At 71.7% G+C, this 115,343-nt stretch carries 93 protein-coding genes and 1 pseudogene (1 of these 94 running past the window's edge); 32 read left to right on the top strand and 62 right to left on the bottom strand.

From position 1 onward, the window contains the following. A protein-coding gene (locus OG276_RS39235) for an acyl-CoA dehydrogenase (RefSeq protein WP_323182428.1) crosses the window boundary here: on the top strand, positions 1–380 show its 3' end. 1,432 nt of this gene lie to the left of the window's left edge; 380 of the gene's 1,812 nt are visible here — the last part of the coding sequence; its start codon lies beyond the left edge, outside the window; it ends in the stop codon at positions 378–380. A gap of 56 nt (positions 381–436) precedes the next feature. On the opposite strand, the gene OG276_RS39230 is transcribed toward OG276_RS39235, so the two are convergent. After that, positions 437–1,189: a thioesterase II family protein gene (locus OG276_RS39230; RefSeq protein WP_266914357.1), complete on the bottom strand. Its 753-nt coding sequence runs from the start codon at positions 1,187–1,189 to the stop codon at positions 437–439. 5 nt (positions 1,190–1,194) lie between these two features. After that, positions 1,195–1,629 (bottom strand): type II 3-dehydroquinate dehydratase, encoded by a 435-nt coding sequence (locus OG276_RS39225; protein ID WP_266914355.1) that lies wholly within the window; start codon positions 1,627–1,629, stop codon positions 1,195–1,197. Between the two features lie 202 nt (positions 1,630–1,831). Between OG276_RS39225 and OG276_RS39220 the strand changes: the two genes are divergently transcribed. The 4 genes from OG276_RS39220 to OG276_RS39205 all read left to right on the top strand — a co-directional run bounded on the left by OG276_RS39220 (position 1,832) and on the right by OG276_RS39205 (position 7,854). Next, positions 1,832–2,998 carry an aminotransferase class I/II-fold pyridoxal phosphate-dependent enzyme gene (locus tag OG276_RS39220; protein WP_266914353.1) on the top strand — a complete coding sequence of 389 codons (1,167 nt, stop codon included), beginning with the start codon at positions 1,832–1,834 and terminating at the stop codon, positions 2,996–2,998. Continuing rightward, positions 2,995–4,101: a Gfo/Idh/MocA family protein gene (locus OG276_RS39215; protein ID WP_266914351.1), complete on the top strand. Its 1,107-nt coding sequence runs from the start codon at positions 2,995–2,997 to the stop codon at positions 4,099–4,101. Before OG276_RS39220 ends, OG276_RS39215 begins: the two co-directional genes overlap by 4 nt. A gap of 93 nt (positions 4,102–4,194) precedes the next feature. Further along, positions 4,195–4,893, top strand: coding sequence for an HAD-IA family hydrolase (locus OG276_RS39210; protein WP_266914631.1), 699 nt, complete (start codon positions 4,195–4,197; stop codon positions 4,891–4,893). 213 nt (positions 4,894–5,106) lie between these two features. Beyond that, positions 5,107–7,854, top strand: coding sequence for a LuxR family transcriptional regulator (locus OG276_RS39205; RefSeq protein WP_266914349.1), 2,748 nt, complete (start codon positions 5,107–5,109; stop codon positions 7,852–7,854). 278 nt (positions 7,855–8,132) lie between these two features. On the opposite strand, the gene OG276_RS39200 is transcribed toward OG276_RS39205, so the two are convergent. The 3 genes from OG276_RS39200 to OG276_RS39190 form a co-directional block, all read right to left on the bottom strand. After that, on the bottom strand, positions 8,133–8,678 hold the full coding sequence (locus tag OG276_RS39200) for a YceI family protein (RefSeq protein WP_266914347.1): 546 nt from the start codon (positions 8,676–8,678) through the stop codon (positions 8,133–8,135). A 47-nt stretch (positions 8,679–8,725) separates the two neighbouring features. Next, positions 8,726–9,163, bottom strand: coding sequence for a DUF6069 family protein (locus OG276_RS39195; RefSeq protein ID WP_266914345.1), 438 nt, complete (start codon positions 9,161–9,163; stop codon positions 8,726–8,728). Between the two features lie 115 nt (positions 9,164–9,278). Continuing rightward, positions 9,279–10,760 carry an MFS transporter gene (locus tag OG276_RS39190; RefSeq protein WP_266914343.1) on the bottom strand — a complete coding sequence of 494 codons (1,482 nt, stop codon included), beginning with the start codon at positions 10,758–10,760 and terminating at the stop codon, positions 9,279–9,281. Positions 10,761–10,917: 157 nt separating this feature from the next. On the opposite strand from OG276_RS39190, the gene OG276_RS39185 reads away from it, so the two are divergent. Further along, complete coding sequence (locus tag OG276_RS39185) at positions 10,918–11,394, top strand: MarR family winged helix-turn-helix transcriptional regulator (protein ID WP_266914341.1); 477 nt, start codon at positions 10,918–10,920, stop codon at positions 11,392–11,394. A 19-nt stretch (positions 11,395–11,413) separates the two neighbouring features. Here OG276_RS39185 and OG276_RS39180 read toward each other — a convergent pair whose 3' ends face one another. From OG276_RS39180 to OG276_RS39155, 6 genes are all read right to left on the bottom strand, one after another. After that, positions 11,414–12,637, bottom strand: a complete 1,224-nt coding sequence (locus OG276_RS39180) for a cytochrome P450 (protein WP_266914339.1) — start codon at positions 12,635–12,637, stop codon at positions 11,414–11,416. Positions 12,638–12,728: 91 nt separating this feature from the next. Beyond that, positions 12,729–14,363 carry a bifunctional 3-(3-hydroxy-phenyl)propionate/3-hydroxycinnamic acid hydroxylase gene (locus OG276_RS39175; RefSeq protein ID WP_266914337.1) on the bottom strand — a complete coding sequence of 545 codons (1,635 nt, stop codon included), beginning with the start codon at positions 14,361–14,363 and terminating at the stop codon, positions 12,729–12,731. Positions 14,364–14,365: 2 nt separating this feature from the next. Continuing rightward, entirely contained in the window at positions 14,366–15,148 is a 783-nt protein-coding gene (locus OG276_RS39170) for an arylamine N-acetyltransferase (protein ID WP_266914335.1), read from the bottom strand. 71 nt (positions 15,149–15,219) lie between these two features. Then, entirely contained in the window at positions 15,220–18,354 is a 3,135-nt protein-coding gene (locus OG276_RS39165) for a beta-ketoacyl synthase N-terminal-like domain-containing protein (protein ID WP_266914333.1), read from the bottom strand. 27 nt (positions 18,355–18,381) lie between these two features. After that, positions 18,382–23,811, bottom strand: a complete 5,430-nt coding sequence (locus OG276_RS39160) for a type I polyketide synthase (RefSeq protein WP_266914331.1) — start codon at positions 23,809–23,811, stop codon at positions 18,382–18,384. Positions 23,812–23,852: 41 nt separating this feature from the next. Then, positions 23,853–38,621, bottom strand: coding sequence for a type I polyketide synthase (locus OG276_RS39155; RefSeq protein WP_266914329.1), 14,769 nt, complete (start codon positions 38,619–38,621; stop codon positions 23,853–23,855). Positions 38,622–38,810: 189 nt separating this feature from the next. On the opposite strand from OG276_RS39155, the gene OG276_RS39150 reads away from it, so the two are divergent. Next, positions 38,811–39,662 (top strand): shikimate dehydrogenase, encoded by an 852-nt coding sequence (locus tag OG276_RS39150; RefSeq protein WP_266914327.1) that lies wholly within the window; start codon positions 38,811–38,813, stop codon positions 39,660–39,662. Between the two features lie 81 nt (positions 39,663–39,743). Then, entirely contained in the window at positions 39,744–41,138 is a 1,395-nt protein-coding gene (locus OG276_RS39145; protein ID WP_266914325.1) for a class II 3-deoxy-7-phosphoheptulonate synthase, read from the top strand. A gap of 88 nt (positions 41,139–41,226) precedes the next feature. Here the strand turns inward: OG276_RS39145 and OG276_RS39140 are convergent, their stop codons facing one another. The 12 genes from OG276_RS39140 to OG276_RS39085 all read right to left on the bottom strand — a co-directional run bounded on the left by OG276_RS39140 (position 41,227) and on the right by OG276_RS39085 (position 52,027). Then, positions 41,227–41,886 (bottom strand): 4'-phosphopantetheinyl transferase, encoded by a 660-nt coding sequence (locus OG276_RS39140; protein ID WP_266914323.1) that lies wholly within the window; start codon positions 41,884–41,886, stop codon positions 41,227–41,229. After that, positions 41,883–42,725: a metallophosphoesterase gene (locus tag OG276_RS39135; protein ID WP_266914321.1), complete on the bottom strand. Its 843-nt coding sequence runs from the start codon at positions 42,723–42,725 to the stop codon at positions 41,883–41,885. The genes OG276_RS39140 and OG276_RS39135 overlap by 4 nt, the downstream gene beginning before the upstream one ends. Next, on the bottom strand, positions 42,722–42,949 hold the full coding sequence (locus tag OG276_RS39130) for a hypothetical protein (protein WP_266914319.1): 228 nt from the start codon (positions 42,947–42,949) through the stop codon (positions 42,722–42,724). The genes OG276_RS39135 and OG276_RS39130 overlap by 4 nt, the downstream gene beginning before the upstream one ends. 129 nt (positions 42,950–43,078) lie before the next feature. Then, on the bottom strand, positions 43,079–43,864 hold the full coding sequence (locus OG276_RS39125) for an ABC transporter permease (RefSeq protein WP_266914318.1): 786 nt from the start codon (positions 43,862–43,864) through the stop codon (positions 43,079–43,081). Next, positions 43,861–44,880 (bottom strand): ATP-binding cassette domain-containing protein, encoded by a 1,020-nt coding sequence (locus tag OG276_RS39120; RefSeq protein WP_266914316.1) that lies wholly within the window; start codon positions 44,878–44,880, stop codon positions 43,861–43,863. Before OG276_RS39120 ends, OG276_RS39125 begins: the two co-directional genes overlap by 4 nt. Positions 44,881–44,960: 80 nt before the next feature. Further along, a complete protein-coding gene (locus OG276_RS39115; protein ID WP_266914314.1) occupies positions 44,961–45,812 on the bottom strand; it encodes a DUF4097 family beta strand repeat-containing protein in 852 nt (283 codons plus the stop codon). 97 nt (positions 45,813–45,909) lie between these two features. After that, positions 45,910–46,440, bottom strand: a complete 531-nt coding sequence (locus OG276_RS39110) for a toxin-antitoxin system HicB family antitoxin (RefSeq protein WP_266914312.1) — start codon at positions 46,438–46,440, stop codon at positions 45,910–45,912. 579 nt (positions 46,441–47,019) lie between these two features. Beyond that, complete coding sequence (locus tag OG276_RS39105) at positions 47,020–47,580, bottom strand: CGNR zinc finger domain-containing protein (RefSeq protein ID WP_266914310.1); 561 nt, start codon at positions 47,578–47,580, stop codon at positions 47,020–47,022. 53 nt (positions 47,581–47,633) lie between these two features. Further along, entirely contained in the window at positions 47,634–48,302 is a 669-nt protein-coding gene (locus OG276_RS39100) for a TetR/AcrR family transcriptional regulator (RefSeq protein ID WP_266914308.1), read from the bottom strand. An 82-nt stretch (positions 48,303–48,384) separates the two neighbouring features. Then, entirely contained in the window at positions 48,385–50,040 is a 1,656-nt protein-coding gene (locus OG276_RS39095) for an AMP-binding protein (protein ID WP_266914306.1), read from the bottom strand. After that, on the bottom strand, positions 50,037–50,849 hold the full coding sequence (locus OG276_RS39090; RefSeq protein WP_266914304.1) for a bifunctional 2-polyprenyl-6-hydroxyphenol methylase/3-demethylubiquinol 3-O-methyltransferase UbiG: 813 nt from the start codon (positions 50,847–50,849) through the stop codon (positions 50,037–50,039). Before OG276_RS39090 ends, OG276_RS39095 begins: the two co-directional genes overlap by 4 nt. Before the next feature lie 215 nt (positions 50,850–51,064). Then, entirely contained in the window at positions 51,065–52,027 is a 963-nt protein-coding gene (locus OG276_RS39085) for a helix-turn-helix domain-containing protein (RefSeq protein WP_266914302.1), read from the bottom strand. A 257-nt stretch (positions 52,028–52,284) separates the two neighbouring features. Here OG276_RS39085 and gap point away from each other — a divergent pair, with 257 nt between their 5' ends. The 3 genes from gap to hisC all read left to right on the top strand — a co-directional run bounded on the left by gap (position 52,285) and on the right by hisC (position 55,512). Next, positions 52,285–53,292, top strand: a complete 1,008-nt coding sequence (gene gap, locus OG276_RS39080) for a type I glyceraldehyde-3-phosphate dehydrogenase (RefSeq protein ID WP_266914300.1) — start codon at positions 52,285–52,287, stop codon at positions 53,290–53,292. 74 nt (positions 53,293–53,366) lie between these two features. Further along, the gene (locus OG276_RS39075; protein WP_266914298.1) at positions 53,367–54,281 is read left to right on the top strand and encodes a pyridoxamine 5'-phosphate oxidase family protein; all 915 of its coding nucleotides are present in this window, start codon (positions 53,367–53,369) and stop codon (positions 54,279–54,281) included. A 148-nt stretch (positions 54,282–54,429) separates the two neighbouring features. Further along, positions 54,430–55,512, top strand: a complete 1,083-nt coding sequence (gene hisC, locus OG276_RS39070) for a histidinol-phosphate transaminase (protein ID WP_266914296.1) — start codon at positions 54,430–54,432, stop codon at positions 55,510–55,512. A 29-nt stretch (positions 55,513–55,541) separates the two neighbouring features. On the opposite strand, the gene OG276_RS39065 is transcribed toward hisC, so the two are convergent. From OG276_RS39065 to OG276_RS39050, 4 genes are all read right to left on the bottom strand, one after another. After that, positions 55,542–55,976, bottom strand: a complete 435-nt coding sequence (locus OG276_RS39065; protein ID WP_266914294.1) for a YdeI/OmpD-associated family protein — start codon at positions 55,974–55,976, stop codon at positions 55,542–55,544. Positions 55,977–56,088: 112 nt separating this feature from the next. Then, positions 56,089–56,502: a VOC family protein gene (locus OG276_RS39060; RefSeq protein ID WP_266914292.1), complete on the bottom strand. Its 414-nt coding sequence runs from the start codon at positions 56,500–56,502 to the stop codon at positions 56,089–56,091. A gap of 52 nt (positions 56,503–56,554) precedes the next feature. Continuing rightward, positions 56,555–57,076 carry a helix-turn-helix transcriptional regulator gene (locus OG276_RS39055; RefSeq protein WP_266914290.1) on the bottom strand — a complete coding sequence of 174 codons (522 nt, stop codon included), beginning with the start codon at positions 57,074–57,076 and terminating at the stop codon, positions 56,555–56,557. A gap of 21 nt (positions 57,077–57,097) precedes the next feature. Further along, entirely contained in the window at positions 57,098–57,508 is a 411-nt protein-coding gene (locus OG276_RS39050) for a VOC family protein (RefSeq protein ID WP_266914288.1), read from the bottom strand. 271 nt (positions 57,509–57,779) lie between these two features. On the opposite strand from OG276_RS39050, the gene OG276_RS39045 reads away from it, so the two are divergent. Further along, positions 57,780–58,613 (top strand): NAD(P)H-binding protein, encoded by an 834-nt coding sequence (locus tag OG276_RS39045; protein ID WP_266914286.1) that lies wholly within the window; start codon positions 57,780–57,782, stop codon positions 58,611–58,613. A gap of 115 nt (positions 58,614–58,728) precedes the next feature. Further along, on the top strand, positions 58,729–59,301 hold the full coding sequence (locus tag OG276_RS39040) for a dihydrofolate reductase family protein (protein ID WP_266914284.1): 573 nt from the start codon (positions 58,729–58,731) through the stop codon (positions 59,299–59,301). A 75-nt stretch (positions 59,302–59,376) separates the two neighbouring features. Here the strand turns inward: OG276_RS39040 and aroA are convergent, their stop codons facing one another. The 19 genes from aroA to OG276_RS38945 all read right to left on the bottom strand — a co-directional run bounded on the left by aroA (position 59,377) and on the right by OG276_RS38945 (position 80,242). Next, on the bottom strand, positions 59,377–60,654 hold the full coding sequence (gene aroA, locus OG276_RS39035; protein ID WP_266914282.1) for a 3-phosphoshikimate 1-carboxyvinyltransferase: 1,278 nt from the start codon (positions 60,652–60,654) through the stop codon (positions 59,377–59,379). After that, a complete protein-coding gene (gene tkt, locus OG276_RS39030; RefSeq protein ID WP_266914280.1) occupies positions 60,651–62,852 on the bottom strand; it encodes a transketolase in 2,202 nt (733 codons plus the stop codon). Before tkt ends, aroA begins: the two co-directional genes overlap by 4 nt. Continuing rightward, the gene (locus OG276_RS39025; protein WP_266914278.1) at positions 62,849–63,133 is read right to left on the bottom strand and encodes a hypothetical protein; all 285 of its coding nucleotides are present in this window, start codon (positions 63,131–63,133) and stop codon (positions 62,849–62,851) included. Before OG276_RS39025 ends, tkt begins: the two co-directional genes overlap by 4 nt. After that, a complete protein-coding gene (gene aroB / locus OG276_RS39020) occupies positions 63,130–64,221 on the bottom strand; it encodes a 3-dehydroquinate synthase (RefSeq protein WP_266914276.1) in 1,092 nt (363 codons plus the stop codon). The genes OG276_RS39025 and aroB overlap by 4 nt, the downstream gene beginning before the upstream one ends. Continuing rightward, the gene (gene aroC, locus OG276_RS39015) at positions 64,218–65,405 is read right to left on the bottom strand and encodes a chorismate synthase (RefSeq protein WP_266914274.1); all 1,188 of its coding nucleotides are present in this window, start codon (positions 65,403–65,405) and stop codon (positions 64,218–64,220) included. The genes aroB and aroC overlap by 4 nt, the downstream gene beginning before the upstream one ends. A gap of 190 nt (positions 65,406–65,595) precedes the next feature. Further along, positions 65,596–66,720 carry a prephenate dehydrogenase gene (locus tag OG276_RS39010; RefSeq protein ID WP_266914629.1) on the bottom strand — a complete coding sequence of 375 codons (1,125 nt, stop codon included), beginning with the start codon at positions 66,718–66,720 and terminating at the stop codon, positions 65,596–65,598. Beyond that, on the bottom strand, positions 66,720–67,097 hold the full coding sequence (gene aroH / locus OG276_RS39005; RefSeq protein ID WP_266914272.1) for a chorismate mutase: 378 nt from the start codon (positions 67,095–67,097) through the stop codon (positions 66,720–66,722). The genes OG276_RS39010 and aroH overlap by 1 nt, the downstream gene beginning before the upstream one ends. 48 nt (positions 67,098–67,145) lie before the next feature. Next, positions 67,146–68,537: a class II 3-deoxy-7-phosphoheptulonate synthase gene (locus OG276_RS39000; protein WP_266914270.1), complete on the bottom strand. Its 1,392-nt coding sequence runs from the start codon at positions 68,535–68,537 to the stop codon at positions 67,146–67,148. Positions 68,538–68,693: 156 nt separating this feature from the next. Continuing rightward, positions 68,694–69,971, bottom strand: a complete 1,278-nt coding sequence (locus OG276_RS38995) for a multidrug effflux MFS transporter (protein WP_266914268.1) — start codon at positions 69,969–69,971, stop codon at positions 68,694–68,696. A gap of 29 nt (positions 69,972–70,000) precedes the next feature. Continuing rightward, on the bottom strand, positions 70,001–70,648 hold the full coding sequence (locus OG276_RS38990; protein WP_266914266.1) for an NAD(P)-dependent oxidoreductase: 648 nt from the start codon (positions 70,646–70,648) through the stop codon (positions 70,001–70,003). A 65-nt stretch (positions 70,649–70,713) separates the two neighbouring features. Next, positions 70,714–71,526 carry a class II aldolase/adducin family protein gene (locus OG276_RS38985; protein ID WP_266914264.1) on the bottom strand — a complete coding sequence of 271 codons (813 nt, stop codon included), beginning with the start codon at positions 71,524–71,526 and terminating at the stop codon, positions 70,714–70,716. A gap of 106 nt (positions 71,527–71,632) precedes the next feature. Further along, complete coding sequence (locus OG276_RS38980; RefSeq protein WP_266914262.1) at positions 71,633–73,177, bottom strand: FAD/NAD(P)-binding protein; 1,545 nt, start codon at positions 73,175–73,177, stop codon at positions 71,633–71,635. Positions 73,178–73,351: 174 nt separating this feature from the next. After that, positions 73,352–74,401, bottom strand: a complete 1,050-nt coding sequence (locus OG276_RS38975; protein ID WP_266914260.1) for a hypothetical protein — start codon at positions 74,399–74,401, stop codon at positions 73,352–73,354. After that, complete coding sequence (locus tag OG276_RS38970) at positions 74,398–74,895, bottom strand: flavin reductase family protein (protein ID WP_266914258.1); 498 nt, start codon at positions 74,893–74,895, stop codon at positions 74,398–74,400. The genes OG276_RS38975 and OG276_RS38970 overlap by 4 nt, the downstream gene beginning before the upstream one ends. Before the next feature lie 80 nt (positions 74,896–74,975). Beyond that, a complete protein-coding gene (locus OG276_RS38965) occupies positions 74,976–76,514 on the bottom strand; it encodes a 4-hydroxyphenylacetate 3-hydroxylase family protein (protein ID WP_266914256.1) in 1,539 nt (512 codons plus the stop codon). Positions 76,515–76,854: 340 nt separating this feature from the next. Next, the gene (locus OG276_RS38960) at positions 76,855–77,133 is read right to left on the bottom strand and encodes a LysR family transcriptional regulator (protein ID WP_266914254.1); all 279 of its coding nucleotides are present in this window, start codon (positions 77,131–77,133) and stop codon (positions 76,855–76,857) included. A gap of 196 nt (positions 77,134–77,329) precedes the next feature. Continuing rightward, positions 77,330–77,713, bottom strand: coding sequence for a hypothetical protein (locus tag OG276_RS38955; RefSeq protein WP_266914252.1), 384 nt, complete (start codon positions 77,711–77,713; stop codon positions 77,330–77,332). Continuing rightward, positions 77,710–79,323, bottom strand: a complete 1,614-nt coding sequence (locus OG276_RS38950) for a class I adenylate-forming enzyme family protein (protein WP_266914250.1) — start codon at positions 79,321–79,323, stop codon at positions 77,710–77,712. Before OG276_RS38950 ends, OG276_RS38955 begins: the two co-directional genes overlap by 4 nt. A 223-nt stretch (positions 79,324–79,546) precedes the next feature. Beyond that, complete coding sequence (locus tag OG276_RS38945; protein ID WP_266914248.1) at positions 79,547–80,242, bottom strand: ScbR family autoregulator-binding transcription factor; 696 nt, start codon at positions 80,240–80,242, stop codon at positions 79,547–79,549. A gap of 16 nt (positions 80,243–80,258) precedes the next feature. Here OG276_RS38945 and OG276_RS38940 point away from each other — a divergent pair, with 16 nt between their 5' ends. The 4 genes from OG276_RS38940 to OG276_RS38925 all read left to right on the top strand — a co-directional run bounded on the left by OG276_RS38940 (position 80,259) and on the right by OG276_RS38925 (position 84,655). Beyond that, positions 80,259–81,353 carry a ScbA/BarX family gamma-butyrolactone biosynthesis protein gene (locus OG276_RS38940; protein WP_323182427.1) on the top strand — a complete coding sequence of 365 codons (1,095 nt, stop codon included), beginning with the start codon at positions 80,259–80,261 and terminating at the stop codon, positions 81,351–81,353. 149 nt (positions 81,354–81,502) lie between these two features. Continuing rightward, positions 81,503–82,765 (top strand): cytochrome P450, encoded by a 1,263-nt coding sequence (locus OG276_RS38935; RefSeq protein ID WP_266914244.1) that lies wholly within the window; start codon positions 81,503–81,505, stop codon positions 82,763–82,765. Between the two features lie 92 nt (positions 82,766–82,857). After that, the gene (locus OG276_RS38930; protein WP_266914242.1) at positions 82,858–83,622 is read left to right on the top strand and encodes an SDR family NAD(P)-dependent oxidoreductase; all 765 of its coding nucleotides are present in this window, start codon (positions 82,858–82,860) and stop codon (positions 83,620–83,622) included. Between the two features lie 85 nt (positions 83,623–83,707). Then, a complete protein-coding gene (locus tag OG276_RS38925) occupies positions 83,708–84,655 on the top strand; it encodes an NAD(P)-dependent oxidoreductase (protein WP_266914240.1) in 948 nt (315 codons plus the stop codon). A 32-nt stretch (positions 84,656–84,687) separates the two neighbouring features. Here OG276_RS38925 and OG276_RS38920 read toward each other — a convergent pair whose 3' ends face one another. Further along, positions 84,688–85,803 (bottom strand): ABC transporter substrate-binding protein, encoded by a 1,116-nt coding sequence (locus tag OG276_RS38920; RefSeq protein ID WP_266914238.1) that lies wholly within the window; start codon positions 85,801–85,803, stop codon positions 84,688–84,690. Positions 85,804–86,819: 1,016 nt separating this feature from the next. Between OG276_RS38920 and OG276_RS38915 the strand changes: the two genes are divergently transcribed. The 5 genes and pseudogenes from OG276_RS38915 to OG276_RS38895 all read left to right on the top strand — a co-directional run bounded on the left by OG276_RS38915 (position 86,820) and on the right by OG276_RS38895 (position 89,894). Beyond that, on the top strand, positions 86,820–87,662 hold the full coding sequence (locus tag OG276_RS38915) for an endonuclease/exonuclease/phosphatase family protein (protein ID WP_323182426.1): 843 nt from the start codon (positions 86,820–86,822) through the stop codon (positions 87,660–87,662). Positions 87,663–87,671: 9 nt separating this feature from the next. Next, a pseudogene (locus OG276_RS38910) lies at positions 87,672–88,385 on the top strand (alpha/beta fold hydrolase); the annotation flags it as partial. A gap of 30 nt (positions 88,386–88,415) precedes the next feature. Then, positions 88,416–88,853, top strand: a complete 438-nt coding sequence (locus OG276_RS38905; RefSeq protein WP_266914625.1) for a GNAT family N-acetyltransferase — start codon at positions 88,416–88,418, stop codon at positions 88,851–88,853. Continuing rightward, positions 88,850–89,002 (top strand): hypothetical protein, encoded by a 153-nt coding sequence (locus OG276_RS38900; protein WP_266914236.1) that lies wholly within the window; start codon positions 88,850–88,852, stop codon positions 89,000–89,002. The genes OG276_RS38905 and OG276_RS38900 overlap by 4 nt, the downstream gene beginning before the upstream one ends. A gap of 100 nt (positions 89,003–89,102) precedes the next feature. After that, positions 89,103–89,894, top strand: coding sequence for a hypothetical protein (locus OG276_RS38895; RefSeq protein WP_266914233.1), 792 nt, complete (start codon positions 89,103–89,105; stop codon positions 89,892–89,894). 83 nt (positions 89,895–89,977) lie between these two features. Here OG276_RS38895 and OG276_RS38890 read toward each other — a convergent pair whose 3' ends face one another. Further along, positions 89,978–90,871 (bottom strand): DMT family transporter, encoded by an 894-nt coding sequence (locus tag OG276_RS38890; protein ID WP_266914231.1) that lies wholly within the window; start codon positions 90,869–90,871, stop codon positions 89,978–89,980. Positions 90,872–90,923: 52 nt separating this feature from the next. After that, entirely contained in the window at positions 90,924–91,775 is an 852-nt protein-coding gene (locus OG276_RS38885) for an alpha/beta fold hydrolase (protein WP_266914229.1), read from the bottom strand. A gap of 186 nt (positions 91,776–91,961) precedes the next feature. Here OG276_RS38885 and OG276_RS38880 point away from each other — a divergent pair, with 186 nt between their 5' ends. Then, positions 91,962–92,378, top strand: coding sequence for a MarR family transcriptional regulator (locus tag OG276_RS38880; protein ID WP_266914623.1), 417 nt, complete (start codon positions 91,962–91,964; stop codon positions 92,376–92,378). 63 nt (positions 92,379–92,441) lie between these two features. On the opposite strand, the gene OG276_RS38875 is transcribed toward OG276_RS38880, so the two are convergent. Both OG276_RS38875 and gdhA read right to left on the bottom strand, forming a co-directional pair. Beyond that, a complete protein-coding gene (locus tag OG276_RS38875) occupies positions 92,442–93,791 on the bottom strand; it encodes an AMP-binding protein (RefSeq protein ID WP_266914227.1) in 1,350 nt (449 codons plus the stop codon). 289 nt (positions 93,792–94,080) lie between these two features. Next, entirely contained in the window at positions 94,081–95,445 is a 1,365-nt protein-coding gene (gdhA, locus tag OG276_RS38870) for an NADP-specific glutamate dehydrogenase (protein WP_266914225.1), read from the bottom strand. 241 nt (positions 95,446–95,686) lie between these two features. Between gdhA and OG276_RS38865 the strand changes: the two genes are divergently transcribed. Continuing rightward, on the top strand, positions 95,687–96,172 hold the full coding sequence (locus OG276_RS38865; RefSeq protein WP_266914223.1) for a DUF1772 domain-containing protein: 486 nt from the start codon (positions 95,687–95,689) through the stop codon (positions 96,170–96,172). Here OG276_RS38865 and OG276_RS38860 read toward each other — a convergent pair. Further along, positions 96,169–96,720 carry a DUF1772 domain-containing protein gene (locus OG276_RS38860; RefSeq protein WP_266914221.1) on the bottom strand — a complete coding sequence of 184 codons (552 nt, stop codon included), beginning with the start codon at positions 96,718–96,720 and terminating at the stop codon, positions 96,169–96,171. The two genes, OG276_RS38865 and OG276_RS38860, sit on opposite strands and share 4 nt — an antisense overlap. 214 nt (positions 96,721–96,934) lie before the next feature. On the opposite strand from OG276_RS38860, the gene OG276_RS38855 reads away from it, so the two are divergent. Beyond that, positions 96,935–97,420, top strand: a complete 486-nt coding sequence (locus tag OG276_RS38855; RefSeq protein WP_266914219.1) for a GNAT family N-acetyltransferase — start codon at positions 96,935–96,937, stop codon at positions 97,418–97,420. A gap of 11 nt (positions 97,421–97,431) precedes the next feature. Here OG276_RS38855 and OG276_RS38850 read toward each other — a convergent pair whose 3' ends face one another. The 3 genes from OG276_RS38850 to OG276_RS38840 all read right to left on the bottom strand — a co-directional run bounded on the left by OG276_RS38850 (position 97,432) and on the right by OG276_RS38840 (position 99,623). Further along, positions 97,432–98,358: an AraC family transcriptional regulator gene (locus OG276_RS38850; protein ID WP_266914217.1), complete on the bottom strand. Its 927-nt coding sequence runs from the start codon at positions 98,356–98,358 to the stop codon at positions 97,432–97,434. Between the two features lie 114 nt (positions 98,359–98,472). Then, positions 98,473–99,315 (bottom strand): NAD(P)H-binding protein, encoded by an 843-nt coding sequence (locus tag OG276_RS38845; protein ID WP_266914215.1) that lies wholly within the window; start codon positions 99,313–99,315, stop codon positions 98,473–98,475. Positions 99,316–99,419: 104 nt separating this feature from the next. Then, a complete protein-coding gene (locus OG276_RS38840) occupies positions 99,420–99,623 on the bottom strand; it encodes a DUF4287 domain-containing protein (RefSeq protein WP_266914213.1) in 204 nt (67 codons plus the stop codon). A 105-nt stretch (positions 99,624–99,728) separates the two neighbouring features. Between OG276_RS38840 and OG276_RS38835 the strand changes: the two genes are divergently transcribed. Continuing rightward, positions 99,729–100,379, top strand: a complete 651-nt coding sequence (locus OG276_RS38835; protein ID WP_323182425.1) for an alpha/beta fold hydrolase — start codon at positions 99,729–99,731, stop codon at positions 100,377–100,379. Between the two features lie 51 nt (positions 100,380–100,430). After that, positions 100,431–100,982 carry a flavoprotein gene (locus OG276_RS38830; RefSeq protein ID WP_266914211.1) on the top strand — a complete coding sequence of 184 codons (552 nt, stop codon included), beginning with the start codon at positions 100,431–100,433 and terminating at the stop codon, positions 100,980–100,982. 23 nt (positions 100,983–101,005) lie between these two features. On the opposite strand, the gene OG276_RS38825 is transcribed toward OG276_RS38830, so the two are convergent. The 5 genes from OG276_RS38825 to OG276_RS38805 form a co-directional block, all read right to left on the bottom strand. After that, positions 101,006–101,512, bottom strand: coding sequence for a DinB family protein (locus OG276_RS38825; protein WP_266914209.1), 507 nt, complete (start codon positions 101,510–101,512; stop codon positions 101,006–101,008). 43 nt (positions 101,513–101,555) lie between these two features. Then, positions 101,556–102,560 carry an RNA polymerase sigma-70 factor gene (locus tag OG276_RS38820; RefSeq protein WP_266914207.1) on the bottom strand — a complete coding sequence of 335 codons (1,005 nt, stop codon included), beginning with the start codon at positions 102,558–102,560 and terminating at the stop codon, positions 101,556–101,558. Positions 102,561–102,566: 6 nt separating this feature from the next. After that, on the bottom strand, positions 102,567–103,487 hold the full coding sequence (locus tag OG276_RS38815) for an NAD(P)-dependent oxidoreductase (protein WP_266914205.1): 921 nt from the start codon (positions 103,485–103,487) through the stop codon (positions 102,567–102,569). A 90-nt stretch (positions 103,488–103,577) separates the two neighbouring features. Then, positions 103,578–104,747 carry an epoxide hydrolase family protein gene (locus OG276_RS38810; protein WP_266914203.1) on the bottom strand — a complete coding sequence of 390 codons (1,170 nt, stop codon included), beginning with the start codon at positions 104,745–104,747 and terminating at the stop codon, positions 103,578–103,580. 430 nt (positions 104,748–105,177) lie between these two features. After that, on the bottom strand, positions 105,178–105,927 hold the full coding sequence (locus OG276_RS38805) for a TetR/AcrR family transcriptional regulator (protein ID WP_266914201.1): 750 nt from the start codon (positions 105,925–105,927) through the stop codon (positions 105,178–105,180). Positions 105,928–106,173: 246 nt separating this feature from the next. On the opposite strand from OG276_RS38805, the gene OG276_RS38800 reads away from it, so the two are divergent. The 5 genes from OG276_RS38800 (at position 106,174) to OG276_RS38780 (ending at position 112,194) form a co-directional block, all read left to right on the top strand. Next, complete coding sequence (locus tag OG276_RS38800) at positions 106,174–106,908, top strand: ScbR family autoregulator-binding transcription factor (RefSeq protein ID WP_266914199.1); 735 nt, start codon at positions 106,174–106,176, stop codon at positions 106,906–106,908. Between the two features lie 194 nt (positions 106,909–107,102). Next, positions 107,103–108,374, top strand: a complete 1,272-nt coding sequence (locus OG276_RS38795) for an AAA family ATPase (protein WP_266914197.1) — start codon at positions 107,103–107,105, stop codon at positions 108,372–108,374. After that, positions 108,371–109,294, top strand: coding sequence for a ParB/RepB/Spo0J family partition protein (locus OG276_RS38790; protein ID WP_266914195.1), 924 nt, complete (start codon positions 108,371–108,373; stop codon positions 109,292–109,294). Before OG276_RS38795 ends, OG276_RS38790 begins: the two co-directional genes overlap by 4 nt. A 122-nt stretch (positions 109,295–109,416) precedes the next feature. Continuing rightward, entirely contained in the window at positions 109,417–111,630 is a 2,214-nt protein-coding gene (locus OG276_RS38785) for a helix-turn-helix domain-containing protein (protein ID WP_266914193.1), read from the top strand. Between the two features lie 9 nt (positions 111,631–111,639). Continuing rightward, the gene (locus tag OG276_RS38780) at positions 111,640–112,194 is read left to right on the top strand and encodes an XRE family transcriptional regulator (RefSeq protein ID WP_266914191.1); all 555 of its coding nucleotides are present in this window, start codon (positions 111,640–111,642) and stop codon (positions 112,192–112,194) included. A gap of 133 nt (positions 112,195–112,327) precedes the next feature. Here the strand turns inward: OG276_RS38780 and OG276_RS38775 are convergent, their stop codons facing one another. After that, complete coding sequence (locus tag OG276_RS38775) at positions 112,328–112,801, bottom strand: MarR family transcriptional regulator (RefSeq protein WP_250744360.1); 474 nt, start codon at positions 112,799–112,801, stop codon at positions 112,328–112,330. Then, on the bottom strand, positions 112,798–113,436 hold the full coding sequence (locus OG276_RS38770) for a hypothetical protein (protein ID WP_266914189.1): 639 nt from the start codon (positions 113,434–113,436) through the stop codon (positions 112,798–112,800). The genes OG276_RS38775 and OG276_RS38770 overlap by 4 nt, the downstream gene beginning before the upstream one ends. Positions 113,437–115,343: the final 1,907 nt, after the last annotated feature.

Raw genomic sequence — 115,343 nt, 5'->3', positions numbered from 1 at the left:
CGGTCGGCCGCTGGAACGAGTCCTCCGGCGCCGCGCTGGAGATGGTCTCCGCCCATGCGGGCCGGCTGGCGGCCGACGCCTTCCTGGAAGCGGCCGGGCGGACGACCGATCCCGCGGCCCGCGAGCTGCTCAAGAACCTGTGCCGGCTGTTCCTGCTCCAGCAGCTGCGCCAGCACACCGGTGACCTGCTCGCGGAGCAGCGGCTGACGGTGCAGCACGTGCTCGGGATGCACCAGACGATCGACGCCGTCCTCACGAAGCTCGCCCCGCACATGATGACGCTGGTGAACGCCTTCGACCTGCCGGACGAGTTCCTCGCCGAGGTGCCCATCGCCAACGCGGACTACCTCGACCACTACCTGGAGGGCGCCACCTCCTGACCCGCCCGCCGCCGCGAGTCGCGCCGCCGACTCGCTGCTCGCGGCGCGCGGTGGGGTCAGCGGAGGGAAGGAGACGGGTCCAAGACCGTGCGCAGGAGGGACAGCACTTCGGAGAAGTGATCGGTGAGGTAGAAGTGGCCGCCCTCGAAGGTGCGCAGGGCGAACGGGCCGGTGGTGTGTGCGGACCAGGCGGCGGCCTCTTCTGCGGTGACCTGGGGGTCGCCGTCGCCGGTGAGCACCGTGACCGGGATGCCCAGCGGGGGACGCGCGGTGTGCCGGTACGTCTCGATGGCCTCGTAGTCGCTGCGTACGGCGGGCAGGATCAGGCTGCGGAGCTCCGGGTCCTCCAGGAACACGGGCTCGACGCCGCCCAGCAACCGCAGTTCGTCCACGACGCCTTCGTCGGTGCGCAGGTGGACGGACTCCTCGCGGTGGGTGGACGGGGCCCGGCGGGCGGAGGCGAACAGGGCCAGGGGGGCGGTTCCCGCGGCCTCCAGCCGGGTGGCGACCTCGTAGCCGAGGAGCGCGCCCATGCTGTGACCGAAGAGGACGAGGGGGCGCTCCGCCCACGGGGAGAGCGCGTCCGCCACCCTGTCGGCGAGTTCGGTCAGGCTGGTGAGGCCGGGTTCCCGGTGCCGGTCCTGCCGGCCGGGGTACTGAACCGCGAGGACGTCCACGTCGGGGGCGAGGGCCTTGGCAACGGGGTGGTAGAAGGCCGCCGAGCCGCCGGCGTGCGGCAGGCAGACCAACTGGACGGGCGCCTCGGGGGCCGGCCGCAGGCGCCGGATCCAGGTGTCGTCGTGGGTCATCCGGATCAGGCCGCCGTCTCGTGGAGCAGGGCGCGGGCCGCGAGGCGGTAGCCGGCGGGGCCGAGGCCCGCGATGAGTCCGGTCGCGAGCGGGGCTATCACGGATTCGTGGCGGAAGGATTCCCGGGCCCAGATATTCGAGATATGCACCTCGATCCACGGATTCGGGTAATTGGCGAGAGCATCGCGCAGGCTCCAGCCCGCAATCATGAGTGCACCGGGGTTGACGATCGCGCCGACCGTGTCATAGCTGTCCTGGATTGCCCGGATGATTTCGCCCTCCGAGTCGGACTGGAATGACTTCACTTTCCAACCGCGCTCCGACACCTCGTCCGCGACGGCCGCCGCTATGTCGTCGAGCGTTTCCGTCCCGTAGATCTCGGGCTCACGCCGGCCGAGTATGCCCAGGTTCGGACCGTTCAGAAGCAGCAGCTCACTCATGTTGTCCCCACAGTGGAAGTCTTGACCACGGCTCGTCTTCGCCGCGGTCAAGCTATAACACCAGGCCCCCGACGGTCCTTAATTCACCCGGCCCGAAGGCTATGACAAGGGGGCTGTAGGGGAGGAAATAGGGGGATGACTAGCGCTGCTCCCACGCAGTAGGTTTTCGCTGCATCGTTTGACCCAAAGGGAGCAGAAAAAAATGAGTCAGCTTTCCCGACCGCGCCCCGAATTTCCCGTGTGGCCCCAATTCGGGGACGAGGAGCGAGAAGGTCTCATCCGCGCCCTGGAACAGGGCCAGTGGTGGCGCATGGGCGGCAGCGAGGTCACCACGTTCGAGAGCGAGTTCGGCGCGTATCACGGCACGGAGTACGCGCTCGCGGTGACGAACGGCACGCACGCCCTGGAGCTCGCCCTCCAGGTGCTGGGTGTCGGCCCGGGCACCGAGGTCATCGTCCCCGGGTTCACCTTCATCTCCTCGTCCCAGGCCGCCCAGCGGCTGGGTGCCGTGGCGGTACCGGTGGACATCGACCCGGACACCTACAACATCGACCCGGCCGCGGCCGCCGCCGCGATCACCTCCCGCACCGCGGCGATCATGCCCGTGCACATGGCCGGCCAGATCGCCGACATGGACGCGCTCGGCAAGCTGTCCGCCGACTCCGGAGTGCCGCTGATCCAGGACGCCGCGCACGGCCACGGCGCCGAGTGGGACGGCAAGAAGGTCGGCGAGCTCGGTTCGGTGGCGGCCTTCAGCTTCCAGAACGGCAAGCTGATGACCGCCGGCGAGGGCGGCCTGGTCACCTTCAACAACGCCGAGCAGTTCGAGGCCGCGTTCCTGCGGCACAGCTGCGGACGCCCCCACAGCGATCGCTACTACTTCCACAAGACCTCGGGCTCCAACTTCCGGATGAACGAGTTCTCCGCCGGGGTGCTGCGCGCCCAGCTCGCGCGCCTGGGCGGGCAGATCGACACCCGCGAGCGCAACTGGCCGGTGCTCTCGCAGCTGCTGTCCGAGATCCCGGGCGTCAAGCCCCAGGTCATCGACGCGCGCGTCACCCGCAACCCGCACTACATGGCGATGTTCCGGCTTCCCGGCTTCTCCGCCGAGCGCCGCAACCAGGTCGTCGACGCCCTCATCGAGCGCGGGCTGCCGGCCTTCGCCGCGTTCCGCGCGATCTACCGCTCGGACGGTTTCTGGGAGACCGGCGCCCCGGGCGAGACCGTCGACCAGATCGCGGCCCGCTGCCCCAACACCGAGGCCGTGTACGCGGACGCCATCTGGCTGCACCACCGGACCCTGCTGGGCACCCAGGAGCAGATGAGCGAGATCGCGGACATCATCTCCGACACCCTGGCCGCACTGTGACCTCCCCGGTCCGGGTGGCCGTGGTGGGCCTGGGCTGGGCGGGCCGGTCGATCTGGCTGTCCCGCCTGGCCGCCCACCCCGGCTACACGGTGGCCGCGGTGGTGGACCCCTCCCCCGTCGCGCAGGAGACCGCCGCGGCCATCGGCCCCGGCGTACTGGCCCTGGCCGACGTCGACGAGCTGGACCGGGACCTGGTCGACCTGGCCGTGGTCGCCGTACCGAACCATCTGCACAGCACGGTCGCGTGCAGGCTGCTGCGCCGGGGCGTGCCGGTCTTCCTGGAGAAGCCGGTGTGCCTCAACTCCGACGAGGCGCGGGAGCTGGCGGCCGCCGAGCTCGAGGGTGGCGCGCTGCTGCTGGCCGGCAGCGCGGCGCGCTACCGCGCGGACGTGACGGCCCTGCGGGAGACGGCGGAGCGCGAGGTCGGCCGGATCCGGCACATCGACATCGCGTGGGTGCGGTCCAAGGGCGTTCCCGACGCGGGCGGCTGGTTCACCCAGAGCAGCCTCTCCGGCGGCGGCGCGCTGGTCGACCTGGGGTGGCACCTGCTGGACACGGTCTCACCGCTGATCGGCCCGGTGGCGTACGAGCACGCCGTCGGGACCGTCTCCGGCGACTTCATCGAGGCCGCCACGCACGGTACGACGTGGCGGCACGACGCGCCGGACCCGCGGTCCGGCGGCAGCGCCGACGTCGAGGACACCGCGCGCGGCTTCCTGGTCACGACGAGCGGCATCTCGGTTGCTCTGCGCGCCAGTTGGGCTTCGCACGAAGCACTGGACCAGACGGTGGTCACCGTGGACGGCAGCAGGGGTACGGCGTCCCTGAGGTGCACCTTCGGGTTCAGCCCGAACCGTGCGGGCGGGTCCGAGCTGACCTTGACCCGGGCCGGGCACACCGTGCCGGTCGCCTTCGACGCGGAACCGATCGGGGCGGAGTACGACCGCCAGCTCGACGCCATTCCCGCTCTGCTCGCGGATCCGTCCGCCCGGGGCAGAGCGGTCGAGGACACCCGGCGCACCATCGCCGTCATCGAGCGCATCTACAGATCCGCGCGCCCGCTCCGCACCTCGGAGCGCGCGGCGGCCGGCGCGGGCGTCTGAACGCGCCCCGGGTCCTCGTACTTCTGCGCAGGACCGCTTCGAACCACACACAGAGTCTTCTGGGAGATCCCCGTGAACACTGATACAGCCGGTATCGCCGGCGGTCCCGCGCCGCGCAACGCCGCGTTCCGGCATCACAAGAACGTGGTCGTCTTCGATCTCGACGGCGTGATCGTGGACAGCTTCCCCGTCATGCGGGAGGCGTTCTCGATCGCGTACGCCGAGGTCGTGGGCGGCGGCAAAGCACCGTTCGAGGAGTACGAGCGCCACCTCGGGCGATATTTTCCCGACATCATGAAGATCATGGGGCTGCCGCTCGCGATGGAGGGCCCCTTCGTCCGCGAGAGCTATCGGCTGGCCGGCCGGGTCCCGCTGTTCGACGGGGTCGTCCCGGTCCTCGAGGAACTGCGCGAGCGCGGGTTCCGTACCGCGATCGCGACCGGCAAGGCCGGTGACCGGGCCCGGCACCTGCTGAGCATGCTGGGCGTGATCCACCTGTTCGACCACGTCATCGGTTCCGACGAGGTCGAACACGCCAAGCCCGCACCCGACATCGTGCTCCACGCCCTCGACCTGCTCGGCGCACGCGCCGAGAACGCCCTGATGGTGGGTGACGCGGTGACCGACATAGCAGCGGCGCACGGCGCGGGCGTGACCGCGGTGGCGGCCCTGTGGGGCGAGTCGGACGCCGCGGAACTCATCGCCTCGGCCCCGGACGCGGTTCTCGGCCACCCGGACGAACTCCTGGAGCTCTGCCCGGCCGTGACCAGCGCCCGCAGCGTGAGCGTCTGATCCCTCGCCCTCCCCCGCCGCGGCACCTGGTCCCCCCACCACCCCCTGCCCGGTGCCGCCGTCCCCGAGTCCCCCACAGGCCCGGTCCGCGCTCCCTCCGCGGTCCGGGCCTGTGGCGTGGGAGTGGCCGGCCGATTCCCGGCCGGTGGCACGCTCGACCGGATAGTTGCCTGGCGCCCGTAGACCGGGCAACCATCTCTGGGGGACTCATCCATGCTTGTGGAACGCGAGGAACATCTCGGGCGTCTACGTCAGATCACGGAGGCCGCGCTGGCCGGGAAGGGCCGGATGGTCCTTCTGGAAAGCCCGTCCGGCGCGGGCAAGACGGAGCTCCTGCACGTCTTCGCCGACCGGGCCGAGGCCGTCGGTTTCCGGGTGCTGCACGCCATCTGCTCCCGCTCCGAAGAGAATCTCGCATTCGGTGCCCTGAACCAGCTCTTCCGCTACGCCGGGCTGCCCGCGGGCGGCCCGGAGCTGCCGGCGGCCGGTTCCGGACACCTGGAGACCCGGTCCATGGACGACCTGTGCGCCGCACTGTTGGACCGGGCCGCCGAGGAGCCGCTGCTGCTCGCCGTCGACGACGCGCAGCACATCGATGCCGATTCCCTGCGCGTCCTGCTGCACCTCTCCCGCCGGCTGCGGTCGGCCCGGGTGGTCGTCCTGCTGGTCGACAACTGCGACTTCCCGTCGGCGAACCTGCCCCTGCGGGCCGAACTGCTGCGCCAGCCCCACCTCTCCCGGATCAGGATCGCCCCGCTCAGCGAGGCCGGGGTCACCGAGTTCCTCACCGAACGGCTGGGAGCCGAGACGGCCCGCCGCCTGGCCGGCGAGCTGCACGCCGCCACCGGTGGCAGCCCGTTGCTGCTCGGCGCCCTCGCCGACGACTGGGCCGGCCCCGACGGCGGACCGGACGCCTCGCGCAGCTACGGGCTCGCCCTGCTGAGCTGCCTGCACCGCGGCGACCCCGGCACCCTCGCTCTGGCCCGCGCCCTGGCCGTACTGGACACGGACACCACCGAGAGCGGCCTCGCCGCGCTCTCCGGCACCGATGTCACGGCCGTGTCGCGCGCGATGGCGGCCGCCGGACTGCTCGCCGAGGACGGCGGTTTCCGCCACCCGGGTGCACGCCAGGCCGTCCTGGACGACCTCGCGCCGCGCGAGCACTCCTCGCTGCACGGCCGTGCGGCCCGCCTGCTCTACGACGCGGGCGCGGAGCCGGTACGGGTGGCCCGCCATCTTCGGGCCGTGGGACGGGCCGACGGCCCGTGGGCGGTGCAGACCCTGGTGGAGGCCGCCGAGCACGAGCTGCTCGCCGACCATCCGGAGGACGCCGCCGCCTGCCTGGAGCTGGCCGAGCGGTCCAGCGGGGACCTGACCGAGCGCGCCGAGGTGCTCGCCCGGCTCGCCCACACCGACTTCCAGTCCGATCCGGGCGCGGCCGCCCGGCACCTCGGCCCCCTGGTCACCGCGGACCGCGCGGGCCATCTGAAGTTCCGCGAATCGGCCCTCCTTGTCCGGCTGTTGCTCTGGAACGGCCGCACCGAGGAGGCTTCGTCGGTACTGGACCGCATGCGGGACGCTTCCGCGGACCCGGTGAGAGCCCCCGGTTCCGAGCTGGCCGATCTCGAACAGTGGCTGTCCTGGGCCCATCCGCCGCTCGCCCGCCCCGTGGGCACCGCGGGTGCGGGCTCCCGCCGTCCCGGTACGGCGGGCGGCGGCGGCACGATCGTGGCGCTGCGCAGCGAGCCGTGGCTGGGCCGGGCCGCGGCCCTCGCCGACCAGCTGGCGCGGGAGCGGCCGGGCGCGGCCGACCGGGCCGAGCAGGTGCTGTGGGACCTCCAGTTGAGCCGTACCGCGTGCTGGACCGGCGAGTCCGCGATGCTCGCGGCGCTGACCCTGCTGCACTTCGACCGGGCCGACCTCGCCGCGGACTGGTGCGAGCGGCTGATGAGCGATGCCGCGGACCGCTCCGCCCCGACCTGGCAGGCCGTCTTCACGGCCGTACGGGCCGAGGTGGCGGTGCGCCAGGGTGACTTGGAGTCGGCCGTGGAGCGGGCCGGCGCCGCACTCGCGCTGCTGCCCGCCAAGTCCTGGGGCGTGGCCATCGGAATGCCGCTCGCCACCCTCGTCGTCGCGACGACGCGGATGGGCCAGTACGAGGAGGCCTCCCGCTGGCTGTCCCAGCCCGTGCCGGCGGCGATGTACCAGAGCTGGTTCGGCCTGCCGTTCCTGCAGGCCCGCGGAATCCACCACCTGGCCACGAACCACGTCCACGCGGCGCTCGGGGACTTCCTGTCCTGCGGTGAGCTCCAGCGCAGTTGGGGCATGGACGCGCCCGGCCCGGTGCCGTGGCGCGCCGGTGCGGCGGAGGCCTGCATCAGGCTGGGCAATCCGGACCGGGCCAAGCAACTGGTGCACGAGCAGCTCGCGCGCCCGACCGGCGGCAGCTCCCGTACCCGGGGCATGTCGCTGCGCCTGTACGCCGCGACGTGCCCGCCGGGCCGCGGTCTGCAACTGCTGATCGAGGCGCAGGAGCTGCTGGAGTCGGCGGGCGACCGCTTCGAGCAGGCCAGGGTGCTGGCCGACATGAGCCGGACGTACTACGCGCTCGGTGAGCACCGCAGGGCGCGGATGCTGTCCCGGCAGAGCCTGCACGTGGCGAAGGCCTGCGGGGCGGGGCCGATGGTGCGGGAACTGCTGTCCGGCTCCGAGGTCCAGGACCAGCCGCGGATGGCCGTGGGGCAGGAGCCGCCGCAGGAGTTCTGCGAACTGACCGGATCCGAGCGCCGGGTGGCCTCGCTGGCGGTCATGGGGTACACCAACCGGGAGATCGCCTCGAAGCTGTACGTCACCCCCAGCACGGTGGAGCAGCACCTGACCCGGGTGTACCGGAAGCTGAACATCCAGCGGCGTCAGGACCTGCCCTCGGACCTGTGGCCCAACGCCTCCCGGGCGGGCTGAGTCACCGCGTGCACGTGCCGAGGTCCCGACGCCGAGCGGCGTCGGGACCTCGGCACGTGGAGCGCGGACTGCGGAGCGGACACCGGAGCCGGGCCCAGGCCGGCTCCGGTACCCCGGGCCGGGCACCGGAGCCGGCGAACACGAAGAGGGCCGCCCGGCCCGCGGTGGCTTTCGCCGTTCCGCGGGCCGGGCGGCCCTTTCCCGCTGCAGACGTGCACGTGTCCGGCACGGGCCAACGGGGGAGTGTGCCCCGTGCCGGACACGTGGAACGGGGGAGGTCAGCGCTGGCGCGCCGCCTCGATGTCGATCTGGATCTTGATCTTGTCGCCGATGCCGGCGCCGGCCGGGCCGCCGTGCACGCCGAAGGCCTTGCGGCTGATCTCGACGCTCGCGGAGTAGCCGGCGAGCTTGATGCCCTCGTAGCCCTCGGCGAAGCCGTTGGGCTCCAGCTTGAGGGTCACCGGCTGGGTGACGCCGCGCAGGCTGAGTTCGCCGTCGACGAGGAACTCGCCGGACTCGACGCGGATGCCGGTGGAGCGGTAGGTGAGCTGGGGGAACTCCTGGACGTGCAGGAACTCCTCGCCCTTCAGGTGCCCGTCGCGCATCTCGTGGTCGGTGCTGACCGAGCCGGCCTCGATCGTCACGGAGACCGTCGAGTCGAGCGGGTTCTCGGCCGTCACGATCTGGCCCGTGAAGGAGTTGAAGCGGCCTCGGACGTTGGAGATGCCCAGGTGCCGTACCGAGAAGGCGACGGCGGAGTGGCCGGGGTCGATGTCCCAGGTGCCGGTGAGGTAGCCGGGGAGCTGAAGTTCCTGCGTGGTCATGATGCTTCCTCGGGGAGAGTGGGCGGCGTAAGGCGGGGGCGAAGGGGTCAGGCGGACTTGGCGTTGCGGCGCAGGCCGAGGATGACCACGAGGCCGACGGTCAGGTGCGTGAGCGCCAGGATGACCTTCGTACCGCTGGTGGTCTCCACGCCGAAGGGCAGGCCCAAGGAGACGACGAGCACCACGGAGGCGACGATGGTCCAGATCTTCTTGGACTTGGCCGGGGCGAACTTCTCCAGCAGGGCCAGCAGGGCCCAGCCGAGCAGGGCGGCGCCCGCGGCGAAGCCGATGACGTTGCCGATGGTGAGGTCGACCGCTCCCTTGCCGTCGTTCTGGTCCACGGTGAGGGCGACGTCAGCGGCCTTGCCGATGAAGAAGAGGACGGCGGCGCCGACCGCTGCCCCGACGACGGTCAGGAGCCGGGGGCGCCAGAGGGGGGTGGTGGAGGTGGCGGCGGTACCGGCGAAGCGGGTGTCCGTGGTCACGGGAGCTCCTTGGGGAAGGTGCTCCGGGCCGGCGCTGCGCCGGCCCGGAGGGGGAAGGGAAGAGACGGAAGTACGGGGAGTACGGGGAGTACGCGTGGTCTGAGGTACCGGCCCGTCAGGAGGCCACGGCCTCGGGTTCGTGCTGGGGCGGGCCGGAAGGGGCTCCTTCGCCCATCGGCATCGGCTGTGCGGCCGGAAGGACGAACCAGCCGACCGCCGCGGCCACCAGGACCAGGCCGGCGGCGATGCCGAAGACGAGCTGGAAGCCGCCGGTCGCCGCCGAGGCGGCGCTTTCGCCGTCGGCGAGGGCACCAGCGGCGTAAGAGGCGGCGATCGCCGTCATGGCCGCGATGCCGAGGGAGTCGCCGATCATGCCGGAGGTACCGGAGAGACCGGAGGCGGCACCCGCGTCCCGCGGGTCCTGCACGGACATCGACAGCATCATCACCGCCGGCATGGCCAGGCCGCCGGAGAAGCCGAGGACCAGCATCACGGGCAGCAGGTCCAGCACGTACGTGGGGTCTTCGGGGACGCGTGCGGCCAGCAGCAGGGCGGCCGCCACTCCGAGCAGGCTCACGACCAGGACGTTGCGGGCACCGAAGCGCATGTTCAGCCGCTGGGACAGGGCGAGCGAGGAGAATCCGCCGATGAGGGCCAGCGGCACGAAGGCGAAGCTGGTGACCAGCACCGAGTAGCCGACGACCTGCTGGAGGTAGAGCGCGATCATGATGTTGAAGGAGATCGTCGCCGCGACCAGCAGCAGGTGGATCAGGTTGGCGCCCGACAGGTTGCGGGAGCGGAAGAGGGACAGCGGCAGCAGCGGCACCTTGGCCGTGGCCTGGCGTACGACGAAGGCCACGAGCAGCACGATCGCGCCGAGGCCGAAGCCGAGCGTGTGGGCGGAGCCCCAGCCGTTCTCGGAGCCCGTGGCAAGGGTGTAGACGCCCAGCATCATGCCGGTGGTCACCAGGGCCGCGCCCAGGAGGTCGACGCCGGAGCCCAGGCCCGGGCCCTTGTCGTCGGGGATCAGGCGTGCGGCGAGCACCGCCGCGGCCGCGCCGATCGGGACGTTGACGTAGAAGACCCAGTGCCAGCTCGCCCCGTGGGTGAGCAGGCCGCTGATCAGGATGCCGATGGAGGCACCGCCCGCGGCGGCGAAGCCGATGGCGCCCATGGCCTTGCCCATTTGCCGCGGGTCGTCCCGGAAGATCATGAAGACGATCCCCATGACCACGGCGTAGGCCATGGCCGCGCCGGCGCCCTGCACGAAGCGCATCGCGATCAGCATCTCCTGCGTCCCGGACAGGCCGCAGGCCGCCGAGGCGAGGGTGAAGAGGCTGACACCGCTGATGAACAGGCGCTTGCGGCCGATGAGGTCACCGAGCCGGCCCGACAGGAGCAGCAGGCCGCCGAAGCCGACGGTGTAGGCGTTGGTGACCCAGGCCAGGTGGGCCTGGTCGAACCCCAGGTCGCTCTGGATGGAGCGCAGCGCCACGGTCACGATGCTGATGTCGACCACGATCATCAGCTGCATGGAACAGAGCACCGAGAACGCGAGCCAGCGCGCTCTGGGGGACTCGAGGACGGGCACGGACATGGGGTTCGCCTCCTGGGCTCAAGCACTTGATAGGACCGTACCGCATAGTTCCGTTCTTCACTATCAGATTCAGAATCTTAAGTTTCGAGACTGGACGCTACAGATAGTTCCGGTCGGAAATGTTCTGGTACGGAAGTAGATTGGTTACACTCGACCCATGAAGACGACCACCACGCCCACCACGGACCTCAGCTTCCTGCTCTCCTGGGCCAGCCATTCACTGGCGACCGAGATGACGGCGAACCTCGCTGAAGTAGGGGTGACGCCGCGCGCGCACTGCGTGTTGCACCAGGCTCTGGAGGGAGAGTTCACCCAGAGCCAGATCGCGGACGCGATCGGCCTGGACAAGACCACCATGGTGGTGATCACCGACAAGCTGGAGAAGGAGGGCCTCGCGGAACGCACGCCCTCCCCGGTGGACCGGCGGGCCAGGATCATCGGGGTCACCGAGAAGGGCCGGGCCCTGGTCGCCCAGTCCGACGAGATCGTCGAACGGACGCACGAGAGCGTGCTCTCCGCGCTGCCCGAGGGGCTGCGGGAGTCGTTCGTGGAGGCCCTGACCCTGCTCGTGGAGGGGCGGCTGGCGACCTTCGTGCAGTGCGCGCAGCCGCCGCGCCGTCGCTCGGCCTCCTAGACCGAGCGACGGCCGGTGCTCACTGCGCCGGCGTGGCGGTGCCCCACTCCACGGGCAGCTTGTGCACGCCGTAGAACGCCATCCGGTCGCGCATCGGCACCTCGTCCGCGGCCACGGCGAGCCGCAGGTCGGGGAAGCGCCGGAACAGCGCCGGGTAGGCGATGCGCATCTGCACGCGCGCCAGCTCGGCGCCCAGGCACTGGTGCAGGCCGTGGCCCAGCGACACGTGGGCGCGCGCGCCCGGGCGCTTGAAGTCGAGCACGTCGGGCTGCTCGAAGCGCTCCGGGTCACGGTTGGCCGAGGGCAGGTTCAGCGTGACCGTCTCGCCCTCCTTGATGAGGACGCCCTCCAGCTCTATGTCCTCCAGCGCCGTGCGGGTGGGGCCGATGTGGATGATGGTCAGGAACCGCAGCAGCTCCTCGACCGCGTTGTCGATCAGGCCCGGGTCGGCGAGCAGGGCGTCGAGCTGGTCCGGGTGGTCGAGCAGGGCGAAGGTGCCCAGGCCCAGCATGTTGCCGGTGAGACCGTGACCGGCGAAGAGCAGGCTCAGTCCGATCGTGGTCAGTTCCTCGTCGGTCAGGTCGCTGCCGGACGCCAGGTTCCCGAGCAGGTCGTCCGTGGGCTCGGCCCGCTTGGCCAGCACCAGCTCGTGCACGAACTCGCGGAAGAGGCCCAGGGCCTCCATCGTCTGCTCGGGCGTCGAGTCCATGTTGACCATGACCAGGGCCCGCTGCTGGAACTGCGCGCGGTCCTCGTACGGGACACCGAGCAGCTCGCAGATCACCAGCGACGGGATCGCCAGCGAGAAGGCCTGGACGAAGTCGACCGGCGGGCCGGCCTGCTCCATCGCGTCGAGGTGGTCCTCGACCATCCGCTCGATCCGCGGGGTGAGCTTGGCCAGCTTGCGCGCGGTGAACTCGCCCTGGAGCAGCTTGCGATAGCGGGTGTGCTCCGGAGCGTCCATCTCGGGGAAGGAACCCGGCTCGGCCGGGGCCATCTTCTCGTTCATGAACGGGTGCGGGATGGGGAAGTGCTGCAGTTCCCGCCGGGAACTGAAGCGGGGGTCCGCGAACACCGCGCGCGCCGCGGCATGGCCGGTGACGAGCCACCCCTGGTGTCCGTCCGGGTAGTCGAAACGGCGCACCGGGCTCTGCTCGCGCAGCTCCTTGAGATCGTCCGCCGGGTCGAAGCGGCTGGTACGCGTCAGGGGCAGTGCCTGCACAGGGGGCAGCACTTCGGTCATGACAAACTCCTCATGGATCCTCGGTCCTAGTTCCGCGACCCGCCGGAATCGCGAATCTCAACGCTACGGACGGCCGGCTATTGCCCGGGAATCACGCGGTAACCGGAACCCGTGCTCCGGACAGCGCGGCCCGCACCTCGCCGACGAGCGCGTTGGCGTCGGCGCGGCCGGTTGCCGCCCCGTACACGTAGAAGTCGGGCCGGATCAGCACGGTGTCGGCCTTCGCCACGGCGAGGAAGGGCAGGTAGACGTCGTCGACGTCGACCACGTCCGACGCCCCCGCCGCCGCGGGATCCGTACCGCTGGGCAGCACGCGCACCACGTGCGCCCCCAGGTCGGCGAGGAAGCCGGCCTCCGCCTCGTCCAGCAGGCCCGCGGGATCCAGCGAGGTCAGGAGTACGAAGCCCAGTCCGACCACGCTGTCGAACAGGCCCGTCTCCCCCGCCCGTGCCACCGGTGCCTGGGGGGACAGCGCGCCGGCCGGCTTGGCCGGCTTGCCGTTGGCCCCGCGTCGCAGGAAGCCCTTGGTCAGCGGCTGCAGCGGGGAGCGCTGCTGCGGGCCCGCGCCGCCGGCCGCGGCCCGCTCGGCCGCCGCGCGCAGCACCAGGTCCCGGTCGGCAGCCGCCTTCGGATCCGTCTGGCAGATGATCCGGCCGAGGTTGACCGACATCGTGATGGCGTGCTTGACGTGGGTGCGGCGCTCGTCCTGGTAGTCGTCGAGCAGTTCGGTGCCCGCCCGGCCCGCGAGCAGGGCGTCGAGCCGCCAGGCGAGGGCGCCCGCGTCGCGGAAGCCGGACGACATGCCCTGGCCCGCGAACGGGGGCATGATGTGCGCGGCGTCGCCCGCGAGCACCAGACGGCCCCGGTGCCACTGCTCCGCGCAGCCCGCCTTGAAGCTGTAGACGTGATGGCGGCGCAGGGTCGAGTTCTCCGGGCTCACCCCGAAGAGTTCGAGGAGCCGCCACGAGCTCTCTTCGGTGTTGAGCCCCTCGATGGTCTCGCCGGCGGTGCGCATGAACTCGTAGCGCCGGTTTCCGGGTCCGGCCGACACCGAGGTGCGCGGCCGGGCGGGGTCGCAGATCTGCAGGTTGTTCGGGGTGAACTCGCGGCCGTCGTGGTGCACGACGTCGCACACCAGCCAGTCGTGGGAAAAGCCCAGGTCGGAGAAGGCGCTGCCGGTCTCGCCGCGGACGAAGCTGTTCGCGCCGTCGCAGCCGACCACCCAGGACGCGGCGAAGACCCGCTCGCGGCCCTCCCGGTCCACGGCGGTGACCTCGACGGACTCCGGCCGCTGCGCGATCCGGACCACCTCGTGGCCGCGGTGCACGGTGATCTGCTCCAGCCGGGCCCCCCGGGCCTGCAGCTCCTCTTCCAGCAGGGGCTGGTACATGGAGGTGGATTCGGGCCAGCCGGCCAGCTTGCGCTCCGAGCCGTCGATGTGGAGCAGTTGGAGGCCCTCGGCGTTCTGCCAGAGGTATTCGCCCGAGGGTTCGCCTATCTTCCCGATGAGCCCGCCGATGCCGGCCGCGGTCAGGGTGCGGGCGCCCTCCCCGTCGAAGGCCACGGCCCTCGGCATCGGGTAGGCCTGCGGCCAGCGTTCGACCACGGTCACCGTGCGGCCGCGGTCGGCCATGAGCAGCGCGAGGAGCTGGCCCACCGGGCCGTACCCGACGATCAGTACGTCGGCGGTGGCGGCCGCGGTGGCGTTCGGTGTCGTACCGGACATCGTCAGCCACGTCCGTTCAGGACGAGGTCGACGACCTCCTTGAACTGGGCCGGCCGGGCGAGCACGCGCGTCTGCTCGTGCCCGTCCTCCACCCGGACGTAGCGCTTGCCGATGAGGACCATCTGCCCGTTCTCGAAGGCCCGGCTGTGGATGCGGGTGCCCAGGAGCACTTCCTCCAGCGGGAACTTGGAGAGCTCCTCCACCAGGCCCGACCAGTCGCTGATCTCGCGGTACTGGAGCAGGAACTTGTAGAGCGGGCTCCAGTCGCCGCCCTGCGGACGGCGCTGGATGAGCTGGTAGCCCTCGTCCTGGGGAACGATCCGGTAGTCGACCCCGTACTGGGTCTGGACCTCGTGCGTCACCCGCAGCGGCTCCAGGAAGGAGGGGCCGGCGAGGCCCACGTCGACCAGGTACGTCTCCCCGTCGATGAGCACGCAGTTGAAGATGTGCTCCAGGTCCGGGCCGAAGTTGCCGTTCACCTGGAGCACGGCGGCAGCCAGGATGCGGACGTCGTAGCCGAGGTCCGTCAGCAGGCGCCGCATGAGTCCGTTGAGTTCGTAGCAGACCCCGCCACGGGTTCCCTCGACGATCTCGGCGAACTTCTGGTCGTCGTCGATCTCGACGTCGTCGAGGACCTCGACCCCGCGGTTCGCGTCCGCGTTCAGGGTGTTGTCGAAGGGGATGGAGACGAGGTGGCGCTTCTGGATCTGGTGGAGGTTGGCGACGCTCGGCTCGTGGGTGCCGGTGTAGCCGATGCGGTCGAGGTACTTCTGTGCGTCGAACATCAGTCGTGTCCTTCGGGTGTGCGTGTGATCGGGGTGGCGGGGGCCCGCGGGGACGGGGGCGGCTTCCGGGGTCAGGCGGCGTCGGCCGTCAGCAGCTCCAGCAGGTACTCGGCGATGTAGCCCGGCGTCGGGTAGTCGAAGAGCAGCATCGGGTTGAGGGCCAGGCCGGTCGTCTCGACCAGGCGGTTGCGCAGCTCGACCGCGCTCAGGGAGTTGAAGCCCACCTCGAAGAGGGGGCTCTCCTCGTCCAGCTCGTCCTCGAAGGGCTCGTCGGTGTTCTGTTCGGCGCGGGCGGTCTCCGCCTCGGCGACGACCAGGTCGGTGAGCAGGGTGAGCCGCTCCTCCTCGGAGAGGCCTTCGAGGCGGCTCAGCAGCGCCTGCTTGGCGAGCTCGCCCCCGTCGGTGTCCGTGGTCGCGGTCTCGGGGGCGGTGATGGTTTCGGTCATGACGGTTCCGGCCTCCAGCCAGTAGTTGCGGCGCTGGAAGGCGTACGTCGGGAGGTCCACCCGGCGTCCTCCCGGGAAGAGCGCCGTCCAGTCGATGGAAATGCCCCGTGCGAAGAGCCCGCCGAGCGCGCTCACCAGGCTCTGCGCCTCGGGGATGTCGCCCCGCAGGGCGGGGATGAAAGCGGTGGTGTCGGTGTCGCCGGTCAGGCAGCCCGGGCCCATCGCGGAGAGGACCCCGGTGGGCCCGAGCTCCAGGAAGGTGGTGGCGCCGCGGCTCTGGAGCGTGCGCAGGCCGTCCTTGAAGCGGACCGCCTCGCGCACGTGCCGCACCCAGTAGTCGGGCGAGGTCAGTTCTTCGGTGGCCGCGAGGTCACCGGTGAGGTTGGAGACCACAGGGATGGCGGGTGCGTGGTAGGTCAGCCCGGCCGCGACCTCTCGGAACTCCGCGAGCATCGGGTCCATCAGGGGCGAGTGGAAGGCGTGGCTGACCAGCAGCCGCTTCACCCGGCGGCCCAGCAGTGAGAAGTGGGTGCTGACGTCGTCGGCCGCGGCGGCCGTCCCGGAGATCACCACCGAGGTGGGCCCGTTGACGGCGGCGATGGCGACGCCCGGTACCAGGCGCGCGACGACCTCTTCCTCGGTCCCCTGGATCGCGATCATCGCCCCGCCGGCCGGCAGGGCCTGCATCAGACGGCCACGAGCCGCCACAAGGCGCGCCGCATCCGGAAGACTCCACACACCTGCCACATGGGCCGCGACCAACTCTCCGATGGAATGCCCGGCGAGGAAGTGGGGGCGGACCCCCCGGGATTCCGCCAGGCGGTACAGGGCCGTCTCGATCGCGAACAGCGCGGGCTGGGTGAACTCGGTGCGGTTCACCTCGGCCGCGTCCGCGGCCTCGAAGACGACCTCCTTCAGCGGCTTCGCCAGGTGCTTGTCCAGTTCGGCCGCGACCGCGTCGAACGCCTCGGCGAACACCGGGTACGTCTCGTACAGTTCCCTGCCCATGCCCGGGCGCTGGGCGCCCTGGCCCGTGAAGAGGACCGCGAGCCTGCCCTTGGCACGGTTGCCGCGGACGATTCCGGGAGCCGTCGCCGCGGTCGCGCCCTCGGCGATCGCCCGCAGCTGCTGACGGAGGGTTTCCGGGTCTTCGGCGACGACCACGGCGCGCTTGTCGAAGGCGCCGCGGGTCAGTGCGAGGGAGTGGCCGACGTCGTACGGGTCGAGGTCCGCCGGGGCCGAGTCGAGGAAGGCGTCGAGGCGGCCGGCTTGGTCGCGCAGCGCCTCCTCGGTCCTGGCGGAGAGCGGCCAGGCCACCGGGCCGGCGGCGCGCACCGGGGTGGTGCCGTCGGCAACGGGCGCGGGGGCGGACGCGGCCTCTTCGAGGAGCACGTGGGCGTTGGTGCCGCTGATCCCGAAGGAGGAGACGCCGGCACGGCGCGGACGGTCCTCGCGGCGCGGCCACGGGCGGGCCTCGGTGAGCAGCTCGACGGCGCCCGAGGTCCAGTCGACCGCGGGGCTGGGCTGCTCGATGTGGAGGGTCTTGGGGATCTCCTCGTTCTGGAGGGCCATGACCATCTTGATGACGCCGGCGACACCGGCCGCGGCCTGGGCGTGCCCGATGTTGGACTTCAGGGAGCCGAGCCACAGCGGGTCGCGCTCGCCGCGGTTCTGCCCGTAGGTGGCCAGGATGGCCTGGGCCTCGATCGGGTCGCCGAGGACCGTGCCCGTACCGTGCGCCTCGACGGTGTCCACGTCCGCCGTGGTGAGGCGGGCATTGGCCAGTGCCTGGCGGATCACCCGCTCCTGAGACGGACCGTTGGGCGCCGTGAGCCCGTTGGAGGCTCCGTCCTGATTGACGGCGGAGCCACGGACCACCGCGAGCACCGGGTGCCCGTTGCGGCGGGCGTCCGAAAGCCGCTCCAGCAGCAGGACTCCGGCGCCCTCGGCCCAGTTGGTGCCGTCGGCGGAGGAGGAGAAGGCCTTGATGCGGCCGTCGGTGGCGAGGGCGCGCTGGCTGGAGAACCCGACGAACGCGTCGGGGGTGGCCATGACGGCCACGCCTGCGGCCAGCGCCATCGAGCACTCGCCGCCCCGCAGGGCCTGCACGGCCATGTGGAGGGTGACCAGGGAGGAGGAGCAGGCGGTGTCGACGGTCACCGAAGGACCGGTCAGGTCGTAGAGGTAGGAGACCCGCCCCGAGAACACGCTGCCGGACTTGCCGAGGCCCAGGAAGCCGTCGACTCCCTCGGGGAGCTTCTGCACCGCGTTGGCGTAGTCGTGGTACATGAGGCCGGCGAACACGCCGGTGTCGGTGCCGCGGACGGTCTGCGGGTCGATGCCGGCCCGCTCGAAGGCCTCCCAGACCAGCTCCAGGAGGATCCGCTGCTGCGGATCGGTGCCGAGCGCCTCGCGCTCGGAGATGCCGAAGAAGGAGGCGTCGAACTCGCCTGCGCCGTGCAGGAGCCCGGCTTCCTTCACGTAGGTGGTGCCCGGGTTGCCGGGGACCGGGTGGTAGACGTCGTCCAGGTCCCAGCCCCGGTTCGCGGGGAAGGCCGAGACCGCGTCGCGGCCGCCGGACACCAGGTCCCACAGCTCCTCGGGCGAGGCGACCTCGCCGGGCAGCCGGCAGGACATCGCCACGATCGCGATGGGCTCGTTGGCGGCGCCCGTGATGCGCTCGTTCTCCTGGCGCAGCCGCTCGTTCTCGGTGAGGGACGCGCGCAGGGCGGCGACGAGCTTTTCGTCGGAAACAGTCATGATCTTCTCTCCCGGTACGAGACCGAATCAGTTGGTCGGAGTGGCCAGTGCGCGCGCCACGAGGCTCTCCACGTCCATGCCGGCGATCAGGTCGACCTCCGCCTGGTCCGCCGCTCGTGTGCCGGCGGGGTCGGACTCCGCGGCGGCGAGCCCTTCGTCGGTCTCCGGGAGCAGGGCGCTCTGGAGCCGCTTGGCGAGGGCGTTGGGCGTCGGGTGGTCGAAGACGAGGGTGACGGGCAGCCTGATGCCGGTGGCCGCCGCCAGCTGGTTGCGCAGCTCGACCGCTGTGAGCGAGTCGAAGCCCAGGTCCTTGAAGGCCTGGTCGCCCTCCACCTGGTCCGCGCCGGCCAGGCCCAGGACGGCGGCCGCCTGCGCGCCGACGAGGTCCAGGAGCACCTGGAGCCGCTCGGCGCCGGGCAGCGCCGTCAGCTTCTCCAGGAGCGACTCCCCCGCGGGTGCGGCGGCCGCCTGTGCGGCGCGCCGTGAGGGGCGGACCAGTGCCCGCAGGACCGGGGGCACGGGCGTGCCCGCGGTACGGGCGCCCAGCGCGGCGAGGTCGAACCGGGCGGGGACCAGCACCGGGTGCGGCGAGCGCAGCGAGGCGTCGAAGAGGGCCATGCCCTCTTCGGCGCTCAGCGTCCGCATCCCGGTGCGGGCCATCCGCTCCTGGTCGCTCTGCGCGAGGGTGTCCTGCATGCCGCCCGACTGCTCCCACACGCCCCAGGCGAGCGAGGTGGCCGGGAGGCCCGCCTCGGCCCGGTGCCGGGCGAGGGCGTCGAGGTAGGCGTTGGCCGAGGCGTAGTTGCCCTGGCCCGCGCTGCCGACCGTACCGGCGATGGAGGAGTAGAGGACGAAGGCGGCGAGGTCGAGGCCGAGGGTGAGCTCGTGGAGGTTCCAGGCCGCGTCCACCTTGGGACGGAACACCTTCTCCAGCCGCTCCGGACTCAGCGCGGAGATCACCCCGTCGTCCAGCACACCCGCCGTGTGCACCACGGCCGTCAGCGGATGCTCTACCGGTACGGAGGCCAGCAGAGCGGCCAGCGCGTCCCGATCGGCCGCGTCACACGCCTCGATACGAACCTCGGCACCCAGCGCCACCAGCTCCTCACGGAGCTCGACGGCACCCTCCGCCGCCAGACCACGACGGCTCGTCAGGATCAGCCGCCTCACCCCGTGCACACGCACCAGATGACGCGCGGCCAGCCGGCCCAGCGTCCCCGTACCACCCGTGATCAGCGCCGTCCCCGCACGGTCCAGGGGCCGCTGCCGTTCGGCGGTGTCGGCGGAGGCGCGGACCAGCCGGGGCGCGGTGACCGCGTGGTCCCGGATGACCAGCTGGGGCTCGCCCGAGAGGGTCGCGGCCCGGGCCATCTCGCGCGGCTCCGCGCTCTCGTCGGCGTCCACGAGCACGTACTGCTCGGGGTTCTCCGACTGGGCGGAGCGGACCAGGCCCCCTATCGCGGCGGCCGCGGGGTCGGTGGCCCCGGCGACGGCGCCGCGGGTGCGCAGCACCAGCTTCGACGACTCGAGCTCGGGCGTGGCAGCCCAGGTCTGGAGCAGGTCCAGCGCACGGGCGGTCAGTTCAAGGGCCCGCGCGGGCCCGGCAGCCGCGTCCGCCCCGGTGAGGTCGGCGATGACGGCCGGGGGTACGGCCGCCCCTGCCCGCAGGGCTGCGACGAGCGCGCCGAGATCGGCGTGGTCGTCGCCCAGGACGACGGGGGCGCTCTCCCCGGAGCCGCCGGCTACGGCGACCGCCACCTGGTCCACCCGGAACAGCGCGTCGTGCAGGGCACCCTGGACCGGGGCGAAGGCTCCCGGCACGAAGGGCCGGGTGACGAGGGTGCCGACGGCGGCCACGGGGGCGCCGGTGTGGTCGGCGAGCTCCAGCGTGAGGCCGTCGGTGCCGGACCGGGCCGCGCGAACCCGCAGGGCGGAGGCGCCGGAGGCGTAGAGCGCGACGTCGTTCCAGGCGAACGGCAGCCGCAGTGCGCCTTCCTCGGCGTCCCCGCCCGTGGGGGTGAACGAGCCGGCCTGGAGGGCCGCGTCGAGGAGGGCCGGGTGGATGCCGAAGCCTTCCACCGTCACGCCCTCGGGCAGCGCCACCTCGGCGTAGACCTCGCCCTGCTCCTCGTTCGTCCAGACGGACCGCAGTCCCTGGAAGACCGGGCCGTACTCCAGCCCGGCTTCCGCCCGGCCGGTGTAGTAGCCGTCGAGGTTCACGGCCTCGGCGCCGGCCGGCGGCCAGACCGCGAAGTCGAAGGCCGGGGCCTCGTCCTGCTTGGCCAGGAAGCCGCTGACGTGCCGGGCCCAGGGGGTCTCCGGGTGCGCGTCCTGCGCCACCGAGTACAGGGCGACCGGGCGGCGGCCCAGGTCGTCGGGGGCCGAGACCGCGACCTGGATCCGTACGCCGCCGTTCTCGGGCAGAGTGAGCGGCGCCTCGATGACGATTTCCTCGATGACGCTCGTTCCGGCCTCGTCGCCGGCCCGGACGACCAGTTCGACCAGAGCGGCACCCGGTACGAGGATCGTGCCGGACACCACGTGGTCGGCCAGCCAGGGCTGGGTACGGACCGACAGCAGACCGGTACCGAGCACACCACCCGTTCCGGGCAGCGGCACCCAGGCACCGACCAGGGCGTGATCGGCCCCGGCGAGACCCAGCGAGACGGCGTCCCCGCCGGTGTCGAGCGGGCGCAGCCAGTACCAGTCGCGCTGGAAGGCGTACGTCGGCAGTTCCACCCGGCGGCCGCCCGCGGCGAGCGCGGCGAGGTCGGTGGGGGTTCCGGTGGCGAACAGCCGGCCCAGAGCGGCGATGGCGGTGCGCGCCTCGGAGACGCCGGTGCGCAGGAACGGGACGAACACCGGGTCGGTGTCCTCGGCCGCGGATTCCGCGCCCATGGCGGTGAGCACGCCGCCGGGGCCGAGCTCGAGGAAGGTGGTGACGCCCTGCTCTTGGAGGGCGGCGATACCGTCGGCGAAGCGGACGGCATCGCGGACGTGCCGCACCCAGTACTCCGGAGACAGCAGCTCCTCGGTCCCGGCGACCTTGCCCGTCACGTTGGAGACCACAGGAATCCGGGGCGCGTTGTAAGTCAGACCCGCCGCGATCTCGCGGAACTCCGCCAGCATCGGGTCCATCAGCAGCGAATGGAAAGCATGACTGACCACCAGCCGCTTCGTCTTACGACCCAGCCCGGTGAAGTGGCCGGCCACCTGCTCGGCCGCAGCCTCCTCACCGGAAACCACCACCGACGACGGACCGTTGATCGCGGCGATACCGACACCATCGACCAGGTGCGGAAGAACCTCCGCCTCCGTCGCCTGGACCGCGATCATCGCGCCACCCGAAGGCAACGCCTGCATCAAACGACCACGCGCCGCCACCAAACGCGCCGCATCCGCCAGCGACCACACCCCCGCCACATGCGCGGCAGCCAGCTCACCAATCGAATGCCCCGCCACGAAATCCGGACGCACACCCCACGACTCCGCCAGACGGAACAACGCCACCTCAACCGCGAAGAGAGCCGGCTGCGTGAACTCCGTCCGATTCAAATCCGCATCGTCCGCAGCCTCGAACACCACCCCCTTCAACGACCGGTCCAGATGCCGATCCAACTCCGCCACCACAGCATCAAAAGCTTCGGCAAACACCGGGAAAGACCCGTACAACTCACGGCCCATACCCAACCGCTGCGCACCCTGACCCGTGAACAACACCGCCAGACGACCCGACGAGGCCACCGACCCGGCCGTGTTCCCCTCGGCGACGGCCCGCAGACCAGCGATCGCCTCGACAGCACCGTCCGCGACCACCACCGCCCGATGCTCCAGCGCCGCACGCGTCGCCACCAGCGAATACGCGATGTCCTCGGCCCGGACCGCATCCTGAGCCCGGGCCTCAAGGTGATCGGCGAGCTTGCCCGCCTGCGCCTTCAGCGCCTGCGCCGACTTCGCCGACACCACGAACGGCAACGGACCCGCCACGGCCGGGGTCATGGGCTCGGGGGCCGCCTCGGCAGGAGCCTCCTCGATGACCACATGAGCGTTGGTGCCGCTCACCCCGAACGACGACACACCAGCCCGCCGCGCACGATCCTCCCGACGCGGCCACCCACGCGCCTCGGTGAGCAGCTCGACGGCGCCGGCGTCCCAGTCGACCTTGGGGGTCGGTTCCTCGATGTGCAGGGTCTTCGGCAGCACCCCGTGGCGCATGGCCTCGACCATCTTGATGACACCGGCGACACCGGCGGCCGACTGGGCGTGCCCGATGTTGGACTTCAGCGAGCCCAGCCACAGCGGCTGGTCCTCGGGCCGGTCCTGGCCGTACGTGGCGATGATCGCCTGGGCTTCGATCGGGTCGCCGAGCGCGGTGCCGGTGCCGTGCGCCTCGACCGCGTCCACGTCGGAGGCGGTCAGGCGGCCGTTGGCGAGGGCCTGGCGGATCACCCGCTGCTGCGCGGGGCCGTTGGGGGCGGTCAGGCCGTTGGAGGCTCCGTCCTGATTGACGGCGGAGCCGCGGACCACCGCGAGCACCGGGTGCCCGTTGCGACGGGCATCCGAAAGCCGCTCCAGCAGGAGCAGGCCCGCGCCCTCTGACCAGTTGGTGCCGTCGGCTCCGGCCGCGAAGGCCTTCGCGCGGCCGTCCCTGGCGAGTCCGCGCTGCCGGGAGAACTCCACGAACCCGTCGGGGGTCGCCATCACGGCGACACCGCCGGCCAGGGCCATCGAGCACTCGCCGGTGCGCAGCGACTGGGTGGCCAGGTGAATGGCGACGAGGGAGGAGGAGCAAGCCGTCTCCACCGTCACCGCGGGGCCCTCCAGGCCGAGGGTGTAGGAGACGCGGCCGGAGGTGGCGCTGCCGGAGTTGCCGATGCCGAGCATGCCCTCGACGGACGGCGGTATCCGCCCGCCCATGGGGGCGTAGTCGTGGTGCATGACGCCGGCGAAGATGCCGATGTCGCTCCCCCGCAGGCCGGTCGGGTCGATGCCGGCGTGCTCGAAGGTCTCCCAGGAGGTCTCCAGCAGGAGCCGCTGCTGCGGGTTCATGGAGAGGGCCTCGCGGGGCGAGATGCCGAAGAACGCGGCGTCGAACTCGCCGGCGTCGTGCAGGAACCCTCCGTGCCGGACGTACGAGGTGCCGGTGTGGTCGGGGTCCTCGTCGTGCAGCGCGGCGGTGTCCCAGCCGCGGTTCTCGGGGAACTCGGTGATGGCGTCGGTGCCTTCGGCGACCAGCCGCCACAGCTCCTCGGGCGAGGACACCCCGCCGGGAAGCTTGCAACCCATGCCCACGATGGCGATGGGCTCGGACCGCTCGGCCTCGACCTCGCGGAGCCGGCCGTTGGCCTTGCGCAGGTCGTTGACCGCCTTCTTGAGGTACTCGCGGAGCTTGTCCTCGTTGGTGCCGGAGGAGGCCGCCGCGCCCACGGAGCCGCCTGTGCTCGCAGTGCTGCTCATATGTCTGTCTGTCCCTTCGAATTCTGTGGAGTGCCGTCCGTTCAGGACAGACCGAGCTCGCTGTCGAGGAGTGCGAACATCTCGTCGTCGGTGACCGTGTCGAGGTCGGGTCCGGCGTCCTCGCCGGCGGGGAGGCCGTGCAGGCTCTCCCACTGGGCGCTGAGGGCCTGCAGGCGACCGGCCACCTGCGCCTGGAGGTCCCGGTCCGCGGAGGGTGCGGCGATCGCCCTTTCGAGGCGGTCGAGCTCCTCCAGGACGGAGTAGCCGCCGGTGGGCGCCTCCTCCACCGTGAGCTGCTCCTGGAGCAGCTGGACCAGGGCGGTGGGCGTCGGGTAGTCGAAGACGAGGGTGGCGGGCAGCCGTACGCCGGTCGCCTCGGTGAGGCGGTTGCGGAACTCGACCGCGGTGAGCGAGTCGAAGCCGGCGTCCTTGAAGGCACGCGTCACGTCCACCGTGGCGGGGTTGGTGACGCCGAGCACGGCCGCCACCTGGACGCGGACCAGGTCGAGCAGGAGCTGTGCCCGCTCCTGTTCCGTACGTCCGGCGAGGCGCTGGGCGAGGGTCTCGCCGGTCGGGACCGCGGCCTTGGCGGCGCGGCGGGCCGGTCGGACCAGGCCGTGCAGGATGGGCTGGACGCCCGTACCGGCGGCCTGGGCGCGCAGTTCCGCGAGGTCGAGCTTGGCCGGCATCAGGGCGGCTTCGCCGGAGTGGAGGGCCGCGTCGAAGAGGGCGAGCCCCTCCGTGTTCGGCAGGCCCAGCATGCCGCCGCGGCGGCCCCGTTCGATGTCGGCGTCGTCGAGGTGGGCGGTCATCCCGGTGGCTTCGGCCCACAGGCCCCAGGCCAGGGAGACGGCGGCCTTCCCGGTGTCCTTGCGGTACTGGGCGAGGCCGTCGAGGTAGGCGTTGGCCGAGGCGTAGTTGCCCTGGCCGGGGGTTCCGAAGACGCCGGCCGCCGAGGAGTAGAGGACGAAGGCGGCGAGGTCGAGGTCCCGGGTGAGCTCGTGGAGGTTCCAGGCCGCGTCCACCTTGGGACGGAACACCTTCTCCAGCCGCTCCGGACTCAGCGCGGAGATCACCCCGTCGTCCAGGACACCGGCCGTGTGCACCACGGCCGTCAGCGGATGCTCGACCGGTACGGAGGCCAGCAGAGCGGCCAGCGCGTCCCGATCGGCCGCGTCACACGCCTCGATACGAACCTCGGCACCCAGCGCCGCCAGCTCCTCGCGGAGCTCGACGGCACCTTCCGCTCCGAGGCCTCGGCGTCCCACCAGCAGCAGGTGCTTGACCTGGTGGGACGTGACGAGGTGACGGGCGAGCAGCGTACCGAGCGTGCCGGTGCCGCCGGTGACGAGGACGGTGCCCTGCGGGTCCAGTACGGAACCGGTGTCTTCGGCGCGCGGTTCGCGGGCCAGGCGCGGCGCGGTGGCCGCGCCGCGGCGCAGTGCCAGCTGCGGTTCGCCGGAGGCGACCGCCGCGGACAGCAGGTTCTCGGAGTCCCGGTCCAGGTCGACCAGGACGATGCGGTCCGGGTTCTCCGCCTGTGCGGAGCGGACCAGACCCCAGACCGCGGTGGCGGCCGGGTCGGTGACGTCGCGGACGGCTCCGCCGGTCGCGACGACCAGCTTGGCCCCGTCGAGCAGTGACTCGGCGGACCAGGCCTGCAGCACCGCGAGCACCCGGGCGGCCAGGGCGTGGGAGCGGGCGGCGCCCGTCCCCCCGGTGACGGTCCTGGTGTCGAGGAGGATCACCTCCGGAGCCGGGGTGCCGGAGGCCACGGCCTCGGCCAGAGCCCGGACGCAGGCGGCCTCGGAGACCAGCTCGAAGGCGGTCCGGCCGGTCTGCGGCAGGGTCACCGCGGCCCAGTCGGTCCGGTACAGCGATTCGTGGCTCTGGCCGCCGGCCGCGCCGAGCTGCCGGGTGGACACCGCCCGCATGGCGAGGGTGCCGATGGCGGCCACGGGCGCGCCGGTGTGGTCGGCGAGCTCCAGCGTGAGGCCGTCGGTGCCGGAGCGGGCCGCGCGGACCCGCAGGGCGGAGGCGCCGGAGGCGTAGAGCGCGACCTCGTTCCAGGCGAACGGCAGCCGGGTCGTGCCCTCTTCGGTCTCGCCGGTGCCGAGGAAGCTGGTGGTCTGCAGGGCCGCGTCGAGCAGGGCCGGGTGCAGGCCGAAGCCGTCGGCCTTCTGGCCGTCCGGGAGGACGACCTCGGCGTAGACCTCGTCGCCCTTGGTCCAGACGGACTGGACCCCTTGGAAGGCCGGTCCGTAGGTGTAGCCGGCGGCGAGCTGGCGCTCGTAGAAGTCGGAGACGTCCGCGGCCTCGGCGCCGGCCGGCGGCCAGACCCCGAAGTCGAAGGCCGGGGCCTCGTCCTGCTTGGCCAGGAAGCCGCTGACGTGCCGGATCCACGGCTCCTCGGGGTTCGCGTCCTGGGCCGCCGAGTAGACGGCGACCGGGCGGCGGCCCAGGTCGTCGAGGGCCGACACCGCGACCTGGATCCGTACGCCGCCCTTCTCGGGCAGCACCAGCGGGGCTTCGATGACGAGTTCGTCGATGACGCTCGTACCGGCCTCGTCACCGGCCCGGACGACCAGTTCGACCAGAGCGGCACCCGGTACGAGGATCGTGCCGGACACCACGTGGTCGGCCAGCCAGGGCTGGGTACGGACCGACAGCAGACCGGTACCGAGCACACCACCCGTTGCGGGCAGCGGCACCCAGGCACCGACCAGGGCGTGATCGGCCCCGGCGAGACCCAGCGAGGCCGCGTCGACCGTGCCGCCCCAGACCTCGGGCCAGTACCAGTCGTGCTGGAAGGCGTACGTCGGCAGTTCCACGCGGCGGGCGTCGGCGGCCAGCGCGGCGAGGGCCGGCTTCCAGTCGACGGCGCGGCCGGCGGTGTGGAGCTTGCCGAGGGCGGTCAGCGCGGCATCGGTCTCGGAGCGGCCGCGGCGCTGGAGGGTGGCGAGCTGGACGTCGGCGCCGTCCAGGATCTCCTGGGCGAGGGCCGTGAGAACCCCGTCCGGTCCGGCTTCGAGGAAGGTGGTCACGCCCTGCTCGTGCAGGGTGTGGATGCCGTCGGCGAAGCGGACGGCCTCGCGGACGTGCCGCACCCAGTACTCGGGCGAGAGCAGTTCCTCCGTGGCGGCGAGCTTGCCCGTCAGGGTGGAGACGACCGGGATGCGAGGCGCGTTGTAAGTCAGGCCCGCGGCGATCTCGCGGAACTCCGCGAGCATCGGGTCCATCAGCAGCGAATGGAAAGCGTGGCTGACCACCAGCCGCTTCGTCTTACGACCCAGTCCGGTGAAGTGGCCGGCGACCTCCTCGGCCGCGTCAGCCTCACCGGACACGACCACGGAGGCCGGACCGTTGATCGCGGCGATACCGACACCATCGACCAGGTGCGGAAGGACCTCCGCCTCCGTCGCCTGGACCGCGATCATCGCGCCACCCGAAGGCAACGCCTGCATCAAACGACCACGCGCCGCCACCAAACGCGCCGCATCCGCCAGCGACCACACCCCCGCCACATGCGCGGCAGCCAGCTCACCAATCGAATGCCCCGCCACGAAATCCGGACGCACACCCCACGACTCCGCCAGACGGAACAACGCCACCTCAACCGCGAAGAGAGCCGGCTGCGTGAACTCCGTCCGATTCAGATCCGCATCGTCCGCAGCCTCGAACACCACCCCCTTCAACGACCGGTCCAGATGCCGGTCCAACTCCGCCACCACAGCATCAAACGCTTCGGCGAACACCGGGAAAGACCCGTACAACTCACGGCCCATACCCAACCGCTGCGCACCCTGACCCGTGAACAACACCGCCAGACGACCGCCCGAGACGGAGGCGACGTCATCGCCGTCGGCCAGCGCCCGCAGGCTCGCTGCCGCGTCCTGCGCGCCGGCGGCGACGACCACGGCGCGGTGCTCCAGCGCCGCACGGCTCGTCACCAGGGAGTACGCGATGTCCTCGGCACGGACCGCGTCCTGGTCCCGGGCCTCTAGGTGGTCGGCGAGCTTGTGCGCCTGCGCCCTCAGCGCCTGCGCCGACTTCGCCGACACCACGAACGGCAACGGACCCGAGAAGGCCGGGGCCATGGGCTCGGGGGCCGCCTCGGCGGGCGCCTCCTCGATGACCACGTGGGCGTTGGTGCCGCTGACCCCGAAGGAGGAGACGCCGACGCGACGCGGACGCTCCGAGCGCGGCCAGGCGCGCGCCTCGGTCAGGAGCTCCACCGCACCCGACTCCCAGTCGACCTTGGGGGTCGGGGCGTCCACGTGCAGCGTCTTGGGCAGCAGGTCGTTCTGCAGCGCCATGACCATCTTGATGATGCTGGCGACGCCGGCCGCGCCTTGCGAGTGGCCCATGTTGGACTTCAGCGAGCCGAGCCACAGCGGGTCCAGCTCCCCGCGGTTCTGACCGTAGGTGGCCAGGATGGCCTGGGCCTCGATCGGGTCGCCGAGCGCGGTGCCGGTGCCGTGCGCCTCGACCGCGTCCACGTCCTGCGGGGTCAGGCCGCCGTTGGCGAGGGCCTGCTGGATGACGCGCTGCTGCGCGGGGCCGTTCGGGGCCGTGAGCCCGTTGGAGGCTCCGTCCTGGTTGACGGCGGAGCCGCGGACCACCGCGAGCACCGGGTGCCCGTTGCGGCGGGCGTCCGACAGCTTCTCCACCAGGAGTACGCCCACGCCCTCGGCCCAGGCGGTGCCGTCGGCACCGGCCGAGAAGGCCTTGACCTTGCCGTCACGGGCCAGCCCGCGCTGGCGGGAGAACTCCACGTAGGTGTCCGGGGTCGCCATGACCATCGCGCCGCTGGCCAGGGCCATCGTGCATTCGCCGGTCCGCAGGGCCTGGACGGCCATGTGCAGGGCCACCAGGGAGGAGGAGCAGGCCGTGTCGATGCTGAGCGAGGGCCCTTCCAGGCCGAGCGTGTAGGAGACGCGGCCGGAGGCCACGCTGCCCGCGGTGCCGGTCAGGCGCAGGCCCTGGAGTTCTGCGGGGGCCTGCTGCAGCCGGACGGTGTAGTCGTGGCTGATGATGCCGGTGAAGACGCCGGTGTCGCTGCCGCGGAGCTCGGCCGGGTCGATGCCGGCGCGCTCCAGGGTCTCCCAGGAGGTCTCCAGCAGCAGCCGCTGCTGCGGGTCCATCGCGAGGGCCTCGCGCGGCGAGATCCCGAAGAAGCCCGCGTCGAACTCGCCGACGTCGTGGAGGAAGGCGCCCCGGTCGACGTACACCTTGTCGATGGCTTCCGGGTCCGGGTCGAAGAGGTTGTCCAGGTCCCAGCCGCGGTTGTCGGGGAAGCCGCCCATGGCGTCGACGCCGTCGGCGACCAACTGCCACAGGCCCTCGGGGCTGGTGACGCCCGCCGGGAAGCGGCAGGCCATGGACACGATGACGATCGGGTCGTCGTCCCCGTCGGCGGTGGCGGAGGTGGTGACCTCCTGGGCGGTGATCACCGGCTGGTCGCCGAGACCCAGTTCGGTACGGAGGTGGCGGGCCAGGGCCAGCGGTGTCGGGTAGTCGAAGACCACGGTCGCCGACAGCCGGACGCCGGAGGCGGCGGACAGCCTGTTGCGCAGTTCGACGGAGGTCAGCGAGTCGAAGCCGGCGTCCTTGAAAGCACGCTCGCCGTCGACGGTGTGCGCGCCGGAGTGGCCGAGCACGGTCGCCGCCTGCCCGCGGACCAGTTCCAGCAGGAGGCGTTCCTGCTCCTCCAGCGGCAGTCCGGTGAGCTCCTGCACGAGGGAACCCGCGGGCACCGCGCCGGCCTTGGCCGCCTGGCGGGTCCGGCGGACCAGGCCCTGCAGGAGTACGGGGACCGGGTCGTCGGCGGACCGGGCGCGGAGGGCCGGGAGGTCCAGCCGGGCCGGGACGAGAGCGCCTTCGGCGGAGTCCAGTGCGGCATCGAAGAGCGCGTTGCCGATCTCGGCGGTGATGCCGAGCATGCCGTCGCGCTTGTTGCGCTGAAGGGCGGCTCCGTCGAGGCTCTCCGTCATGGTGCTGGTCTCGGACCAGAAGCCCCAGGCCAGCGAGGTGGCGGTGAGTCCGAGGTCCCGGCGGTGGCGGGCGAGGCCGTCGAGGAAGCCGTTGGCGGCCGCGTAGTTGCCCTGGCCGGGGTTTCCGAAGACGTTCGCGGCGGAGGAGTAGAGGACGAAGGCGGCGAGGTCGAGGTCCCGGGTGAGCTCGTGGAGGTTCCAGGCCGCGTCCACCTTGGGACGGAACACCTTCTCCAGCCGCTCCGGACTCAGAGCGGAGATCACCCCGTCGTCCAGCACACCCGCCGTGTGCACCACGGCCGTCAGCGGATGCTCGACCGGTACGGAGGCCAGCAGAGCGGCCAGCGCGTCCCGATCGGCCGCGTCACACGCCTCGATACGAACCTCGGCACCCAGCGCCACCAGCTCCTCACGGAGCTCGACGGCACCCTCCGCCGCCAGACCACGACGGCTCGTCAGTATCAACCGCCTCACCCCGTGCACACGCACCAGATGACGCGCGGCCAGCCGGCCCAGCGTCCCCGTACCACCCGTGATCAGCGCCGTCCCCGCACGGTCCAGGGCGCGCGGGACGGTGAGGGCCACCTTGCCGATGTGGCGGGCCTGGCTGACGAAACGGAAGGCCTCCGGGGCCTTGCGGACGTCCCACACCTTGACCGGCAGCGGCTTGAGGGAGCCCGCCTCGAAGAGGTCGACCAGTTCGGAGAGGATCTCCTGGACCCGGTCCGGTCCCGCCTCGACCAGGTCGAACGCCTGGTAGGCGACGCCCGGGTGGGCGGCGGCGACCTCCTGCGGCTCGCGGATGTCGGTCTTGCCCATCTCCAGGAACCGGCCGCCGCGCGGGAGCAGTTCGAGGGAGGCGTCGACGAACTCGTGGGCGAGTGCGTCGAGGACCACGTCCACGCCCCGGCCGTCGGTGGCGGCGAGGAAGCGCTCCTTGAACTCCAGGGTGCGGGAGTTGCCGAGGTGCGCCTCGTCCAGGCCGCCTGCCCGCAGGGCGTCCCACTTGCCGGGGCTGGCGGTGCCGAAGACCTCGGCACCGAAGTGGCGGGCGAGCTGGACGGCGGCCATGCCCACGCCACCGGCGGCGGCGTGCACGAGCACGCTCTCGCCGGCGCTGAGCCCGGCCCGGTCGAACAGGCCGTAGAAGGCGGTGGTGAAGACGATCGGGACGGTGGCGGCCTGCTCGTAGGTCCAGCCGGCCGGGATCCGTACCAGGTGGCGGTGGTCGGCCAGGGCCTGCGGGCCGAAGCCGTCGCGCAGCAGGCCCATCACGCGGTCGCCGGGGGCGAGGGAGGTGACGCCGGGACCGGTCTCCAGGACCACGCCGGCGCCTTCCCCGCCGAAGTGGGCCTTGCCCGGGTACATGCCGAGCGCGATGAGGACGTCGCGGAAGTTCAGGCCCGCGGCGCGGACCGCGATGCGGACCTGGCCCTCGACGAGCGGCTCGTCCAGCTCGGGGCTGTGCAGCAGCGCCAGGTTCTCCAGGGTGCCGGCGGCGGTGACGTCCAGGTGCCAGGTGTCCGTGTCCGCGGGGACGGGCAGTACGCCACCGCCGCCGGCGCGGGCGAGCCGGGGCACGGTGGCGAGGCCGGCGCGCAGGGCGAGCTGTGGTTCGCCGGTGGCGAGGGCCGCGGCGAGCACGGCGCGCGAGGCCGGGTCCTCGTCGAGGGCGACGAGGACGATGGAGTCGGGGTTCTCGGACTGCGCGGAGCGCACCAGGCCCCAGACGGCGGAGGCGGCGGCGTCCGCGACGGGGTCGCGGGTGAGCACGGCGAGGCGGACGTCCTCGGCGGTCCGGTCCTGGAGGGCGGCGAGCGCCCGGGCCGTCAGCTCGCGGACCCCTTCGGGGCCGGCGGCGACGGGCTCGGAGATGTCCGCGAGGACGAAGCCGGTGAGGTCTTCGGCGCCGGCTCCGGGCAGCTCCAGCGGGGTCCACTCCACCTGGAAGAGGGAGTCGTGGAGCGGGGTGCGGACCGTGCCCAGCTGGTCGGTGGAGACGGGGCGCAGCACCATGGAGCCGATGGTGGCGACCGGCGCACCGGTCTGGTCGGCCAGTTCCAGTGCGACCCCGTTGGAGCCGGCGGGGACGGCGCGGACGCGCAGCGCGGAGGCGCCGGAGGCGTGTACGGCGACCTCGTTCCAGGCGAAGGGGAGCCTGGTCTGCCCGGCGTCGGCTTCCTGGCCGGGGCAGAAGGTGCTGGACTGCAGGGCGGCGTCGAGCAGGGCGGGGTGCAGGCCGAAGCGTTCGGCTTCGCCTCCGTCGGGCAGGACGATCTCGGCGAAGACCTCCTCGCCGCGCCGCCAGGCGTGCCGTACGCCCTGGAAGACCGGGCCGTACTCCAGTCCGGCGGCGGCCCGCCCCTCGTAGAAGCCGTCGAGGTCGATCTTCTCCACGCCGGCCGGGGGCCAGGAGGTGAAGTCGAACTCCTGGGCCGCGGGGGTGTTCTCGGAGAGGGTGCCGGTGACGTGGCGGGTCCAGGGGAATTCGGGTGCGGCGTCCTGAGCGGCCGAGTAGAGGCTGACGGCGCGCCGTCCGTCGACGGCGCCCGCGACGACGACCTGGATGCGGACGCCGCCCTTCTCGGGCAGGACGAGCGGGGTCTCGATGACGAGTTCGTCGAGGAGGTTCGCGCCGACCTCGTCGCCGGCCCGTACGACCAGTTCGACCAGGGCGGCGCCGGGTACGAGGATCGTGCCGGAGACGGCGTGGTCGGCGAGCCAGGGCTGGGTGCGGACGGACAGCAGACCGGTGGCGAGGACGCCGCCGGAGTCGGGGAGACGGGTCACCGCGCCGAGCAGCGGGTGCTCGGCGCCGGCGAGGCCCGCGCCCGAGACGTCGCCGGCGCCTGCCCCGGCAGCCTCTTCGAGCCAGAAGCGCTCGCGCTGGAAGGCGTACGTGGGCAGTTCCACGCGGCGGGCGCCGGTGGCGGCGAACACGGAGTCCCAGTCGAGGGTGACGCCGGCGGTGTGCAGCGCGCCGAGGGCGGTCAGTGCCGTACCGGTCTCGGAGCGGCCGCGGCGCTGGAGGGTGGCGAGCTGGACGTCGGCGCCGTCCAGGATCTCCTGGGCGAGGGCCGTGAGGACCCCGTCCGGTCCGGCCTCCAGGAAGGTGGTCACGCCCTGCTCCTGGAGGGCGGAGATGCCGTCGGCGAAGCGGACGGCATCGCGGACGTGCCGCACCCAGTACTCCGGAGACAGCAGCTCCTCGGTCCCGGCGACCTTGCCCGTCACGTTGGAGACCACAGGAATCCGGGGCGCGTTGTAAGTCAGACCCGCGGCGATCTCGCGGAACTCCGCGAGCATCGGGTCCATCAGCAGCGAATGGAAAGCATGACTGACCACCAGCCGCTTCGTCTTACGACCCAGCCCGGTGAAGTGGCCGGCCACCTGCTCGGCCGCAGCCTCCTCACCGGAAACCACCACCGACGACGGACCGTTGATCGCGGCGATACCGACACCATCGACCAGGTGCGGAAGAACCTCCGCCTCCGTCGCCTGGACCGCGATCATCGCGCCACCCGAAGGCAACGCCTGCATCAAACGACCACGCGCCGCCACCAAACGCGCCGCATCCGCCAGCGACCACACCCCCGCCACATGCGCGGCAGCCAGCTCACCAATCGAATGCCCCGCCACGAAATCCGGACGCACACCCCACGACTCCGCCAGACGGAACAACGCCACCTCAACCGCGAAGAGAGCCGGCTGCGTGAACTCCGTCCGGTTCAGATCCGCATCGTCCGCAGCCTCGAACACCACCCCCTTCAACGACCGGTCCAGATGCCGGTCCAACTCCGCCACCACAGCATCAAAGGCTTCGGCGAACACCGGGAAAGACCCGTACAACTCACGGCCCATACCCAACCGCTGCGCACCCTGACCCGTGAACAACACCGCCAGACGACCCGACGAGGCCACCGACCCGGCCGTGCTCCCCTCGGCGACGGCGCGCAGACCAGCGATCGCCTCGACGGCACCGTCCGCGACCACCACCGCCCGATGCTCCAGCGCCGCACGCGTCGCCACCAGGGAGTACGCGATGTCCTCGGCCCGGACCGCGTCCTGGTCCCGGGCCTCAAGGTGGTCGGCGAGCTTGTGCGCCTGCGCCCTCAGCGCCTGCGCCGACTTCGCCGACACCACGAACGGCAACGGACCCGAGAAGCCCGTGGCCCGCTCGACGGGCTCCTCCGCGGGAGCCTCCTCGATCACCACATGAGCGTTGGTGCCGCTCACCCCGAACGACGACACACCAGCCCGCCGCGCACGATCCTCACGCCGCGGCCACCCACGCGCCTCGGTCAGCAACTCCACCGCGCCCGCGGACCACTCGACGTGCGGGGTGGGCTCGTCTATGTGGAGGGTCTTGGGGATCTCCTCGTTCTGGAGGGCCATGACCATCTTGATGACGCCGGCGACGCCGGCCGACGACTGGGCGTGCCCGATGTTGGACTTCAGGGAGCCGAGCCACAGCGGGTCGCGCTCGCCGCGGTTCTGCCCGTAGGTGGCCAGGATGGCCTGGGCTTCGATCGGGTCGCCGAGGACCGTGCCCGTACCGTGCGCCTCGACGGTGTCCACGTCCGCCGTGGTGAGGCGGGCATTGGCCAGTGCCTGGCGGATCACCCGCTCCTGAGACGGGCCGTTGGGCGCCGTCAGGCCATTAGAGGCTCCGTCCTGATTGACGGCGGAGCCGCGGACCACCGCGAGCACCGGGTGCCCGTTGCGGCGGGCATCCGAAAGCCGCTCCAGCAGGACGACGGCGACGCCCTCGGCCCAGGCGGTGCCGTCGGCGCCCGAGGAGAAGGCCTTCGCGCGGCCGTCCTCGGCGAGTCCGCGCTGCCGGGAGAACTCCACGAACACGCCCGGGGTCGCCATCACGGCGGCGCCGCCCGCGAGCGCCATGGAGCATTCGCCCTGGCGCAGCGACTGGGTGGCGAGGTGCAGGGCGACCAGGGAAGAGGAGCAGGCGGTGTCGACGGTGACGGCCGGACCCTCCAGACCGAGGGTGTAGGAGACGCGGCCGGAGGCCACGCTGCCCGCGGTGCCGATTCCGAGGTAGCCCTCGGTGCCTTCGGGAACCTGCTGGATGTTGCTCGCGTAGTCGTGGTGCATCACGCCGCTGAACACGCCGATGTGGGAACCGCCGAGCGAGGTGGGGTCGATGCCGGCGCGCTCGACGGTCTCCCAGGAGGTCTCCAGCAGGAGCCGCTGCTGCGGGTCCATGGCGATGGCCTCGCGGGGCGAGATCCCGAAGAACGCGGCGTCGAAGTCGGCCACCTCCGGCAGGAAGCCGCCGTGCCGGGTGTACGAGGTGCCCGGGTTGGCGGGGTCCGGGTGGTAGAGGCGTTCCAGGTCCCAGCCGCGGTTGTCGGGGAACTCGGTGACGGCGTCGGTGCCTTCGGCGACCAGCCGCCACAGCTCCTCGGGCGAGGACACCCCGCCGGGAAGCTTGCAACCCATGCCCACGATGGCGATGGGCTCGTCGGAGACCGTCGGCTCGGGGTAGTCCACGGCGGGCTCGCCGGCAGCGCTGCCGAACAGCCGCTTGCGCAGGTACGCGGCGACGGCCGCGGGCTTGGGGTGGTCGAAGGCCAGGGTGACCGGGAGCCGGAGGCCCGACTCCTCGGTGAGGCGGTTGCGCAGCTCGACAGCGGTGGCCGAGGTGAAGCCGAGCTCCTTGAAGCTGCGGCTGGTGTCGAAGGAGGTCAGCCCGGTGATGGTGCGGACCTGCGCGGCGACGAGTTCGGTCAGGAGCCGGTCCTGCTCGGCCTCCGAGATGCCCTCGAAGCGGGCCTTGAAGGCCTGTGAGTGGTCCTCGTCGGGGGCCGCGGCCGCCCGTCGCGGAGTGTCGATCAGGTCGGCCAGCAGCGCCGGGACCTCCCCTTCGGGCAGGGCCGAGGTGTCGGGGCGTACGGCGGTCAGCTGCGCCTGCGCGACCGTGTGCGCGGCGTCGAACATGGCCAGGGTCTCCTGCGTGGACAGCATGCCGGCACCCGTGGGCCAGGCGTGGCCGGGGGCGCTGGCGGCGGCGCCGTCCCAGGGGCCCAGCGCGAAGGAGAGCGCGGGCAGGCCCAGCGCGTGGCGGTGGCCGGCGATCGCGTCGAGGCCGGCGGCGGCCGCCGCGGCGGCGCCGTGGCCGGGGGTGCCGAGGATGCCGTCGGCCGTGGGGACCAGGATGAACGTCGCGAGCGTGGAGTCCTTGGTGAGCTCGTGCAGGTTCACTGCACCCTGGAGCGCGAGGTGGCGTCCCTGGGCGCTGCCGAGGTCCTCCCGGCCCGCGGTGTGCACGACGGCGGTGAGCGGATGCGCGGTCTTGGCGAGGAGCTTGGTGAGCGCCTTGCGGTCGGCGACGTCGCAGGCCTCCAGGCGGATCTCGGCGCCTGCGCGGGCCAGTTCGGCCTGCAGGGCGGCGGCGGCCGGGTCGTTGCGGCCGCCCTTGCTGACCAGGAGCACCCGGCGGGCGTCGTACACCTCGACGAGGTGGCGGGCGATGCTCTCGGCTGCGAGGCCGTCGGCGCCGGTCAGCAGGACGGTGCCGGTGACGTCGGGGACCGAGGTCCCGCCGGTGGACCGGCTGCCCGCGGCCGAGGCGGAGGCCCGTACGAGCCGGGGGCGGAGCACGACACCGTCGCGGATCGCGGACTGCGGCTCCTGCGAGGCGAAGGCGGCGCAGAGGGCGGCGGCGGTGCGGGGGTCGTCGAGCTCCTCGTCGGCGCCGAGGTCGGTCAGCAGGAACCGGTCCGGGTGCTCGGCCTGGTAGGAGCGGACCAGGCCCCAGACGGCGGCGTGGGCCATCCCGTCCAGGTCGTCGTCGGGTCCGGTGGCGACGGCGTCGCAGGTGGCGATGACGAGCGGCACCAGGGCGGTGCGCTCCTCGGCCAGCCAGCCGTCCAGGCCGCGGGCCACCCGCCCCACGAGGGCCTCGACCGCGTCGGCGCGGCGGGGGCCGGCGCTCTCGTCGGTCTCGCCGAGCAGCAGCAGCGCGACGTCGGGGGCGGCGGCGCCCTCGGCGAGCCCCTCGACGAGCGAGTCGAGGGCGTCGACACCGGCGAGGCCGTCCACGTCGGCGAGGCCCGCGAGGCCGCCGAGCGCGAGGTGGGTGTCGACGGTGTTGCCGAGGTCCTCCAGGGCGCCGGTCAGGCCGCTGCCGTAGATGTCGCCGGCCGCGGCCCAGTGGCCCGGGACCACCTGCGGGGCGGACACGGACGGCAGGGGCAGCCAGTCGGTGCGGAAGAGCGATTCGTAGCGGCCGTCGCCCGAGGCGCGCAGTCGGGCGGGGCGCTCCAGCAGGACGTGGCGCATGATCTTCCCGGAGGCGGTCCGCGGGATGCGGTCGATCTCGTAGAGCTCCTCGGGGATCTTGTAGTACGCCAGGTGCTCGCGGCAGGCGTCGAAGAGGCGCTCCAGGTCGAGTCCCTGGGGGCCCGGGACGAGGAAGGCCACCGGGACCTCCCCGAGCACCCGGTGCGCCTTGCCCGCGACGGCGACGTCGGCGACGCCCGGCACCCCGCGCAGCACTTCCTCGACCTCGCCCGGGTGGATGTTCTCGCCGCCCCGGATGACCAGTTCCTTGATGCGGCCGGTCACGGTGAAGTAGCCCTGCTCGTCGCGGCGGGCGAGGTCGCCGGTGCGGAACCAGCCGTCGGTGACGGCGGCGGCGGTGGCCTCGGGCTGGTTGTGGTAGCCGACCATGACGCTGGCGCCCTTGACCCAGACCTCGCCCTCCTCGCCGGTGGCGACGTCCGCACCGGTCTCGGGGTGGACCAGGCGTACGCCGAGGCCGGGGACGGGGAGGCCGCAGGAACCCTCGACCCGGGCGCCGGTGGGCCAGTTGATGGTGATGGAACCGCAGGTCTCGGTCGAGCCGTAGGCGTCGAGCAGCGGGGCCCCGAAGACCTCTTCGAAGGACCGGCGCAGCTCGGCCGTGGTGATGGCGCCGCCGACCAGGCACATGCGCAGATCGGGGGCACTGAACCCGCGCTCCTTGGCGGCCTGGACGAGGTAGTGGTACATCGTCGGCACACCGGCGAGGAACGTGGCCTTCTCTTCCTTGACGGCGTCGAGGATCTCGTCGGAGGAGAAGCCGTCGACGAGGCGGGCGGTGGCTCCGACGGCGGTGACGGTGAGCACGCAGACGATGTGCGCGAGGCTGTGGAAGAGCGGCAGGGGCCAGACGACCCGGTCCTGCTCGGTCATGCCGGGGATCGGCGCGTAGCAGGCGGCCACGGACGTCAGGCAGTTGCGCTGGGTGGAGAGGACGCCCTTGGGCTTGCCGGTGGTGCCCGAGGTGTAGAGCATCCAGGCGACGTCGTCGAGCCCGAGGTCGTCGCGGGCGGGCTCGGCGGGCTCGGTGGCGGCCAGCACGTCGTAGGAGACGGTGCCCGCGGGGGCCCCGGCCGGGATCCCCTCGTCGCCGGTGACGATCACCCGGATGTGCGGGCGGTCCTGGAGGAGGCGGGCGACGAGCTCGATCCGGGAGGGCTCGGTGATGACGACGCGGGCGCCGCTGTCCTCCAGCAGGTAGGAGAGCTCGGACTCGGTGAGGCGGGGGTTGAGCGGCACGCCCACGCCGGCTGCCCGGGTGATCGCGAGGTAGCTTTCGACGAATTCCACGCTGTTGCCGTGCAGGATCGCGGCCCGGTCACCCGGCTGCAGACGCAGGCCGGCGAGATGGCCGGCCAGTCTGCGGGTGCGTGCCTCCAGTTCGGCATGGCTCACGCTCCGCCGCGCATCGCGGTAGGCGGCCTTGGCCCCGAAGCGATCGGCGTTCGCCCTCAGCAGCTCGGGCAGCGGCCGGATCAATTCGGTTCGCAGCATGGCGGACACCCTTCGTCAATAGAAACTCGCGATGCGGAGGTAAACAGCCTCACATTCACAGCCGCCGACGGCACCACTATCACCCCCCCTATATGGGCCCTGTATTGACGACCGCAGGGCATCGGGGGTAGGGGTGTGGGGTTCAATGCGAAGGTAATTCCAGGCCCTCTATTCCACCGGAGGAACTCGATGGAAAATTCGGTAAGGTCCGATCCGGGGATTTCCGGAAGAACCAGGCTGTTCGCCGTTCTCGGCGATCCCGTGGAACAGGTCCGGGCCCCGCACCTGCTCAATCCGCTCTTCTCCTCGCTCGGAATCGACGCCGTACTGGTTCCGGTGCACGCACCGGTCGGGCATCTGGGCGAGGTGGTGCGCGGACTGCAGCGCGCCCGCAACGTGGACGGGCTCCTGGTGACCGTCCCGCACAAGGACGCGGTACGGCAGTTCGCCGACGTGCACAGCCCCGCCGTGGAACTGGCGGGCAGCTCCAACGCGCTGCGGCGCGGCGCGGACGGCCTCTGGTACGCCGAGAACTTCGACGGCGCCGGATTCGTGGCCGGTCTGGAGGCGGCCGGCCACGCGCCCACGGGCCGACGGGCGGCCCTGGTGGGCGCGGGCGGCGCGGGGGGCGCGATCGCCGCGGCGCTGACGATCGCCGGCGTGGAGCGGCTGGAGGTGTTCGACACGGATGCGAGGCGGGTGCAGACGGTCGTGGACCGGATGTCGCGGTACGCGCCGGGGCGGGTCGCCGCCGGTACGCCGGCCGGACTGGGCGCGGCGGAACTCGTGGTCAACGCGACGCCGATGGGGCTGCGGGCGGACGATCCGCTGCCCTTCGACCCGGAAGCGCTGGCGGACGGGGCGGTGGTCGCGGACATCATCATGAAGCCGAGGGAGACGCGGCTGCTGCGGGCGGCCGCCGCACGGGGCCTGCCGGTGCACCACGGGCACCACATGCTGGCGCACCAGCTGGAGATGTACCTGGACTTCTTCGGGCTGCGCCGCCCGGCCCTCTCCGGCATCACGGCCCACGGCACCTGAAACCCGGTGGGCACCGCCCGGTTCGCGGGCAGTGCCCGCCGGGTTCCCGGCGCGTGGCCGGGTGCTCCTTACCCTGCGCGCATGAATCCGACCATCGGCGACGCGGCGACGGCAGGGCTGGCCCCCGTACCGCGGTTCCCCGAAGACATTGACGCCAAGGTGGCCGCCGCGCTGGCCCGGCCTGCCGCCCAGCAGCCCGAGTGGCCCGACCCCCGGATCGCCTCGGCCGCGCGGGACACCCTGACGAAGCTGCCGCCCCTGGTCGTTCCGGGCGAGGTGGACCGGCTCCAAGGCCTGCTTTCCGAGGTGGCCCGCGGGCGGGCGTTCCTGCTGCAGGCCGGGGACTGCGCGGAGACCTTCGCGGGCAACACCGAGTCCCACGTCACCGCGAACATCCGCACCCTGCTGCAGATGGCCGTCGTCCTGACCTACGCGGCCAGTGTTCCGGTGGTCAAGGTCGGCCGGATCGCCGGCCAGTACGCCAAGCCGCGGTCCAACTCCACCGACGCGCTCGACCTGCCCGTCTACCGGGGCGACATCGTCAACTCCCTGGAGCCGACGCCCGGCGCGCGGGTGCCCGACCCCGACCGGATGCTGCGCGCGTACGCCAACTCGGCCTCCTCCCTCAACCTGGTCCGCGCGATGGCCGGCTCCGACCTCGCCGACCTGCGCCACGTCCACGACTGGAACCGGGACTTCGTCCGCACCTCGCCGGCCGGCGAGCGCTACGAGGCCCTGGCCGCCGAGATCGACCGCGGCCTGGCATTCGTCTCCGCCGCCAGCGCCGACCACAACTCGCTGCACACCACGGACATCTACTCCAGCCACGAGGCACTGCTCTTGGAGTACGAGGACGGCCTGCTGCGCTGGGCGGCCTCGGCGCAGGGCGAGCGGCGGCTGTACGGTCTGTCCTCGCACTTCCTGTGGATCGGCGAGCGCACCCGGCAGCTGGACGGCGCCCATGTCGCCCTCGCCTCCATGCTCGCGAACCCGATCGGCCTGAAGCTCGGCCCGGGCACCACCCCGGAGCAGGCCGTCGAGTACGTGGAGCGGCTCGACCCGCACAACGTCCCGGGCCGGCTCACGCTCATCACCCGGATGGGCAACGGGAAGGTCCGCGACGTGCTGCCGGCGATCGTGGAGAAGGTCGAGGCCTCCGGCCACCAGGTCGTCTGGCAGTGCGACCCCATGCACGGCAACACCCACGAGGCCGCCAGCGGCTACAAGACCCGCCACTTCGACCGGATCCTCGACGAGGTCAAGGGCTTCTTCGAGGTGCATCACGCGCTGGGCAGCCACCCGGGCGGTCTGCACATCGAGCTCACCGGCGACGACGTCACCGAGTGCCTGGGCGGCGCGCAGGAGATCGACGAGGAGGCCCTGGCGCAGCGCTACGAGACCACCTGCGATCCGCGGCTCAACCCGCAGCAGTCGGTGGAACTGGCCTTCCTCGTCGCCGAGATGCTCCAGGCCTGACGCACCCCTTCGGAAAACGGGAGAGGGGGGTATCCGGATCGCTCCGGATACCCCCCTCTTCGCTCGCGCCGCCGGCCCGGCCCCGCGGTCAGCCGTCCGCGACGGTGATCGCCGTCAGCAGCAGTCCGCCGGTCGCGCTCCACTTGCCGTCCAGGCTGTCGTACCAGCGTCCGCCGACGACGAGACCGGGCACGAGCAGCCGGGCCCGGAAGGTCCCCTCGAACGGGTCGATGGTGATCGCCGCGTCGGAGAAGTCCAGCCGGACGCCGGTGGCCGGGAAGGTCGCCTTGTAGACCGACTCCTTGGCGCTGAACAGCAGCCGGTCCCAGGCCGTCTGGGGCCGGGCCCGCAGCAGCCTGCGGACGTGCGCCTGTTCGCCGGGCAGCGCGATCGTCTCCAGCAGCCCGTCCACGAGGGGCTCGGCAGGCTCCGCGTCGATCCCGATCGCGGTGACGTCCCGGTCCCGCGCGACCACGCTCGCCCGGTAGCCCACGCAGTGGGTCATGCTGCCGACGACCCCGGCGGGCCACTGCGGCGCGCCACGGGTCCCGGGCAGCAGCGGCACCGGTCCGAGGCCCAGGTCGGCGAGCGCGCGCCGGGCGCACACCCGTACGGTGGTGAACTCGCGCCGTCTGACGGGCACGGACCTGGCCACCAGCTCCGCTTCCTCGGCGAACAGGAACCCGCCCGGCGGGTCCCCGAACTCCTCGGCGAAGGCGACGGCCGGGGGGAGCAGGGATGCGATCACGGGCCACCTGCCGTTTCCGGCAGGATCTGGACGGGCCAGGGGCGCGCGGATCCGTACATCTTTCGCTCTCTGGGATAGCCGAGCGAGACCTCCTCGAAGCGCACCCCGTCGTGCCAGGTGGTGCGCGGGATGTGCAGGTGCCCGTAGACCACCGCGCGCGCCCCGTACCGGACGTGCCAGTCGTCGGTCGCCTCGGTGCCGCACCACTGCGCGAACTCCGGGTGGCGCAGGATCGCGGTCTCGTGCCGCCGCAGCGGGAAGTGGTTGACCAGGACCACGGGCAGGCCGGTGCCCAGCGCGTCGAGCCGCTCCCGGGTCTGCGCCAGCCTGGCCCGGCACCACGCGTCCCGGGTGGGGTACGGGTCGGGGTGCAGCAGGTACTCGTCGCTGCACACCACGCCCGCCCGCTCGGCACGGGCCAGGGACTCCTCCTTGGTGGACGTGCCGGGGACGCGGAAGGTGTAGTCGTACAGCAGGAAGAGCGGGGCGATGACGGTGGGATCGCCCGTGCCCCGCCAGACCGCGTACGGGTCCTCGGGGGTCAGCACTCCGACGGATCGGCAGAACTCGACGAGGTGGCGGTAGCGTTCCACCCCCCGCAGCGGGTTCGGGTCCTTGGGGTGCGTCCACAGCTCGTGGTTGCCCGGGGCCCAGATGACCTGCGCGAAGCGGCCGGCGAGCAGAGCCAGCGCCGATTCCACCTCGGCGGCTATTTCTCCCACGTCGCCGGCGACGATCAGCCAGTCGGCATCGGACGTGGGCCGTACGTCCCCGAGCACCGACCGGTTCTCCCGGTACGCCACGTGCAGATCACTGACCGCCAGAAGGCGCCCACTCATTCGGCGAGGTACGAGAGGCGGCGCCAGGCCGGCACGGCGGAGCCCGCCGCGTCCGCCACGGCCAGCGCGGGAGGCGGACCGAAACGCGGTCGTATATTGCCCGTGAAAATGCCGATGACCGCGTCGAGCGCCGCGGAGAGGTCGCTTCCGGCCTCGGACGCCGCATCCTCCGACGGAATGCCACGGTCCCATACGGCAATGGAGTCGGATGGTCGAGCGGGCATTATTACCCCTCCTGGCAGGCCGCGGACTTACAACTACCGAAAATGTAGGAGTTTCGTCCGGGCCGGGGATCCCCTAATTCACCCCTCACTTCGGGGGTCGGGGCCGAGGCGGTGCTCGACCCCGCGCCGCTACTTCGGGTCGCCGTTGAACTTGGCGGCCGACCAGAAGTACCCGAGGACCGCGAGGCCCAGGCACCAGGCGACCGCGATCCACCCGTTGTTGCCGATCTCGCTGCCGAGCAGCAGCCCGCGCAGGGTCTCGATGGCCGGGGTGAACGGCTGGTACTCGGCGATCGGCTGGAACCAGCCCGGCATCCCCTCGACCGGGACGAAAGCGCTGGACAGCAGCGACAGCAGGATCATCGGCAGTGCGTTGTTGCTGGCGGCCTCGGCGTTCGGGCTGATCAGCCCCATGCCGACGGCGATCCAGGTGAGCGCCAGGGCGAACAGTACGAGCAGGCCGAACGCCGCCAGCCACTCCAGGGCCGTCGCGTCCGTGGAGCGGAACCCGATGGCGACGGCGACGGCGCCCACGAGGACCACGCTCGCGATCGACTGCAGCACGCTGCTGATGACGTGCCCGATGAGCACCGCGCCGCGGTGGATCGCCATCGTGCGGAAGCGGGCGATGATCCCCTCGGTCATGTCGTTGGAGACGGACACCGCGGTACCGATCGTGGTGCTGCCGATGGTCATCAGCAGCAGGCCCGGCACGAGGTAGGCGATGTAGTCGGAGCGGCTGCCGCCGCCGATGCCCGCGCTCATCACGTCGCCGAAGATGTAGACGAAGAGCAGCAGCAGCATGATCGGCGTGAGCAGCAGGTTCAGGGTGAGGGACGGGTAGCGCCGCGCGTGCAGGAGGTTGCGGCGCAGCATCGTGGACGAGTCGCGGACGGCGAGGGCGAGGGAGCTCATCGGACGTTCTCCTTGGACTGGTTGGGCAGGGTGGACTGGCCGGGGCGCGGGTCGGTGCCGGTCAGGGCGAAGAACACGTCGTCGAGGTCGGGCGTGTGCACGGTCAGCTCGTCCGCCTCGACGCCGGCCGAGTCCAGCCGGTCGAGCACGGAGCGCAGCGCGCGCTGGCTGCCGTCGCTGGGGATCTGCAGCGCCAGCGCCTCGTCGTCCCGGGTGACCTCGCCGAGCGCGGCGGTGGCGGACCGGTACGCGTCCGGGTCGGAGAACCGCAGTCGTACGTGTCCACCGGGGATCATCCGCTTCAGCTCCTCGGCGGTGCCCTCGGCCGCGATCCTGCCGTCGTTCAGCACCGCGATGCGGTCGGCGAGTTCGTCTGCCTCCTCCAGGTACTGGGTGGTGAGGAAGACCGTGACGCCGCCGGTGACGAGCTCGCGGATGATCTGCCACATGTTGTGCCGGGAGCGCGGGTCGAGGCCGGTGGTCGGCTCGTCGAGGAAGATGATCCGCGGGTCGCCGACCAGGGTCATGGCGATGTCGAGGCGGCGCTTCATGCCGCCGGAGTAGGTGGAGGCGGGCTTCTTCGCAGCGTCGGTGAGGTCGAAGCGCTCCAGCAGTTCGGCGGTGACCCACCGGCCCTCCTGCTTGGACAGGTGGTGCAGGTCCGCCATGAGGAGCATGTTCTCCTCGCCGGTGATCAGACCGTCGACGGCGGAGAACTGTCCCGTGACCCCGATCGCCGCCCGCACCCCGTCGGCGGAGGCCGCGATGTCGTGGCCCGCGACCTGGGCCTGTCCGCCGTCGGCGGTGATGAGCGTGGACAGGATCTTCACGACGGTGGTCTTGCCGGCTCCGTTGGGACCGAGCAGCGCGAAGACGGAACCGGCCGGGATGCTCAGATCGATGCCGTCGAGGACGGTCTTGTCACCGTAGGACTTGCGCAGACCGACGCTGGAGACGGCGGCCGGAGACGGGTGACCGTCCGCTCGACGTGATGTGGGCATGACAGAAGAAGGCATGAGGCCCTCCATTCGAAGGCTGAAGTGACGGGGGGGAGAGCGAGTCGGGCGAGGAGGAGCGGGGCGGTCAGGCCGGGCGGTCAGGCCCCGGCGGCGACGGCGCGGCGGACGTCGATGTTGCCGTACTTCGTCCGGGCGCGGACCTTGACGGTGTCCGCGCTCCCCTCCGGGCTCCCGGACGCGGTGAGCGTGTTGCGCACCTGGCCGGAGCCCGAGCTGACGTCGAGCCAGGCGGCCGTGCCCTCGCGGACGCCGACCTCGATGGCCCCGTAGGAGGTCTCCAGCTCCACGGTGCCACGGGCGACTTCGCCCACCCGCAGGGTGCCGTGGGCGGTCTTGGCGGTGACCGAATCCTCGGCGCGCCGGATCTCGATGTCACCGTTGGCACCGCTCACCCGCAGCTCGCCGATGGCGGCGCCGACGGTCGTGGTGCCGTGCGAGTTCTTCAGGACGGCCGGCCCGTCGACGAAGCCGAGGCGCAGACTGCCGGAGCTGGTGGTGATCTCGGTCGCGCCCTCGGCCCGGTCCACGGTGATCGAGCCGTGCGACGCGGTCAGCTTGAGCGGCCCGGTCGTGTCGAGGCGGACGTCGCCGGACGAGGTCTTCACCCGGACCTCGCCGAGCCGGCCCTCGCCGAGCACCTGGGTCCAGGAGCCGGTCGTGTCGATGTTCGAGCCCGTGGGCAGTTCCACCGTCACGTCGACGATGCCGGGGCGGCCGAACGGATTGGACTTGGGCGTCCTGACGGTCAGCACACCGCTGCGGTACGCGACCTCGGTCTGCTCGGCCGCCCGTACGTCCTTGTCCCGCTTCGGGTCCCGGGGCTGCACCTCGACGACGGTGTCGAGGCGGTCGCCCGCGGTGAACTGGATGGAGCCGGCCTCCACGTGTGCGGTGACCGAGATCGCTTCGGAGGTGTCGAAAGAAGGCATGGCTGTCCCGTCCTCTTGAGTCTTCTGGGCGTCCCCGCTGGTGGGACGTGGTGTGGGAGAACTGATGCGGTGCGGTTGCGGTGCGGTGTGGCGAGGGCTAGCGCACCCAGCCCGTGAAGCTCTGCCCCACGCTCTGGGACTTCTCCGCCGTACGCGGCCTGGCACCCGGTTCGACCGCGGCCGACACGGCGCGCACCAGCCACGCGTTGACCGACAGGCCCTCACGGCTCGCGGCCTCCTCGGCGCGGGCCTTGAGGTGGGCCGGCAGCCGCAGGTTGACGCGGGCGGTGCCGCCCTCGTCGCCGTCGGCGGACGCGTGCGGCGCGAGCGGTTCGGCGAACGGAGCGGCGGCGGTGGCCGGCTCCACGGGGGCGTGGCTCTCGCCGGCCGGCACCGTCACCACGAACTCGGGGTCGAGCCCGCGCAGTCGTACGTCGACCGAGCCGGGGGCGAGTTCACGGGTGATCTCGTCCATCGCGGCGGAGAGCACATTGAGCAGGGTCAGCCGGGTCGCCGACTCCAGGGGAGCGGTGAGCCTCTCGGCCAGCTTGCGGGCTTCGTCGCCGCCGGCCTCGGCGGCGACGGCGAGCTCTTGGCGGAGGGTGGTGACGTAGGGCGTGAGGTCCATGTCCCACAGCATGGCACAGACATGGCGCCATGTCGAGCCAATGTGGCACCACTCCGCACCGTGTCGACATCACCACCCACAAACACGCTGGTCAAAGCGATGGCACCACCCCGCGCCACAGTGACACCATCCGACACCACCACGACGCGGGCAAGTCCCCCACCCACCCTTAGCCCGTTCCCCGGGGCTCCGCCCCGAACCCCGCTCCTCAAACGCCGGAGGGGCTGGATTCCCCAGCCCCTCCTGACGCCAGCCAAAATCCCACCCCTCCCGCCTCCACATGCGAGCCGACCCCGGCCAAGATCCAGCCCCTCCCGCCTCCACATGCGAGCCGACACCGGCCAAAATCCAGCCCCTCCGGCGTTTGAGGAGCGGGGGTCCGGGGGCTGGCCCCCGGCAACGGCGCCGTACTCGGCAACGGGTCCGGGCGGAGCCCGGGGAACGGTGGAAGGGCGGGTAGGGGACTCCGCGCCGCGCAGCGGCACACCCCGCAGCCGGGCCGGACCGGCCCGGACCGGCCCGGACCGAACCGGGGCACACGCAGCCCGCAGGGCAGCTGAGGAGCAGACGGCGCAGCCGTCAGGACACGGCCGCGGTCCGCCGCGCGTAGTGGCGGGCCGCCTTCGCCCGATTGCCGCAGCCCGTACTCGTGCACCACCGCCGAGTGCCATTGCGGCTGACATCGTGGAACCGCAGCCCACAGCTCGGGTTCGCACAACTGCGCACCCGATCCCCCGCAGTGCTGAGCAACCGGAGGTAGTCCGCCGCCGCGAGGTACCCCAGCAGGCGCCCCGAGTCGGGCGCCTCCAGCCGCTCCACGGGCCCGCCGGCCGTGAGCAGCCGCCGGATGCGGCCCGCGTCGAGCAGCCGGTTGAAGGCGTCGAGCGCCCCCGGCCCCGCGTCGGCGCGCCCGGCCACACCGGCCAGCGCGGAGCGGGCGGCCCGGGCGGCGGCCAGGGTGGCCCGGTCGGCACACAGCTCGCCGCCGGCGTACACGGCGGCCACCCGGGACCCGGCCAGCCAGCACGCGAGGCCGGCGGTGGAGTCCAGCAGGTCGTGGCGGCCGTACCGGTCGTGCCAGTGGGTGTTGAGGAGGTCCAGGCTGAGCGGCTCCCCGGTCAGCGGACGCGGATCGGGCACGGCCGCCCCCACACCCGCCCCCGTACCCGCACCGGCCCCCGCACGGTCCACGCTCATCCCCGCGGCCCGAGTCGCACGGGTTCGGGGGCGGCCACGAAGGCGCAGTACGGCGACGAGCCCTCGGCCCGGTACAGCTCCACGGCCTGCGGCGCCGCGAGCATCCCCGGCAGGATCAGCTGCCACAGCCGGGTCAGGTGTCCGCGCAGCGGCCCGCAGGAACGGCCCGGGCGGTGTTCTTCCCCGCGCAGGCACACGTCCATCCCGATCAGGGAGTACACGAGCTGCGCGGCCGTCCCCCAGGGGTCGGCGGCACCGGCCAGGGCGTCGGCCAGTTCCTCGCGGACGGCATCGGTCCAGGAGACGCTGCCGTCGGGGTAGTGCATGAACTCCCGGGTCAGCCGCGAGCCCGCCCGTACGACGGGGTCGTGCCCGAGCCGCCCGGCGACGGCGTGCGTCATGTCGACGGCGGCCTGCAAGGGCCGGATCCCGCGGTGCGGTACCGCGCCCAGCGCGCCGACGATCGCCTGCCGGGCTTCGGTGCGCACGGCCCTGACCAGGTCGTCCTTGGCCGGGAAGTGGTACATCAAGGCGCCCTTGGTCACTCCCGCGGTGGTGCAGATGACGGCGAGCGAGGCCCCTTCGTAGCCGTAGAGGTCGATGGCCTTGGCGGCGCCGTTGATCAGAGCCCGGCGCGTCCGCTCGGCTCGCTCCTGCTGCGCCATGGGCGCTCCTCGTGCGTAGGGGATGGAGCCGTACGGGTGGTGCGGTTCGGGCGGGCCCGCCCGAACCGCACCACCCGTACGGTCAGGCCGCGGAGCCGGCCGGGACGGAGGCCAGGCTGTCCTCGAAGCTCTTGCGGAGCTGGGCGCGGCGGAGCTTGCCGATGCCGGTCTTGGGGATCTCGGACCGGTCGACGGGCAGCAGGTGCGGTACGTCGACGCCGAGCCGCTCGCGGACCCGCTCGCGGATCCGCTCGCCCTGCTCCCCGGTGAGGGCGCCGGTGCGCGGGCTGAAGAAGACGGCGAGCTCCTCGGGGCCGCCGGGCTCGGCGGTGACGAGGGAGGCGACGGTGTACGAGGGCTCGATGAAGTCGAGTTCCTCGACGGCGGCCTCGATCTCGTGGCCGTGGTAGGCGATCTCCCCGAGCTGGATGACGTCGTCGGTGCGGCCGGTGACGGTGAGGATTCCGCTCTCCACGTACGCCAGGTCGCCGGTCTTGAACCAGCCGTCGTCCGTGAAGGACTGGCGGTTCTGCACGGGGTTGTCGTAGTACCCGGAGGTGATGGTCGAGCCGGTGACCTGGAGCCGGCCGGTGACGCCCCACGGCACGAGCGCGCCGTGCTCGTCGACGACCCGGATGCGGGTGCCGGGCTGCGGGCGGCCGACGGGCACGTAGCGGTCGTCGCCGGCTGCGGCTTCGGTGAACTGGCAGTCGGCCACGCCGGCCGTGGTCTCGGACATGCCCCAGCCCGGGAACATGGCGGTGGCGGGCAGCCCGTAGGGGGCCAGCAGGTCCAGGAAGCGGCGGACGACGCCGGAGCGGACGGCCTCGCCGCCGTTCATGATGTAGCGCAGCGGGCTGAGGTCCCAGCCGCGGCCCTCGAAGCGGTCGGCCTGGTCGTTGACGAGCACGAAGGCGAAGTTGGGCGCCCAGGTGGTGTCGGCCCGGTGGGCGGAGACGGCGTCGAGCCAGCGCAGCGGGTCCTCCAGGACCCACTGGATCTTGGCGTGGACCTGGGCGCAGCCGAGGAAGACGTCGCGCGCGTGGAACATGATCAGCCCGCCGATGTGGTCCAGCGGCATCCAGTTGAAGGTGCGGGTGTCCGCGTCGAGCTTGTTCACGCGGGAGGTGGCGGCGCTGCGCGTGAGGATGTTGCGGTGGGTGAGGGTGACGGCCTTGGGCACGCCGGTGCTGCCGGAGGTGAGCAGCAGGACGGCCGGGTCCACGGCGTCGGGCTCGTGCCAGGCGAGGTCCGGCTCGTGGGCGCTGCGCAGGCCCGCCACGTCGCCCAGGTGGGCGGCGCTCCAGCCGGCGTCGGCGGTGACGGCGGGCGCGAGCTCCTGGCCGGTGCCGGTCAGGACGCGGGGGCGGCCGTAGCCGGCCCAGACACGCTCCAGCAGGCCGGGGCCGTTGACCGCGTCGGCGCTGACGGGCAGCGGCAGGAAGCCGCCGAGGACGCAGCCCCAGAAGCCGGCGAGGAGGTCGGCGTCGTCGGCGGACTGGAGGATGATCTTCTCGCCGATGGCGGCGCCGGAGGCGCGCAGGCCGGCCAGGACGCGCGAGGCGTCGTCGAGCAGCTCGCAGTAGCTCTGGTGGACCTCGGTGCCGTCGGCGCGGATGTACGTCACCCCGCGGCCGTCGCTCTCGCCGACGGCGCGGACGAGGGCGGCGCCCAGGTGCGCGACGCCGGTTTCGGGGGCGGGCCCGCCGTCGAGCAGCGATATGCCGGTGCCGGTCATGCCTGGTTCTCCTCTTGCTGAACGGTGTCGGACGCGGTGTCGCCCGCGGTGGCGGCGGGGGTCGCGGTGGCCACGATGACGAGCGGGCCCCGGCCGTGGAAGGGCGCGGGCTCCTTGCGGAAGCCGCCGTACTCGGCCGTGATGGTCAGGCCCGCCGCGGCCAGCAGTTCGCGCACCTCGGGCCCGGTCAGGACGGCCTGGTCGAAGAAGTTGTCGTACATGGCGACCGTGCCGTCCGCGGTGCGGACCAGCAGGGTCTCCTCGTTGCGCCAGTTCGCGGCGTGCGCGTTGATGAACTGGCGGGCGAGGCGGGTGATGAGCACCCCGTCCCGGCGGTGGTGGCCGACGCTGTTGGGCTGGAAGGAGTCGACGAAGTTCAGCAGGTGGCCGAACTCCAGGACGACCTGCCCGCCGGGGTTCAGCAGCTCGCGCACGGAACGCAGGACCGCCGGGAGCTGAGCGCGCTCCAGGTAGTTGAGCGTCATGAAGAGGCTGTACACGAGGTCGTAGCGCTCGTCGGTGCGGTACTCCTCGGCGCGGGCCTCCACGTAGGAGATGTCCTCGCCGCCGGCGGCGAGGGCGTACTCCAGGAACGCGGCGCTCTGGTCGACGCCGGTGCCGCGGTGGCCGCGCTCGCTCAGGGCGCGCAGGTTGGAGCCGGTGCCGCAGCCCAGGTCGAGTACGGTGCCCGCGTCGGGGAGCAGGGACGCGAGGAACTCCGTCTCGGCGTCGAGGTTGCGGAAGTCCTTCCGCATGATCTCGTAGTACTCACCGGGGAATTCGAAGCTCGTGCCGGTCAAATCCGTCATCCTCCTCGGATGTCAGTGCGCGTCGGTCGTCGGTGCTCGGCGGTACTCGTCGGTCGCCGGTGCTCGGCAGCGCCCGGCGGCGCCCGGCGGCGCCCGGGCTGGTGGGCGCTGGCCTGAGCTGGTCGGCCTGGTGGACGCTGGTGGGCGCCCGTGGACGCCGGTGGGCGCCCGTCGGCGCCGGTCGGCCTGGTCGGCCTGGTACGGCGGCCCCTCCCCTAGGTGGGCACGGCCTCGCGCATGGTCCGGTAGCCGCGCGGGGTGAGGCCGTACCGGTCGCGGAAGAGCCGGCTGAAGTGCGAGGCCTGGTAGAGCCCGGACCGTTCGCCGATCACCCCGACGGGCAGGTGTTCGAGCCGCGGGTCGCGCAGCTCGGAGCGGCAGCGGGCGAGCCGCTCGTCCCGGATCCACCGGGCGGGGCTGGTCCCCTGCTCCTGGAACATCCGCTGGAGGTAGCGCAGCGAGACGTTGTGGTGCTCGGCGATCGCCTGCGGGGTGAGCTCGGGGTCGGAGAGCCGTGCCCGGATGTACGACTGGATGGCCAGCATGAGGTCGTGCCGGGCCACTTCGTCCTCGGCGGCGACATTGCGCAGCCGGTCGGCGAGGACGGCCGCGGTCAGGCCCGCCACGGTGGCGCCGACCCGGTCGACGGCGGAGTGGATCTCGGTGCCGTGGTCGTGGAGTCCGGCGAGCAGCTGGGAGAGCAGGGCGCCCGCGCCCATCCTTCCGCACCAGCCGGTGGCCGTGAGCTTCGCGGTGTCGCCGGCCGACATGCCGAGGTGGCGGTGCGGGAGCTGCACTTCGACCAGGTGGAACGGCCGGGGCAGCAGGAGGCGGTACGGGCGGCTGGTGTCGCAGCAGATGATCTGCGGGCCGCTCGCCTGGCCCCGGCGGCCGTCCTGGTGGACGTGGATCTCGCCGGCCAGCGCCCGGAACACCCGCAGGGACTCGGAGGGGTCGGGCCGGATGTAGCGGCCGGGGCGTATGGCCTCGTGGGCCTCCCCGGTGACGAGGGAAATGGTGACGTCGCCGTACTCGCGGCGGACGGTGGTCCCGTACACGGACTCGCCGTGTGTGCGGATGACCCGCGCCGTGCAGTTGGCGGGCACGGCGGGCGCGGCGAGCGCTGGACTGCGGTCCGGCACGAATGCGCTCGGCATGCGGAGGGGCAGCATGTCCATCGTTCTCCTCGCTCCGGGAAGCGTCGTGTCATGACAAGCGAGCCCATACAAACATACCTGCATGCAGGTACTCGCATGCCATCAGATGTTCCAATCAAAAGGGCCTCACCTCGACTTCTGTGCGCAAACAGGCCATGAACAGGCGCATTTACGCAAGCCAACCGACAGGTCGGCCGGTACAGTTGAGGACGAGGACTGGCCGGACAACGCGGCTTCACGTGCGGTCATGGATGTAGTTTCCGAACGAGGGGTATCACGTGACGATCAAGGTCGGCATCAACGGATTCGGCCGCATCGGCCGCAGCTTCTTCCGCGCCGCCCTTCAGCGGGGCACCGGCCTGGAGGTGGTCGCCGTCAACGACCTCACCGACGCCGCGACGCTGGCCCATCTGCTCAAGTACGACAGCACGCTCGGCAAGCTCGGCCACGACGTCCGCGCGGTCGAGGGCAACCTCGTCATCGACGGGCGCACCATACGCGTGACCGCCGAGCGCGACCCGGCCAAGCTGCCGTGGGGCGAGCTGGAGGTGGACGTGGTCATCGAGTCCACCGGTGTGTTCACCGACGCGCACAAGGCCCGGGCCCACCTGGAGGCCGGTGCCCGCAAGGTCATCATCAGCGCGCCCTCGAAGAACGAGGACCTGACGATCGCCTTCGGCATCAACGACGACCTCTACGACCCGGCCGTGCACGACATCGTCTCCAACGCCTCGTGCACGACCAACTGCCTGGCCCCGCTGGCCAAGGTCCTCGACGACGCGCTCGGCATCGAGCACGGCCTGATGACCACGGTGCACGCCTACACCTCGGACCAGAACCTCCAGGACGGTCCGCACACCGATCTGCGCCGCGCCCGCTCGGCGGCGACGAACACCGTGCCGACCACCACCGGCGCCGCCAAGGCCATCGGCCTGGTCCTGCCGCAGCTCAAGGGCAAGCTCGACGGGTACGCGCTGCGCGTGCCGATCCCGACGGGCTCGGCCACCGACCTCACCGTGCGCGTGGGCCGCGCGACGACGGTCGAGGAGGTCAACGAGATCTTCGCGAAGGCCGCCGAGGGCGCTCTGGCGGGCATCCTCACCTACACCGACGAGCCGATCGTCTCCAGCGACATCGTCACCGACCCCGCGTCGTGCATCTTCGACTCGGGTCTGACCAAGGTGATCGGCGACGGCCGCCAGGTCAAGATCGTCGGCTGGTACGACAACGAGTGGGGCTTCTCCAACCGTGTCGTGGACACCGCCCTGCTGATCGGCGCCCGCTGACCGGCGCCCCGTAGACGGGCGCCCGCCGACGGCACTCCCGTCGGCCGCGGCGCCCGTCCCGACCGGAGGTTCCCGTGATCAAGACCCCCCATCACGAGGGTGAACAGGCCGTCCAGAAGCAGGCCGGCGAAGGCGGTCCCGGCTGGGGCTCGCCGATGTTCGACGACGTGATCCAGCCCGGCTTCGACCAGTACCTGATGCGCCAGCGCATGCTCTTCCTGGGCGGCGCCGACGCCACGGGCGCCATGTGGTCCTCCCTGGTCACGGGCGACCCCGGCTTCGCCCTGCCCACGAGCCGGCGCACGATCACGCTCTCCTCCCTCCCCGTGCCCGGCGATCCGCTCGCCGGGGCCTTCGCGGAGACGGCCGACATCGGGCTGCTCGCCCTCGAACCGCACACGACGACCCGGATCCGGATCAACGGCGTGGCGCGGCGCGAAGGGGAGTCCCTGCACATCCGTACCGAGCAGGTGCTGGGCAACTGCCCCAAGTACCTCCAGGTACGGGTCCCGGTCGCGGACGGGCCCGCCACCGCGCCCCGGGAGACCCGGGACGGCGACGCGCTCACGCCCGAGCAGGAGAAGTGGATCACCGGGGCGGACACCTTCTTCATCGCCAGTCAGGCCGACGGCTACGGCGCGGACTCCTCGCACCGGGGCGGCGACCCCGGTTTCGTCACGGTGGCGGGACCGCGCAGGCTCGTATGGCCCGACTACTTCGGCAATTCCTTCTACATGACCCTGGGCAATCTGCAGCTCAACGAGAACTGCGGACTGCTCTTCCTGGACTGGGAGTCCGGCCACACCCTGCAACTGACGGGCAAGGCCCGGATCAACTGGGCCGAGGGGGACCGGGCCGATGTGCCCGGAGCCCTGCGGATGTGCGAGTTCGACATCGAGCGTGTGGTGCAGATCGACGGGGCGACCCGGCTGCGCTGGGCGTTCGGCGGTCCCTCGCCCTACAACCCGCCGGCACCGGCACGGGGCTGATCCCCCTCAGCTCCGCGCCGTCCCCCTCGCCCGGTCTCCCCTGGTCACCGTCCGGCCGTGCCGCCTCCCCCGTCGGCGCGGCCGGACGGTGTTGTACGCCCAGCCCGGCACCCGCCCCTCCCGGAGCCCCACACTTAAGGATTGCGCCATGCCCGATGCCGGTCCGGACACGACCTTCCCCCGACTGCGCGCCGACGTCTCGACGCTCCCCGCGTACGTGCCGGGACGCGCGGCCCGCGACGAGTTCGTCGACAAGCTCTCCTCGAACGAGAACCCGTACCCGCCCCTGCCCTCCGTGGTCGCCGCGGTCGAGACCTGGCTGGGCCGCCTCAACCGCTACCCCGACCCCGGCGCGGCCGAGCTCATCGCGGAACTCTCCGGGCGCCTCGGCGTACCCGCCGACCACCTCGTACTGGGCACCGGCTCGGTCGGCATCACCCAGCACCTGGTCGCCGCCGCCGCGGGCCCCGGCGACGAGGTCGTCTTCGCCTGGCGCTCCTTCGAGGCCTACCCGCTGCTGGCCTGGGCCGCCGGAGCCACCTCCGTCCAGGTCCCGCTGCGCGACGAGACCCACGACCTGGACGCCCTGGCCGACGCGGTCACCGACCGCACCCGCCTGATCTTCGTCTGCAACCCGAACAACCCCACCGGCACCGCCGTCCGCCGCGCCGAACTGGAACGCTTCCTGGACCGCGTTCCTCCCGAGGTCCTGGTCGTCATCGACGAGGCCTACCGCGAGTTCGTCGACCCCGCCGACGACATCCCCGACGGCGTCGACCTCTACCGGGACCGCCCCAACGTCGCCGTCCTGCGCACCTTCTCCAAGGCCTACGGACTGGCCGCGCTCCGCGTCGGCTACGCGGTGGCCCACCCCCGGGTCACGGCCGCCCTGCGCGCCTGCTCCGTCCCCCTCGGCGTGAGCGGCCCCGCCCAGGCCGCCGCCCTGGCCTCCCTGCGCGCCACGGAGGAACTCCGCGAGCGCGTGGCCGACCTGATCGCGGAACGCGACCGCGTCAGCGCCACCCTGCGCGCGGAGGGCTACGAAGTCCCCGACAGCCACGCCAACTTCGTCTGGCTGCGCCTCGGCTCCCGCACCGCCTACTTCGCCGACGCCTGCGAGGCGGCCGGCCTGATGGTCCGCCCCTTCGGCGACGAGGGCGTCCGCATCACGATCGGCTCCCCGGACGCGAACGACCGCCTCCTGAAAACGGCCTCCCACTGGAACCAGTGACCCCGGCCCGAGCCACGGCTGTACGGCCATCAGCCGCGCAGGGCGGCGATGGCCTTCTCGATGCGCCGCAGGCGCGTGTCGGGCTTCTTCGCGCTCTCGATGGCGCGCACGTGCTCGCGCTTGCGGCTGTACGTCAGGTTGTCGTACGCGGCGCGGGCGGCCGGGTCCTCGTCCAGAGCCCGGGCGAAGTCCGCGGGCTCGACCACGACGCGCGGCTCGGTGTCGAGTTCCAGCTCCACCTCGACCTCCTCGCCGATCTCTACGCCGGCGGCCTCCCGGTTGGCATGGCTGAGGCCGATCAGGTGGCGGCCGCGCAGCAGGGCGAGCCGGCTCTGCCAGGAATGCCCGCCCACCGTGATCCGCACCGGCGGCCGCGCGCCGCCGCCGAGCTCTGCCACCACCTCGGACGGAACTTCGAGACCCCGCATGGGCTCGGGCGGCTCGACGTGGGACCGGAACCTCATGAGCTTCTCCTGTTCGTCCTGTTCGTTCTGTTCGTCCTGCCGGCCAGAACCGTCCGGGACGGCGGGGGCACGCGCCCCGCCGTCCCGGACGGCCGTCAGACAAGGGCCGCGGCTACTCCGCGTAGGGCTGGTCGGTTCCCTGGTCGCTGTAGCCGAGGCTCCATATGTAGCCCTCCGGGTCGGCGAAGGTGGCACCGTACCCGCCCCACGGCAGGGCGGCGGCGGGCTTGAGGACCGTGGCGCCGGCCTTCACGGCCTCCGCCAGGATCTCGTCGACCCGCGCCTCGCTGCGGACGACGTAGGTCAGAACCAGCCCGCTGAAGCCGCTGCCCTCCTGGTCCGTGCCCACCTGGCCGGCCAGGCCTTCGCGGCTGTAGAAGCCGACCGGCGAGGCGCCGTCCGACTCGAAGAACACCGAGATGCCGAAGTCGCTCTGGACCTTCCAGCCGAGCCCCTCGGTGTAGAACTGCTTGGCCCGGTCCATGTCCCGGACACCAAGAAGGATCGAGCTGACGTGCGCCTTCATGTCGTGCTCCTCGCGCTGTGAACGGATGCGGTGATCGCGGTTGCTGTGACCATCACGCTAGGGCCTGGGGCGTGGCCGGCGCTTCTCGATTCCTGACCGGTCTGGAGACCTGCTTCGCCACGCACGCCGGCATCCCCTCCACCTTGATCGCCGGCCCCGCACCGCGGGCCGTACCCGCGGCGCCGCCATGGCCGGACGCCGCGTCCGCCGCCTGGCGCCGGAAGGCCCCCGGGGGCATGCCGACCAGCTCGGTGAAGCGGGTGGTGAACGTTCCCAGCGAGGCGCAGCCGACCGCGAAGCAGACCTCGGTGACGCTGAGGTCGCCCCGCCGCAGCAGCGCCGTGGCCCGCTCGATGCGGCGCGTCATCAGGTACGCGTACGGGGACTCGCCGTACGCGGCCCGGAACTGCCGGCTCAGGTGCCCCGCGGACATGTTCACATCGTGTGCGAGCGCTTCGACGTTGAGCGGCTGCGCGTACTCCCTGTCGATCCGGTCGCGGACGCGGCGCAGCCGTGCGAGATCCTCCAGGCGCTGCGCCTGGACGCGTGCGCGCCGCCATTCGGGCTTACACATCGGAGCCCTCCCTTCCCCGGCTCACCGCAGCTCCTGGATGCGGACCAGGTTGCCCGCGGGGTCGCGGAACGCACAGTCGCGGATGCCGTACGGCTGCTCGGTCGGCTCCTGCACGACCTCGGTGTCACCGGCCTGTGCCTTCTCGAACGTGGCGTCGAGGTCCGGGGTGGCCAGCAGGATCCAGCCGTAGGTGCCCTTGGCCATCATCTCGGTGATCGTGCGGCGCTCGTCCTCGGTGATGCCGGGATCGGAGGCGGGCGGCGTCAGGAGGATCGACGTGCCCGGCTGACCGGGCGGGCCGACCGTGATCCAGCGCATCTTGCCCTGCCCGGCATCGCTGCGGACCTCGAAGCCGAGTACGTCGCGGTAGAAGGCGAGGGACGCGTCCGGGTCCTCGTGCGGAAGGGACGTCGTGTGAATGGTGATGTCCATGGTGAGCAGGCTAGGACCGCGCCCCGAACCGCGCTTCTCGATTCCTGATCGGTGTGGACATCCCAGGACGTTCACAGCCATGTCGCGGACGCCTCACGGGCGTCGCGGGCATGCCGCGGGCACGGCGCGGGCACGTCGCGGGCACGCCAGGCGAGAACTCCCAAGCAATCGCGACCAGTTGAGGACAGTACCTGTCCTCAAGGCCTCCTAGAGTCTGTAGTGCCGCCCCGAACGGGCCACGGCCGCACCGCGAAAGCCAAGGGAGAAGCTCATGATCCTCGTCACTGGAGCCACCGGAATCGTCGGCCGCCTCGTGCTGGACCTGCTGATCGAGGACGGCCACGGCGTGCGGGCCCTGACCCGCGATCCGCAGCGCTCGGTGTGGCCGGCCGAGGCCGACGTCGTCGCCGGCGACCTCTCCGACCCCGTGTCGCTGGAGGCGGCGCTGTCCGGGGTCGACACGGTGTTCCTGTTCGCGGCGCCGGGCAGCGGGCCGGTCTTCGTCGCCGCCGCGGAGCGGGCCGGGGTGCGCAAGGTGGTGCTGCTGTCCTCCGGCGCGGTCGACGACGCCGCCGAGGTCCAGGACGGGCCGATCGCCGCCTACCACGCCGAGGTCGAGCAGGCCCTGCGCGCCTCCGGCCTGGAGTGGACCTTCCTGCGCCCGGACGCGTTCGCCGCCAACACCCTGATGTGGGCCGGGCAGACCAAGTCCGGAGACGTGGTGCGCGGCGCCTACGCCGGGGCGGCCTCCGCGCCGGTGCACGAGGCCGACATCGCCGCCGTGGCCGTGGCGGCCCTGACCGGGGACGGGCACGGGGGCCGCGTCTACGAGCTGACCGGGCCCGAGTCGCTGACCCACGCCGACCAGGCCCGGATCCTCGGCGAGGCGATCGGCCGGCCGATCGAGTACGCCGAGCTGCCCGCCGAGACGGTCCGGCAGGCGATGAGTGCCCACGTCCCGGGCCCGGTCCTCGACGGGATCCTCAAGGTCTGGTCGCAGGCGGTCGGCCGGGTCGCGCCGACCACCACCGACATCGAGAAGGTCACCGGCCGCCCGGCGCTCAGCTACCGCGCCTGGGTCCTCGACCACGCGGCCGCCTTCTGAACCACGAAAAGTTTCGCGGGGACCGATGAGTTTTCCGGCGGCCGGCGGTCTTGAATGGTGAAAGGCGCGCCGCCCGAGGGCCCGCCACGAGATCACGAGATACCGAGGATCCCCGATGCGCACCCTGATCAGCACCGCCTTCGTCTCCCTGGACGGCGTCGTGGAGGCCCCCGGCGGCGAGCCCGGGTACCGGAACTCCGGCTGGACCTTCAAGGACGTGGAGTTCCTGCCCGAGGCGTTCGAGATCAAGGGCCGAGAGCAGAAGGAGGCCTCCGCGATGCTGCTGGGCCGCACCAGCTACGAGGCGTTCAGCCCGGTGTGGCCCGCGATGGAGGACTTCGCCGACTACAAGGTGATGCCGAAGTACGTCGTCTCCACCACCCTCACCGAGGACGACCTGGTGTCCGACTGGGGCGACACGACGATCCTGCGCACCCTCGACGAGGTCGCCGCGCTGAAGGAGACCGAGGGCGGCCCGATCATCGTGCACGGCAGCGCCACCCTGAACCGGGCCCTCTCCGACGCCGGCCTGATCGACCGTTACCACCTGCTCGTCTTCCCGCTGCTGCTCGGTGCGGGCAAGCGCCTCTTCAGCGCCACCGACAAGGACGCGCAGAAGCTGAAGCTCGTCGAGCACGCGGCCTACGCCAACGGCCTGCAGCTGAACGTCTTCGACGTCGTCCGCTGACCCGCACGACCCCGGCCCGCACCCCGGCCCCGGGAGCGGGAGCGGCGCCCCCACAGGGGCGCCGCTCCGCGCGTCTCAGCCGAACAGCCGGCGCAGCTCCTCGTGGAACCCGGGGAAGGTCTTGGCCACGCAGGCCGGGTCGTCGAGGGTGATGCCGGCGGCGCGCAGGCCCAGTACCGAGAAGGACATCGCGATGCGGTGGTCCCGCCGGCAGTCGATCGTCGCCGGGGCGGGCGCGCCCGGGTGGACGGTGATGCGGTCCGGTCCCTCCTCGACCCGGATGCCCAGCGCGCGCAGGTTCTGCGCGACGGCGGCGATCCGGTCGGACTCCTTCAGCCGGGCGTGCGCGATGCCCGTGATGGTGACCGGGGCGTCCGCGAGCGGGGCGATCGCGGCCATCGTCATGAAGGTGTCCGAGATGTCACCCATGTCGACGGTGAATCCGCCGCGCAGCGCGCCGGCACCCGTGACTTCGGTCCACTCCGCGGTCCTGGTGACCCGGGCCCCGGCCTTGGCCAGCACCTCCACGAAGGCGGTGTCGCCCTGCAGGCTGCCGGAACCCAGCGCCCGGACCCGTACGGTGCGCCCGGTGACGGCCGCCGCCGCGAAGAAGTACGAGGCGGTCGAGGCGTCCGGCTCGATGTCGAGGTCGGTGGGCCGGTACCCGCCCGGGTGGACCGTGATCGTGCTGCCCTCCTCCTCGACCCGGGCACCGAAGTGCCGCATGAGGGCCAGGGTCATGTCCACGTACGGACGGCTGACCAGCCGCGGCACGTCCACCGTGAGCGGTCCGCCCATCAGCGGGGCGGCCATCAGCAGCCCGGAGAGGTACTGGCTGCTGAGCCCGGAATCCAGCTCGATGCGGCCGCCGCCCAGCCCCCGCGCGATAAGGGTGAAGGGCAGGCCCGTGCCGCGCACCTTCACGCCGAGCCCGGTGAGCGCCTCCAGCAGCGGCCGCAGCGGGCGCGCCCGCAACTGGTCGGAGCCGTCGAAGGCGATCTCCCCGTGCCCGGTGGCCGCGAAGGGCGGCAGGAAGCGCGCCGCGGTGCCGGCGTCGGCGCACCAGACCCGGCCGGGGCCGGCCGGTCCGGCGCCGCGCCCGGTGACCTCCCAGACCTCGCCGGAGCCGTCGCCGTAGCCGGAGCCGTCCCCGTACCCGTAGCCGCTGTCGCCGATGTCGCGCACCCCGGTGCCCAGGTCCGTCAGCGCGGCCCGGAAGGCGAGGGTGTCGTCGCTGACCAGGGGCGCGCCGAGGCGGCTGCGGCCGGGGGCGGCGGCCGCGAGGAGCAGCGCCCGGTTGGTGATGCTCTTGGAGCCGGGGATCCGGGCCTCCAGCACGGTGACGGCGCTCATCGGTCCGCTGCCTTGCGCTGGGACCGCTGGGACCCCTGGGACCCCTGAGACCGCTGCGCCCGCTCGAAGCTCGCGCGGGCCGCCGCGGCGACCTTCGGCGCGGTCAGGCCGTGGAGTTCGTACAGCGACTGGTACGGGGCGGAGGCGCCGAAGGAGTCGATGCCGAGCGAGGTGCCGGCCGCGCCGACCAAGGCGTACCAGCCGAGGCTGGAGCCCGCCTCCACCGAGACCCGGGCGGCCACGCCGGCGGGGAGCACCTCCTCGCGGTACTCCTCCTCCTGCGCCTGGAACCACTCCAGGCAGGGCATGGACACGACGCGGGTGGCGAGGCCCCCGTCCTGGAGGATGCGGCGGGCGTCGAGGGCGATGGGCACCTCGCTGCCGGTGGCGATGAGGATGACCTCGGGGCTCCTGCTCCCGCCCCCGGCCCCGGCCTCGGCCTCGGCCTCGGCCAGGACGTAGCCGCCGCGTGCAGCGCCCTCGGCGGGGGACAGCCCGCTCTCCTCGGTGCGCTCCAGCACGGGCAGGTTCTGCCGGGACAGGCACAGGCCCGCCGGGCGGTCGTCGTTCTCCAGGATGGTGCGCCAGGCCACGACGGTCTCGTTCGCGTCGGCGGGCCGGACCACGTCCAGGCCCGGGATGGCGCGCAGCGACCAGAGGTGCTCGATCGGCTGGTGGGTGGGGCCGTCCTCGCCGAGTCCGATGGAGTCGTGGGTCCAGACGTAGGTGACGGGCAGCTTCATCATGGCCGCGAGACGGACGGCCGGGCGCATGTAGTCGGAGAAGACGAGGAAGGTGCCGCCGTAGGGCCTGGTTCCGCCATGCAGGGCGATGCCGTTGAGGACGGCGCCCATGGCGTGCTCGCGGATGCCGAAGTGCAGGGTCCGCCCGTACCGGTGGCCGGAGTACGCATCCGTCGACAACTCCTCCGGGATGAAGGAGGGTTCGCCCTTCATGGTGGTGAGGTTGGACTCGGCGAGGTCCGCGGAGCCGCCCCACAGTTCGGGCAGTACGCCGGCCAGCGCGTTCAGCACCTCGCCCGAGGCCTTGCGGGTGGCCATCTGGCCGCCCCCGGAGAACACGGGCAGGCTCTCCTGCCAGCCCTCGGGCAGCCGGCGCTCGGAGAGCCGGTCGAAGAGCTCGGCGCGCTCGGGGTTCAGGGCGCGCCAGTCGGCGAGGGTCTTGTCCCACTGGCGGTGGGCCTCGGCGCCGCGGTCGGCGACCCGGCGGGCGTGGTCCAGTACTTCGGCGGGGACCTGGAAGGAGAGCGAGGGGTCGAGGCCCATCGCCGCCTTGGCGGCCGCGGCCTCCTCCGCGCCGAGGGCCGATCCGTGGATGCCGCCGGTATTGCGCTTCTTCGGCGCGGGCCAGCCGATGATCGTGCGCAGCGATACGAGCGAGGGCCGGTCGGTGGTTTCGCGGGCGGTGGTGAGCGCCCGGTGCAGGGCCGGCACGTCCTCGGTGTACTCGGTGGCCTCCCCCGTGGCCGTCCAGTCGACCTCCTGCACGTGCCAGCCGTACGCCCGGTAGCGGGCGAGGGTGTCCTCGGAGTGCGCGATCTGCCGGTCGTCCTCGATGGAGATGCGGTTCTCGTCGTAGAGGACGACGAGGTTGCCCAGCCGCTGGTGGCCGGCCAGCGAGCTGGCCTCGTGCGCGACGCCCTCCTCCAGGTCGCCCTCGGAGGCGATGGCCCAGACGGTGTGGTCGAAGGGGGAGGCGCCGGGGGCGGCCTCCGGGTCGAACAGTCCGCGCTCGCGGCGGGCCGCCATGGCCATGCCGACCGCGTTGGCGAGGCCCTGGCCGAGGGGGCCCGTGGTGGTCTCCACGCCCGGGGTGTGCCCGTACTCGGGGTGCGCGGGGGTCAGACTGCCCTCGGTGCGCAGGCCCTTGAGGTCGTCGAGGGTGAGCCCGTAGCCCGACAGGTAGAGCTGCGTGTAGAGGGTCAGGCTGGCGTGGCCGCAGGAGAGCACGAACCGGTCGCGGCCGGCCCAGCGCGGGTCCCGGGGGTCGTGGCGCAGCAGCCGCTGGAAGAGCAGGTAGGCGGCCGGGGCGAGGCTCATGGCGGTGCCGGGGTGTCCGTGTCCGGCCGCCTCGACCGCGTCCACGGTCAGGGCGCGGGCGACCTCGACGGCCCGGCGGTCGGCGTCCTCCCAGAGCAGGGCGGACGCGGGGCCCTGCGGGGCGGTGGCGACGGTCATGACGGGCCTTCCTGTTCGGGGGATTCGGCGGGTACGAGTGCTCTGGCCGGTCCGGGCACCCAGGCGCGCAGGGGTGCTCCGGCCCGGGCGGGGACCGCGGTGCCCAGCAGGACCGGAACCGCGACGGCGTTCCCCGCGCGGGCCGGGAACGCCGCCCGGGCACGGGCCGCGCCGGGCTGCGGGAGCGGGGCAGCAAGGGGCACCCGCACGGTCGTGTCCGCTTCGCCGTGGGCGCGGCGGATCGCGCGGGCGCGGGCGTAGCGGACTCCGGGCCGGATCACCGGGCGAGCCGTTCGTAGGCGGCGGCGAGGAGCGCCTCGTCCGGTGCGGTGAGCAGGGCGGGACGGCCGATGGCGTCGAGCACGACGAACCGCAGGCGGCTGCCCCGGGTCTTCTTGTCGATGCCCATCGCGTCGCGCAGCGGGGCCCAGGCTCCGCCGTGGGTGGTGGGCAGGCCGGCGGCGGCGAGGAGGGCGCGGTGGCGCTCGGTGTCGGCGGCGGACAGCCGGCCGTCGAGCCGGGCGAGTTCGGCGGCGAAGACCATGCCGGCGGCGACCGCGTGGCCGTGCCGGACCCGGTAGCCGGAGACCCGCTCGATGGCGTGGCCCAGGGTGTGGCCGTAGTTGAGGTGCTCGCGGCGGCCGTCCTCCCGGAAGTCCTCGGTGACGACCTCCGACTTGACGCGGATGGCCCGCTCCACGAGCTCCCGGGTGTGGACGGCGCCGGCGGGGTCCTCCTCGACCAGGCGCAGGATCTCCGGGTCGGCGATGAACCCGGCCTTGATGACCTCGGCGAGGCCGCTGGCGTAGTCGGCGGGCGGCAGGGTGGCCAGCAGGTCCAGGTCGCACAGCACCCCGGCGGGCGGGTGGAAGGCGCCGACGAGGTTCTTGCCCTGGGGCAGGTTGACGGCGGTCTTCCCGCCGATGGCGGCGTCGACCATGCCCAGCAGGGTGGTCGGCACGAGGACGAGGCGTACGCCGCGCAGCCAGCCGGCGGCGGCGAACCCGGCGAGGTCGGTGGTGGCGCCGCCGCCGACGGCCACGATGGCGTCGGAGCGGGTGAAGCCGGCGTCCGCGAGGGCCCGCCACAGGCCCACCACCACGGTCATGTCCTTGGCGGCTTCGCCCTCGGGCACTTCGAGGGAGACCACGATGCGTCCCTCGTGGTCGAGTTCCCGGGCGATCCGCCGGGCCGTGGCCAGCAGCGTGCGGGAGTGCACGACGGCCACCCGCAGCGGTTCGGAGCCCAGGACGCGGCCGGTCTCGCCGGTCAGCCCGTGGCCCACGACGGCCTCGTACGGGCGGTCCCCGCCGACCGGTATCCGGGTGCTCCCCGCCAGGATCGGCGTGTTCAGCGTCGGGGCGCTCACCGGACGGCCAGGTTCTCGAGGTAGCCCCGGTGGTTGCGGGCGGTCTCGGCGAGGGAGTCCCCGCCGAACTTCTCCAGTGCGGCGTGCGCGAGGACCAGCGCCGTCATCGCCTCGGCCACGACGGCCGCGGCGGGCACCGCGCAGACGTCGGAGCGCTGGTGGTGGGCGACGGCGGGTTCGCCGGTGGCGACGTCGATGGTGGCCAGGGCGCGCGGCACGGTGGCGATGGGCTTCATGGCGGCGCGCACCCGCAGGGGTTCGCCGGTGGTCATGCCGCCCTCGACCCCGCCGGAGCGGGCGGTGCGGCGGCGGACGGCCCCCTCCTCGTCCCGCTCGATCTCGTCGTGGGCGAGGGAGCCGGGGACCTTGGCGAGGCCGAAGCCGTCGCCGAACTCGACGCCCTTGATGGCCTGGATGCCCATGAGGGCGGCCGCGAGCCGGGAGTCGATGCGCCGGTCGCCGTGGACGTAGCTGCCCAGGCCCGGCGGAAGTCCGTACGCGAGCACCTCGACGACTCCGCCGAGGGTGTCGCCGTTCTCGTGGGCCCGGTCGACCTCGGCGACCATCGCGGCGGAGGCCTCCGGGTCCAGGCAGCGCACCGGGTCGGCATCCACGCGCTCGGTGTCCTCGGGCCCCGGCACCACGCCGTCGGGGGCGGCGGCCGCGCCGAGCGAGACGACGTGGCTGACGATCGTGATCCCGTACGCCTGCTGGAGGAAGGCCCGGGCGACCTCGCCGACGGCGACGCGGGCGGCGGTCTCGCGGGCGCTGGCCCGCTCCAGTACCGGCCGGGCGTCGTCGAAGCCGTACTTCTGCATCCCGGCGAGGTCGGCGTGGCCCGGGCGGGGGCGCGAGAGCGGGGCGTTGCGCGCCCGGCCGGCCAGCACCTCCGGGTCGACGCCGTCGGCGGCCATCACCGTCTGCCACTTGGGCCATTCGGTGTTGCCGACCTGGATCGACACGGGTCCGCCCTGGGTGAGGCCGTGGCGGACGCCGCCGAGGAAGGTCACCTCGTCCCGCTCGAAGGCCATCCGGGCGCCCCGGCCGTGGCCGAGGCGGCGTCGGGCGAGGGAGTCGGCGACCGCCTTGGTGGAGATCTCCACCCCGGCGGGCAGGCCTTCGAGGACGGCGGTGAGCGCGGGGCCGTGCGATTCGCCCGCGGTGAGCCATCGCAAAGTACTCAAGGGTGATCCTCTGTCGTGCGGCGTGGTGGGCCGGCTGGTGGGCGGTCGGACCCGGCCGGTGGGGCGGCCGGGTCCCCCGTAGAGGGGGCGGAGGACGGGAGGGTCTTACGGGATCCGCGGACGCGGGGAGGGCCTGTACGGGGATCCGCGGACGCAGGGAGGGCCCGTACGGGAATCCGCGGACGCGGGGTCAGACTCCGACGGCCACCGGCGGAGCCTCGATCGGCCCCATCCGCTGGACCCGCCAGCCCGCGCTCATCAGGCCCTGGGACACGGTCACCGCGGTCCCGCGGGCGACCATCAGCTCGACCAGGCCGCTCTCGTCGCCGGGCGAGTGGTCGATGGTCATGTCCTCGATGTTGACGCCGATTTCGGCGGCGTTCGCGAGGAGCCGGGCGAGTTCGCCGGGCTGGTCCCCGATCAGGACCCGGACCGGCGCGCAGGCGGGTACCGGATGTCCGTGCTTGCCGGGGATGCGGTCGCGGCCGCTGAGGCCGCGGCCGAGGAGGTCGGCCAGGAGCGTGGTGCCCTGGGCGCGTTCGTCGGCGTCGTCGGTGGCCAGGCCCCGCAGGGCGGACACGGTGACCTGGAGGTCCTCGGCGAGTTCGGTCAGCACGTCGGCGACGGCGGTGGCGTTGGACTCCAGGATGTCGCTCCACAGCCGGGGGTCTCCCCCGGCGATCCGGGTCACGTCGCGCAGACCCTGCCCGGCGAGCCGGCAGGCGTCCTCCGGGAGGTGCTGGAGGCGGGCGGCCATCAGCGAGGCCACCACGTGCGGGGTGTGGGAGACGCGGGCCACGGCCCGGTCGTGGACGTCGCTGTCCATGACGACGGGCACCGCCCCGCACAGCGAGACCATCATGAGCGCCATGTTGAGCGCGTCGCGGCTGGTGTGGGCCGTGGGGGTCAGCACCCAGGAACGGCCCTCGAAGAGGGTGGCGCAGGCGGCGAGCGGGCCGGAGCGCTCCCGGCCGGCCATGGGATGTCCGCCGATGAAGCTGACGGGATCGGCGCCCGCGGCGAGGACCCCGATCTCCGGCTCGGTCTTGACGCTGGCGACGTCGGTGTACGAGCGGGCCAGGCCCAGCCTCTGCTGGACGGCGAGGACGGCACCGACCTGGGCCGGCGGGACGGCCAGTACGGCCAGGTCCACGGTGTTCTTCGGGGCGCCGAGGGTGCCGGCGCCGAGCGAGGCGGCGGTGCGGGCGGCCGAGTCGTTCTCGTCGATGAGGTGGACGGCCACCCCGCGGCGGGACAGGGCCAGGGCGATGGAGGTTCCGATGAGGCCCGTACCCACCACCGCGGCGGAGCGGATCATCTGGTATCTCCGGCGGTGACCAGGTCCCGGCGCAGGGCGGCCGCACCGCCCAGGTAGACGTGCTTGATCTCGCGCTTGGACAGCTCCGTCTCGGCGTACGCGAGGATCCGCACGACCCGGGGCAGGGACCCGGCGATGTCCAGTTCCTGCGCGCACATCATCGGCACGTCGGTCACGCCCAGATCGCGGGCGGCGACCGCCGGGAACTCGCTGACCAGGTCCGGGGTCGCCGTGAAGAACAGGCTGACCAGCTCCTCCTGGTCGAGCCCGTTGGCGGCGAGCATCTCCTGGAACAGCGTTCGGACCCCGTCCAGCAGGTGGCCCCGCTCGTCGACTTCCAGCTGGATGGCACCGCGCAGGGCACGCACGGACATGGGCTTCTCCCTTTGCTTCAGGACGGAACGTCGATCGGTCGCTCGGGATCAGGCGGCGGCCGGTACGGCTTCGCGGCGGGCAGCGGCGACCGCCTGCCGGTCGCGGTACAGCTCGGCGACCCGGAAGGCCAGGTCGAGCGACTGCTCGCGGTTCAGGCGCGGGTCGCACGCGGACTCGTAGCGCTGCCCGAGGTCGGCGAGCCGGACCTCGGCGCCGCCTCCGACGCATTCGGTGACGTCGTCGCCGGTCAGCTCGATGTGGATGCCGCCGGGGTGGGTGCCGAGCGTGCGGTGGACCTCGAAGAAGCCGGTGACCTCGTCGAGCACGTCGTCGAAGTGGCGGGTCTTGTGGCCGCTGGGCGCCTCGAAGGTGTTGCCGTGCATCGGGTCGCAGATCCACGCGGGGCGCGCGCCCTCGGCGGTGACCTTGCCGATGAGCTCGGGGAGGATCTCGCGGACGTTGCGGGCGCCCATCCGGGTGATGAAGGTGAGGCGGCCGGGCTCGCGCTGCGGGTCCAGCTTGTCGATGAGGCGCAGGGCCTCGTCGGCGGAGGTCGTGGGGCCGAGCTTGACGCCGATGGGGTTCTGCACGCTGGAGGCGAACTCGACGTGGGCGCCGTCCAGTTGACGGGTGCGCTCACCGATCCAGATCATGTGGCCGGAGACGTCGTAGAGCCGGCCGGTACGGGCGTCGACGCGGGTGAGCGCGGCCTCGTAGTCCAGGAGCAGTGCCTCGTGGCTGGCGAAGATCTCGGAGGAGTGGACGGCGGCCGGGTCGGCGCCGCAGGCGGCGAGGAAGGTCAGGGCGTCGTCGATGTCCCCGGCGAGGCGCTCGTAGCGCTCTCCGACCGGGGAGGCGGCGACGAAGTCGCGGTTCCACTCGTGGACCTGGCGCAGGTCGGCGTAGCCGCCGGTGGTGAAGGCCCGTACGAGGTTCAGGGTGGCGGCGGAGGACTGGTACATCCGCTTGAGCCGCTCGGGGTCCGGGGTGCGGGACTCGGGAGTGAAGGCGAGGCCGTTGACGGAGTCTCCGCGGTAGACCGGCAGTTCCACACCGCCCTGGATCTCGGTGGGCTTGGAGCGCGGCTTGGAGTACTGCCCGGCGATCCGGCCGATCTTCACCACGGGTACGGAGCTCGCGTAGGTGAGGACGGCGGCCATCTGGAGCAGGGTGCGGACCTTGTCGCGGACCTGGTCGGAGCTGACGGCGTCGAAGGTCTCGGCGCAGTCCCCGCCCTGGAGGACGAAGGCCTCGCCCCGGGCGACGTCGGCGAGCCGGTCGCGCAGCCGGTCGCACTCGCCGGCGAAGACCAGGGGCGGGTAGGAGGCGAGGTCGTCGAGCGCGGAGCGCAGGGCGACCGGGTCGGGGTAGGACGGCTGCTGGGCGGCGGGCAGCAGCCGCCAGGAGTCGACGGCCGTGGCGTGCGTGGCGAGGGTCATGGTGGCTGTGCCTCGATCGGTTTCGGTGGAAAGGGAAGAGGTGTGGGCCTGTCGCCGCCCGGGATGGCGGCCCCGGGAGCCGGGGGTCCGTACGGTGGTGCGGCCGTACGGACCCCCGGTGGGCAATCCGTTGGGGGAGCCTGTCTCGCCAGGTGCCTAGGCCGGCTCGTGGACCTGGGTGGTCCGGGCCGAGGGCTCCTGCTCGCCGGGCGCCGGGGCGCCGGCTTCCTCGCCGGCGGCCTGGTGGCCCTTGGTGAGGCCGAAGAAGAGCAGACCGCCGACGCCGAGGACGGCGATGACGATGCCCATCGGCACCGCGCTGTCCTCGCCGGCGAGGCCGACGAGCGGGACCACGGCCGCGCCGATCAGGTGCTGGGACAGTCCCAGCAGCGCGGCGGCCGAACCGGCCACGTCACCGTGGTCCTGGAGGGCCAGCGCGAAGGAGTTCGGCAGGACCAGGCCGACGCTGGAGACGACCAGGAAGAGCGCGACGAGCAGCGGGGCCAGACCGGCGTCGGTGAGGACGACGGCGAGCAGCGCGAGGCCGCCGACCGCGGAGAGCGCCAGACCGGTGGCGAGCAGGGCGCGCGGGCCGGTCTTGTGCACGATGCGGCCGCTGACCTGCGCGGCGATGACCAGGCCGAGGGCGTTGACGCCGAAGACGACGCTGTAGCCCTGCGGGGACATCCCGTGGATGGACTGGAGCACGAAGGTCGAGCCGGAGATGTACGCGAACATCGCGGCGAAGGCGAAGCCGCAGGCCAGGTTGTAGCCGACGAACACGCGGTCGGACAGCAGCCGGCGGAAGATCGGGCCGGTGGCCTTGAGGCCGCCGCGCACGCGCCGTTCGGCGGGGTGCGTCTCGGGCAGTGCGCCGGCGACCCCGAAGAGCATCAGGGCGCCGATGACCGCGAGGGCGATGAAGATGCCCTTCCACGAGGTGACGAGCATCAGCTGGCCGCCGAGGATCGGGGCCAGGATCGGCGCGATGCCGGTGATGAGCATCAGCATCGCGAAGAACCGGGCCGCGGCGGGCCCGGTGTGCCGGTCGCGCACGACCGCGGAGGCGATGACGATGCCGGTGGCGCCGCCGAGGCCCTGGAGGGCGCGCAGCCCGACCAGCGTCCAGATGTTGGGGGCGAAGGCGCACAGCAGGGCGGTGACGGCGAACAGCGCAAGGCCCGCGATGAGCGGACGGCGGCGGCCGAGCGCGTCACTGACGGGCCCGGCGATGAGCTGGCCGATGCCGAGGCCGAGCAGGCAGGCGGTGAGGCTGAGCTGGGCCGCCGAGGCGCTGGTGTTCAGGTCCTCGGCGATCTGCGGGAGGCCCGGCATGTAGGCGTCGTTGGCCAGGGGGCCGAGAGCGGTGAGTGCACCGAGGATGATGGCGAACCGGACGATGCCGGCGCTCTTCGGTGTGGCGGATGAAGTCATGTTTCTGATCCCCTCCGGGGGACGCGGAATCAGTAGGCGACGGTGATGCGGGCCTGGATCGCGTCGCCGCGCTCCAGTACGTCCGCGAAGGCGACCGCGTAGTCAGCGATGCTGATCTGGCTCTTGCCTTCGGCGTCCACCAGGAGCTGCTCACCGCCGACGCGATAGGTCCCGGTGCGCTCACCGGGCTCGATCTGGGCGGCGGGGGAGATGAACGTCCAGTCCAGGGAGCCGGCCTGGCGGTAGAGGGCGAGCGCCTCGCTCTGGGCGAGGGCGTTCTGCTTCCACATGGCCGGGAAGTTCGGGTTGTCGATGACCTTGACGCCCGGGGAGACCTCCAGGCTGCCGGCGCCGCCGAGGACCACGACGCGGCGTACGCCGCTGCGGGTCAGGCCCTCGATGAGCGCGTTGGCCGCACCGACGATGATCTTGTGGTCGTCGTCGACGCCGAGCTTGGGGCCGACGGCCGAGGCGACGGCGTCGTAGCCCGCCGCGGACAGTTCGGCCACGGTGTCGGCGTTGGTGGCGTCACCGGCGATCACCTTCAGGCCTTCGTGGCTGTTGCCCGCGATCTCGCCGGTGCGGGTCACGCCGGTGACGGCGTGGCCGCGGGAGAGCAGTTCGCCCGCGATGGCGCTGCCGATGTGCCCGCTGGCTCCGAAAAGCAGGATGTTCATGGTGGTGCCTCTTCTTCCTCGGTGATTCATCGGGGGTGGTACCGGACGATGAGACGTCCCGCGGGCTAGTCCTCTTCGAGGAAGTCGGGCTGCTCGCGGACGATCTCGTCCCAGAGGAGCTGGAAGCTGAACCAGCCCAGCTGCTCGTCGCCGAAGCCGTCCCCAGCGGCGACGGCCTGTTCGTGGGTGAAGCTCTTGGGCGTGCCCGCCGCCCGGGCGAGCAGCTGCACCTGGGCGCAGCTGTCGTAGGTGAAGAACCAGTGCACGGCTTCGTCGAGCGATCCGCCGACGGTTATCAGGCCGTGGTGGCGCAGGAGGATCGCGCGGTTGTCGCCGAGCTTCTCCGCGATGTCGCGGCCGAGTTCGGCGGAGACCGAGGGGCCCTCGTACTCCTCGTAGAGGACCTGGCGGTTGTAGAAGGCGGAGGACTCCTGGTCGATGGGGTCCAGCAGGCGGCCCAGGGCGCCCAGCGCGCGGGAGTGCGCGGTGTGGCCGTGGGCGGCCGCCGTGGCGCCCGGCTGCATCTCGTGGATGGCCGAGTGGATGACGAAGGCACTGGGGTTGACCCGGTGCTTGCCCTCCACCACGTTGCCCGCGGAGTCGACGCAGATGAGGTCGCCGACGCGGACCAGGTTGAAGGAGACGCCGAAGGGGTTCACCCAGAACCGGTCCTCGTGCTCCGGGTCGCGGACCGAGATGTGGCCCGAGATGCCTTCACCGAAGCCGTACTTGCCGAAGAGCCGCAGCGCGGCGGCGAGCCGCTGCTTGCGGTGGCGGCGCGTCTCCTCGTGGGTGGCGAAGACCGGCTCGCCGGGGATCGGCAGGCCGGTGTGCGTGTCCGCCAGGTAGGCGGGCCGGTCGGTCTCGGTGACGCTCATGCTCGGGGGTCCTCATCTCCGGAATCTCCGGGTCGTCTTCCGGTGTCGGTACGGGTACGGGTGCGGGCGGCGGCCCGGCCGCGAGCGGGGCGGGCCCCGCCGGCGGCTAGACCGTGAGCAGGACGTCCTCGTTCTCCTGGGTCGCGGCCGTGACGGTCTCGGCGTGCTGCAGGATCGCGCCGACGATGTCCTGGCTCCGGTCGACCAGGGAGGGGATGCCGAAGGTGAAGAAGAGCGAGCCGGCGGCGATGTTGCCGAGCCCGTACAGGCGCGGGTCGGGCCGGCCGTTGGTGGTGAGCTGGCTGGTCGGACGCGCTATGTGCAGGCCGCCGTGGGGGTGGCGGCTGGCGACGCGGCTGCGCATCAGCGAAGTGACCAGGGGCGCGGCGCTGGTGGGGATGCGCCCCTCGGAGGCGTTGACCGCGCTGATGACGCGGTCGGCCGTGAACTCGTGTCCCTCGGCGGTGACGACGTCGAAGCCGGCCTCGGGGTTCGGGGTGATGTTCTGCAGTCCGGCGACGATCTCCAGCTTGTCCGCCTCGACGAGGTCGAGGAGGACTCCGGCGCTGCCGGGCGGCATGGGGCAGCACAGGCTCATGATCGTGCGGTAGTGGGCGCGCAGCAGCTGGACCTTGTCCTGTTCGCGCAGCATCGGCCAGACGTCGGGGCCGGTCTCGGGGACGGCGCGCTGGAGGATGCGCAGGCCCATGTGGGGGGAGTCGACCTCTTCGATCTGCCGGCGCAGCCGGTCGACCGGGTCCTCCAGGTCGACGCGGATGATCTCCGAGACCACCGCGTCGAGGTCGGCGCCGACATCGCGGAACTCGGCCCGCATGATGGTGGCGATGTCCTCGAGGGTGACCTCGGGGTGGATCGCGGCCAGCTCCTCCATCCGGTGCGGGGTGAAGTGACGCAGCTCGAAGGGGACCGCCTTCTGCCGCACCCCGGGCAGGACGCCGCGCCGGGACAGCAGGCTGATCTTGCCCTGGTGTCCCTGGGCGGCCAGCGACAGGATGATGTCGATGGCGGTCAGGCCGCTGCCGATGATCGCGACGTGCTCCCGCTCGCCGACGTCCGCCAGCTTGTTGACGATCGGGTACGGGTCGCCGACGAAGCCGGGGGTGCTGCCCAGACCGTAGACGTCCTTGGGGCTGTCGCCGCCGACGCACAGGATGGCGTAGTCGAAGGCACGCGCCCGGCCGTTGCCCGTGCGCAGCAGGACCCGGTTGGCGGCGCGGCTCGCGGAGGTGACGCCCTCGCCGACGAGGTCGACCCGCCAGCCCTGGCGGCGCAGTTCGCCGAGCGCGGCGTAGGCCGTCTGCTCCAGGTACTCGCCGTAGACGGTCCGGGGGGCGAAGCGGCTCCCGGACCAGCGGTCGACTCCGGTGCGGACCCCTATGACCTTGTCCCGCGTCTCCAGCCAGTTCTCGAAGTGCTGGAGGTCGCCGGCGCGCACGGACATGTCGTCGGGGGTCGCGTTGACCTTGAGGGTCTCGGTGTCGACCTGGTAGGCCCGCCCGCGCCACAGGTGCGGTGACGGTTCGAAGACCGTGAGGCTGCCCGGTTCGCTTTGTGTTCGCGACAACGCGTCGATCAAGCAGACTGCAGCCGCGCCTCCTCCGACGATACCGATCGAGAATCCACGGGACATGTGTCAGTCACCTATCAATTCGTGGAAGGCGCGGGGTCGTCGTGCGCCGGCCTTGCTGTCCGCGATCACGGTGGCCCTTTCCTCGCCTACTCCGGGGATTCAGTGGGAGCCGCCGGCCACCCCCGGTGCGGCGGGGGTGAAGCCGGTCGGCCGATGACTCGGTTCTGCTGCGACTCAGGAGGCGGAGTTCTTGAAGTTCTTCATCGAGACGGTGAAGTCCCCGCGGTTGGCCCGGTAGTCGATGCAGTACTCCTGCGGGTACCAGCCGGCTATCTGCCACTCCTGCGGCTGCTTGATCGGCCAGCAGCGGCTCGGGTTGACCCCGGCGGCTATGCCCTCGAACCAGGCCTTCGTGATCATCGGCTCGAGGAAGCTGATCTTGGCGTCGTAGGAGCCGTAGATGAAGGTCTGGGTGAAGGCGGTGGAGTGCCATTCGGGCGAGTTCATGTCGACCAGGTGGTTGCCCATGGCCGCCTCGGCCACGTTGTTGTTCACGTAGTCCGCCGGCAGGTACCGCGGGGGGACCGGCTTGATGGCCGTCGCGTAGTCGTCGCAGTTGATGGCCAGGCCACAGGGGCCGCTGCGGATCGCGTCGCGCTCCGCCTTGGACTGCGTGTAGAAGTGGAAGTCGAAGTGCGGGGTGTCGTAGATGTGCTCCGGCCCGTGGCCCATCGGGTTGTAGTTCAGCAGGGCCCACTTGAGCGGCATCCCGGGCAGCGCGGTCAGCTGCGAGGGCAGCTCCAGCGGGCGCTCGTGGCCGCCGACGCACTCGGTGTGCTCGTTGACCGTGCCGTTGCCGTCCATGTCGTAGCAGTGGTGGCCGTCGGTCATGGCGGTCGGCAGGCCGGTCAGCGTGTTCTTGGGGAAGACGAAGCCGACGGTCTGCGGGGTGGTGCCGTTGATCTGCGCGTACGTGCGCACGGTGCCGTTGCCGAGCGCGCTCGGGGCGCCGTACGAGGCACAGGGCCCCGCGTAGGAGAGCGTCTCCTGGAGCAGTACCTGCGAGGCCCACTGCGCGACCCTGACGGTGCGCTCGCGGGTCGGGGCGTCCCGGGTCACCAGGCAGACGGTCACCGGGCCCGAGGTGCGCGCCGCGGCCTGCGCGGTGGAATCCGTGGCCTGGGCCGGGTTGCCGGGCAGGATCAGCAGGGTCAGGGCTGATATGGCCAGCGCCGCTCCGAGGAACACCCGCCAGTTCAACAGCTTCTTCGCGCGCAACGTCACACCTGTTCCAGTTCGAATCTGTGGAATCCGCCCTGAAGGAAGATCAGGGGGGTCTGGGTCTCGCGGGCACCCATGGCGACGACTTCGCCGATGACCATCACGTGGTCACCCGCCACCACGTGGTCGCGCAGGCTGCACTCCATCCAGGCCGCCGCGTCGAACAGGAGCGTCCCGGTGGCCTCGCCCGGCGCTCCGGCCACCTCGGTCAGCGCCTGGTCGCGCTCGGGCCGCCGGCGCGCGAACGCGCGGGCGGTGGACTCGCCCTCGGCGCCGAGGATCGAGATCCCGACGACGCCGGTCCGCAGCAGCTCGGCGAAGAACTCCGAGTCGTGACGGAAGCTCAGGGACACCAGCGGCGGTTCCAGGGAGACGGAGGTGAGCGAGTTGACGGTGATCGCGTTGTGGGTGCGCACGCCGTCCTGGTCGGTGTAGGTGCTGACGACGCAGACCCCGGTGGCGAAGGAACGCATCACATCGCGCAGGTCGTGGTTCATGGCCGGGCCTCTCTGCTGGGCGCGGACGGGTGCGCGCGGCGCTTCGGCCGCGGGCACCCGTCCGTACGCGGGCTTGACGGTCAGTTCTCCTGGGCCCAGCGGCCGCGGGTCCAGCCGTCGAGGTCGTAGTCGTCCATGGCCCTCTGGACGAGGTCGCCGTAGTTGTCGAGCAGACCGGCTCCGCGCGACCAGTTCAGGGTGTCGAGGCGCACCTGGTCGGGACCGCCGGCGTAGTTGAGCTCGTACAGCTCGTGGCGGGCGCCGAACTCGGTGCCGATCGCGTCCCAGGCCAGCTTGAAGAGCTTGGTGCGCTCCTCGGCGGTGGCGCCGGTGCCGCGGTAGTAGCGGTCGAGCAGCGGACGCAGCTCCGGGTTCTGCAGGTCCTTGGCGCTGGAGGGGGTCATCAGCAGCGCGCCCGCGAGGTGCTCCTCGAAGAAGCGGTGCGTGCGCTCCCAGCTGAGCGGGGCGAGCGCCCGGTAGCCGGCCGAGTAGTCCATGCGCGGCAGTACGGTGCCGGCCGGGCCGGCCTCCGGGTCCAGGGCCATGGCGCTGGTGACGGCCCAGGTCTGGTGGCGCCAGGCGAGCAGCTCGCCGAGGCCGGCCTGGACGCCGCGGAAGCCGTCCGTGCCGTTGATGCGGGTGCCCTTGTCGAGGATGCCCGCCATGAACTCCAGCTTGACCGACATGCGGATCGCGCCCTGGAAGAAGCCGCGGGAGAGCAGGCCGGAGCGCGGGAAGTACTGGTGGATCTTCTCGGTGTCCCGGTAGATCAGGACGTTCTCCCACGGGATGAAGGCCTTGTCGAAGACCAGCACCGCGTCGTTCTCGTCGAACCGGCTGGAGAGCGGGTTGTCGAACGGGCTGGTGGCCTTGCCCTCGTAGGAGGTGCGGCAGACGACCTTCATGCCGGGGGTGTTCAGCGGGGCCATGAAGGCCAGCGCCATGTCCTCGGCCTTGCCGGCTTCCAGGTTGGCCAGGTGGATCTGACCGACGAAGGCGACGTTGCTCAGCGCCGAGGCGGTGGCCATGAGCTTGGCGCCCTCGACGACGATGCCGTCCCCGCGCTCCTCGACGACCTTGAGGTAGACGTCGCGGATCTCGTGCGCCGGCTTGTTGCGGTCGACGGGCGGGTTGACGATCGCGTGGCTGATCGACAGGCCCTGACGGGCGTACTTCTCGTACCAGGCGCGGGCGTTGTCGCCGAAGGGCTCGTAGAAGTCGTGGGTGACGGCCAGGCCGGCCATGAACGACGCCTTGTAGTCGGGCGTGCGGTTCATGAAGCCGTAGCTCAGGCGGGCCCAGTGCTCGATGGCGTCACGGGCCTTCATGAGGTCCTCGGGCGAGTGCGCCGGGGTGAAGAAGCGGTGGACGCGGTACCCCGTGTACCGGTCGACCGTCGTCATCAGGTCCTTGGTGTCGGGGTGGTGGAGCGCGTCGTAGAGGTGCGCGGTCGACCTCGCGGCGTTGGCGAAGGCCGGGTGCGTCGTCACGTCCTTGACGAGCTCACCGTCCACGAAGACCTGGCGGCCGTCACGCAGGCTCTCCAGGTAGGAGTCGCCCGTCATGAGGTCGTTCGGAGCCTCGTCGGCCGACTGATCCGTTATCGGGACCTGACCCATTTTGGTGTCCTCTCCAGGGGTAATACACGCGACCGCTGCCGGGCGCACAGTTCGATTGCCCCGAGCGTAGGCTCGGCCGCCGATCTGCTCTTGTTGGGCTGCGCACGGACAATTGCCCATCTACGCCAACCCTGGCGCCAACACGTTCCAAGAGGTACGTCAACAACGAGGCAGGGAAGCCTTGTCGACATGACCGAGAAGGTCCGGTCGCGCTTCTCAATATTGCGGAATGATGTATTCCGAGTCCTCGGAAATAGCTTCGGCCCGGCATCGATCCAGGTAATTCGGATACGCGGCCGGGCCGAATGGAAAAGAATTTCAGAAACCGTCCGGCGGCTGGTCAGGCAGCAGGACGGGTACTTCCGGCGGAGGCCGCGTCTATACAGGCGGCCTCGGCGATCAGGATGATCTTCTCTACGTGCGGCAACAGTCGCATGCCCGCCTCGGTGAGCTGGACCCGGCCGCCGGCGCGATGGAACAGCTCGGCCCCGATGTAGTCCTCGAGGTTCTTGATGTGGGCGGTGACGCTGGGCTGCGAGTAGTGGAGGTTGCGAGCGGCGCGAGTGAAGCTCATCTCGGCGGCTACTTCACGGAACGAGCGTAACTGCTGGAACTGCACGGCAGGGGCTCCCTTCTGCGAGACTCAGAGCCTCGGAGGATAGGAACATACCACGGTGCAGGTATAACTGCAGTGTGAGGATTCGCGCCTCCCCCTCCCGCACGACTGCGGACATACCTGTGGCCATGCCCGCAGGGAGGGCATGGCCACAGGTCAGCCGCTGCTTCGTGGTTGACAGCGGGTTGGGCGCAGTGGACTAGTCGGACATCTCCATCGGTGAGAGGAGGTCCCGGGCGATCTGTGGGAGCAGACGGTCGATCAGGACCCCCGTGCGCGCGGATCCGTCGGCCGCGCGCGGGATCGCGTCGACGGCCACGGCGTGCGAGAGCACCCACGGCATGCGCCGCTCGCAGGCGGCCAGCGCGGCCTGGCGTCCGCCGGCCTCCTGGTCCTCCTCCGGGAGCGGTACGAAGGCCACCACCAGCGTCTCGCCCACCTCGGGCAGCCGGGTGCGCATGACCGCGACGTCCCGCACGCAGGGCAGGTCGAGGAGTTCGAGTTCGAGTGCGAAGAAGGCCGTCTCGAAGTCCTCCACCAGCAGCTCGTCGTACGGCTGATCGTCGAAGGAGGGCAGGTTCACGCGGACATCTCCTGTTGCATCGACTGCTCAAGCTGCAGGTTCAGAGTGATGATGGGCAGCACCGCGTCGAGCAGGTCCCCGGTGCGGATCCGGCCCGTCGGGCTGTACGGGATGGTGTCGACGGCGATGACGTGCGCGGGCAGCGACGGCACCCGGCGGGCGCAGGCCGCGCTGAGCGCCTGGTACCCGGTGGCCTCGCGGCCGACCGCCACGGCGATGAAGGGGACCACGATCGCGTCGCCCAGCACCGGGCTGCTGACCCGCATGACGGCGGTGTCGCGCAGGCAGGGCAGGTTGAGCAGGTCCGACTCCAGCCGGAACAGCTCGGTGTCGACCGCCGAATCGCGGACCACCACGGGCACTTCGGTGACCCGCCCGGTGACCAGCAGCCGGCCGGTCTCGTCCACGTGCCCGGACTCGTCGGTGACCAGGAAGCGCTCCGCGCCCCAGCCGAGGTCCAGCTCGGCGAACCGGGTCTCGCCGTCCAGGTAGCCGTCCATGACCTGGTGGCCCGCGAAGGCGAGGCGGCCGCTCTCGCCCTGCGCCACCGGCTGCCCGTCCTCGCCGAGGACGGCGACGGTGGTGCCGAGCGTGGTGTGGCCCGAGCGCGGCGGCGAGACCAGCAGCTCCTCGGGGCCCATGACGGCGGTCAGTCCGGTCTCCGCGCTGCCGAGCGCGGTGTGCAGCACCGGGCCGAGCCGCTCCCAGGCCGTGTTGACGGTCCACCGGCCCAGGTGGGCTCCGGGAGTCAGGAGGAACCGCAGGTGGCGGGTGCGCGGCGAGGGATCGGCGGTCTCCGGCAGGCCGAGCACGCCGTGCAGGGTGGAGGGGGTGATCACGCCGGTGCTGACCCGCTCGGCGACGAGCAGCGCGGTCAGGGTCTCGGGGCCGGCTCCGTCGGCGAGGACGACGGTGGCGCCGATGCCGAGCATCGTGCGGGCCAGTGCGAGGGCCGTGGGCTCGGTCGGCGGGGCGGAGGCCAGGTGGACGTCGTCCCGGTTGAGGCCGAACTCGTCGACGAGGTCGACCAGGTGGCGGCCCTCGGAGGGGGTGCGGCGCACGGCGACCCGGGAGGGGCCCTCGCTGCGCGCACCGACCGCGAAAGACTCGTACGGCCGGGGCGCCGGCAGGGTGCGCAGGGGTTCGGCCGAGGTCAGCAGGTCGAAGTTGAGGGCCTGGTGCTTGCCGGGGGCGGCCGGGGCGCCGGGCGCCGTGATCCCGTCCAGCAGGACGTGCACGGCCTGCGGGCCGCTGGGCCAGACGAGCTGGTCGAGGGTGGCGCGGTGCTCCTTGGTCACGAAGACCACGGACGGCTCCAGCCAGGAGAGCACCTGGCCCAGGTCGTCCGTGCCGCTCTGCGGATCGAGACCGGTGCAGGAGACGCCGAGGGTGGCGCAGGCGCTCATCGCGACGGCGAGCTGCCAGCTGTTCCCGGCGAGGAAGACCGCCCGGACCGCGCCCTCTTGGGGCAGGTGCTCCGTGAGTCCGGCCGCCGTCCGCTCCACGGTCTCGGCGAACTGGCCCCAGGTCAGCCGCACCTGGCCGTCGACCAAGGCATCCCGCGTCGCGCCGCCCGCCGCGTGCCGGCGGATGTCATCGAGCTTGATCATGTGGGTTCTCCGTGGTCGGTCAAGAGCCTCGTATGTGGCCCGGGGCCGCGCTCATGGAAACAAACCTGCATGAAGGTAGGCAACCGTCATCGGAAGAACTGATTGTCTCCACCCGGAGCACCGAACCGGTTGCGGAAAGCCCTCCGCCGGGCGTCGAGGACGCCCGGCGGAGTGAAGCGGGGAAAACCGTGTGGTCGCCGGGACGTTCCGGCCAAAGGACGTACTAGGCCTGGAGCTCGACCGAATCGGCGGATTCGGCCTCGGCCCGCTGGCGCAGGTGCTTCTCCAGATCGGCGGCGACCCGCTCGGCGCGGCCGGGAGCCATGTCGAGTTCGGCCAGGACCGTCGGCAGCGCGATGATCGGCATGATGTGCCTGAGCAGCACGGATACCCGTACTTCCAGGTCTTCCCAGTCGGACATCACCTCTGAGAGCACCTGCACTCCGGTGAAGGCGCCGACGATGAGGTTGGCGACCGCGTCCAGGTCCACGTGCGCATGGAGCTCGCCGCACTCGCGGGCCTGCCCCAGGGCGAACCGGTTGTGATCGAGCCAGTCCTGGTAGGGCCGCAGGCGGTGTTCGTGATGACTGCCGCGCTCCAGGGAGAGCCTCAGGCTGCCCTGCACGATCGGATCGCTGCGGATCTGAACGGCGAAGAGCATGCCCTTGTCGATCATCTCCTGGAGGCGGGTGCTCCGCGGCAGGATCGGGAAGCCGACCGTGTCGATCTGGCTGGCCAGGACGGCCTGGGCCAGCTCTTCCTTGCCCTTGAAGTAGTAGTAGAAAGCACCCTTGGTCAGGCCGAGCCGCTGGTAGACGTCCGCGATCGTGGCCCCGTTGAAGCCCTTCTCCGCGAACACGGCGCCGGCGGCCTCGACGATGAGTTGCCGGGTGCGTCGAGAAGCCTCCCTCTGAGACACCTTCGCTCCTTCCACGATGCTGGCGGCCACTGATGCACCTCCTCGGGGGTATGAGCATGTCACCGAAAACAGCCGTTGCAAATTATACCAGGCAGCACGTATCTTGCGGCGAACCGAGACATACCACGAGTGGCTCGAATGTGCCTCGAAGTCCGGAGGGGAAATCATGTTAATCACGTCGTATGCGAGCGAAAACGCCCAAAGACCGTCGGTCGGGGTCTCAGATGCAAGGCCTCCGGCCGTACCCAACTGGCTCGTGCACCGTCCCAACACCTCCGAGGTGTTCCTCTCGGCCTGGGAACGCACTGCTCCCGACCGTTTCAACGTGACGCTGCGTTGGCCTGAAAGCCACCCGTTCCATACCGCGCTCCACGGTTTCCGTTCGCCCACCGTCATCGCGGAGGCCATCCGCCAGACCGGCATCCTGCTCTCCCACGCCGAGTACGGCGTCCCCCTCGGGCACCAGTTCCTGATGTCCGACATCCACTACCGGATCGATCCCGGGCTCCTGGCGGCGGACAGCGGCTCCCCCGTCCACATGGACGTCGTCTGCACCGACGTCAACCGCCGCGGCACCCGCTTCTCCGGCATGGTGTGCCACATGACCGTGATGCAGGCCGGCCGGGTCATCGCGACCGGCGGCGGCAACCTGACGTGCACCTCTCCCGGCGCCTACCGCCGGATGCGCGGTGAACACGCGGACGCCCGGCCGCTGCTGCCCGTGCCGGAACCGGTGGACCCCTCCCTCGTACTGCGGTCCGAGCCGAGCCACGTCCTGCTGGCTCCCACCGTGGACCCCCTGTGCTGGACCCTGCGGCCGCACACCACGAACAAGACGCTGTTCGCGCACGAGAACGATCACGTACCCGGCATGGTCCTCCTGGAGGCCACCCACCAGGCCGCCTTCGCCGTCGCGGGCACCACCCGGCTGTACCCCACCTCGCTCCATCTGACCTTCGAGCGGTACGTGGAGTTCCATTCCCCCTGCCTGGTCCAGGCGCAGCCGATGACGCGGAACAGGGACAACACCCTCTCCCTCAGCGTGTCCGGCCATCAGGGCGGCCAGCGAGTCTTCCTCGCCGCACTGGACGCAATTGCCGTTTCCGCCTGATCTCCTCCCTTTCCTACGAAATGGCCGTCGATTTCCTGCGATCCACTGGCCGAGACACCTCTGCGCCAAGTGGCGGCAAGGTCGCGGGCGTGTCAGCCTGTGACGTCATCCAACTCACCGTCACCAGCAGATGTAGGAGGGATACTCCTGTGAGCAGGCAGTGCCCGTTCGTCATCGATCCGCTCGGCCAGGACATACACGGAGAAATCAAGGAGATACGTTCCCTGGGCCGGGCCGCTCGGGTCGTACTCCCTGGCGGAGTGGAGGCGTGGTCCGTCACCGACTACGCACTCGTGAAGCGCCTGCTCACCGATCCCCGCGTGTCGAAGGACGCCTACCGGCACTGGCCGGCGTGGATCAACGGAGAAGTCGGCCAGGAGTGGCCGCTGTCCATCTGGGTCTCGGTACAGAACATGGTCACCGCCTACGGCGAGGAGCACGCGCGCCTGCGCAGGCCGGTGGCGGGGGAGTTCACCATGCGGCGCGTGGCGGCCCTGCGGCCGCGCGTAGAGGAGATCGCGGCCGGGCTGCTGGACCGCCTGGAACAGGCCCCGGCGGGACGGCCCGTGGACCTCCGCAAGGAATTCGCCCACGTGCTGCCGCACGCCGTCGTGTGCGAGCTCTTCGGAATTCCGCATTCCGCCCGCGATCCCCTGCAAAAGATCATCGATGGTTTCTTCGCCACTTCGATCACCCCCGAGGAAGCGGTGGCGAATGGCATAGCCATGTACGAAATCCTGAACCAAGTCGTGGCGCACAAGCGGGAAAATCCTGCCGACGACCTGACCTCCGGCCTCATCTCCGCACGCGACTCGGGCGCGGCGGACATGAGCGAGAAGGAACTGCTCGACAATCTCATCCTCCTGTTCACCGCCGGCTACGAGACGACGGTGAACCTCATCGACAACGCGGTCGTCTCCCTGCTCACACACCCCGGCCAGCTCGAACTCGTACGGGACGGCAAGGCCTCGTGGGACGACGTGATCGACGAATCCCTGCGCGCGGACCCGCCCGGCGCGCACAGCATCCTGCGCTACGCCGTCGAGACGATCGAGATCGACGACGACGTGCGGATCCCGCAGGGCGACCCGATCCTCGTCTGCTTCGCCGGAGCGGGCCGCGACCCCCTCCACCACGGAGCCGGGGCCGACCTCTTCGACATCACCCGCGGCACCCGCGCCGATCACGTGTCGTTCGGGTACGGAGCCCACCACTGCCTCGGCGTGAACCTGGCCCGGATGGAGGTCGCCATCGCCCTGTCCGCGCTCTTCGAGCGGTTCCCCGACATCGCCCTGGCCGTACCCGCCGATGAACTCCGGCCGAAGTTCTCGTTCGTCTCCAACGGACACCGCACGGTTCCTGTACTCCTGGGCCGGTCTGGCCCCCGCGAAGGATCTATTTCCGGCCAATAGTGCCGGGGTCCGCCCCTCCCTGAAGACTCCACCGGACGAACCAGACCGGACCGGACCGCGCCCGACGGAAGACGGAAGACGGAAGACTCACCATGACGGAAAAGACCGGCCTCCTCGTGGGCAAGCGGGCCCTGATCACCGGGGCGAGCAGCGGCATCGGGGCGGCCGCCGCCCGGGTGTTCTGCGAGAACGGGGCCTCGGTGCTCCTCACCGCCCGACGCGAGGAGCAACTGGCCGCACTCACGCGCGAGTTGACGGACGAGGGGTTCACCGCCGCCTACGCCGTCGTCGACGTGGCCCGCGCCGAAGAGGTCGAGGCGGCGGTGGACAAGGCGGTGGAGCTCTTCGGGGGCCTGGACGCCGCCTTCAACAACGCGGGGCTGGGGACCGTGCCCGCACCCCTGCACCTCACCGAGAACGCGGACTTCGAGGCCGTCATGGCCACCAATGTCCTCGGCACGTGGAACTGCATGAAGTACGAGATCGCCGCGATGCTGCCGGGCGGCGGGGCGATCGTGAACAACAGCAGCGTCGCGGGCCTCGTCGGCACCCCGGCGTCCGCCGCGTACATCGCGGCGAAGCACGCCGTCATCGGCCTGACGAAGGCCGCCGCCGAGTACTCCGCCCAAGGCGTCCGGGTCAACGCCATCGCTCCCGGCACCACGCGCAGCGAAATGATGGCCCAGTGGTTCGACCTGAACCCGGGCCTGGAGCAAGAGCTGCACACCATGGCCCCGCTGCCGCGTACGGCGGACCCGCGCGAGATCGCGAACGCGGCCGCGTGGCTGCTCAGCGACCAGGCGTCCTTCGTGGTCGGCGCGACCGTCCCGGTGGACGGCGGCTGGACCGCCCGCTGAGAGAACCGCTGGAACGAAGTAGAGCCGTACGGACACTTCGGAGCACCCGGCCGGGCGCCGTACCCACGTCGATGGAATCGAGCCCATGCAGATATCCGAGAGACCCAGGGTGATCGTCCTGGCGGGAGCCACCGGTTTCATCGGCTCGGCCGCACTGGACACCCTGGCCCGCCGCCCCGACGTCCGGGTGCGGGCCCTCGCCCGCACCCCCGGTGCGGCGCGCGAAGGCGTGGAGTGGGTACCGGCCGACCTGTGCGACCCCGGCTCGCTGCGCGGGGTCTGCGAGGGCGCGGCCGCGCTGGTGAACCTGGCCTCCTACATCGGGCGGGACGCGGCTCGCTGCCACACCGTCAACGTCCTGGGCGGCGCGGCCCTCCTCGCGGAGGCCGTGCGGGCGGGGGTGCGCCGGATCGTCCACCTGTCCACGGCCGCGGTCTACGGGATCCTCCCGCACCGCGGCATCGAGGTCGACGAGGTGGCCCCCGACCCGGTGTCCGCCGCCAGCCGCAGCCGACTGGCGGCGGAGGCCCCGGTACTGGCCGCCGGCGGGACCGTCCTGCGGCCGGGTCTGGTGCTGGGCGCCGGTGACCGCTGGGTCGTCCCGGCCCTGGCCGAGCTGATCGACCGCGTCCCGGCCAACTGGGACGGCGGCCGCGCACTGTTGTCCGTGGTCGACGTCTGCGAACTGGCCCGCCTGATCGACGCCCTGGCCACGGCCCCGGAGCCGCCCGGGGGCGGGATCCACCACGCGAGCCACCCCGCCCCGGTGACGAGCGCCGGCCTCGTATCGGCCCTGGCCGCCGAAGGGATCCTGCCCGAGGTACGGGAGGAGTGGCCGTGGGACCGCTGCGTGGAGCGACTCCGCGAGCGCCCCGGCCAGGTGACGGAGCGGCAGTTCTCCCTGCTGGCCCGCGACTACCACCAGCGCGCCGACCCCATCTGGAAACTGACCGGACTGCGCCCCACACCCACGCCCCTCGCCCTGCTCCCCTCCGCCACCCCCTGGTACCGCGCCCACCTCGCCCGCGGCTAGTGCTGTGGCCCGTCTCTTTCGGATCTTGCCGATCAGGCCCTCTCGTTCAGGATCCGGAAGCGACCGATGTCCCCCGGATCCCGGTCGACCACGCGCACCGGTGTCCAGGCCCACTGCCACACGCCGATCCCCGGCATCCGGGAGAACCGGATCGGCCCACGGGTCCCCTCGACCGCCACGTGCGGCCATGCCGCGGCGACGGCCGCCCGGTCCGTGCCGTGCGAGCGCAGCACCTCGGCGAGGACGGTGACGCTGTCCCAGCCCTCGAAGGCCACGAACGAGGGCTCTTCGCCCAGCCGTTCGCGGAGCTCCTTCCCCACCCGCTCGCCGAGCGGGCCCAGGCGCTCGGGCAGGTAGCGCAGGAAGGGGATCCCGGCGCCGTCCGCGCCCAGCGCCCCGGCCCATCCGGCGAACTCCGGCTGTCCGGCCGGGGCGCCGATCAGGACCTCCCCGAGCCGCCGGTCCGCCCGTACTGCCCTGACGATCGCCGCCGCCGGATCCGGATACCCGACCAGCAGGAGGAGCGCCGTCGCACCCTGCTCGACGAGCGCGTCGCACAGGCCCTCGGGGGTGAGCGCATGGGCGTCGATCTCGACGACGGTGCCGCCGCGGGAAGCGAGGTGCTCCCGCAGGATGCGGGTCCCGGAAGCCCAGTAGACGCTCGGCTGGGTCGCCACCGCGATCCGTTCGTGGCCCGCCCCGAGGAGGAAGTCCGCGTACGTCCGCCAGCCGTGGGACTGGGCCGGGGCCAGGCGCGCGACCCACTCCGTCGGCTCTTCGGTGAGCGCGTCGAGCACCGCGGAGGAACAGAGGAACGGCACACCGAGGGCGTCGGCCCGCGCGGCGGCGGCCCGGGCGACGACGCTGTGGTACTCCCCCACCACGGCGGCCACCCCCAGACCGGCCAGTTCCTCCACGGCCGCCGCGGCCCGCTCCGGATCGGCCGCGGTGTCCCGGACCACGAGCTCCAGCGGCCGGCCACCGACCCCTCCCGCGTCGTTGACCTCGCGCACGGCCAGTTCGAGCCCCGCGAGCAAGTGCCGCCCCGCGTCGACCCAGCCGGGCCGCGTCAACGGCGCGAGAGCCCCCAACCGCACGGAGGGCCCGCCGACCCGCTCCCCTGCTGACGACAATGCCGACGCGTTCACAGCGTGACGCTCCTCTTTCCCCGCGCCGCTACGACCGAAGTCCGCCCGACGCACCCGTTTGATCATCCCGCCCATTGGATCCACCCCAACCCCCCGGGGCAACCGCATACTCCCGGACGCCCACCCCGCGGGAACCGGGCCCCCCACCCCCGACGTCGTCGTACCCACCGCACGCCACACCCCATCCCCCAAACACAACAGGCAGGACCATCCCCATGCCCCAGCCAAACTCGGGCCCACCCCCCAGCCCAACCCCGGCCCCAACTCCCGGCTCGACTCCCAGCCCGACCCCGGGCCCAACCCCCAACCCGACTGCCAGCCCGACCCCGAGCCCGACTCCCGACCCAACCCCCGGCTCGACTCCCAGCCCAACACCGGACCCAACCCCCAGCCCGGCACCCAGCCCAACCCCGGCTCCGGCTCCCGGCCCGACTCCCAACCCGACCCCGGGCCCGACCCCCGACCCGACCCCGGGCCCGACCCCCAGCCCAACCCCGGACCCGACCCCCAGCCCAACCCCGGACCCGACCCCCAGCCCAACCCCGGACCCAACTCCCGGCCCGGCACCCAGCCCAACCCCGGACCCAACTCCCGGCCCGACTCCCAACCCAACCCCGGACCCAACCCCCAGCCCGACTGCCAGCCCGACCCCGGGCCCGACTCCCGGCTCGGCTCCAAGCCCAACCCCAACCCCAGCCCCAACCCCGGACCCGACTCCCGACCCGACCCCCAGCACAACCACCGGCTCGACCCCCAGCCCAACCCCGGGCCAGTCCCAAGGCCCCACCACCAGACCCCGCCCCCTCCTCCCCCGCCGGCCACCCGGCCCCGGCCCCGGCCGTCGCCCACGTCCCTGGCCCTGGCCCTGGCCATCGCCCTCGGCCCGCACAACAGCCCTCCCCGTACTGCTCCCCGTACTGCTCCCCGTACTCCTCCCCGTACTCCTCCCGGTCCTCCTCGCCGCACTCCTCACCCGCCCCTCCCTGGTCCCCAACACCCCAGGTCACCCCGGCAGCTTGCTGGAGACGTTCCTCCCCTGGCTCGGCCTGGCCGTCCCCCTCCTCCTCGCCCTGGCCCTGCGACGCCGCTCCGCCGCCATCGCCCTGGCCCTCCTGCTCCCCACCGCCGCCTGGCTGGGCCAGTTCGGCAGCCTCCTCCCCCGCCCCGCCGCACCGGCCACCGCCCGCCCCACCCTCACCACCGTCCAGCACAACATCAGCGACGAGAACCCGGACCCCTCCCGCACGGCCCGTGCCCTCGCCGCCGCCCACCCCGCCCTCATCGCCGTCGAGGAGCTCACCCCCGCCGCCATCACGGCCTTCACCGACACCCTCGCCGCCGACTACCCCCACCAAGCCGTCCACGGCACGGTCGGGCTCTGGTCGACGTACCCGCTCACCGACGTCCGCCCCGTCGACATCAAACCGCCGGCCCTCGCCGGCGACCCGCACTGGAACCGCGGCCTGCGCGCCACCGCCGCCACCCCCGGCGGGCCCGTCGCCGTCTACGTCGTCCACCTGCCCTCCCTGCGCCTCGGCGCCTCCGGCTTCGGCTCCGCCCGCCGTGACGAGAGCGCCCTCCTCCTCGGCGCCGTCCTCGCCGCGGAACCCGCCGAACGCGTCGTCCTGCTCGGGGACCTCAACGGCACCGCCGACGACCGCGGCCTGGCCCCCGTCCGCACCGCCCTGGCAGCAACGCCGACATCCGCTCCCGGCTTCGCCTTCACCTGGCCCGCGTCCTTCCCCCTGGCCCGGATCGACCAGATCCTGACCCGCTCGGGAACCGTCACCCAGGTCCGTACGCTCCCCGCCACACCCAGCGATCACCTGCCCCTCACCGCCGACATCCAGTTCGATTAACGTACGGTCATGACTGAATTCGTACTGGTGGCAGGCGCCTGGCTGGGAGCGGCGGCATGGGACGAGGTGGCCGCCGAACTCCGCACCGCACTGCGCACCACGGGTGAGGGCGACCACGAGGTGCACGCGCTGACCCTGTCCGGCCTCGCGGAGAAGCAGGGCGTCGCGGCCGGCCAGCAGACGCACGTCACGGACATAGTCGACGCCATCGACGGACTCGGTCTGCGCGATGTGGTCCTCGTGGGCCACAGCTACGCCGGCATCCCGGTCGGCCAGGCCGCCGAGCGGATCGGCGCCCGCCTGAACCGGGTGGTCTTCGTCGACGCCAACGTCCCCACCCACAACGGATCCTTCGTCTCCGCCTGGCCGGACGGCCGCGCGGCCGTGGAGTCCTCCATCGCGGCGAACAACGGCTTCTGGCCTCCCCAGCAGGCCGCCGACTACGAGGGCCAGGGCCTCACCCCCGAACAGATCGCCCGGCTCCTCGCCGGCTCGACCCCCCACCCGGGCGCCACCCTCACCGAACCGGCCGTCCTCACACACCCGCTCGCCGAGCTCCCCGCGACCTACGTCAAATGCCTGCTGGACGGCGCCGAACCCCACCCCGACGTGGCGGAGCTCCTGTCCACCGGCCCGGACTGGCAGCTGGTCACCCTGGACACGGGCCACTGGCCGATGTTCTCCGCCCCCTCCGCCCTGGCCCGCGTCCTCCTCGAAGCCGCCGCCCAGGACACCCCGCCGCCGGCTTCCGCTCTGCGCATCCACCCGGTGCACGCCGGCTCCGAAGCCGCCCTGCACGACTGGCAGCACGTCCACAACACCGTCATCCCGACGGCCGTCCTCTCCCTCGAAGACGTGCGGGAGCGCTCCGCCCGCCACGTCCTGCACATCGCCCACCTCGGCGACACCCTCGTCGGATGCACGACGGTCCGTCCCCCCGCCGCAGGCTCCACGACCGCCACCGTGATCTCGCGCGTCCTTCCCACCCACCGGGGACGGGGTTTCGGCCGAGAGCTGTACGCGTACGCCCTCGCCCAGGCACGGGCCCTGGGCGCCGAGGTGATCGAAACCGTGGTCCTCGCGTCCAACCCGGAGGGCCTGAGCTTCGCGCACCGGGCGGGCTTCACCGAGTTCGACCGCTACGTCCTCCCCGGCGACACCGTCCCCTTCATAGACCTGCGCCTCGCGTGAGCACTCCCTGGGCCCGCCTCGAACTCACGGTCCACACCCTCGACTCCCCCAAGTTCACGCCGTACGTGGACCGGTCCCGCACGACGGGCCTCACCTTCACGCCCCTCGCCCGACTCGGCGACGCGGAGAACGCTCGGCCATCGCCATGAACCGCACCCTCGGCTACGTGGACGCGCACCGGCCCCAGCAGCCGGCTTGACCGAGCAAATCCGATGGCACCGACAGCGTTCGGGCGACAAGACTGGGAGGGTGACCCCCCTGCCGCCGGTACCGGACCCACGCTCCCGCAACATCGTTCTCGACTATGAGGACATGCAGGCCCTGGTTGCCGACCTGGTTCTGCCCGGCAACGCGTCGATGTACGTCATGAGCACGATGGAAACCTCCCGCGAGCTCATCCGACACTCCTACTACCGGTACGAGTTCGCCACCACCGCCGTCACGCACTCCCTGTTCGCCCTGGAACACGTGCTCACCGAGCGCCTCGCCGTCCGCAAGCCGCTCCAGGACCTGATCGAGCAGGCCGCCGAGACAGGGCTCATCCCGGCCGAACTGGCCACCCAACTCGACCGCAGCCGACAACTGCGCGACCAGCTCGCACAGGGCGCCGTAACCAGTGCCGACCTCGGCCCGACCACGGCCATCGCGATGGTGCGTGCCGTCTTCGACGCCGTTTCCCTGCTCCTTCTCCCGCCGCTTGCGATAGAAGCGACAGCCGCCCACACGACCGGGGAACAGCCCGAGGACCAACTCGCCCGGCTGTGGGAGGAACACCTGCGCGCGCTCTATCCCGACAGCTTTCGCGGCGTGGACATCGAGGGCGTGGACCTGATCCTCCTGGACGCCGATGTCGCGGGCCTCGTCCACACCGAGCTGAACGGCGGACTCGACGACAACGGCATAGCCATCCTCTGGGCGTGTATCGCCGACCTCGACAAGATCGATTCCCTGATCAACTCGGAGTACTGCGCCTCCTACTTCACGAAACTCCGCACGATGGCCGGCGTCGCAGCAGCGCGCCACATCCCCACCGCGACCTGACCCCCGGGGTCGGGGCGTCCAACCCTCCTGGAGCCGTGCCGCACCGGGCAGAACCCGCGTACGTCCAGAACCTGGGCTTCCCCCTAAGCCGGGCCCCGCCGCCTCCGGGAGACGGCAACGCCTGCCAGGCAGACCGCACCGCCGAGCAGGGTCAGCGCGGCCGGGATCTCGTCGAGGGCGATCCAGGCGATGAGCACCACGACGGCGGGCACCGCGTAGGTGGTCGCGCCCATCTTCCCCGCGGTGGTCCGCGACAGCGCGTACGTCCAGGTGGTGAAGGCGAGCGCGGTCGGGAAGAGCCCCAGGTAGAGCATGTTGAGGACGGCGTCGAGCGGCGCCCCGGGAAGCTGGTCGACGAGCTGCCAGACGAAGGGCAGGGTGACGGCCGTGCCGACGAAGCAGCCGTACGTCGTCACCTGGAGCGGGCTCGCGTACGCCAGCGCCGGCTTCTGCGCGACCACCCCCGCCCCGTAGGTGAGCGCGGCGACCAGGCAGAGCAGGACCCCTCCCAGCGAGGCGGTCCCGCCGTTCGAGGTGGACAGTCCGACCAGCACCGCTCCGGCGAAGGAGACCGCCATGCCCGCCAGCAGCATGGGCGGGAAACCCTCCTTCAGCAGCCAGCCGCTGAGCAGGGCGATCACGATCGGGCCGATGTTGACGATCATGGCCGCGGTGCCGGCGTCCACCAGCTGCTCGCCCCAGTTCAGCGTCACCATGTAGAGCCCGAACCAGAGCACCCCGGAGACCAGGATCCCGGGCCACGCCTGCTTCGGCGGCGGCGGCACCCGCTTGATGACCAGTACCAGCCCGAGCGCGACCGAGGCTGTCAGCAAGCGTCCGAACGCGAGAGCTCCGGGCCCGAAGTGCGCGGCCGCCGAGCGGATGGAAACGAACGCGGAGGCCCACAGCACGACGGTCACTCCGGCGGCTATCAGCGCCCACCGGTCGGTCCTGATCTGATCAGAAGTCTTGTCCATGCGAGCAAGCTACCTGCCCCACCCGAAAGGCCCGTTGTCCTTTCTCGAGCGCCTACGCTCCGGCCGGACCCGGCACGCCCCGCAGCAGCTCCGCGTAGCCCCGGGGGTGCGTGGTGTTGCCGTTGTGGCCGCCCGGGAAGACCCGTATCTCCGTGTCCAGGAGGGCCGCCAGTTCCGTCGCGCACCGGTGGTCGAAGACGGTGGACGGGGTGGCGGCGCCCAGCGCCGGGATGATGCGCGTGCGGCTCCGGGTGAGGGCGTCCACGTCGAGGGTGTCCTCGACGATCGCCGTGAAGTCGTGCTCGATGAAGTAGCCGAAGTTGGCACGCCGGCGCTCGTCCAGGGGCTGCGGGGTCAGGCCCTGCTCCGCGTCGCGCCGCGCGAGGTCTATTCCGAGGACCCGCGCCATCTCCGGAAAGACGGCTTCCAGTCCGCCCTTGCGGTAGATGCCCTGCAACTCCTTGAGTTCGGCCACGTGCCCGGCCCGCTCCCCCTCGGGCAGCAGCCACGGGGCCACGGGCTCGTGCGCGATGAGGGTGCTCACCTGTTCCGGGTGCCGTACGGCCAGGTGCAGGCCTATGACGGCCCCCAGACTGCAGCCGAGCATCGTCACCGGCTCGTCGGTGACGGCAGCCAGCAGCCGGTGCACGTCTTCGGCGTGCTCGGCGAGCGAAGCCGTCCGGCCGGGCTCCTCCGACCGGCTGCGCGAAAGTCCACGGCGGTCGTAGGTCAGTACGGTGAAGGCGTCGGTGAGGTGCGGGACGAGATCCACGGTGCGGTCGGCGTCCCCCTCCCCACTCTGCGCGATGAGCAACAGCGGACCGGAGCCCTGCATTTGGTAGTGGAGCACGGCCCCCTGAACCGGAAGCGTGCCGGCGACACCGGACTCGATGCTGACAGTCATGACAACTCCTTGCTCGCGGCTCCGGACCCCCAGTCCGTCACTCTCTGCAACCACACTAACCCATCGAATCAGATACATCAATATAGATGGATCGAAAAAGATGCATCTCCTTCGATGCTTCACCCGTCTTCGATGTACCGTGATCCGGTGGACGGAATCGAACTCTTCCTGCTGGGCCGTGCCTTGATGAAGCTCGGCGAGGAGGCCCTGCCCGAGCCCCCCGGCGGCCCGGGACAGTACGCCGGGGGCACCCGCTCCGTCGTGATCGTCGCCGGCGACATCGCCGCGCACCCCGACACCACGGTCGGCGAGACGGCCCAGCGCACGGGCCTCCCGCAGAGCCAGGTCTCCGGGGCCGTCGCCCGCCTGCGCGAGGCCGGCTCCGTACAGACCTCGCCCGACCCCGCCGACCGCCGCCGCACGCTGGTCCGCCAGGCCCCCGGAACCTCCGCGCGCGTGGCCGCCGTACGCGCCGCCGGAGCGTCCAAGGTCGAGGACGCCCTCGCCCGCGCCCTCGGCGAGACCGAAGCGGAACGACTGCCTGAACTGACCCGAGCCCTGGAGGTCCTGGCCCGCCACCTGGTCCCCCGCGACACCCACTGACCCATCGGTGCGGCGGCGCCCGGCGCGGGGTTCCGGCGCCGAGAAACCCACCGCACCACACCGTCAGGCGTCGCCCAGCAGCAGCTTCTTCTGCGGCTTGCCCATCGCATTGCGCGGAATCGCCGCAACGAACCGCACCTCGCGCGGCCGCTTGTGCACCGACAGCTGCGCGGCGACGAAGTCCGTCAGTTCCGGCCCCGTGACGCCCTCGGCCACCACGAAGGCCACGATCCGCTGCCCGAGATCCGCGTCCGGCAGCCCCACCACCGCCGCCTCGCTCACCTTGGGGTGATCCAGCAGCGCGTTTTCGATCTCGCCCGCGCCGATCCGGTACCCGCCCGACTTGATCATGTCGATGGAGGCCCGGCCGACGATCCGGTGGACCCCGTCGGCCTCGTCGACGGCCGCGATGTCGCCCGTACGGAACCACCCGTCCTCCGTAAAGGCGGCGGCCGTGGCCTCGGGCCGGCCCAGGTACCCGGAGAACAGCGTCGGCCCGGTGAGCTGCAGCTCGCCGATCTCGGCGCCCGCCTCCGCCACGATCCGCGTACGGATGCCCCGGAGCGGAGTGCCGACCGTACCGGGCCGCACCTCCCCGCCCGCGCGCCCGCTGATGGTGATCAGCGTCTCGGTCATCCCGTACCGCTCCACGGGCCGCAGCCCGGTCAGCCGCTCCAGGTCCCGGAAGACCGGCGCGGGCAGCGCGGCGCTGCCGGAGACGAGCAGCCGGGCCCCGCCCAGCGCGGCGGCGGCCGCCGGCGCCCCCGCGATACGGGACCACACGGTCGGCACCCCGAAGTACAGGCTGCCCCCGGCCTCCGCGTAGGCCTCCGGGGTGGGCCGCCCGGTGTGTACGAGCCGGCTGCCGGTACGCAGCGCGCCGAGCACCCCGAGTACGAGTCCATGCACGTGGAACAGCGGCAGCCCGTGCACGAGGGTGTCCTCGGCGCTCCACTGCCAGGCTTCGGCGAGGGCGTCGAGGTCGGCGGCCAAGGCCTCGGCGGTGAGGACGACCCCCTTGGGCGGGCCGGTGGTCCCGGAGGTGTAGAGGATCAGCGCCGACTGCCCGGCACCCGCCCCCACCTCCGCGCCCCCGTCTCCGCGCCGTCCGAAGTCCACGTCGACGAGTACCGCGCCGGAGTCCCGCAGGATGTGCTCCCGCTCGGCGGGCCCCGCATCGGGCGGCAGCGGTACGAAGGGCACCCCGGCCAGCAGCCCGCCGACGACGGCGGCGACGGTCTCCAGCGAGGCCGTCGCGGTCACCGCGAAGGCGGGCGCCCCGGCGACATCGGCAGCCACGGCACGGGCCGCACCGAGCAATTCCTCATAGGAGGCCCCCCGCCCGGCCACCCGCAGGGCATCGGCCCGGTCTCCATACACCCCGGTGAGCGCGGTCAGCACTGATCCCCCCAAGGAGTCCGATCACCTGTCGACCGCCCCACCCTACGACCGCCCACCCCTACCGAGCGCCCACCCCAGCCCGCCCGGGCGTCTGCCAACCCGGCCAACCCGGCCAACCCAGCCCCGCCGGCGTTTGAGGCGCGGGGTCCGGGGCGGAGCCCCGGGCGGTCCGGGCACAGCCCGGGGAACGGAGGAAGGGCGGGTAGGGGACACCCCCGCACAGCGGCACCCCCGACCCGCACCCCACCCCCCTACCTCAGCGCATCAGCCCGCCCCCACGCGACAACGCGACGCCACGACCTCAGATCAACCCCTGCGCCAACATCGCATCGGCAACCCGCTCGAACCCAGCAATGTTCGCCCCAGCCACATAATCCCCGGCGGAGCCATACCGCTCTGCAGTCGCGTAAGACACCGCATGGATGTCCCGCATGATCCCCGCCAGCTCCGCCTCGACCCGCTCCGCGCTCCACGCGACACGCCCCGCGTTCTGCGCCATCTCCAGCGCGCTGACCGCGACCCCGCCCGCGTTCGCCGCCTTGCCGGGCCCGAAGGACACCCCGGCCGCCTGCAGCAGGTGCACCGCCTCCGGCGTGGTCGGCATGTTCGCGCCCTCCGACACCGCCCTGACCCCGTTGGCGATCAGCGTCCGCGCGTCATCGGCGTTCAGCTCGTTCTGGGTGGCCGACGGGAAGGCGACCTCCGCCGCCACGTCCCACACCCGCCCGCCCGGCACGAACCGCGCCGACGGCCCGCGACGCTGCGCGTACTCGCTCACGCGCCCGCGCTCGACCTCCTTGATCTGCTTCAGCAGCGCGAGATCGATGCCCTTCTCGTCAACCACGTACCCCTGCGAGTCGGACGCGGTCAGCGGGTTCGCCCCCAGCTGCTGCAGCTTCTCGATCGTGTAGAGCGCCACGTTCCCCGAGCCGGACACGACCGCCGTCAGCCCGTCGAGCGCCAGCCCCTTGACCGCCAGCATCTCGGCGGCGAACAGCACGCTGCCGTAGCCCGTGGCCTCCGGGCGGATCAGCGAGCCGCCCCAGCCCTGGCCCTTGCCGGTCAGGACGCCGGCCTCCCAGCGGTTGGTGATGCGCCGGTACTGCCCGAAGAGGTACCCGATCTCGCGCCCGCCGACGCCGATGTCGCCCGCGGGGACGTCCGTGTGCTCACCGATGTGACGGTAGAGCTCGGTCATGAAGGACTGGCAGAACCGCATGACCTCGGCCGCCGACCGCCCGCGCGGGTCGAAGTCGCTGCCGCCCTTGCCGCCGCCGATGCCGAGCCCGGTCAGCGCGTTCTTGAAGACCTGCTCGAAGCCGAGGAACTTCACCACGCCGATGTCCACGGACGGGTGGAAGCGCAGGCCGCCCTTGTACGGGCCGAGCGCGCTGTTGAATTCGACGCGGTAGCCACGGTTGACGTGGACGCGACCACGGTCGTCCTGCCACGGCACCCGGAAGATGATCTGCCGCTCCGGCTCGGTGAGCCGCTCCAGCAGGGCCACACCCGGTTCCGCGTACTCGGGACGTGCCGCGAACACGGGGGCCAGGGTGTCCAGGACCTCCCGTACGGCCTGGTGGAACTCGGGCTGGGCGGGGTTGCGGCGCTCGATGTCGCCGCGCAGCGCGTCCAGCCGGCCCTGCGGGTCCTTGGGGTCCGTCACGGTCTGTTCCTCCTGGTGTCTACGCCGGGGCCGGCTCCGAGCCTAGGCTCGAAACTCCGGACCAAACTTCCGCATAGCGGAATCCATTATCCGAAAACAGTCACAGCCGGAGGGTACCCCGCCCGCCGACCACGGCCACGAGCCTTTCCGGCCTGCTCGGCTCGGCCCCTACTCCACCGTGGACCACTCGGCTCCCACTCCACCATGGACAGAACCAGGAGGAAGGACATAGACAGGCCGTATGGACATCGCACGGGTCGCCGCCCTCGTCGCCGCGACGCTCACCACGGGCCTGATGGCCGGCCTCTTCTTCGCCTTCGACGTCGCGGTGATGCCGGCCCTCAAGCGCTCCGACGACCGGACCCTCATCTCCGTCATGCAGCGCGTGAACACCTCCATCATCAATGGCTGGTTCATGCTGGCCTTCCTGGGCGCGATGCTCTTCACCGGCCTCGCCGTGGCCCTCCACCTGCCCGCCGGCGAGCACGCGCCGCTCCCCGCGCTGACGGGCGCCCTCGTCATCTACGTGCTCGCCGTCGTGGTCACCGGCCGGGTGAACATCCCGCTCAACAACGCCCTGGAGGCGGCCGGTCCCGCCGAGCGGATCGCCGATCCGGCCGCCGTGCGCGCGGCGTTCGAGACGAAGTGGGTACCCGCCAACCGCTGGCGTACCGCCCTGTGCACGGCCGCCCTGGCCTGCCAGTCCTGGGCCCTCCTGGCGGCCTAGACCGCCGACACCGCCGACGTCCCTGCCCCTGTCGCCGTCCCCGTAGCCCGCCCGTACAGTACGAGCGCCCGCGCCAGGGCGGTCAGCGCCGCCGCGCAGAGCAGGGTGCGCACGATGTTCGCCGTCTCCCAGGTGCCCTTGAACTTCTCGACGACCGAGAAGTCGGTCAGCTTCGCGGCGTCACCCAAGTCGGCGAGCTCGTTGTTGAGCGGGATGTTGACGGCGAAGGTGACGACGAGCACGACGAGGTACGCCGCCGCGGCCACCGCGGCCCACAGCGCGACCGCGCGGCGCCCGGCCCGCGCCTCGACGAACGCCGCGGCGAAGGCGGCGAGCAGGGCGACGACGAAGGCCGTCCCGAAGAGCGGGTTGCCGTCGATGACGGCGTTGAAGCTCTGCATCGCCGTGACGTACGTACGGTCGTCGGTCTTCGCCAGTCCCGGCATCACCGAGACGTCGAAGGCGAAGAACAGCCCTGCCATCAGGCCGACCAGCACCGTCGACAGTACGAGCAGTGCGGTGGAGAGTCTGGTGCCGGTGGATCCCATCAGATGTGCCCCCGTATGTCCGAAAAACCGAAACGCGGGAGGCTCCCACCGCCCCCCGACGGCTGTTGATCGTGCCATCACCGGTGCCATCCGGCCAGTGAATCTTCAGCGCCGCACAGTCAGGGCCACAGCCACGGCCACAGCTCCGCCCCCAACCCCGCCCCCGGCCACAGCCCCCGCCAACCCGCATGTAACGCACACGTAGGCTGCGCGAATGAGCACCTCCACCAAGTCCCTCCACCTAGCCCCGGTCACCCCGGACAACATCGACGCCGTCTGCGCGCTGTCGGTCCGCCCCGACCAGGAGCACCTCGTCTCCCCGGTCGCGAAGTCACTGGCGGAGGCCTACGCCCACGGGGAGATGGCCTGGCCCCGGGCGATCGTCGACGGCGAGGAGATCGTCGGCTTCGTGATGGCCTTCCTCGACATCCCCTGGGACCCGGCCGTGGACCCCCACGACATCCGCTCCGGCCTCTGGCGGCTGAACATATCGGCCGCCCACCAGGCCAAGGGCTACGGCCGCTTCGCGGTCACGACGGTCATCGCCGAACTCCGCCGCCGGGGCACCTCCCACGCCTACGTCACCTGGCACCCGGGCCCCGGCACCCCCGAACCCTTCTACCTCTCCCTAGGCTTCCGCCCGACGGGCGAACTGAGCGACGGCGAAACGGTGGCCGTCCTGGACCTCCGGACCCCCTGACACCACCGCCCCTACCCCGCGGCCGCCGTCGCGGCCGCCGCCCCCGCCCGGTACTCCCGTGGACTGACGCCCCGTACCCGCTTGAAGGCCGTCGAGAGGGCGAACGCCGAGCTGTAGCCGACCCGGTGGGCGGCCGAGGCGAGCGTCGTGGACGGATCGCGCAGCAGGTCGGCCGCCATGGCCAGGCGCCAGCCCGTCAGATAGGACATCGGGGGTTCGCCGACCAGTTCGGTGAAGCGGCGGGCCAACGCGGCCCGCGAGACGCCGACTTTGCGGGCCAGCGACTCCACGGTCCAGCCGTACGCGGGGTTCTCGTGCAGCAGCCGCAGCGCCGGCCCGGTGACCGGGTCGTTCTCGGCGCCGCCCCGCTCCGCGAGCCAGCCGCGTACGACGCCGATCAGCAGCAGGTCCAACAGCCGGTTCAGGACCAGCTCCTGGGCCGGCTCCGTACGGGAGATCTCCACGCCCAGCAGCCCGACCAGCGTCGGGTCCACCGGACCGACCAGCACCGGCGGAAGCGTGGTGAGCAGGCGGCTGCCGATCTCGCCCGGGTCCTGGTAGGTGCCGCTCAGCAGCACCGCCGAGCCCTCCGCCGCGCCCCAGGTCCGTACCCCCAGGGCCATGGAGTCGGACACGTCCTCCCCGCCGTCCACCCTGCTGCAGCGCTGGTCCGGCCCCACCCTGATCTGCGGGGGCGTGTCCTTGGCGTCGGCGAGGGTGTACGGATCCGGTCCCCGCACCAGGGCCGCCTCGCCCGGCCCGATGAGCACCGGCTCGCCCCCGTCGGGCAGCAGCCACGCCGATCCGTGCACCATCGTCATCACCGACAGCGGGGCCCGGTCCTCGATCCGGACCGACCAGGGCGGGTCGAACGCGCACTTGATGAGGAAGGCGGATTTGGCCTTGGGTCCTTCGAGCAGAGCCGTCAGCGTGTCCATCGGCCCATTCTCCCCACCCGGTCCCCGCCCGCCCACACCCTGCCCGCGCACGCTCCGCCCGCCCACGCTCGGGACGCCCACGCTCCGCGCACCCACACTCGAACCACGCACCCCCTACACGTCCCAGACCCCGCGCGCCGCCGCCTCCCGCGCGAAGTCCGCGAAGTCCCGCGGCCCCCGGCCGAGCACTTCCTGGACCCCGTCCACCAGATGCGCGTTGCGCCCGTCCAGGATCAGCGTGAACAGCTCCACGAACTCCTCCGGCAGCCCGTTCTCCCGCAGCACCTCCCGGTAGGCCTCGGTCGAGACCGGGACGTACGAGATCTCGCGCCCGGTCGCCTTCGACAGCTCGGCCGCGACATCGGAGAAGCTGAGCAGCCGCGGGCCGGAGAGCTCGTACGTCCGGCCGATGTGCCGGTCGTCGGTCAGCGCGGCCACCACCACGTCCGCGATGTCCTCGGCGTCGACGAACGGCTCGACGGCGTCGGCCGTCGGCAGGGCGATCTCACCGGCGAGCACCGGCTCCAGGAAGAAGCTCTCGTCGAAGTTCTGGTTGAACCAGGCCGCGCGCACCACCGTCCAGTCGGCCCCGGACTCCTTCAGCGCCTCCTCGCTCCGCTGCGCCGCCTCCTCGCCGCGCCCCGAGAGCAGCACCAGCCGGCGCACCCCGGCCTCAACCGCCACCCTGGCGAAGGCTCCGACCTGCTCGGCGGCGCCGGGGAAGCCGAGGTCGGGGTAGTAGGTGACGTACGCGCGGTCCACGCCCTCAAGGGCCGGTCCCCAGCCCTCGGGCTCGTTCCAGTCGAAGGCCGGCTCACCGGAGCGCGACCCGATGCGGACCGGACGGCCCAGGGCGGTGAGTTTCTCGGCCACGCGCCGGCCCGTCTTGCCCGTGCCGCCGATGACCAGCGTGCGGAGGACGGTGTCGTTCTGCGTCTGCTGCGTTGTCTTCGTCATGAGAACCAGTCAACTCCCCCGGCCTGAGACGCAACATCGTCGAGAAGCTCAACCGCATACGCCTGCGTCCACGGTCCTTCCCCCCACTCCTCCGGCCAGCTCCCCTACCGCTCGTCGAGCGTGTGCTTCACGAGGGCGTTGGCGTGCCCGTGCCCGACCCCGTGCTCGCTCTTGAGCCAGGCGACGAGCTCCATGTGCTTGGTCAGCGGCGCGGCACGGATGAGCTCCTGCCACTCTGCGATCGGACGGCCGTACTTCTTCTCGATGGAGGGGAAGTAGCTGGCGGGGCCCTTCACCGGCTCGCTCATGACGGTCCTCTTCCTCACGTTCCTGCGGTCGATGTACGAAAGGTAGACCCGGACCTCCGCCAAAACTCATCGGTCCCACCGCGAAGAGTGTCGGACGATCTCCGCATGATGTGGACCGAACGCACCGTCACCCGCGACGGCACCCGCCTGACCTGCCGTGATGAGGACTCCCACCACCCCGGCTCCGCCACCCCCGTCGTCCTCCTCCACGGCCTCGCGGGCCACGCGGGCGAATGGGACGCGGCCGCCGCGCACCGGGCCCCCCACCACCGCGTGGTGGCGGTGGACCAGCGCGGCCACGGAGCCGGCGAGCGCCGCCCCGCGGACGTCTCGCGCGCCGCAGCGCGCGGACGGCTGGTACCCGCGCTTCGAGCGCCCGGTGATGGTCGCGGCCATCACCGAGGCGGTGCTCGCTGCTGGCACCCGCGACTGGTGGCCGCAGTGGCGCGCGGTCCGGTGTCCCACCCTGCTGGTCATCGGGGAGAAGGGCATCGTCCCGCCCGAGGAGTCCATCCAGATGCTCGACGCGGCCCACGCGGCCGACCCGTCCACGGTGACGACGGCGGTCTCCGTCCCGGGGGCCGGACACGACGTCCACCTGGACCGGCCCGCCGTCGTGCACTCCCTGCTGTCTGCGTTCCTCACGGAGTTCCGGACCGAACCCGGTCCGGGGGTTCGTCACGTCCGGCACCTCGGCCACGACTACCGTGCCGCCGCGACCACCGCGACCACCGCGACCGGCCACGAATACCGTGATCGCCGCGACCTGCGTCAACCACAGGTCGAGCAATATGATCACATTGCGGTATGACCACGACGAAGACCCTCTACCTGCTGTGCTCCGCCGCCCCGCCCGTCTTCGACGTGGCCCATGTCATCGAGGACGCCCAGTCCCGCGGCTGGGACGTCTGCCTCGGCCTCACCCCGACCGCCGCCCACTGGCTGTCCAACAGCCTCGACGGTCTCGCCGCGCTCACCGGCCACCCCGTCCGCTGGCAGTACAAGCTGCCCGGTGAACCCGACGTGTGGCCTACGGCCGACGCCCTGCTCTTCGCCCCGGCCACGTTCAACTCCGTCAACGCCTGGGCCCTCGGCCTGACCGACCGGTTCGTCGTCGGGGTCGCCGCCGAGGCCATCGGCAAGGGCACCCCCGTCGTCACCATGCCCTGCGCGAACGCCGCCCTCACCGCCCACCCGCAGTTCGACCAGTCCCTGGCCGTCCTGCGCGGCGCCGGCGCCTCGGTCCTCTTCGGCGAGGGCGGATTCATCCCCGGCCCGGCGGGCCCGGACGCCCCGGCGCACTTCCCCTGGGCGGCAGCCCTGGCCGAGGTGGACCGCGCCACGGCATCCGCCGCCTGACCCGCCCGGGGCCCGGGGCGCCACTACTCCCCCGTGGTCCCGTCGATCACCTCGCGCAGCAGGTCCGCGTGCCCGTTGTGCCGGGCGTATTCCTCGATCATGTGGGCCAGGACGTAGTGCAGCGAGTACGCCTGACCGTCGTAGGAGCCGGTCACGTCCAGGGATTCGGCCGCGTCCACGATCTCCCGCGAGCGCGCACAGGTGTCCTCCCAGATCTTGAACGAGCCGGCGACGTCCGCGTCGTCCACGTGGAACTCCGTCCACTCCCCCGCCTCGTTCTTCGGGAAATAGCCGCGCACGTCCTCGCCGCCCACGACATTGCGGAACCACCCGCGCTCGACCTCCGCGAGGTGCCGTACCAGCCCGAGCAGGCTCAGCCCCGACGGAGCCACCGCCCTGCGCCGCAGCTGCTCGTCCGACAGCCCTGCGCACTTCATCATCAGGGTGTCCCGCTGCCACTGGAGGACACTGGTCAAGGTGGCCCGTTCGTCGCCCACGAGCACGGGCGGGGTCCGCTGTTCATCGTTCATCGGATGATGATCACAATCCTACGGAGACCCCCGCACGCCGATTTCACATCCCGGACGCCGCCCCTGACACCCCGGACACCCCTGACACCCCGGACCCCCCGGACACCCCGGCCGCGGCAGCCCCTTCCGCTCCCCAACTCGCCAGCCCCGCCACCTTCTCCGGATTCACCTGCAACCGCAGGTTCACGACCCGCCCGTCCACCGCGTCCAGGTCGTAGGTCAGCGCGGCACACGCGACTCCCCCGTACACGAACACCACCGACTCCTCCCCGTTGACCCGCGCCGATTCCAGGGTCACCGCCTGCAGCGAGGGCTTGGCCAGCATCCCCAGCAGCCAGCGCGCCACGTGATCGGCCCCGTGCAGCGGCCGCCGGGCCGCCGTCACCTTGCCGCCACCGTCCGACCAGGCCGTCACCTCGGGGGCCAACAGCTCCATCACCGCGTTCAGGTCCCCGCCCGCACACGCCGCCAGGAACCGCCGGGTCACCTCGCCGCGCTGCCCCGGCTCGGTGGCGAACCGCGGCCGCCGTGCCTGTACGTGGGCCCGTGCCCGGTGCCCGGTCTGCCGTACGGTCGCCTCCGCGCGGTCCAGTACCCCCGCCACCTCCGCGTACGAATACCCGAACACCTCCCGCAGCAGGAACACGGCGCGCTCCATCGGGCTCAGGCTCTCCAGCACCACCAGCATCGCGGTCGACACCGTCTCCGCCATCTCCACCTCCTGCGCGCCATCGGGCACGGTGGGCAGGGACTCGGTCAGCAGCGGCTCGGGCAGCCACGGCCCGATGTAGGTCTCGCGGGTGGCGCGGGCGGAGGTGAGCCGGTTCAAGGACAGGTTGGTGACCGTGCGCACCAGGTAGGCCCGCGGGTTCAGGACAGCCGACCGGTCCGCGCGGTCCCAGCTCAGCCACGCGTCCTGGAGGACGTCCTCGGCGTCGGAGACGCTGCCGAGCATCCGGTAGGCGACGTCGAACAGCAGCCGGCGATGGGCGGTGAAGGGACCGAGGGCGTCGCAGGAGGCTTCCGGGAGGTGCTCAGCAGTACTCACGAACGATCATGCTGCCGCCGCCCCCGCGGCCTCCGCAAGCGCACCCACCCCGGCCGCGCTGCTCGCGTGCGTAGGAGCCCAGCCGAGCTCACGCCCCGCCTTGGCGTTCGACAGTCGCAGGTCGGTCCCCATGATGGTGTGCGCGAGCGGGGCCGGCTTCAGCACCCACAGCGGTACGGTCATCGGCGCGGGCGCCCCGAACGCCGCGGCCACCGCCCGCATGTGCGCGTCCCACCCCAGCGGCTCGTCGTCGGCGATGTTGTACGCCTGCCCGGGCCGCCCCGACTCCACGCCGGCGACCACGGCGTTCGCCGCGTCGTCCACGTCGACCCAGCTCAGCGCCCGCCCCTTGGCCGCCACCACGGGCAGGGCGCGCTTGCGCAGCATCGGCACCACGTGGACATCGGTGACACCGGCCCCGTAGAACAGCCCGAAGCGCAGGCTCACTCCCTCGATCCCGTCGGCGGTGAAGGCCAGTTCCTCCTTGATCCGCATCGCGCCCACGTGCCGCTCCAGCCAGACGTTCGCCCCCTGCGGACCGAACCCGTCGTCCTCGCCGAGCACGGCCCCGCCGTGGTCCCCGTACCCGTAGCCGAACATCATCGACTCCACGACGAACCGCCGCGCCCCGGTCTCGCGCGCGGCGGTGAGCAGGTTGACCGTCCCCTCGGTGCGCAGCACGTTCGTCCCGACCATGTCCTGGTGCCGGGCCATGCTCTTCCCCGACAGCGCCGTGGCCGCGTGCACGACCACGTCGAAGCCGAGCCCGTCCACGGCGCGCAGCAGGCCCTCACGGTCGAGCAGGTCGGCCCGTACGTCCATCCCGGCGCCCCGCCCGAGACCGGCGACCTCGTGTCCGGCCGCGCGCAGGGCCCGTACCGCCCGCTGTCCCAGAACCCCGCTCGCACCCGCCAGCAGAACCTTCATGACCGTCTCCATCTCCGCTCGCCCTTCGCACTGTCATCCATGGGACAGACGGGCGGCCCGGAACGTGACACGACGCAGAAGAGACCTGGGTCACAGGGAGCGGAAGAAGGCCCGGACGTCGTCCACCAGCAGCTCCGGAACCTCCATCGCGGGAAAGTGCCCGCCCTTCTCGTACGAGGTCCAGCGCACGATGCGGTCGGTCCGCGCGGCGATGTGCCGCAGCGGCACGAAGTTGTCCCGGGGGAAGTCGGCGAGCGCGGTCGGGGTGCTCGACACCTCTGGCGCGGCGCCCTGGTAGTCGGCGTGGGCGCGCTCGTAGTAGATGCGGGCGGCGGAGCCAGCGGTCCCGGTCAGCCAGTACAACGTCACGTTGGTCAGCATCTGATCGCGATCCACGGGGCAGCGCGGGTCCGCCCACTCCGTGAACTTCTCGCCGATCCAGGCGAGCAGCCCGACCGGCGAATCGTTCAGCGCGTACGCGAGCGTCTGCGGCCGGGTCGCCTGGATGTCGGCGTACCCCTGCCGCTCGCGCGCCCAGACCCGGTACCGCTCCCAGGAGGCGAGCGTGCGCTCCCGCTCGGCCGGGCTCAGCGGGGCCAGTTCCTCCGCCCGGGGCTCGGCGGTGGCCCCGCCGCCCGGGAGCAGGTTCAGGTGCACCCCGCGCACGTTCCCGGGCCGGATCCGCCCCAGCTCCCGCGAGACGGCGGCGCCCCAGTCGCCGCCCTGGACCCCGTACTCCTCGTACCCGAGCCTCTCCATCAGCGTTCCGAAGGCCCGCGCGACCCGCTTGAACTCCCACCCCCGTTCGGTGGTCGGCCCGGACAGGGCGAAGCCGGGGATGTGCGGCAGCACCAGATGAAAGGCATCGGCCGGATCCCCGCCGTGCGCCCGCGGATCCGTCAGCGGACCGGCGACCTCCTGGAACTCCACGAAGGAGCCCGGCCAGCCGTGGGTCATGAGCAGCGGCGTCGCGTCCGGCTCGGGCGACCGCAGGTGCGCGAAGTGCACCCGTGCCCCGTCGATGACGGTGGTGTACTGCGGCCATTCGTTCAACCGCGCCTCGGCGGCCCGCCAGTCGTAGCCGGTACGCCAGTACTCCGCGAGCTCACGGAGCTCCCCGAGCGGCATCCCGTACGCCCGGCCCGCCCCCGGCAACTCGTCGGGCCACCGAGCCAGCTCCAGCCGCCGCCCCAGATCGTCCAACTCCGCCTGCGCCACGTCCAACCGGAACGGCGCCGCCCACTGCTCCACATCACCCAATGCCCTCACACCTTCCACCCACAGCCGACCACACCAAGCCCCAGACGCACGCTCCACACCGTTAACGCCGTTAATGCCCCGCCCCACGACCAAGCCCCGACGACCCCTCCACCGTTAACGCCGTTAATGCCTCCGCCCCCACCACCGAGACCCAGGCACGCACCCCACACCGTTAACGCCGTTAACGCCCCGCCCCACGACCAAGCCCCGACGACCCCTCCAGCGTTAACGCCGTTAATGCCCGACCCCACAGCCGCCACCGCGGAGCCCCGGCCCGTCCACCGTTAACGCCGTTAACGCTCCACGCCCCCCGCCGCCCCGCGGCACCGGTGCCCCCACCCCCTCCACCGTTAACGCCGTTAATGCCCCGCGCCCGCCGCCCCACCCCCGGCTCGCACTCCACGCCCAAGGCGTTAACGCCGTTAATGCCTCAAGCCCGCCCACCCGCCCGCTCCGCCACCAACAGCCCGAGCCCGTCGAGGATCCGCTCCAACCCGAAGTCCAGCGCCTGGTCCTGCCCGCCGCCCTCCACCACAGAGGCCAACGCGGCCCCGAGCGCCGGGTACTTCTCCCCGTGCACCCGCATCACTTCCCCGAGCACCGACGTCAGCTGCGCGTCCGGCCCCTCCCCCGCGGCCCCGCCCGCCATCGCACGTTCCTGCTCCGCGATCCCGCGCACGTGCCCCGACACCAGCACCATCGCGTCGATCGACTCGGCCCCCGTCAGCCCGCACCCGTCGAGCGCGACGAGCGCCCGCTCCATCCACCCGATCTCGACCGGCCCCATCACCCGCGCCCCGACGGTCGCCTCCAACAGCCACGGGTGCGCCCGGAATCCGGCCAGCAACTCCCGCGCCCACACCGCGAGCCGCTCACGCCAGCCCTCACCCACCGGACGGCCGTCGAGCACCGAGGGGTCCGGCATCGCGGCCTCCACCATCAGCGAGACCAGCTCCGCCTTGCCCGGCACGTACCGGTACAACGCCATCTTCGTGACGGCCAGCCGCCCGGCCACTCCCTGCATCGATACGCCGGCCAGCCCCTCGGCATCCGCGAGAGCGACCCCCACACCGGCGATCCCCTCCAGCGTGAGCCCCCGCTTGGGCCCGCGCGCGGGCTTCACCGGCGGCCCCCACAGCAGCCGCACGGCCGCGCCCCACTGCTCGTCCGCGTCCGTCATGGGATCTCCTCGCACTCCACCCGCCATTAAACTGTGTCTACCGTACACGTTAACGGCGTTAATGCCGCGCCCTCCGTTAACGCCACTCCCCCACCCACCGCGTTAACGCCGTTAATGATCCACTTCCGTAGAAAATACTGGTCGACTGGTTTTCTTCAGGCTCATCTGCCTAGATTGGCCCTGGCCGAACCACGGTGACCACCTCCCCGGTTCCGCCCAACTACCGCGACCCCAGGGAGAACCCGCATGGCAAGGGCCAGACAGGAACGAGCCGAGATCACCCGGCAGGCGATCCTCGACGGCGCGGCCATCGCCTTCGACCGGACCGGCTTCCACGGCACCAGCCTGACCGACGTGGTCGGGCACGCCGGCGTCACCAAGGGCGCCCTCTACTTCCACTTCTCGTCCAAGGAAGCCATCGCCCGCACCTTGATGGACGAGCAGTTCCAGATCTCCGAGGGCCTGCCCGCCATCGCGGAGCCGGGTCTCCAGACCGCCATCGACCTGACCCACCGGATGGCGTTCGGTCTCCGCTCCAACGTCCGGGTCCGCGCCGGGATCCGCCTGGTCATCGAGTTCGGCTCTTTCACCGACCCGGACCCGAGCCCGTACAACGCCTGGATCGACACCTCCCAGAGCTGTCTGGCGCCGGCTCAGGAGCGCGGCGACGTCCTGCCCTCGGTCGACACCCACAACCTGTCGACCATGCTCGTCGCCGCCTTCTCCGGCATCCAGGTGACCTCGCACGTACGCACCGGCCGCGCGGACCTGCACGCCCGGGTCATCGACCTGTGGAACTTCGTGCTCCCGGGGATCGTGCCCGCGGAGCGCATCTCCCGCTTCGACCCGGCCGGCTCGCCCGAGTGCCGGTCCGAACTCGGCCTGTCGGCTCCGGACTCCGCTCCGGCCTCAGCCCCGGACTCAGCCCCGGACTCAGCCCCGGACTCAGCCCCGGACTCCGCTCCGGCCGCAACCGCCTGACGACGCGTCCAGGGCGGCCTCGCACGTGCCGTGGTGAACCACGGGGGTGCTCACCACGGCGCGTGCGAGGCCGCCCTGTCCCAACACCCCACCCCCGCCCGGAAGGCGATCCGGGGGCCGATCCACACCACTTCGTTAGCAAAACTCAAGCGTGGCGCCCACAAACGCCCTTGGACGTTAGTAAAGTCCCTCACATGACTTCGCCCTCGTCACCGAGCGACCGTGAGAAGGTCGTCTCCAAACTCCCTCCGTGGCTGCGCCAGGAGCTCAAGATCCGCACCGCCCAGCTGCGGGTGGACATCCAGGACGCCGTCCACCAGGGCATCGCCCACTGGAGCGCGCTCGCCTCCTCCCCCTCCCCCGTCGACACTTCCGGCGCCGAATCCTTCTCCACCTGGCTGCCCGGCGGCCAGTGGGAGTCGTTCCGCACCGACTCCAAGCACCGTGGCGTCTCCCTCATCCAGGGACTCGCCCAAGCCGTCTCCCTCTGGCTGGAGATGAACCCGGCCCCCACGGTGAAGCGGCCCTCGGTCGTCCGCCGCATCGTGGTGTGCAACCAGAAGGGCGGTGTCGGCAAGACCGCCATCACCGCAGGCACCGCCGAGGCCCTCGCCGAGGACCCCGCCAGCCTCCACCCGGTCCGCGTGGCCCGCCAACTGGCCCGGCAATCGGCCGTCGAGGAAGGCGACGAGACGGGCCCGGAGGCCACCGCGTCCGCCTCGCCCGTCGACCTGGAAGACCTGCCCGGCCTCGGCATGCGCGTCCTGCTCGTCGACTTCGACCCCCAGGGCCACCTCACCAAGCAGCTCGGCCGGCAGCCTCTGCCCATCGGCGGCGACAGCCTCACCTGCCACATGGCGGGCGAAGCCAAGGGCCCCCTCGCCGACCTGATCGTCCCCATCCCGGACGAGCGCTTCGGCGACCGCCTCCACATCCTCCCGGCCTGCACGGACGCGTTCCTCCTCGACGTCCGCCTCTCCACGGTCCGCGCCCGCGAGGCTGCGCTGGAACGGGCCCTCGCCCCCGTCGAGGCCGACTACGACGTCATCCTCATCGACTGCCCGCCCAGCCTCGGCCTCAGCATGGACGCCGCGATCTACTACGGACGCCGCCGCGACGCCGAACAGCCGGGAGCCTCCGGCGCGCTGATCGTGGTCCAGGCGGAGGACTCCTCGGCGGACGCCTACGACCTCCTGACCTCCCAGATCAACGACCTCCGCGACGATCTCAGCCTCGACATCGACTACCTCGGTCTCGTCGTCAACCTCTACGACGGCCGGCGCGGCTACATCGCGACCTCTTCCCTCCAGGCCTGGATGGACATAAAGGATCCGCGCGTGGTGGCCATCGTTCCCGACCTCAAGGAACAGCGCGAAGCGGTCCGCGTGAAGCAACCGCTGTTCGTCTACGCACCCAAGGGCGAGCAGGCGGTCTCCCTGCGCGCCCTCGCAAGGGAGATCTCATGAGCAAGGCCGACAAACTCGGAGTCTCGAGCTCCTTCGCCCGCGCCCAGCCCGTAGGCGTCAGTTCGCGCCGCGCGGCCATCGCCGAGGCCACCGGCGCCCCCACCTCCGGTGTGGTCCCGCCCTCGGAGGTGCCGATCGAGGCCCTCGCCCACAACCCCTTCAACCTCCGCGAGGACCTCACCGAAATCCACGAGCTGGCCGTGTCCCTGACGACCCGGGGTCAGCTACAGCCCCTGGCGGTCGCCACCCGCATGGCCTTCATGGAGGCCCACCCCGGCAACACCGACAGCCTGGGCCGTGCCCCCTACGTGGTCATCGACGGCAACCGCCGCCTGGCGGCGGCCCAGCGCGCCGGCCTTCGCACCATGCAGATCCACGTCAACGACTCCCTCGCCTCCTCCGCGGCGGACATCCTGGAGTCGGCGCTCATCGCCAACGTCCACCGCGTCGACGTGGCGCCCATGGACCAGGCCCGCGCCCTGCAGCAGCTCGTCGAGGTCCACGGCTCCCAGGCCCAGGTCGCCAAGCGCCTCGGCAAGACCCCGGCCTGGGTCTCCCAGCGCCTGACCCTCCTCAACCTCACCCCGGAGCTCCAGGACAAGGTGGAGACCGGCGAACTCAAGGTGGAACCGGCCCGCCGCATCGGCCGCCTCCCCCAGGAGGACCAGGCGACCGCGGCAGAGGAAACCGTTAACGCCGTTAACCCCCCGCGCCAACGCACCCGCCCGACCCCGGCCCCGGACCCAACCCCGGGCCCCACCCCGGAGCCCAACCCGAAGCCCCACCCCTCCCCCGCCACGTCCCCCCGCCGCATCACCATCGTGGCGGACTCCCCGGACACCATCGCGGACGCCCTCACCGCCCACCTCACCCCGGACGACCTGAAGGCGGTAACAGAACTCCTCCTGACCCGCATCTAACGCACCTCACCCCCACCCCCGACACGAAGGGGGCGTTGGCCCGGCCGGACCCCCATCGCCCCCACGTGTGTTTCAAGTGCGTTCCATGGTGCGGTTCGCATAAGCTGCGCCTGGAGGTGCCCATGCCCAACGCGCACGAAAACGAACAGACCACGCTCTTCGCCGCGGTCGACGCCCTACTGGAAGAGGCCGCGGCACAGGACGCCCTCCCGCACCCGGACGAGCGCAAGCGCCTCCGCGAGGCCGCGGGCCTGAGCCAGGACCAGATCGCCCAGGCCCTGGCCGTCCGCCGCGAAACGGTCACCTCCTGGGAGACGGGCCGCACGGCCCCCCGCCCGCCCAAGCGCGCCGCCTACGCCCGCCTCCTCAACGGCCTGGCGGACCTCCACGGCATTAACGCCGTTAACGCCCCCACGCCTCAGCCCGCGGCCCCCCACCCCGCCGCCGAAGCCACCGGGCCCATTAACGCCGTTAACACCCAGCCGCCCCCCACACTCCAGGCCCACGTCGAAGGCGCCGGGCCCACCCCCAGCGTCGCCGCACCCATTAACGCCGTTAACTCCACCCCCCAGCCGGGAACGGCAATGGCAACACCCACCCCCCGCACAGGTGTCACCAAACCGGCCCCCGCCAAATCCACCCCCACCCCCCTCCCGGAGGGCAACGGCCCCCTAGCCGTACTGGACGGCAGCGGAAAGGCCCACGCCGCCCGAGGCGCAGTCCTCACACCCCCCACCACCCTCCCCGCCCTCGTCGAGTGGGCCCTCACCCCCGCCGCCGACCTCCGCTCCCCCCGCCTCCACCGCAACGGCAAGGACGGCGACCCCCTCCTCGTCCTCACCCCCGCCGCCACCGAGGCACTCGGACTCCCCCTCGTCCTCGAAGACCGCCGCGGCCTGCGCCTCCCCGACGACCACCCGGTCATCAAGCAGCTCACCAAAGCGAAGTGGCAGCTGACCCGCCGCGGCTTCGGCCCCTGGCCCCGCATCTACCGCCCGGCCACCCCCACCACCGGCCGCCAGTGCGTCCAGCTCGCGATCCTCCCCTGGGGCGCCCTCGACCCCCGCGCCTGGGGCGAGCACACCGCAGAGCTCCCCGCACCGGAACTCGCCGACCTCCTCACCTCCTACGCGACCCGCGTGCTCACCCCCCGGGGCTCCACAGCCGTATCCGGCCTGGAGCTCATGACGGCCCTGCGCCCGCCCACCCGCGCCGCCCGCGACGAGTCCACGAACACCTGGGTCTCCGCCCCGGTACCCGGCTCCCTCACCCGCCCCGTCGACCCTGCTCCCCCGGAGGCCCCCGACGAGCACCCGGTCGTCGCGGCCCTCTACCCGCGCTCGCACCAGCGCACCCCGGACCAGGTCCTCGACGAAGAGGCGTACGACTGGATCCGGGACCCCCAACTCCTCAGCGACGCCGAGTGCACCCGCACCCACGCCGTCGGCATCGACGTGAACATGGCCTTCGCCGCGGCCGCCAACCGCCTCCTCGTCGGCACCGGCCCCGCGGTCCACACCGACGGCCCCCGCTTCGACCCGAAGCTCCCCGGCTGCTGGCTCGCCGACCTCTCAGCCCAAGCCATCGCCATGGACCCCCGCCTCCCCAGCCCCTTCACCCCGCACGGCCGCCCGCCCACCGGCCCCGCCTGGTACGCCACTCCGACCCTCGCCTACGCCCAGGAGCTCGGCCTCACCGTCCAGCCCACCGAGGCCTGGCTCCGCCCGGACCACGGCCCGTACCTCGACGCCTGGTACACCCGCCTGCGCGACGCCTACATGGCGACCATGGCCGAACTCGGCGTCCACACCTCCCTCACCGACTCCGCCTTCCTCCAGGCGATGGCGCAGTACAAGGGCGACCCGGACCACCCCCTCCCCCAGACCGCGGTCCTCTCCGCGATCAAGTCCACCGTCAAGGGCGGCATCGGCAAGCTCCGCGAACGCCCGCAGGGCGCCGGCTACCGCCCCGGCGAGAGCTGGCCCGCCCTCGAACGCCCCACCTGGCGCCCCGACATCCGCGCCGCCGTCATCTCCACGGCCCGCGTCAACATGCACCGCAAGATGCAAAAGCTGGCGACAGCAGCGGACCTCTACCCGATCGCCGTCCTCTCCGACTGCGCGGTCTACCTCTCCGACGGACCCAGCCCACTCGACTTCCTGCCCCGCACCCCCGAGGGCAAGCCCCTGCCCGGCGGCTTCCGCCTCGGCGTCAGCCCCGGCATGGTCAAGCACGAGGGCACCCAACCCCTCCTCTGGGCCGTTCAGCTACTCGACGAACGCCACAACCCCGCCCGCCACATCAAGGGCCACGACGCCGCGGCCGACGGAGAGTAAGAGCCACCCATGTCCGAAATCAGCGACAGCCTCGACCGCGCCGACGAGCAGAACTTCACCCGCCCCATCCCCAAGTCGGCGGGCGCCCAGATCCGGTACCTCGTCAAACAACTCAAGTCGACCAAGGCCGTGGCGGACCTCCTCGCCATCTCCCGGCGCACGGTGGAGCGGTACGTGAAGGACCAGATCAAGCAGCCCAAGCCGGCACTCTCCGCCCGCCTGGAGCGCGAGGTACGCCGCCGCTGGCAGCCCCTCGTCCGCAAGCGCGCCCGCGCCAAGGCCGCGAAGCAGACAGGCCTGATCATCGAGACCCGCGCCCGCTTCGGCTTCAGCGCCGCCCCCGGCACGACCGACGACGGCCGGATGCGCCGCATCACCCAGCACCTCCCCCCGGAGTACGCGTCCCGCCTCTTCACCGCCCACGAGGCCGGAGCCACCGAAGCCCAGCTCCGCGGCATCACCGCCGAAGGGCTCCAGGAGATCTACTTCAAGGACCACGGCGCCCGCGCCCAGGGCCTCCTCGTCGAGTTCACCGACATCGACTACGTAGAGCTCAACTTCTAAAGCCCCTCCGGGCGGGGACCACGAACCCCTACACGCCCCCCTAAGCCCCCAGGAACCACAAAGGGCCCCGGAGTACTCCGGGGCCCTCACAAGCCCCTGAGCACCCCTCAGAAGCCCTACAAACAGCACCTACTCAGCCCACCGCGTGCAGCGCCCTACGCCGCTTCGATTCGGCCGCCTTCTTGGCGACGGCCTGAGCCGCCCGCTTCTTGCGCTGCTCGGCGAGCTGGTCCTGATACGCCGCCACCGCCCGGTGGTAGCTGGCCACATAGCCCCGCGCGTCCAGTCGTTCCTCCGCGTCCATCTCGTTCACGGCCGCGACCGCATCTTCGAACGAGGTGTACCCGGCGAGCATCGGGTTGATCTGGTAGACCCCGTTCCGGATCTTCCTGACCAACTTCGCCAGCTCCAGGCTCCGCAGCGCGGCGTTGACGCTCGGCCGGCTCAGGTCCAGCATCCCGCCGACCGTCGCCTGGTCGATGAGGATCCGCCCGCCAGGCTCGCTGAGCGAACGCAGCTTCAGCAGCACCCGGTACGCCGCCGGCGGCAGGTCGAGGTCGGAGAGCAGCCCGTCTGCGTTGACCGCAGCGAATCGCAAGGTACTCACTGAGCCGTCCCTTCTCCCGTGCGCTTCGTCCGGCTCACCCGACGCGCAGCGCGCTCTCTTGCCCGTTCGGCCCGCAGTTCCGCGATGGCCTGCCTCATGTGGTCCAGCGAGGGGAAGCGCACCAAGTCCGGCAGGCTCGTATCGCTACGAATCTGCGAAATGGTGCCGTGCTGCTCCACCTTCACGAACTCACCCGTCATCTCGGTACCCGGGATGAACTCCGCCACCCGGTAACTGTAGGGCGGGTTGAACTGATACACACCCCGCCGCACCTTGAAGACGATCCCATGAGACATCACCGTGTGCAGAGCTTCCGACGTCTTCGTCCGGCTGACATCCAGGATGGTAGCCATCTCCTCCTGGGTAAGTGGAATCCGCCCCCCCGCCCGCTGGCAGGCGATGAGCAGCAGGATCAGCCGCAGAGGCAGCGCTTCCCGGAAGTACTGGGCGATCACGAGGAAGAACTCGAGGCTGTCCATCGAGAACGCATTCGGCTGATTCTCGGTCCCGTAGAACTCCAGCGGCTTGCGCTCGCCGTCCAAAGTCAGCTTCCGCGTCGGGTACCGCTTCGCGAGGCTGTCCAGGTCCCTGACCGGAGCCAGGGGCTGACTCCACGCGGAGATCGCATCGTCCACCGGCAGATCGGGACGCGGGGTCCCTACCGGATTGCCCCGGCGGCGCTGTGGCTCTGATGACACGAGGCTGCTCTCCACTCCGTTGATCTGCGGAGATCAGTATGTCAACAAGGGTGACACAAGTGTCACGCTCGTTGACGTTCGGCGTGTCTTGTGTCCCCTCACAGGTGACATATCTCAGCCACACCCTCCCCGGAGCCCCCTCCCGACTCTTCCCCGCCAACCCCACCCGCCCCCCTAGCAGTTAGCCGACAGATCTCCCTCTATACGTCAGCCTCCCCGACGTTTTGGCCCATTTTACGTCAACGACACTGACATTTTGCAGCCGTTGTGTCCCCCTAGCAGCGACACAACACCCTAGATATGTCCCTCCTGAGGGGACATATCTTTTCCCTTGCACCCCCTCTGACCTGCGACGACGCATCTCCGTACCTTCTATAGGCCGGTGGTCTCTCCCGCCCAAGCCTTCAACGCCGTCTCAACCAGCACGCAAGACCCCCCTCAGGTCCCACAACCAAGCCCCACCCAAGAGCTCCCACCTCCCCCAGAACCCCCCTGCCTCCAGCCACAACCCCGCAGAATCTGACTGATTCCCATCTCTATCCACAACACATTTTGAAGCAGCCACCTCACAAAACCCTTAACGCCGTTAACACCCCAGACCCCCACCCCGTTAACGCCGTTAAGACCCACACCCAAAACCCCAGCTCAAGAACCCCCGGACCAACGAACGTCACTCAATCCTCCTAAAACCACCCTTCACCACTGCGAAGCCCACACCTGAGCTCACCAAACACCCCCAAACCTCCAACGAACACCAGTGGCTGATTCCAAGCCCAGCCTTCAGGGGTCAAAACGGCTCAGGACAGCCAGCCAAAGGCTGTTCCACTCTGAAACGCGCAGTACTGCACCACTGAAGGTGAAGTAGCAAACACCTAGATGACAGCGGAGCGAATTACCCAACCAGCCGAAGACCCTGAAACAGGGTCGCTCAAAGCCCCGGAGCAGCCCGTACAAGTCTGAACTCAAGAGAACCCAAACCGACCTGAGCCAAGCTCAGTTCGCCGCCTTCAAGGGCCCCACCTTGCTCGGCAGAACCTAGCCCTGCCGAGCAAAGCTAGGCATCTCACTTCTCCGGAGCCAAGCGGAGAAACTAGGCGCTGAAAGCGCCTCCACCAAGCACAGCAAGGCCCCTCAATCCCTGGCCGGCATGACCTGGGCTACGGCAGGGAGCCTAAGGTCCAGGGCCCTGAGCGAAGCAGAAGCTTCCTCCCGGCAAGAGGGAGACTTCCGGTCCGCGAAGCGGCCTTGCCAAGGTCAACGAGGCCCTTCTCAATTCAGAGCTCGCACCGCTCTGATGCTTCTAAGGGCCAAAGGACCAAAGGCCCCCAGGAGCGAAGCGGAAGGGGCCTCCCCAGGAAGGGGAGCCTTCCTTTGGCCCTTCCAAGCGGGCCCAAGCGGGCGTAGCCCCGCCATTCAGTCTCAGGCCCCCAGGAAGCCAAGCCCCCCGCGGCCTTTGGCCCGCCCGGGAGTCCTTGGGGGGCCAAAGGCCCTCCAAGCCTGGAGCGAAGCGGAGGGCTTCCTCCCCGAAGGGGAGGCCCTGGCCCGCGAAGCGGGCCGGCCCGAGCGCAGCGAGGGCGCTCGCTACCCAGGCGCGCAGCGCCTGGGTAGCGCTGGGGGGCCAAAGGCCCCCCAGCCCAGAGCGAAGCGGAGGGCTCCCTCCCCGAAGGGGAGGCCCTGGCCCGCGAAGCGGAGCCAGCCCAGCGCAGCGAGGGCCTTCAGTCCCAGGCGCGCAGCGCCTGGTACTTCTGTTGTACTTCGTTCAGTTGTCAGATTTAGGTGTTTAACCTTCGGATTCTATCGTGTTTCCCTAGTTTTCGCATTTATCGTGAAACGCTTTCGCGTTT

Origin of the sequence: Streptomyces sp. NBC_00086, assembly GCF_026343255.1 — a bacterium.
Lineage (GTDB): Bacteria > Actinomycetota > Actinomycetes > Streptomycetales > Streptomycetaceae > Streptomyces.
Note: the sequence above shows the minus strand (reverse complement) of the source record. Positions and strands in the feature narration are given on the sequence as shown.

Bases quoted from the DNA above. Each gene is read 5' to 3' on its own strand.
- OG276_RS39230 (WP_266914357.1), bottom strand. From the start codon at position 1,189: ATGACCCACGACGACACCTGGATCCGGCGCCTGCGGCCGGCCCCCGAG.
- OG276_RS39225 (WP_266914355.1), bottom strand. From the start codon at position 1,629: ATGAGTGAGCTGCTGCTTCTGAACGGTCCGAACCTGGGCATACTCGGC.
- OG276_RS39220 (WP_266914353.1), top strand. From the start codon at position 1,832: ATGAGTCAGCTTTCCCGACCGCGCCCCGAATTTCCCGTGTGGCCCCAA.
- OG276_RS39205 (WP_266914349.1), top strand. From the start codon at position 5,107: ATGCTTGTGGAACGCGAGGAACATCTCGGGCGTCTACGTCAGATCACG.
- OG276_RS39200 (WP_266914347.1), bottom strand. From the start codon at position 8,678: ATGACCACGCAGGAACTTCAGCTCCCCGGCTACCTCACCGGCACCTGG.
- OG276_RS39190 (WP_266914343.1), bottom strand. From the start codon at position 10,760: ATGTCCGTGCCCGTCCTCGAGTCCCCCAGAGCGCGCTGGCTCGCGTTC.
- OG276_RS39185 (WP_266914341.1), top strand. From the start codon at position 10,918: ATGAAGACGACCACCACGCCCACCACGGACCTCAGCTTCCTGCTCTCC.
- OG276_RS39180 (WP_266914339.1), bottom strand. From the start codon at position 12,637: ATGACCGAAGTGCTGCCCCCTGTGCAGGCACTGCCCCTGACGCGTACC.
- OG276_RS39175 (WP_266914337.1), bottom strand. From the start codon at position 14,363: ATGTCCGGTACGACACCGAACGCCACCGCGGCCGCCACCGCCGACGTA.
- OG276_RS39170 (WP_266914335.1), bottom strand. From the start codon at position 15,148: ATGTTCGACGCACAGAAGTACCTCGACCGCATCGGCTACACCGGCACC.
- OG276_RS39165 (WP_266914333.1), bottom strand. From the start codon at position 18,354: ATGACTGTTTCCGACGAAAAGCTCGTCGCCGCCCTGCGCGCGTCCCTC.
- OG276_RS39160 (WP_266914331.1), bottom strand. From the start codon at position 23,811: ATGAGCAGCACTGCGAGCACAGGCGGCTCCGTGGGCGCGGCGGCCTCC.
- OG276_RS39155 (WP_266914329.1), bottom strand. From the start codon at position 38,621: ATGCTGCGAACCGAATTGATCCGGCCGCTGCCCGAGCTGCTGAGGGCG.
- OG276_RS39150 (WP_266914327.1), top strand. From the start codon at position 38,811: ATGGAAAATTCGGTAAGGTCCGATCCGGGGATTTCCGGAAGAACCAGG.
- OG276_RS39145 (WP_266914325.1), top strand. From the start codon at position 39,744: ATGAATCCGACCATCGGCGACGCGGCGACGGCAGGGCTGGCCCCCGTA.
- OG276_RS39135 (WP_266914321.1), bottom strand. From the start codon at position 42,725: ATGAGTGGGCGCCTTCTGGCGGTCAGTGATCTGCACGTGGCGTACCGG.
- OG276_RS39130 (WP_266914319.1), bottom strand. From the start codon at position 42,949: ATGCCCGCTCGACCATCCGACTCCATTGCCGTATGGGACCGTGGCATT.
- OG276_RS39125 (WP_266914318.1), bottom strand. From the start codon at position 43,864: ATGAGCTCCCTCGCCCTCGCCGTCCGCGACTCGTCCACGATGCTGCGC.
- OG276_RS39120 (WP_266914316.1), bottom strand. From the start codon at position 44,880: ATGCCTTCTTCTGTCATGCCCACATCACGTCGAGCGGACGGTCACCCG.
- OG276_RS39115 (WP_266914314.1), bottom strand. From the start codon at position 45,812: ATGCCTTCTTTCGACACCTCCGAAGCGATCTCGGTCACCGCACACGTG.
- OG276_RS39110 (WP_266914312.1), bottom strand. From the start codon at position 46,440: ATGGACCTCACGCCCTACGTCACCACCCTCCGCCAAGAGCTCGCCGTC.
- OG276_RS39100 (WP_266914308.1), bottom strand. From the start codon at position 48,302: ATGGCGCAGCAGGAGCGAGCCGAGCGGACGCGCCGGGCTCTGATCAAC.
- OG276_RS39095 (WP_266914306.1), bottom strand. From the start codon at position 50,040: ATGACCGGCACCGGCATATCGCTGCTCGACGGCGGGCCCGCCCCCGAA.
- OG276_RS39090 (WP_266914304.1), bottom strand. From the start codon at position 50,849: ATGACGGATTTGACCGGCACGAGCTTCGAATTCCCCGGTGAGTACTAC.
- OG276_RS39085 (WP_266914302.1), bottom strand. From the start codon at position 52,027: ATGGACATGCTGCCCCTCCGCATGCCGAGCGCATTCGTGCCGGACCGC.
- hisC (WP_266914296.1), top strand. From the start codon at position 54,430: ATGCCCGATGCCGGTCCGGACACGACCTTCCCCCGACTGCGCGCCGAC.
- OG276_RS39065 (WP_266914294.1), bottom strand. From the start codon at position 55,976: ATGAGGTTCCGGTCCCACGTCGAGCCGCCCGAGCCCATGCGGGGTCTC.
- OG276_RS39060 (WP_266914292.1), bottom strand. From the start codon at position 56,502: ATGAAGGCGCACGTCAGCTCGATCCTTCTTGGTGTCCGGGACATGGAC.
- OG276_RS39055 (WP_266914290.1), bottom strand. From the start codon at position 57,076: ATGTGTAAGCCCGAATGGCGGCGCGCACGCGTCCAGGCGCAGCGCCTG.
- OG276_RS39050 (WP_266914288.1), bottom strand. From the start codon at position 57,508: ATGGACATCACCATTCACACGACGTCCCTTCCGCACGAGGACCCGGAC.
- OG276_RS39045 (WP_266914286.1), top strand. From the start codon at position 57,780: ATGATCCTCGTCACTGGAGCCACCGGAATCGTCGGCCGCCTCGTGCTG.
- OG276_RS39040 (WP_266914284.1), top strand. From the start codon at position 58,729: ATGCGCACCCTGATCAGCACCGCCTTCGTCTCCCTGGACGGCGTCGTG.
- aroA (WP_266914282.1), bottom strand. From the start codon at position 60,654: ATGAGCGCCGTCACCGTGCTGGAGGCCCGGATCCCCGGCTCCAAGAGC.
- tkt (WP_266914280.1), bottom strand. From the start codon at position 62,852: ATGACCGTCGCCACCGCCCCGCAGGGCCCCGCGTCCGCCCTGCTCTGG.
- aroH (WP_266914272.1), bottom strand. From the start codon at position 67,097: ATGTCCGTGCGTGCCCTGCGCGGTGCCATCCAGCTGGAAGTCGACGAG.
- OG276_RS39000 (WP_266914270.1), bottom strand. From the start codon at position 68,537: ATGACCCTCGCCACGCACGCCACGGCCGTCGACTCCTGGCGGCTGCTG.
- OG276_RS38995 (WP_266914268.1), bottom strand. From the start codon at position 69,971: ATGACTTCATCCGCCACACCGAAGAGCGCCGGCATCGTCCGGTTCGCC.
- OG276_RS38990 (WP_266914266.1), bottom strand. From the start codon at position 70,648: ATGAACATCCTGCTTTTCGGAGCCAGCGGGCACATCGGCAGCGCCATC.
- OG276_RS38985 (WP_266914264.1), bottom strand. From the start codon at position 71,526: ATGAGCGTCACCGAGACCGACCGGCCCGCCTACCTGGCGGACACGCAC.
- OG276_RS38980 (WP_266914262.1), bottom strand. From the start codon at position 73,177: ATGTCCCGTGGATTCTCGATCGGTATCGTCGGAGGAGGCGCGGCTGCA.
- OG276_RS38970 (WP_266914258.1), bottom strand. From the start codon at position 74,895: ATGAACCACGACCTGCGCGATGTGATGCGTTCCTTCGCCACCGGGGTC.
- OG276_RS38965 (WP_266914256.1), bottom strand. From the start codon at position 76,514: ATGGGTCAGGTCCCGATAACGGATCAGTCGGCCGACGAGGCTCCGAAC.
- OG276_RS38950 (WP_266914250.1), bottom strand. From the start codon at position 79,323: ATGATCAAGCTCGATGACATCCGCCGGCACGCGGCGGGCGGCGCGACG.
- OG276_RS38940 (WP_323182427.1), top strand. From the start codon at position 80,259: ATGCTGGCGGCCACTGATGCACCTCCTCGGGGGTATGAGCATGTCACC.
- OG276_RS38930 (WP_266914242.1), top strand. From the start codon at position 82,858: ATGACGGAAAAGACCGGCCTCCTCGTGGGCAAGCGGGCCCTGATCACC.
- OG276_RS38925 (WP_266914240.1), top strand. From the start codon at position 83,708: ATGCAGATATCCGAGAGACCCAGGGTGATCGTCCTGGCGGGAGCCACC.
- OG276_RS38890 (WP_266914231.1), bottom strand. From the start codon at position 90,871: ATGGACAAGACTTCTGATCAGATCAGGACCGACCGGTGGGCGCTGATA.
- OG276_RS38885 (WP_266914229.1), bottom strand. From the start codon at position 91,775: ATGACTGTCAGCATCGAGTCCGGTGTCGCCGGCACGCTTCCGGTTCAG.
- OG276_RS38880 (WP_266914623.1), top strand. From the start codon at position 91,962: ATGAAGCTCGGCGAGGAGGCCCTGCCCGAGCCCCCCGGCGGCCCGGGA.
- OG276_RS38865 (WP_266914223.1), top strand. From the start codon at position 95,687: ATGGACATCGCACGGGTCGCCGCCCTCGTCGCCGCGACGCTCACCACG.
- OG276_RS38860 (WP_266914221.1), bottom strand. From the start codon at position 96,720: ATGGGATCCACCGGCACCAGACTCTCCACCGCACTGCTCGTACTGTCG.
- OG276_RS38855 (WP_266914219.1), top strand. From the start codon at position 96,935: ATGAGCACCTCCACCAAGTCCCTCCACCTAGCCCCGGTCACCCCGGAC.
- OG276_RS38850 (WP_266914217.1), bottom strand. From the start codon at position 98,358: ATGGACACGCTGACGGCTCTGCTCGAAGGACCCAAGGCCAAATCCGCC.
- OG276_RS38845 (WP_266914215.1), bottom strand. From the start codon at position 99,315: ATGACGAAGACAACGCAGCAGACGCAGAACGACACCGTCCTCCGCACG.
- OG276_RS38840 (WP_266914213.1), bottom strand. From the start codon at position 99,623: ATGAGCGAGCCGGTGAAGGGCCCCGCCAGCTACTTCCCCTCCATCGAG.
- OG276_RS38835 (WP_323182425.1), top strand. From the start codon at position 99,729: ATGATGTGGACCGAACGCACCGTCACCCGCGACGGCACCCGCCTGACC.
- OG276_RS38830 (WP_266914211.1), top strand. From the start codon at position 100,431: ATGACCACGACGAAGACCCTCTACCTGCTGTGCTCCGCCGCCCCGCCC.
- OG276_RS38825 (WP_266914209.1), bottom strand. From the start codon at position 101,512: ATGAACGATGAACAGCGGACCCCGCCCGTGCTCGTGGGCGACGAACGG.
- OG276_RS38815 (WP_266914205.1), bottom strand. From the start codon at position 103,487: ATGAAGGTTCTGCTGGCGGGTGCGAGCGGGGTTCTGGGACAGCGGGCG.
- OG276_RS38805 (WP_266914201.1), bottom strand. From the start codon at position 105,927: ATGACGGACGCGGACGAGCAGTGGGGCGCGGCCGTGCGGCTGCTGTGG.
- OG276_RS38800 (WP_266914199.1), top strand. From the start codon at position 106,174: ATGGCAAGGGCCAGACAGGAACGAGCCGAGATCACCCGGCAGGCGATC.
- OG276_RS38795 (WP_266914197.1), top strand. From the start codon at position 107,103: ATGACTTCGCCCTCGTCACCGAGCGACCGTGAGAAGGTCGTCTCCAAA.
- OG276_RS38790 (WP_266914195.1), top strand. From the start codon at position 108,371: ATGAGCAAGGCCGACAAACTCGGAGTCTCGAGCTCCTTCGCCCGCGCC.
- OG276_RS38785 (WP_266914193.1), top strand. From the start codon at position 109,417: ATGCCCAACGCGCACGAAAACGAACAGACCACGCTCTTCGCCGCGGTC.
- OG276_RS38780 (WP_266914191.1), top strand. From the start codon at position 111,640: ATGTCCGAAATCAGCGACAGCCTCGACCGCGCCGACGAGCAGAACTTC.